Origin of the sequence: Actinomadura oligospora ATCC 43269, assembly GCF_000518265.1 — a bacterium.
Classification (GTDB): Bacteria; Actinomycetota; Actinomycetes; order Streptosporangiales; family Streptosporangiaceae; genus Spirillospora; species Spirillospora oligospora.
Window position 1 is genome coordinate 284539 of sequence record NZ_JADG01000004.1, and the last position, 112850, is coordinate 397388.

The following is a 112850-nucleotide window of genomic DNA, read 5'->3' on the forward strand; positions in this document are numbered from 1 at the left end:
GAACGACGGATCCGACAGATGCTTCGTCAACGCCATTGCCCGGATCTGCGGGGGCGCGGACATCCTGGACGCCATCGACAAGCGCTGGCTGCAGCTCGGGCACGGGGGCGGCGGAGACGTCTACCGGAGATCGCAGGAAGAACACGACTCCTTCCGCCGGGTCAAGCGCGCAGCGGCGTTGCTCGACAGCGACCGGTGGGCACCTGGCACCCCCGAGAAGAACGCGCATCGAATCGCAGAGCTGCGCGCGCTCGGCCTGCGAATCCATGTGCTGACCCTTCGCGAGGCCGAGAACTACGTGCCCAACAGAGTTCTCCACGCGGTGAGGCCGATCCGTCACTCGTCGGCGCGGCTCGATCATCTCAAGAAGCTCGACCACGATCAGCGTGGGCACTTCGACATGAAGCACGGTTTCAAGAAGACGAAAGGGGTGCCCGAGCAGCAACGGCACCTGTTCGCCGATGCCGACCCCAGGACGATCGCCGGACTCGAGGACGGCTTCGGCTCGGGCCTGATGACCGCCTTGGAGTCCATGGCCCACCGCCTCACCGAGGCCGACCTCGCCCGCGACGTCGGCGAGGCCGTGCCGGGCGAGCTGCGCGGTCTTCTCGCGATGCTGCGAGAGATCCTGTAGGGATAGGTCCATGGCAGCCGACGAGCATGAGATCACCGTCAAACCGGAGATCCTCCTCATGGAGGACCTGATGACGCTGATCGACGAGGGAAAGCTACGGGTCCCCCGGTTCCAGCGTCCGTTCGTCTGGCGCCCGCAGCAGATCCTCGACCTGTTCGACAGCGTCGAGCGCGGGTACCCCATCGGCAGCCTGCTCTTCTGGGAGACCCATGAGGAGTTCGCCACCTTCGAGAGCATCGGCGGCATCGAGCCTCGCAAGCAGCCGGTGCCGGGGTCGGCGATCTCCTATGCCCTGGACGGCCATCAGCGTCTCTCCGCCCTTTACGGAACCCTCAGGCGCCCCGAAACGCTCGGGCGTTCCCAGGAGCAGGCGGACTGGATGTGGTGGCCGTACCGGATCCTGGGTGAGGCGGACGACGGTCTCAACCGGTATCGGCACTGGAAGTCCGCCGCCCCTCCGCCGTCCCATTACCTCCCGCTTCGTTCGATCCTGCGGACGACGGAGTTCCTGAGCTTCTCCCGGACGCTGATCGACGACCCGCCGGCCGGCGCAGATCCTGATCGGCTCATCAGGGAGGCCGAGGTCGTCGCCCAGCGCATCAGGTCGTACCGGATCTCGGTCGTCCGGCTCGTGGGCGGCAACCTCACCAACGCCGTGGAGGTCTTCTCCCGCGTCAACAGCACCGGCCAGGCGATGCGCCCGACCGAGATGGTCTCGGCGCTCACCTACCGCAAGGGGGAAGGACCGACCCTCGCGGAACGCCTCGACGCCATGGTGGAGCAGGTCGCCGACACCGGCTTCGGCGACGTCTCCTCCGACGCGCTGTTCCGGGCCGTCCTCGCGGTCGCCGGAGAGGACAACGTCCAGGAGGCCCGCTGGGAGGTGCTGGCCAAGCGCATCCAGGAGGATCTCGGCGACTCCGCCGAAGCGACCGAAGCGGCGCTGATCCGAGCCGTGGACTTCCTCCGCGGCACGGTCGGGGTGCCGCTGGCGCGGTTGATCCCGTATGACGCCCAGTTCATGCTTCTTGTGACGTTCTTCCATGAATGCCCCGAACCGAGCCCGCACCAGCTCTCGGAGCTGACGCGCTGGTTCTGGGTGACGTCCTGGTCGGGCTTCTTCGCGGGTGCCAACACGACGCAGATCAAGCAGGCGATCCAGCAGATCAGGCGGTTCGCCAAGGACGAAGGCACGATCACTCCCGAGGACGTCCGCGCCCAGCCCTTCCCGAATCGTTTCGATCTGCGCAGCGCACGGGTTCGCGCGTTCATCATCTGGGAGCTGCGCGAGTTTCCCGACCGCTTGGCGGCGGACGGCAGTGAGCTGAAGGGCGTGGACATCCTCGCCGCTGAGGCCACCTCGGCCTACCGACACATCGTCAGAACGCGCGGGCTCGCCGCCACGTCGAGTCCGGCGAACAGGGTCATCATGACAACGAAGGCCGGAGTTTCGGTCAAGAAGACCCTGCTCGGCCTCTCCGACGACGTCGGTGACCGTGTGCTCGCGGGCCACGGAATCCCCAAGGAGGCGATGGCCCGCCTCGCCGCCGGTGACGATGAGGGGTTCATCGAGCTTCGGCGGGACTACCTCGCCGAGTGCGAGCGGGCGTTCATGGCCCTGTACGGTCTCGTCGCCAAGCCCGGTGAGGGAGAGACCGACATCGACACCGAGTAAGCCCTGTGCCCGGATGCCCCACAGTCAGGAAATCTGGTCAACTCACCTCAGGTGACGGACCATGGCGCGGTCTCCCGCTGGCGGCGGCCGCGGCGTGGGGCGACCGGAACATCTCCGCAGGTAGTGGGCGTTTGGGGAGCTTATTCGGTTGCGCTGATGAGGTTGAGGGAGCGGACTAGGGTTCATGCGCTGGCGGGGTTGAGGTCCCCCGCTCCCCAAGGCAACCCCGCCAGCACAGGACTCGCTAGTCGGTGGAGCGGCGGACGTCGCCGCCGATCTCGGTTTCCATGGGGGCGATGATGCCGCGGCCCATGTCGGACGGGTCGCGCCGCCGGACCGCCAGGTTCAGCAGGTGGTAGCCGATCAGCAGGACGACCGTGCCGAGCGCGATGCCCTGCAGCGGGAAGCTGTCGGTGATGTGGAGCGTGACGTTCCCGATCGCCAGGATCAGGCCCGCGGCGACCGGGACGAGGTTGACCGGGTCGGCGAAGTCCACCCGGTTCTCGACCCAGATCTTCGCGCCGAGCAGGCCGATCATGCCGTACAGGACGACCGTGATGCCGCCGAGCACGCCGCCCGGGATCGCCGCGACCAGCGCGCCGAACTTCGGGACGAACCCGACCGCGATCGCCACGAGCGCCGCGACCCAGTACGCGGCCGTCGAGTAGATCCTGGTCGCGGCCATGACGCCGATGTTCTCGGAGTAGGTGGTCGTCGGGGCGCCGCCGACCGCCGTCGCGAGGGTGGTGGTGAGGCCGTCCGCGGCGAGCGCGCGGCCGATGTAGGGGTCGAGGTCGTCGCCGGTCATGGCGGCGACGGCCTTCACGTGCCCGGTGTTCTCGGCGATCAGCGCGATGACGACGGGCAGCGCCAGCAGGATCGCCGACATCTTGAAGTTCGGGCCGTGCAGGTGCGGCAGCCCGAGCCAGTCGGCCGACTTCACGGCCGAGAAGTCCACGCGGTCGTGCGGGAACGCCGTCGCCACGCAGTACGGGCCCTCGGTCGGGCACGGGTGGCCCGACGCGTCCAGCAGGTTCCGGCCGCCCTGGACGGAGGTGACCTGGCCCGCCGTCTTGTCCAGCACCCAGGACAGCCCGAAGCCGAACACCAGCGCCAGCAGCACGTTGATCCGCGCCCAGAAGCCGCGCAGCAGCACCGCGCTGAGCACCGCGAACGCCATCGTCCCGATCGCGACCCACTGGTCCTGCGGCCAGTAGACGTTCGCGACGACCGGCGCGAGGTTGAACCCGATCAGCATGACCACCGCGCCCGTGATGACCGGTGGCAGCACCGCGTGCAGCACGTTCGCGCCGAGGAAGTGGATGACCAGCCCCACCGCGAGCAGCGCGACGCCGACCCAGAGGATCGCGCCGGTCACCGTCCCGGAGTCCCCGCCCGCCGCGCGGATCGCCGCCGCGACCCCGACGAACGACGCGCTCGACCCGAGGTAGGACGGCACCCGCCCGCTCGTGATCAGCAGGAACAGGATGGTGGCGACCCCGGACATCATGATCGCCAGGTTGGGGTCCAGCCCCATCAGCACCGGGAAGACGAACGTGGCACCGAACATCGCCACCACGTGCTGGGCCCCGATGCCCGCGGTGCGCGGCCAGGACAGCCGCTCGTCCGGGCGCACGACCTCCCCGGGCGGAGGCGTCTTCCCGTCGCCGTGCACCTTCCAGCCGAACACCATCCAGAACTCCTGAAATTCTCGTTTACGCTACGTGAACGAGAATGCCGCACCCGGGCCCGGCCGCGCACCACCGGGGGTGGCGCAGCGGCCGAGGCCCGCGCGCGGCCGCTAGATCCCCCGCATCCGCAGGACGTGCAGGGCGAGCGTCAGGTTGAGGCGGAGATGGGCGTCCTCGGTGAACGGTCCGAGCAGCCGTTCCAGTTTCCCGATGCGGTAACGCAGCGTGTTGTAGTGGAAGTGGAGCCGCCGCGCGGTCTCGGCGACGTTGAGGTTGGTCTCCAGGAGCACCTGGAGCGTCCGGCGCAGGTCCACCAGTTCCGGCTCGTCGTCGGCGGCCAGGTCGCCGAGCGTCTCGCGGACGAACGCGTGCAGCTCCTCCGGATCGGGGACGAGGCTGAGCAGCCGGTACACGCCGAGCTGGTCGAAGTGCGCCCGCGCGCCGTCGCCGTGCAGCTGCCGTCCGACCCGGACGGCCTTCAGCGCCTGCTCGTACGCCTCCGGCAGCCGGGACGGCGACACGACCGTGCGGCTGATGCCGGTCGAGAACGTCCGGCGGACCGACGAGTGCTCGGCGAAGAGCGCGGCGGCCTCCTTGACCAGAGTGTGGACCGGTCCACCGTCCAGGTCGGGATCGTCGCCGTCGGCGCCCACCACCGCCACGACCTCGTGCGCGAAGCTGGCCACGGCCGCGCCACGGTCGTGCCGCCGCACCGCCGCCGCCCAGGCCGCCGCGAGCCGTTCCTGCGCCGCCCGCTCCTCGGCCCCGCGCCCGGCGCGCACCGCTCCGCCGCCACCGGGCCGTCCGGTGGCCGCGCGTGTGCCCCGCCGTCCGGGACCGACATCGGCCACGGCACGTCCCGGACCGACGTCCGACACCACACGCCCCGGGCCCACGTCGGACACCACACGCCCCGGACCCACGTCGAGGCCGCCGCGACCATGACCCGCATCGGACACCGCGCGTCCTGAGCCGACGTCGGAGCCGTCACGGCTGTGGCCTGTGTCGGAGACCACTCGGCCGGGGCCTGCGTCGGAGACGGCGCGTCCCGGGCCCACGTCCGAGACCACACGGCCAGGGCCGACGTCGGAGACCGCTCGGCCGCGGCCCGCGTCGGAGGCCGCTCGGCCGGAGCCCGGGTCCGAGGTCGTGCGGTCGGGGCCCGGGTCGGGGGCGGCGCGGCCGGGGCCGCCGGCGTCGTGTCCGGCGCGTGCGGACGCGGCGGCCGGGTCGGCCGTGCCGGTGCCGCCGCGGGACGATCCCGCGAGGGTCCGGGTGGGGCGGACGGCGGCGTCCACCGGGAGGGGGAGGTCGGCGACCGGGAGGCCGCCGGGGTCGCCGAACGGGTCCGGCGCCAGGGACCGGACGGGCTCCGGTTCGGCCAGGGCGGTGTCGGGTCTTCGCGCGGCGACCGGACGCGGCGCCGTCGCGGACGAGGCGTCCGGATGGCCGTCGGCCTTGACCGCGCGGCCACGGGCCCGTGAGTCGGCCGGACGAGCCGGACGCCCTGGCCCGGTTTGCGAGCCTTGCCCGCTTTCAGGTTCGGTTCGGGGACGGCCGTCCAGCTCGGCGACGATGACCAGGACCGGACGGTCCAGGTCCCAGCCGAAGCCCGAGCAGTGCGCGATGACCCGGTCGTCGTCCCCGGCCCGTCCGGCGAGGATGTCACGGAGGAAGTCGGCGCGGTACTTGCTCTCGACCGCGGCGACGGCCTGCTGCTTGGTCACCACCAGCGCGGCGACGGTCGCGGCGCGTTCCAGGATGCCGAGCGCGCCCTCGCCGAGCGCGCCGTCCGGGCGGTAGGCGACCAGGCGGCCGTGGTCGAAGCCGCCCGCGACGACCGGGACGACCAGGTGGTCGCCCTCGGCCGGGCCCGGTGGCCCGGCGTCGCCCCGGAGCGTGAGCGCCCGGACGGCCCGGACCTGGTCCTCGGCGCCCGCGGCGGCGAGCACGCGCCGCTCGCCGTCCAGCACCGCGACGGCGGCGCCGAGGTGCGCGGCGACCTCGTCCACGACCTCGCGCAGCCCGCCGCCGCACAGGACGGTCTGCACGAGCGCGCGGTGCACCTCCTCGGTGCGGGCGAGGACGGCCGCCTGCCGGTTGAGGATGTCGGTGAGCACCTGGTTCATGACGTCGTCGAAGCCGACGTCGGCCGGGAGCAGGATCAGGGGGAAGCCGCGCCGGTCGGCCTGCTCGACCATGTCCGGCGGCGGCTCGGCCATGTAGCGGCCGGGCTTGATGGCGAGCGCGGCGACCCCGCGCTCGTCCAGGTCGCCGACCAGGCCGGTGAGGCCGCGCGGGGTGCCGCGCAGCGGATAGCCCGTGGTCAGCAGCAGCTCGTTGGGTTTGACCCACGGGAGGATGTCGGGGACCTCCATCACGTTGAGCCGCTGCACCACGCGCCCGAGCCCGGCGCGTCCGGCGATGAGCCGTGCGCCGGTGAGTGCCGGGACGTCGAGGACCTCGCCGACCGGCAGGCCCCGGGTGAGGGTGCCGGTGCTCGCGAACCGGTGGGCGGGTGGGCCCGTGTTCACGCGGATGTCACTCATGCAGGTGTCACCTCGCCTTTGACGGTCGACCGCGGAGGGGGGTCGCGATCGATACCGATTTCGCGATCAACCCTGACAACAAAGACGAACCATGACAAGCATCCTTGGCAGCTTTTCCCATACGCCCCTCGCGCACAGGGGTCTACGGTCACCGAGAGGCTCGGCCCGCAGCGACGCGGGCCGGCGGACGAGTCCCGGGAGGCTGGGTGGGCGTGCCGGTCCGCGAACCGCTCCAGCCGACGGCCCGGCAGGGCCCCTCCCCGGCGGGCGCGGCGGCGCTTCCACTGCGCCGGCTGCTGGACGCCCCGAGACGTCCCGCGCGCGTGATCGCGGTCTTCCCCGCGGCGGTGTACCTCGAGGTCAGAGGCGTCCCCGAGCCCCGCGTGCTCGCCGTGGTCACCGAGGGCGCGGTCCGGCTCCCGAACGCGGTCGTGCTGGTCGTCCCGGCGCGGGAACGGCCCTTCGCGGGCGTCCGCGAGGGGGCCGAGGCGTGGATCGGCGAGGGACGCGTCGAGACGTGCGGCTTCCGTGTCAAGGCCCGCCGCTGGTGGGATCCGACGCCGGTTCTGGCCGCCCTGACGACCGCGTCCCTGACGCGCGGAATCCACTCGCTCGAGGTCGCGCTCCGCGACGCGGGACCGGCCGCGGCGGGCGGGCTCGCCGGGCACCGCGGCCCCGCCCGGCTCGCCGAGGCGTGCGCCGACGGCGACCTCGCGGGCGCGGTCGAGGCGGCCGAGCGCATCGTCGGGCTCGGGCCCGGCCTCACCCCGAGCGGCGACGACGTCCTCGCCGGGCTGCTCGTCGCGTGCCGGCTGCTCGGACGGGCCGTGCGCGGCGGCGACCAGGCCGTCTGGCTGGCCGACTGGCTCGGCGCGGCCGTCACCGAGGACGCCGACACGCGCACCACCGCGCTCGCCGCGACCCTCCTGCACTGCGCGGCCAAGGGCCAGGCGGGCGGCGAGGTCGCGGCCGTCCTGCGCGGCGTCGCCGGACACGAACCGCCCGGCCCGGCCGTCCGGCGGCTGCTCACCGTCGGCCACACCTCCGGAGCCGACCTGGCCTGGGGCGTCCTCGCGGGCTGCCGCGCCGCGCTCGCCCTGGCCGCCCCCCGCGCCGACGCCGAGGCCCCCGAACGGCGTCCCGCGCGAGGCGGGGACCTGCCCGTCCCCGTCCCGCTCTCCGGACGCCTCGAGACGACCGTGACGCGCATCGACGTGACCGCGGGCTGAGCCCTCATGATCGTCTCGGGATAACCTGCCGCGCATGAGCGAGCAGCGTCCCCTGACCGGAACCCAGCACATCCTCACCGCGGGCCCCTACCGGGCCGTGGTGACCGAGGCGGGCGCGAGCCTGCGCGCCCTCACCCTGGACGGACGCGACCTGATCCTGACGCACGACGCGGACACGCTCGCCCCGGCCGCCTTCGGCCAGCTGCTCGTCCCGTTCCCGAACCGCGTCGACCAGGGCCGGTACACCTTCGGCGGCGCGTCCTACCAGCTGGCGCTCACCGAGCCGAAGTACGGGAACGCCATCCACGGCCTCGCCCGCTGGTCGGCGTGGACGGCGACCGAGCAGACCGACGACGGCGTCACGCTCACGCTCGACATTCCGGGCGCGCAGGGCTACCCGTTCCGGCTGGCCCTCACGGCCCGGTACGTCCTTTCCGCGGAGACCGGCCTGACCGTCACGCTGACCGCCGAGAACACCGGCACCCGTCCCGCGCCGTACGCGCACGGCGCCCACCCGTACCTGACCGTCGGCGTCCCGATCGACGAGTGCGCGGTCACGCTGGACGCCGCGCGTTTCCTCCCGGCGGGCGAGCGGATGATCCCCCTGGACGCGCCCGTCCCGGTGGACGGCACCGACCGCGACCTGCGCGGCGGCACGGTCCTCGGATCCCGGGAGATCGACAACGCCTACACCGGCCTCACCCGCGACGAGCACGGCCGCGCCTGGGCGCGCCTGACCGGGAACGGGCGGACCGTCGCCCTCTGGACGGACGAGGCGCACCCGTGGATCGAGGTGTACACCGCCCACACGATCCCGGCCGGGCACCGCCGACTCGGTCTCGCCGTCGAGCCGATGACCGCGCCGCCGAACGCGTTCGTCACCGGGACGGACCGGATCGATCTCGCTCCGGGCGCCCGGACGGGCGGTTCATGGGGGATCATGGCGGAGTGAACCTCAGCGTGCCCTCGATCGACGACCTGTCCGCCCGCGTCGCCGCGATCCGCGAGACGCACGCCGCGACCTTCCCCGGGCCCGCCGAGGGACGGCAGCCGGTGCACACCGTCTACGTCCCGGCCGACCGCTTCACCCCCGGCACCGCCGCCGAGTTCGGCGCGGAGGCGCTGCGCCTGCTCAACACGCACGCGCCCGGCGCGGGCACGTTCGGCCCGGCGTTCGGCCTCGACCCGGGGATCGCCGGCGCCGTCCGCGAGCGCGTCGCCGCCAAGCTGGCGACCGAGCCGGTCGAGGACCTGCGGATCGACTTCGAGGACGGCTACGGCGTCCGCTCCGACGCCGAGGAGGACGGCCACGTCGCGCACGCGGTGGAGTCGGTCGCCGCCGCCTACGAGGCGCGGACGCTGCCGCACTACTGGGGGCTGCGGGTCAAGTCGTTCGCCGACGGCGGGCACGAGCGGTCGATGCGCACCCTGGACGCCTTCCTCACCGCGCTGCGCGACCGCCTCGGACGGCTGCCCGGCGGGTTCACCATCACCTTCCCGAAGGTCGTGATGGCCGAGCACGTCGCGGTCTTCACCGACTACCTGGAACGGCTCGAGGGCGCGCTCGGCCTGCCCGGCGGCATCCTCCGGTTCGAGATCCAGGTCGAGACCACCGAGGCGATCATCGACCACGAGGGACGGATCGGGCTGCGCGGGATCGTCGCCGCCGGGCGCGGCCGGATGACCGGCGCGGCATTCGGCGTGTACGACTACACCGCCGCCTGCGGCCTGCCGCCCGAGGAGCAGCGCCTCGACCACCCCGCCTGCGACTTCGCCCGCAACATCATGCAGGTGACGCTCGCCGGAACCGGCGTCCGCCTGTCGGACGGCTCGTCCAACGTCGTCCCGCGCCACGACTCCACCGACGAGGTCCACGGCGTCTGGACCGAGCACGCCGACCACGTCTGGCACTCGCTGTCGAACGGCTTCTACCAGGGCTGGGACCTGCACCCCGCGCACCTTCCGAGCCGCTACGCCGCCGTCTACCGCTTCTACCTCGAGGCCGTGGACGACGCCGCCGTCGCCCGCGTCCGCGCCTGGCACGAGCGGGCCGCCGCGGGCGGGGAGGGCGGCGTCCCGGACGACTCCGCCTCCGGGCCCCGCACCGCCCGCCTCCGGAACGAGCAGTCCGGGGTGCTGGACGAGCCCGCCACCATCAGGTCCCTCACCGCCCTCCTCCAGCGCGCGGTCGACTGCGGCGCGGTCGACCCGGCCGTCCTGCCCCCGACGCCTTGACGGCCGTGCGGCCCGGGCCACCGGGCCGAGAGGGCTACTCGTCACTCGCGGGGTGCCGTTTCCGCTGGTAGTGAGTCCGGCCCTTGGAGGCGTTCCCGCAGGTCGCCATGTCGCACCAGCGGCGACGGCCGCCACGTGAGGTGTCGATGAACACCCAGCCGCACCGCTGGCCAGGGCAGACGCGGGTGCGTTCCAGCGGCGGATCCCGGAACAGGTCGGCCGCCCGCAGAACCAGCTCATGGTTGAGGTACTCAAGGCCCGAGGTCTCAACGCCGACCCCGAACCGCGCCCCGTCCTCACCAACGGTGAGGCGGGCGGCGGCGGCCGCGCGTTTCCAGTGCTCCTCCACCCGGCTCATCGCCTCCGCGGGCCCCGGCGCGTCCTGGCGGATCAGCGCCGTGACGAGATCGTGCAGCGCCTCGCGCAGCTCGCGCGTGCGGTCGAGGGACTCCGCGGCGGCATCGGGATCGGCCTCGGCCAGGCGCCGCACGTGGTCGAGATCGGCGGGGGCGAACCGTCCGGTGAGCGCGGCCCATTCGAGGAGCCGCGGGTGGCCGTCGAGCCAGTCGACCGGCTCGGCGTTGCGCGCCGTGACCGTGTTCACCAGGTCGAGGACGGCATGACCGCCGACCAGGTCCCGGGACGTGAAGGTGTGCGTCCGGACGACCGCGTCCACCGGTGACCGCCTCTCCTCGTCGGTTTGCCTCCATCCGTCCAACCAGTGTACTGATGTTATCCGGTTGGAATGACGGTGAGCTGGAAGGAGAGGGCCTTGGCCACTGCTGTGGAGCTGATCGCGGCCCCGTGGAACCTGGGACTACGCCCGCCCGAGCCGGGACACGAACCCGGCGCCTGGCGCGCCCCGGAGGCGCTGCTGGCGGCGGGACTGGAGGACCGCCTGCGCCCCGCGCGGCTGGTGGAGCTCGACCGTCCGCCCTACGACTTCGACGCCCAGCCCGCGACCCGCGTCCGCAACGGGGTGACGCTCCGCGAGCACACCCTCCGGCTGGCCGGGACGGTCCGGGAGGCGCTCGCTGCGTCCCGGTTCCCGGTCGTCCTGGGCGGCGACTGCAGCGTCCTGCTGGGATGCCTCCTCGGGGCCCGCCACGACGGACGCTGCGGCCTGGTCCACGTCGACGGCCACAACGACTTCCGCCACCCCGGCGACGGCGGCTCCGGCCCCGCGCTCGGCAACGCGGCCGGAATGGACCTCGCCCTGGCCACCGGCCGGGGCGAACTCCTGCTCACCCACTGGCCGCGCGTGGGCCGTCCCCTGGTCGCCGACGAGGACGTCGTCCAGATCGGCGACCGGGACGAGGACGCGGACCTCCCGTTCACCCGCTTCACCGCCCGCCAGATCGAGCGCGTCGGCATCGCCGACCTGGGCGAACAGGTCCGCGCCCATCTGGACCGCCACGGCCTGGACCGCGTCTGGCTCCACGTCGACCTGGACGTCCTGGACGAGCGCGTCCTGCCCGCCGTCGACACCCCGGGACGTCCCGGAATGGACTTCGCCCAGCTCGCCGAACTCCTGTCGTCGCTGGTCGGCACCGGCCGCGTGATCGGCCTCGACATCACCGTCTACGACCCGGAACGCGACCCGGACGGCGCGCACGCCGCGCCCATCGTCGACTGCCTCACCTCCGCCCTGACCCCGCTCGCCACCGTGGAGGCCCACGCGTGAAGACGCTGCTCGCCGACGGCCCCACCGGCCTGTACGCGACCGAGATGCGCCAGTTCGGACGCCTCGCCGGACACTGGCGGACGGAGATCACCTACTACCCCGCGGGCTCCCCGCCCCGCCGGGTCGACGGCGAATGGGAGTTCGGCTACGCCCTCGAAGGCCGGGCCGTCCTGGACGTCTGGCAGTGGCCCGGACGCGCGGACCTCCCGCCCGAGGGCCGCGCCCCCGACCAGGAATGCGGCCTGTGCGTGCGCATCTGGGACCAGCGCCTGCGGCTGTGGCGGTTCACCTTCCACGGCACCCGCGGCGACATCCTGCACATGTACGCCCGCGAGATCGGCGACGAGATCGTCATGGAACGCGCCGCGCCCGGCGCCCTCGTCCGCTGGACCTTCGCCGACATCGCCGCCGACACCTTCCACTGGCGCAACGAGCGGTCCACCGACGGCGGCCGGACCTGGCGCCTGGACCAGGAGGTCCACGCCCACCGCCTCACCTGAGGTCCTGGAGCCCGTCGCGCCCTGACCCGCCCGACCGGCTAGGCGTCGTTGCGGACGAGGTAGGCGGCGAGGTCGGCCGGGGTGTCGATGTCGTCCGGGGACGCCACGTCGTCGCAGGCCACCGGCGTGATCAGGTCGGGGTTCGCGCGCAGGAACGGGCGCGCGCCGACGTCGCCCACGGCGGACGCGGCGACGGCGTCGAAGTGCTCGCGGGCGATGAGCACCGGGTTGCGCGGGCGTCCGCCGTAGGTGGCGACGGCGACGCGCGCGCCGTCCTCGTAGGCGGCGAGCAGCCGGGACACGGCGGCGGACGTGACGCGCGGCTGGTCGACCAGGGCGACGACGGCCGCCGGGCACTCGGGCGGGAGCGCCGCCAGGCCCGCGCGCAGAGACGAGCCCATGCCCGACGCCCAGTCCGGGTTCGGCACGACGACCGCGCCGATCACCTCGACCGTGACCGCCCCGGCGACGACCACGACCGGCGCGCAGCCGCCGTCGTGCAGGGTGCGGACGCCGCGGTCCACGAGGCGCTCGCCGTCCAGTTCCAGCAGCGCCTTCGGCCGTCCGAGACGGCTGCCGCCACCGGCGGCGAGCAGCAGGCCGGCGGGTGGTTGCGCTCCGTGCAGGGTCATCCCGGCAGGGTAGCCGCCGGATCACGGTTCGCCATGGATCCGGCCCTCGGTGTCCGACAGCGGACGGCCCGAACCGCCCCACCGCAGCTGGACGAGCTCCGCCGCGATCGACACGGCGGTCTCCTCGGGCGTCCGCGCACCGAGGTCCAGGCCGATGGGCGAACGCAGCCGCGACAGCTCCGTTTCGGTGAGCCCGGCTTCGCGCAGGCGCGCGAGACGGTCCTCGTGCGTGCGACGCGAGCCCATCGCGCCGACGTATCCGGCGGGCGTGCGCAGCGCGACCTCGAGCAGCGGGACGTCGAACTTCGGATCGTGGGTGAGGACGCAGATGGCCGTCCGCTCGTCCACCTCCGCGTCGTCCAGGAACTTGTGCGGCCACCTGACCACGACCTCGTCCGCGTCGGGGAAGCGCTTGGACGTCGCGAACACCGGACGCGCGTCGCACACCGTGACGTGGTACCCGAGGAACTTGCCGACGCGCGCGACGGCCGCGGCGAAGTCGATCGCGCCGAACACCAGCAGGCGCGGCGGCGGCGCGAAACTCTGCACGAACACGGTCAGGTCGTCCAGCCGCCGCTCGCCCTCCGGCCCGTAGTGGCGCTGCCCGGTGAGCCCTTGGGCGAGCATTCCCCGGGCGTCGTCGTCCACGGCCGCGTCCAGCCGCGCCGCGTACGGCTCCCCCGGCGCCAGCGACCCCGACGCCCCCCGCGGCCCGTCCGGCCCGGAGCCACTCGCCCCGGAACCGCTCGGCCCGGACGCGTCGGCGGGCCAGATGACGCGCCGGGCGCCGATGCGCCCGGGGCCCGCCACCACGGTCGCGAGGGCGACCGGGCGGTGCGCGCGGATCGCGGCGGCGACCTCACCGAACTCCGGGAAGGACGCCGCGTCGACCGGCTCGACCAGGACGTCCAGGATGCCGCCGCAGGTCAGTCCCACCGCGAACGCGTCGTCGTCGGTCACCCCGTACCGCTGGACGACCGGCCGCCCCGACTCCATGACCTCCCGCGCCAGCTCGTACACCGCGCCCTCGACGCACCCGCCGGACACGCTGCCCGCCGCCTCGCCGTCCGCCGACACCGCCATCGACGCGCCCGGCGGACGCGGCGCGCTGCGGAACGTCCCGACCACGGTGGCCAGGCCGAACGTCCGCCCGGACGCGTACCAGGCGGCGATGTCGTCGAGCACGTCACGCATGACCCGGGTCTCCGATCAGTCGGGCGAGCTCCTCCAGGGCGGCCAGGCTGTGCCCGGAGGTGAACGCGGAAAGGTGCGGGAGGGCGGCGGCCATCCCGGCGGTCAGCGGCGCGTACCCGGGCCGCGCCTTGTGCGGGTTCGCCCAGACCACCCGGTGCGCCAGCCGCGCGAGCCGCGCCATCTGCTCCCCCAGCAGGGCCGCGTCGCCGCGCTCCCAGCCGTCCGACGCGACCACGACGACCGCGCCGCGCGCCATCCCCCGCTGCCCGAAGCGGTCGAGGAACTCCTTCAGCTCCTCGCCGAGCCGCGTCCCGCCGCTCCAGTCCGGGATCGCGTCCGCCGCCGCCCGCATGGCCGCGTCCGGGTCCCGCGCCGCCAGCTCCCGGGTCACCCGCGTGAGCCGCGTCCCCACGGCGAACACCTCGACCCGCCGCCCGGACGTCCCGGCGCGGACGGCCGCGTGGGCGAAGCGGAGGAGGGCGTCGGCGTACGGGGCCATGGAACCGGACACGTCCACCAGCAGGACGAGGCGGCGGGGACGGACGCGCGGGGCGCGGCGGCGCAGCACGGCGGGTTCGCCGCCGCGGCGCAGGACCTCGCGCACGGTGCGGGCGGGGTCGAGACGTCCGGCGGACGCCGGGGCGAGGCGGCGTGACCGGCGGGGTTCGGCGGACGCGCCGAGGACGGCGATCAGGCGGTTGATCTCGGCGCGCTCGTCCGGGCCGAGGCGGGACACGTCGCGGTGCCGCAGCACCTCCACGCCGCTCGCGCTCGCGACGCTCACGTCGTCCGGCGCCGCGGACCCGTCGTCGGACGGCGGGTCCGGGACGGGCGGCGCGACGACCACCGCCCGGACGACGGCGGGCGGCGGCGTCCGGCGGGGCCGGGGGACGGCCGTCCGGCCGGAGAAGTACGCGGCGAAGCAGCGGTCGTAGCGCGGCAGGTCCTCGGGGTCGGCGCACAGGGTGAGCCGCCCGGCCCAGTACACGTCGCGCGGGTCGAGGACGTCGAGGTGGTCGAGCGCGGCCAGCATCGCCTGCACGCGCTCCGGATCGGCGCGTCCGCCCGCGGCGCGCACCGTCCGCGCGAACCCGACGACCGTCTCGACGATGTCCCTCATGGTGTCCCGCACCCCGCCTCACCCCCCGTCGAACAGGGCGGCGAGGCCGCGGTCGCGGTCCTCCCGGTACTTCAGGACGGCCCCGAGGGTGAGCGCGGCGGAGTCCGGGTCCAGGTCGCGGACGCCGAGCGCGACGAGCGCCTCGGTCCAGTCGAGGGTCTCCGCGACGCCGGGCGGTTTCAGCAGGTCGGCGGCGCGCAGGGTGGCGGCGGCGCGGGCGACCTGCCCGGCGAGGCGGCCCGCCGCGTCCGGGAGGCGGCGGCGGATGATGGCGACCTCGCGGTCGTAGGACGGGTGCTCCAGCCAGTGGTAGAGGCAGCGGCGCTTCAGCGCGTCGTGCACCTCGCGGGTGCGGTTGGACGTCACGACCACCACGGGCGGGGTCGCGGCGCGGATCGTGCCGAGCTCGGGCACCGAGATCGTGAAGTCGCTCAGCACCTCCAGCAGGAACGCCTCGAACTCGTCGTCGGCGCGGTCGACCTCGTCCACCAGCAGGACCGACGGGCTGGTCTCCAGCGCGCGCAGCAGCGGCCTGGCCAGCAGGAACCGCCGATCGTACAGCTCACCCTCGAGCCGGGCCGCGTCGGTCGCCCCGGCGGCCTCGGCCGCGCGCAGGTGCAGGATCTGGCGCGGGAAGTCCCAGTCGTAGAGGGCCTGGGACGCGTCCAGGCCCTCGTAGCACTGGAGCCTGATCAGCGGCGCGCCGAGCACCCGCGCGAGGGTCTTGGCCAGCTCGGTCTTCCCGACCCCGGCCTCGCCCTCCAGGAACAGCGGACGGCCCATGCGCAGCGCGAGGAAGCACGCCGTGGCGAGGCCGTCGTCGCACAGGTAGGCGTGCTCGTCGAGCAGCTCCGCGAGCGCGCCGGGCGACGCCGGAAGGGCCCCGGCCGGGCGCGGCGGAGGGATGGTGTGCGCCACGCCACACAGCCTATCCGCCAGGCCACACCCCCAACCGGGCCAAGCCACAATGCCCAGCGGGCCGGGCCACGAGCCCGGCGGGCGGGGCCACGAGCCCGGCGGGCGAGGCCACGAGCCCGGCGGGCGAGGCCCGACCGGCCGTCCGGCGCGGGCCGCGAACGGCCTCAGATACGGCGTAAGGCCAGGTGGGAAGCCGCCCGGAGGGCGCGTGCTGATTGAATGATCAGGTGCGCAACGACGCGGACGACACCGCTCCCGGAATCGTGAAGCCCCTGCCCGCCAGGCTGTTCATCCCCCGCGACACCAACGCGGAGATGCGCTGGGAAGGCATGGCCGGGCAGGGACGGCTGACGCCCACCGACCGGTTCTTCGTGCGGAACCACGTGGTCACGCCCCGGATCGACGAGCGGACGTGGCGGCTCAGGCTGTGGGGCACCGGCCTGGACGGCTCCCCCACCGAGGACGATCCCTTCGAGCTCACCTACGAACAACTGCTGAACATGCGCGCTCGAACGGTCACGACCGCGATCGAATGCACGGGAACCGGCCGTTCGTTCTTCGAGACCCAGCAGAACGAGCGGGTGACCGGGACGCCCTGGACGCTCGGCGGGATCGGCGTCGCGGCCTGGCGCGGCGTGCCGCTCGCGGACGTCCTGCGCCGCGCGGGCCTCTCCCCCGCCGCCGTCGACCTGCTCCCGCGCGGCCTCGACCCCGACTACGTCGACGAGGGCGTCAACATGGGCCGCGTCCGGCGTCCGCTGCCGATCGCGAAGGCCCTGGACGACGTCCTGGTCGCCTACGAGATGAACGGCGAGACGCTGCCGCCCGACCACGGGTTCCCGGCGCGGCTGGTCGTCCCGCACTGGGTCGGCATCGCGTCCATCAAGTGGCTCGGCGACATCCAGGTCGCCGACCACGAGCTGACGTCCCCCTGGAACACCCGCTACTACCGGATGTTCGGGCCGGGGTTCCCGCCCGAGGGCGGCGAGCCGCTCACCACGATGAACGTCAAGAGCGCGTTCGAACTCCCGCTCCCCGCCACGCTCGACGGCGCGGCCGGGCACGAGGTCACGCTCACCGGACGGTCCTGGTCCGGCACCGGACGCGTCGTCCGCGTCGAGGTCAGCACCGACGGCGGCGAGAACTGGCAGCCCGCCCAGCTGAACGACAGCTCCGACGCGTGGGTGCTCTGGTCCCTGCCATGGCGTCCGCCCGCGCCCGGGAAGTACGAGCTGCTCGCCCGCGCCACCGACGACACCGGCCACACCCAGCCGGGCACCGAGCCCCACAACGACAACGGTTACCTGTTCGGCGCGGTCGTGCGCCACCCGGTGACAGTGACCTGAACCGGCCCTTGGCGAACGTGGCGGGTCGCGCGAGGATCGGGGGGACCCCGCTGAGGAGCCGCCATGCCGCTGTGGAAGCCGGACCCCACCTTCTACGCCTCCCCGCGCGACGCCGTCTCGGCCCCTCCCGAGAAGCTCGCCTACGTGGCGGCGTTCGACCCGACCTCGCAGGGCCCGGACGCCGTCCTGGTCCTCGACGCCGATCCCGACTCCGCCGCCTACGGGACGGTCGTCGGACGCACGGACCTGCCCCACACCGGGGACGAACTGCACCACATGGGGTGGAACGCCTGCAGCAGCGCCCTGTGCCCGTACGCGCCGCACCCGCACGTCGAACGCCGCTACCTGGTCGTCCCGGGCCTGCGGTCGTCCCGGATGTACTTCGTCGACGTCAAGAAGAACCCGACCGCGCCCGAGATCGCCAAGATCCTCGAGCCGGACGAGCTGGCCAAGCGCGCCGGGTACTCGCGGCCCCACACCGTCCACTGCGGTCCCGAGGGCCTCTACGTCGCGTCCCTCGGAGGGGCGAACGGGCCGGGAGGTCGGTCGGGGTCGGTTGGTCGGGTGGGAGACGACGGGCCGGGCGGGATCGCGCTGCTCGACCATGACTCGTTCGACGTGCTCGGACGCTGGGAGGTCGACCGGGGGCCGCAGCACCTCGCCTACGACGCCTGGTGGCACATCGCGCACGACGTGCTGGTGACGTCCGAGTGGGGCACGCCGTCCATGATCGAGGACGGCGTGGTCGGCGAACTGCTCCTCGGCCGCAAGTACGGCCACGCGCTCCACTTCTGGGACATGCGCAAGCGCCGCCACGTCCAGCGGGTCGACCTCGGCGACCAGCACCAGATGGCGCTCGAACTGCGTCCCGCGCACGACCCGACCAAGCAGTACGGGTTCGTGAACACCGTGGTCAGCGTCGAGGACCTGTCGTCGTCCATCTGGGTCTGGCATCGCGAGAACGGCTCGAAGGACGGCCCCTGGACGGCCACCAAGGTCATCACCATTCCGGCCGAGCCCGCGTCCGCCGACGCGCTGCCTCCGGTGATCCAGCCTTTCGGGGCCGTCCCGCCGCTGGTCACCGACATCGACCTGTCGGTGGACGACCGCTGGCTGTACGTGTCCTGCTGGGGCACCGGCGAGCTGAAGCGGTACGACGTGTCCGACCCGTTCCACCCTGTCGAGGCCGGGTCGGTGCGGATCGGCGGCATCGTGAACCGCACGCCGCATCCCGCCGCGCCGGACGTCCCGCTGTCCGGCGGCCCGCAGATGGTCGAGGTCAGCCGCGACGGCCGCCGCGTCTACGTGACGAACTCCCTGTACCGGTCCTGGGACGACCAGTTCTACCCGGACGGCGTCGGCGCGTGGATGGCCAAGCTGGACTCGTCCGACGCCGGGTTCGGCTTCGACCCGCGGTTCTTCCCGAACGGCGACGACTTCGGCGGGCTGCGCGTCCACCAGACCCGGCTCCAGGGCGGCGACGCCTCGTCCGACTCCTACTGCTACCCGTGACCCGGTGACGGACGGATCGCTGGCGGCGCTGGTCGTCCTCGGGGCGTTCCACGGTCTGAACCCCGCCATGGGCTGGCTGTTCGCGGTGGCGCGCGGCCTCCAGGAACGCAGCCGGACGCGCGTCCTGGAGGCGCTGCCCGCCATCGCCGCCGGGCACGCGGCGTCCGTCGGGGCCGTCGCGCTGCTCGTCACGCTCACCCGGTCGGTCGTCGCGGCGCAGGCCGTCGCGCTCGTGGGCGGCGTGGCGCTGGTCGGGTTCGGCCTGTGGCGGCTGCTGTCCAGGCGACACTTCCGGTGGGTCGGGATGCGCCTGTCGCTGCGGCAGCTCGTGGGCTGGTCGTTCCTGATGTCGTCGGCGCACGGCGCCGGGCTCATGCTGCTTCCGGTCATCACGGCGTCCGGCTCGGGCGGTGGCGGCCTGACCGGCGCGCACGCGCACGGAATGGGTCACGCGGCGGGTAGCGCGGTGTCCGCGGCCGTCTTCGTGACCGGTGTCCACACCCTCGCCATGTTCGTCACGGCGGGGATCATCGCGCTGCTGGTCTACGACGTGCTCGGGCTGACCGTCCTGCGGCGTGCCTGGCTCGACCTGGACCGCGTCTGGGCCGTCGCCCTCGTCGGCGCGGGCGCCTTCGCCCTCGCCACCGCCTGAACCGGACGCCGCGTCACGGGGACGGGGGCGTCAGGCGGAGTTGGAGCATGGCCTCGAAGCGGGCGTCGGCGTCGGTGAGGTCCAGGCCGGAGACCTCGGTGAGGCGTTTGAGGCGGTAGCGGAAGGTGTTGGGGTGGACGTGGACGGCCGCGGCGGCGGCGGGGACGTCGCCGAAGGTGTCGAGCCAGGCGGCGAGCGTCCCGGTGAGGGCGGTGTGGTGTTCGGCGTCGTAGGCGCGGAGGCGGACGACCGGGCCGTCGGGGACGTCGTCCTCGTCGGCCATGCGGTCGGCCAGGTCCGCCATGAGGGACGCGACGTGGACGTCGGTGAGGCGGGCGGCGCGGGCGCGGGCGCGTCCCTGGCGCAGGACGCGCAGGGCGCGGTCGGCGTCGTGGCGGGAGCGGGGCAGGTGCGCGGGGCGGGCGGCGACCCGTCCGATCCCGATGACGGCCGGGACGCGGGCGCCGACGCGGGTGAGGAAGGCGTCGGCGACGCGGAGGGCGGGCTCGTCGGTCGCGGTGGGCAGGATCGCGTAGGTGACGCCGCCCAGTGAGGCGGTGGCGGTGCGCGGGTGGATGGCGGCCAGGTGGAGGGCGAGGGCGTCGGAGACGCGTTCGCCCGCGGCGACCCGGTCGGCCGCGGGCGACTCCCCCGTGACCGCGAGGGCGAGGACGCAGGCGGGCTGCGCGGTCAGGCCGAGGCGCGCGGCGGCCTCGGAGGCGTTCGCGCCGCCCTCCAGGACGGTCGCGAGCAGGTCGGCGCGCAGGCGGCGTTCGACGTCCTGGCCCGCGCGGCGGCGCAGCAGGTGCAGGGCGACGACGCGGGCCGCCTCGGCGAGGGAGCGCTCGCGGTCGGGGGTGAGCGGCCGGTCGACGACGACCCAGATCGATCCGAGGATCTCCCCGCCCGCGCGGACGGCGATGGCGACGCGGGGCTTCTCGGCGATGCCTTCGACGTAGACGGGACGGTCGCTGCGGTAGAGGGCGTGGAACGCTCCACGCTCCTCGAGGGCGCGGAGCTTGTCGGCGGGCACCTGGCGGTCGAGGATCGTGGCGATGCGGGCCTGGTCGCCCTCGTCCTGGCGGCTGGAGAAGGCGAGGACCCGCCCGCTGCGGTCCTCGACGGTGGCGGGGCCGTCGAGAAGCGCGGCGATGGCGTTGGCCAGGGCGAACAGGTCGGTGGCGGGCGGCCCGTCGTGGTCGTCGGACGGCCCGGGGTCGTCCACGCCGATCTCGTCCACGGCGAGCAGCGACCTGAGCATGGCGGCGACCTGCGCCCAGGACGCGCCGGGGGTGAGGCCGAGGACGGCGACGCCGGTGCGGGCGGCGGCGTCGCGGACGGCGGCGTCGACGGCGACCGGCGAGCGGACGATGATCGCGGCGGCGTCCAGGTCGGCGGCCCGCGCGACGAGTTCGGCGACCGGCCCGGGGCCGTGGACGCCGACGCCCAGGACCACCGCGCCGGGGAGGCGGGCGGGCTCGTCGTGGGGGTCGTGGATCAGGACCCCGGCGACCGGGCGCGCCGGGTCCGGGTCTCCGGCCGCGACCTCGACCAGGGTGGATCCCAGGTCGGCGAGGATGCGGCCGAGGACGGGGGCGGGCGGAGCGCTCATGCCGTCAAGGTAGGCGATCGCGGCGCGCCCGCGGCGGGCCCGGTCATGTGGACGCTCCCCCGGCGATCCATTCGCTGGAGACGGTGACCTCGGCGAGCCGCTCGGGGTCGGGGTCGACGCCGAGGCCCGGGCCCGTCGGGACGCGCAGGTGGCCGTCCTCCAGGACGAAGGGCTCGGTGATGTCGGTGCGGTAGTAGCGGCCGGACGCCGAGGTGTCGCCGGGCAGGGTGAAGCCGGGGAGCGCGGCCAGAGCGACGTTGGCGGCGCGGCCGAGTCCGGTCTCCAGCATCCCGCCGCACCACACCGGGACCCCGTGCGCCGCGCAGACGTCGTGGATGCGGCGGGCCTCCAGGTAGCCGCCGACGCGTCCGGGCTTGACGTTGACGATCGAGCAGGCGCCGAGCGCGATGGCGTCCGCCGCCGCGCGGGCGGACACGATCGACTCGTCCAGGCAGATCGGGGTGCCGACGGTGGCGGCGAGGCGGGCGTGGCCGCGCAGGTCCTCCTCGTCCAGGGGCTGCTCGATGAGCAGGAGCCCGAACTCGTCCAGGCGGGCCAGGTGGGCGGCGTCGCCCACGGTGTAGGCGGTGTTGGCGTCGACCTGGAGCGGCACCGCGTCGCCGAACCGCTCGCGGACGGCGGCGACGGGCTCGACGTCCCAGCCCGGTTCGATCTTGAGCTTGATCCGCCGGTATCCCTCGGCGAGGTAACCCTCGACGGCGTCGAGCAGCGCGGGGATCGAGTCCATGATGCCGACCGAGACGCCCGCCGGGACGCGGTCGGCGGTGGCGCCGAGCCAGGAGCCGAAGGACACCGACCGCGCGCGGAGCCAGGCGTCCAGGACGGCCGCCTCCAGGGCGCCCTTGGCCATGCGGTGGCCCTTGACGTGGGCGAGCGCGGGCGCGACGCGCCACGGGTCGAGGTCGGTGCGGGCCGTGAGGGCGGGGATGAGGTGGCCGCGGAGCACGTCGACCGCGCCATCGGTGTACTCGGAGGAGTAGACCGGGTCCTCCATGGTGACGCACTCGCCCCAGCCCTCGCCCTCGCCGGTCTCGACCCTGACCAGCAGGAGTTCCCTGGAGGTCTGGGTGCCGAACGAGGTGCGGAACGGCGAGACCAGCGGCATCGCGATCCGGCGCAGCTCCACTCCGGCGAGCTTCATGAACGGGTCCTTCCTTCGTTGTCGATCACGTACCAGCCGTCCCGGGGGAAGCCGGTGACGGCTGCGCCGTCGGCCATCAGGCCGCCAAGGACGTCGCGGACGGCGTGCCGCCACTCCCGGGCGACGGCGGGGTCGGAGGCCCGCATCGCCTCCATGTCACGCGGGATCCGGACCAGGACGGTCGCGCCGTCGAGCCGTCCTTCCACCGGACGGCCGTCGGGCTTGGCATCAAGCCCCACCACCGGACGCGGCCCCGCGTCGGCCACGTGTGGACGGCCCTCGCAGGCGGCGGCGACACGCTCTCCGGTGAGGCTCCAGTGGACGAGCACGCGGTCGGTCTCCTCGCCCGCGTTCACCTCGTCCTGCATCGCGCCGTAGAAGTCCGGCAGGTACTCGACCGGCACCGCGCCGAGCTTCGCCAGGTTGAAGTAGGCGTTGCGGCTGATCAGCGGGTCGAACGTCCAGCTCACCGTGGTGATCCCGCGGCCCAGAGCCCAGCCACGCTGGTGCAGTTTGAGCGCGTACCCGGCGCTGCGCCCCCGGGCGTGCCCTTCGACTCCGGCGATGTGGGAGTGCAGGCCCTCGGCGGCCAGCAGCCCGACGCAGGCCGCGACCATGCGGTCGCCGGCGTACGCGCCGACGACGTAGCCGCCCGCGTGCCCGATCACGCGCATGAGTTCGGGCGTGATGAGCGGGTTCCCGGCCGGGGGACGCCACACGCGGTCGATCAGCGCCGCCGCCTGAGCCAGGTCGGGAAGCTCGGCCAGCTCCCTGACCTGGACCCCGGCAGCCTGGGCGGCCCTGTCGGCGGAGCGCCGCGCGGCCCGGCGCAGTGCTTCGGAGACCTCCTTGTCCGCTCCGGGTTCGGCTGTTTCGGGCTGGTCGGCCATCGTCGGTTCCTCGTCCAGTGTCGTCGGGGCGGTCACGCCGTCTCCCCTGCGTGATCTGTTGTCCGGGCGGCTGTGTCGGCCCCGCTGTGTGCGTGCCGTTCGGGGTCGGACGGACGGGCGGTCAGTTCGCGGACGAGCGCCGCGAGGAGCGCGGTCCGGCGCGGCAGCTCCGCGACGATCACGTGCTCGTGGTCGGCGTGCGCGCCGCCGCCGACCGCGCCGAGGCCGTCCAGCGTGGGCGTGCCGACCCCGGCGGTGAGGTTCCCGTCGGAGCCGCCGCCGACGGCCACGCCCTTCAGCGTGCCGAGGCCGAGCTCGCCGTACAGCCGCGAGGCCAGGGCGAACAAGCCCGCCGACGACGCCTCCTGGAGGGGCGCACGGTCGGGTCCGCCGGTCACCTCGAGTCGCGCTCCGGGCAGGGCGGGACGCAGCGCGCGCACGGCGGCGTCCACCCGGACCTGTTCGGCGGTCGTCGTGGCGCGGACGTCCACGAGCAGTTCCGCCGCGTCCGGGACGGTGTTGCGGGTCGTCCCGGCGGAGGCCACCGTCGGCGTCACCGAGGTGCCCGCCGCCGGGTCGCCGAGCGCCGCGACGGCCTGGATCTGGTGGGCGAGCTCGACCGCGGCGTTCACGCCCCGGTGCGGTTCGAGGCCCGCGTGCGCCGCCTTCCCGCCGATCCGCAGGTCGTAGGTGGACACCCCCTTGCGCGCGGTCTTCAGCGCGCCGTCCTCACCGGCCTCCAGCACCAGGACGGCCCCGACGCGGCGCGCCTCGGACTCGACCAGCGCGCGGGACGTGCCCGACCCGGTCTCCTCGTCGCTGGTCGCCAGGACGGTAACGCCGTCCAGATCGTCCAGGAGGGCCAGGGCGTGGAAGATCTGGACGAGTCCCGCCTTCATGTCGAAGCAGCCGGGGCCGGTCATCCTCCCATCGGTCACGGCGAACGGATGGGTGGCCAGCGCGCCGACCGGCCAGACGGTGTCGAAGTGGCCGAGCAGCAGCACGCGGTCGCCCGCGCCGAACCGCCAGCGCAGGTGCGGACGTCCGCCCGATTCGAGCCGTTCGGGGTGCGTGCCGGTCAGGCGCGAGCCGAGCCCGGCCACCTTCTCGGCGCAGCGGCGCACGGCCGCCACGTCCGCGGTCGGCGACTCGGCCCGCACCAGTTCCCCGATGTCGGCGACCATCCCGGACGTCCGGGCGCTGGCCGCCATAAGCAGATCGGGCACGTCAGCCGACCTTGGGCGTCGCACGGACACCGTGGTGGACGTACGGCGAGCCGTCGGCGAGGGTGTAGAAGGTCACCGGCCACCAGTGGTCCGTGCCGGGCCGCCGGACGACGAAGACGCCGGGCTCCAGGGCCCGCAGCGGCTCCTCCCGCAGCCGCTCCTCCTCGGGGAGCATCTCGGCCAGCTCCCCGGTCACCATGGAGCGCAGAACGAGGCCGCCGTCGCGTTCAAACACCTCCATACGGGTGGAGGCGCGCTCGTACACGCCGACGTAGCGGGACAGGTCGTCCGGGACGGGCTCGGAGGACGGTTCGGGCAGCCCGGACACCTCGACGTCGGCGAGCTCGGCGAAGATCTCACCGTAGAGGTCCTGGTAGAGGCTCGAGGCGTCGCCGCCGTTGGTGAGCAGGCAGACCGCGATCCCGGCGTCCGGCAGGATCCGCAGGAAGGCGCTCTGGCCGATCGTGTTGCCGTCGTGGCCGTACAGGCGGCGTCCCGACCACTCCATGAGGATCCAGCCCAGCCCCCACGCGTCCCCGAGGGTGCGGGTGTCGGGCATCGCGACCTGGCGCTCGCGCATCTCCCGGGCGGCGCCCGCCGACAGCAGGCGCGTCCCGTCCGGGGCGAGACCGTCGCCGAGGTGGAGGCGGGCGAAGGCCAGGACGTCGCGGGGCGTGGAGCAGATCAGGCCCGCCGGTCCCGCCGAGCGCATCAGCGTCCAGTGCGGCGCGACGGCCGGGGGGTCGCCGACGTGGCCCGCGGCGGCGCGGTGGCGCAGGACGTCTTCGGGGATCGTCGCGGTGTGGGTGAGGCCGAGCGGCTCGTAGAGGCGCTCGCGCATCAGCCGGTCCCACTGCACGCCGGTGACGTGTTCGAGGACGCGGCCCGTCAGGGTGAAACCGGCGTTGCAGTAGGACATCGTCGCGCCGACCGGGTGGTTGGCGGCGGCGTCGGCGAGGCGTTCGGCGTAGCGCTCCAGGCAGTCGTCGCCGCGTCCGGTGTCGAGGAAGAAGTCGCCGTCGATCCCGCTGGTGTGGGAGAGCAGGTGGCGCAGGGTGACCCGCTCGGTCAGCTCCGGCGTGCCGAGCCGCAGGCCGGGCAGCGCCGAGGCGACCGGGGCGTCCAGGTCCAGGAGGCCCTCGTCGACGAGCGTCATCGCGACCGTGGCCGTCCAGACCTTGGAGATCGAGCCGATCTGCCACAGCGTGTCGGTGGTGGCCTCGATCCGCGCGCCGGCGTTCGCCAGGCCGGTGGCGGCCTCGGCGATCTCGCCGTCCGCCAGGATGCCGAGGCCCGCGCCGGGCACGCCGTGCCGGGCGGCCAGGACGGCCAGCCGCTCGGCCCAGTGCGCGGCGTCCAGCGGGCCCGTGGTGGAGGTTGCGGGGGTGGGGGTTGCGGGGGCGGGGGCGGTGTCAGTCATGGTCGACTCCCAGGTGTTCGGTGACCCAGCCGACGAGGCGGCGGGAGTAGTCGGCCCGGTGCGAGGGCCGTCCGGTGAGCGGGAACATGTGGTCGCCGCCCGGATACCGGACGAGGCGGACCGGGACGCCGCGCGAGCGCAGCGCGTGGAACCACTGCTCGGCCTGCCCGACCGGGCAGCGGTCGTCGGCGTCGCCGTGCAGGATCAGGGTCGGGACGCGCACCCCGTCGGCGTGGGTCAGCGGCGACAGCGCGACGAGCCGGTCGCGCGGGCCGATCTCCAGGCCGGTCAGGGCCTCGCCCTCGTCGGACGTCCCGGCCATCGAGACCAGGTCGGTGACGACGCCGCCGGGAACGGCCGCGCGGAACACCTGGCTGCGCGCCGACAGCCAGCAGGTGAGGTAGCCGCCGTAGCTGTACCCGGTCAGCGCGACGCGTCCGGGGTCGGCGAGGCCCTCGTCGATCAGGGTCTGGACGGGCTCCAGGACGTCCCGCTCGTCGGCCTCGCCCCACGCGCCGAGCGCGGCGGTGTAGAACGCCTCGCCGTACCCGTCGCTGCCGCGGATGTTGAGCGTCAGGACCGTCCAGCCGCGCGCGACGAGTTCGTGCTGGTAGAGGTGGACGGAGTCGGCGTGCGGGGCCCAGGCGTTGTGCGGGCCGCCGTGCACGTCCACCAGCGGGGGGCCGCCGGCGGGCGCGTCCGGGTCGCGGATCAGGAACCCGTGGACGCGGGTGCCGTCGGAGATCGTGAACTCGCGCTCGGCGCTCCGCGGCAGGGCCACGTCCGGCAGGGACCCGGCGGTGTGCCGGGTCAGCGGTGTGACGCGGCCGGTGCCGAGGTCGAGCAGCTCGATCTCGGCGAAGCGGGCCGCGTCGGCGACCAGCAGCGCCGCCCGGCCCGCCTTGGGCGCGACCGAGCATCTCGCGACGCCGGTCCCGGTGGGCAGCGGGACCTCGGTGATCTCCGCGCCGTCCAGGCGGTACAGGCGGGTGACGCCACGGTCGCGGGCGCAGAAGAGCAGCTCGCCCGCGTCGCCGCCGGTGAACTGCGGCAACGCTCCCGGGTATCCGGGCATGCCCGGCATCACGTTCCGGTCGTGCGCGGCATCGCCCAGGCCGGGGCCTTCACCAGCGCGCCGTCCGGGCCGGGCAGGTGTCCCATGGAGACCCGGTGCCGGATCGCCTCGGCGGGCGAGGTCGCGACGTGGGTCATGCCGAGCGGCACGGCGATCCGCTCGCGCAGCGCCGCCTCCCAGGTCTGCCCGGTCAGCACCTCGACGATCCGCCCGAGCACCACGTACCCGCTGTTGCAGTACGACCAGCGCTCCCCCGGCGGGAACAGCTGCCCGGCCCGGACGGCCAGGTCCGCAACGAACCGCTCGACGGCGTCGTCGCCCGGCCCGTGGTCGTCGAAGATGTCGCCCTCGAAGCCGCCGACGTGGCACAGCAGCTGCCGGACGGTGACCGACGCGCTCACGTCCTCGTCCACGACGCGGAACCCAGGCAGGTACCGGGCGACCGGCGCGTCCAGGGCCACCAGGCCCTCGTCGACCAGCTGCATGATCAGCGTCGCCGTCCAGACCTTGGTGATCGAGCCGGTCTGGAAGACCGAGTCGACGGTCGCCGGATAGCCGGTCTCGACGTCCAGCACGCCGTACGCGGCCTCCACGACGTCCGCCCCGCGCCGGACCGCCAGGACCGCGCCGGGGATGTCGTGCCGTCCGGCCGCCTCGGCCAGCCGCGCCTGGAGTTCCCGTGGGGTCACCCTCGCCACCTCCGTCCGGGCGGCGTGGTGCCGCCGGGTGGATGAACGGTAGGCAGCCCGCCCCCGGGCACGATTCGTGCGGCGGCACGAAAAACCCGGCCGATCCATGTGGCGCGCTCCGAAGCCCCCACGCCGCCGTCCGCCGATACTCACGGGAAAACCGCGAAGGGAGCCGCATGGACGTCTACATCTCGGTCGACATGGAGGGCATCGCCGGCATCGCCACGATGGACCAGATCGTGCGCGGCGGGCACGGCTACCCGCGTTCCCAGGAGCTGATGACCGCCGAGGCCAACGCGGCGATCGCCGGCGCGTTCGACGCCGGGGCCGACACGGTCGTGGTCAACGACAGCCACGGCACGATGGACAACCTCCTCCAGGACGCGCTGGACGAGCGGGCGCGCCTGGTCACCGGCTCACCCAAGGCCCAGTGCATGGCGCACGGGCTGGACGGACGGCACGGCGTGGCGCTGTTCGTCGGCTACCACGCGCCGGGCGGCTGTCCCGGCGTGCTCGCCCACAGCTTCTCCTCCTGGTTCACCTGGATGCGCCTGAACGACCGGCTGTTGTCGGAGGCCGAGGTCAACGCCCTGCTGGCGGCCGAGCACGGCGTCCCTGTCGGGCTGGTCACCGGGGACGACCAGATCTGCGCGCTCGCCGAACGCGTCCTCCCCGGCGTCGTCACCGCCCCGGTGAAGACCGCCGAGGGGCACACCGCCACCAACAGCCTGCACCCGCTCCGGGCCCAGGCGCTCATCCGCGAGGGCGCGGCGGCGGCCGTCAAGAACGCCCCGGCGCTCCGTCCCGTCCCGATCCCCGAACGGCTGGACCTGACCGTCGGATTCCAGCTCCCCGCCGCGGCCGAGGCCGCCGCCGACGTCCCCGGCGCCGAGCGCGTGGACGAGCACACCGTCACCTGCCCGGTCCCCGACCTGCGCAGGCTCATGGGCCTGATCGGCGTCTGGTACGGCGTCGCCGCCCTCGCCGCCCGGACCCGCCTCCCCCTCCTCGACCGATGAGCCCCCGCCTTGTCACCGCGGGACGAACCCGGTTTGTCACCGGTGGATGACCCCCCTTTGTCACTCAGGACGAAAAACGGCACACGGTCCGTCCGAAACCCGGCCAACCCTCACGCTTCGATCAAGATCAATTGCGACGGCCGTCCTCCGCTGGCAGTCTCCTCTCGGACCCATGGGACATCAGTGACCTATGGGGCGAACTGCAGAACGGGGAACCCATGAAGGCTTCCGCACGACTGGCCGTGCGCTGCGCGGTCGCGGCCCTCACCGCCGCGCCGCTGCTCGCGGTCGCCGGGACCGCCGCCAACGCGGCTCCGGCCGCCGCGCCGCACGCGGACACCGACGTCTGGGCCGCCGCAGGCCCGGCCGGGGTGGGCGCGAAGTCCGCCTACCTGTACGACGTGTCCGCGAAGAAGGCCCGCTGGGCGCGCGCGGACAAGACCAAGCGCCCGATCGGCTCCATGACCAAGGTCATGACCGCCTACACGGTGCTGAACAGCAAGGTGAGCCTGGACAAGGTCATCACCGTCCAGCGCAAGCACGTCGAGTACGTGACCAAGAAGTACACGGACGCCAGCCGCGCCGGGATCCGCGTCGGCGACAAGCTGACCGTCCGGCAGCTGCTGAACCTGATGATGGTTCCGTCCGGCTGCGACGCCGCGTACGTGCTCGCCGACACCGTCGGACCGGGCTGGAAGAGCTTCGTCGCCAAGATGAACGCCAACGCGCGCAAGCTCGGCATGAAGAACACCCATTACGCCAACTTCGACGGTCTCAACTGGCCGTCGGAGAAGTCGACGTACTCCACGGCGTACGACCTGACCCGGCTCGGCTACGCCACGATGAAGAACTCCACGTTCCGCTCGATCGTGAAGCAGCCGCGCTACTACCTGGGCGCGACCGGTTCGCACCACGCCTACAGCGTGTGGAACACCAACCGGCTGCTCGGCTCCGGCAGGGGCGCGTACAAGGGCGCGGTCGGCATCAAGACCGGCCACACCAACGCGGCCGGCTACTCGCTGATGTTCGAGGCCGTTCGCGGCAGGAAGACGCTGATCGGCGTGGTCATGGACAGCTCCAAGACCGTCGAGGCCGCGCGCTTCACCGACGCCGCGAAGATGCTCAACTGGGGCTTCGGCGTCCGCACCGCCGACGTCTGGGTCGTCCCGCCGGTCCCGGCCGGCGCGAACGTCGACTGACGTAGCCTCCCGGCTCCCCGGCCCCCTGCACCGCCCGAGGCGCAGGGGGCCTCCCCATGTTTCGGCCGAACCGCTTGCGGACGCTCGGCCCGCGCCGCGAAGCTGCATGGGCTTTCGTCGGACGAGCGAAACGGGGCCGCTGATGCGACGCGCAGGACTCCTGATGGGCACGACCCTCACGATCCCCCTCATAACGGCCGCGCCGTCGGCCGCGGAGCCTCCCCGCCCCGCCCTCCGGACCTCGGGACTGTCCGGCCTGCACGCGAAGGCCGCCTACCTGTCCGTCGGAAGGACCACCTGGGGCCGCGGCGCGGACGCCGCCCGTCCGATCGCCAGCATCACCAAGCTGATGACCGCCCTGGTCGTCGTCCGCGCGGGCCACCTCGACCGGACGATCGCCATCAGGCGCAAGTACCGCGCCTACGGCCTCCACAACGACGCGAGCATGGCCGGTCTCCACGTCGGCGACCGGCTCACCGCGCGCCAGCTCCTGTACGCGATGCTCCTGCCGTCCGGCTCGGACGCCGCCTACGCCCTGGTCGAGTCCCACAGCGGCACCTGGCAGAGGTTCGTCGCCACGATGAACGCCACCGCCAGGAGCCTCGGTATGGACGACACCCGCTTCGACAACTTCGACGGCCTCCCCTGGCCGTCCCGGACGGCCGACTCCAGCACCCCGCGCGACCTGGTCGTCCTCGCCCGCCGGGCCCTCGCCGACCCGACCGTCCGCCGCGTCGTCGCGACCCGCACCTACCATCTCCCCAAGACGGGGAACCACGCCGCCTACACCTGGACGAACACCAACCGGCTGCTGGGCGCCTACCGTGGCGCGCGCGGCATCAAGACCGGCTACACCGACACCGCCGGATACTGCCTCCTCTTCAGCGCCAGACGCGGCAGGCGAACCGCCTACGGCGTCGTCCTCGGCGAACCGACCTCCGCGACCCGCTTCACCGACGCCACCCGCATGCTCGACTGGGCCTTCGGCCGCCGCACGGCCGCAATCCCCCTCCTCCCCTCCCGAGACCAGGACTGACATGGACCAGCTCACCCGCACTCGCCCAAGCACGCCGACCACGCAGCTGAGCCGAAGCGCGATACGGTCACCGCAAGCCACTGCTGACCTGGGTCTCCGGGGGTGTCGAGGCGCAGTGGTTGTCACCAAATCAGCGAGCGACCTATCACCAGCGCGGCAGGCCGATCGAAAGCGGTCGCCGCCGGTTCCAGGTGTGTCAGTCCCCGACGAACCACAGATACCGGTGCGGTGCCTCTTGGGCGAAGCTGCACAGCTCGCGGAGCGCTTCGGCGAAGGCGTCAGTGACCAGCCCCGCTGGGAGTCGGGGCAGTTCGTCCAGCAGCGTTTCGATCTGGCGATGATTGAAGATCGTGTCGCCGTAGGGGATCAGGTGGCCGAACATCGGAAACTGAGCTCGGTCGAGGTCGGCCAACACGTCGCACCACGGAAGGCCGTGTTCGCTGCTGGCGAGGACGTCGGGCCTGTCGCCCCGGACCTGAAGGTTGATCATCGAGCAACAGTAGAGCTGCAGCGACAGGAAGCCTGCCTCGGTGGCAACCACCCTGCTTCGGCTCAGCCGCTAGCCCCGTTTTCCGCACATGTGGATCTTCAGGAGGGTGCGCGGTGCGCCGGGTTGGCTTCTGGCGTGGGGCGGCAGCCTTCCCAGGCTTCCGTTGCGCGGCCGCGACCGGCCGCTCGATTCTGGCCTGCCGTCAGGATGTGATCACGGCGGGGTTTCCCTCACTCCAGACGTTGGTGATCCTGCGGTGTGTGAACCGCCAGCCGTCCGGGGTGCGGCGCAGCCGGTCGTCGTAGCGACCCCCGCCAAGGAACTTCTCGCCATCGGGCAGGCCATGGCGGACATGCTGGGCTTGGTAGTAGCACGTGTGCTCGGCCTCGTCACCGTGCACTGCGGCGACATGGTTGCCGTTCAGGTGATGGGTGGCGTCGAATCGCTCCAGGCTGGTGCTGATCCTGGCAACGATCGCGTCAGGCCCGCAGAGTCGTTCTCCCGAACCGCCGTACTCCCAGCAGGCGTCGTCGGTGAACAGCGCGCCCAGCGTCTCCCAGTCCCTGGTGTCCAGGGCCGTCGCGTACGCGATGACGGCGTCCACGATCGCGGCGCGGTCCGTGAGTTCCTGAAGCATCGAGCGGCCTTCCGGGTTGGTGCACGATTTGATACGGAGTACATGATTGGTGACTATCGGGTCCGGCGGAAGAAGGCACTTTCATGTCCCAGAGTCACATCGATGTGTCAGCCCTGGCCAGCGAGGCGTGCCCGGTCTCGGAGGTCCTCGATCACGTCTCCGGGAAGTGGAGTATCGGCATCCTGGTAGCCGCTGCGCAGGGTCCGGTTCGGTTCACGGAGCTGGAACGTTCGATCAGAGGGATCAGCAGGCGGATGCTCACGCTCAAGCTGCGCAAGCTGGAGCGGGACGGCTTGCTCGTACGCACCGTCCATCCGGTCGTTCCGCCCAAGGTCGAGTACACGCTGACGGAAATGGCCCAAGAGCTCCACACGTCGCTGCTGGAGCTCACCGACTGGGCCAAGCGACACGGCAGCACGGTCGCCGCCGCCCAGGCCGCCTACGACCGCGAACACAACGGCTGATGGCAGCCGCCACCCAGAAACGCCGCACATGGGTGATCGTCAGCGGAGTTGGCGGGGGTCGATGTCCAGTAGGTCCAGGAGCCGGAGTTGGACGGGTGTGGATCGAGGGATGATCGGCGGGTCCTGCCCTCGACCGGGGATGATCTTCATGGTGGCGAGTGCCTGGAGGATGAGCCTGCCGGTCGGGACCGCCGGCCGTCCGGCGTACAGGCATTCGAGTCTGGTGGTGCCTTGTTCGGCGAGGCTGCGTCTGACCTGGCGTTCGATCAGGCAGAAGATCAGCAACGCGAGGCAGATCACGGTGACCAGGGCGGCGATCCGCCGGTTGTTCTTCAAGAACAGGGCAGCGACGGCGAGGGGGCCAACTCGGTGACGGGCACCTAGGTCTTGGACGCCGGTGCCACGAAGGTCACGCCGTCGGCGTCCATGCAGGCCATGGTTGGCATAGGAGATCAGCTTGGAATCCCCGACGATCAGCATCCTGCGCGTGGTGGCGAGTTCCTGCAGCGCCTTCATCACGGGGATGACCTGGCCGACCTCCCCAGCCAAGGCCCCTCGCTGATCTTGGTGACAACTATCACCGGCGGCCAAATCGTCAACCGCGGGTTGACGATTGAGGGGGCGTCAACCTAAGGTTGACGTATGAGCGAACTTCCAGTGCGGCTCGGTGATCTCATCGAGTACGTGAACGAGCAGAGCCCCCAGGGCGGACCGCTGGAGCGGCTGTCGGAGGCGGTCGAGGTGTCGGAGCGGGTCGGGGAGGCGGCCGATCACCTGGTCGGCCACTTCGTCGACCAGGCGCGCAGGTCCGGGGCGTCCTGGACGGAGATCGGGCGCAGCATGGGCGTCACGAAGCAGGCCGCGCAGAAGCGGTTCGTGCCGAAGCCGGGAGGCGGGACGGTGGAGGCGACGGGGCCGTTCTCGCGGTTCACCAAGCGCGCGGTCAACACCGTGTTCGCCTCGCAGGAGGCGGCGCGGAGCGCGGGGAACGACCAGATCCGGCTCGCGCACCTGGTGCTCGGGCTGCTGACCGAGCCCGAGGGCCTCGCCGTCAAGGCGATCCAGGAGCAGGGGATCACGGTCGAGGAGGTCCGGGAGGTCGCCGTCCAGGCGCTGCCGGGGCGGGTGGAGACCGAGATCCCCGAGAACATCCCCTACGCGCCCGACGCGGCGAAGGTGCTGGAGCGGAGCGTCCGGGAGGCGCTGCGGCTCGGGCACGACTACATCGGCACCGAGCACCTGCTGCTGGCCTACTTCGACGACGGCAGCCCGCTGCTGGACGCCAACCTCGACAAGGACGAGGCCGAGGAGTGGATCAAGTCCGTCCTGGCCCAGTTCCAGAAGGAGGACTAGCCAGGGCGATTCTCAAGGTCGGCGCCCGTGGCGAGCGGCGTCCAGGTGACTTGAGACACGCCCTAGCGGTCGCGGGCCTCGCCGCGGGCGTGGACGAGCGCCTGGAGCTCGCCGAGCTGGCGGGCGGCGAGGTGCTTCTCGGCGCCGTTGATGCCCATGGCGCCGAGGGACGTGCCGTCCGCCAGGTCGAGGGTGGGCCACGGCTCGCCGACGCTCATGTTCACGTCCACGATCTCGGCCCATTCGAGGCGGCGGGTGCGGAAGGCGTTGACCACCGTCACCCCCGTCTCGTCGGCGGCGACCCGGCAGCGCGCCAGCATGTGCAGCACCCACGCCATGAGCAGGCCGAACAGGACCATCATGGTCCGGTCGAACGCCTTGAACTGGGGCGCGACGATGACGGCGAGCACGACCATGCCGAGCACGCTCACGCCCGCCGTCACGTACGCGATGAGCCGGGTGGTGCGGGGGCGCCACACCACCGGCAGCGTCGAGGTGTCAGTCAACGATCTTGCTGATCGGGATCTCGAGGATGTCGTGGGCGCCCGCCGCCTTCAGCGCGGGGATCAGGGTGTTCACCCCGCGCTTGGGGACGACGGACTCGACCGCGCTGGCCTCGCCGCCGGCGAGGGCGGTGACGGTCGGGGACGACATCGCGGGCATGATGTCGAGGACGCCGGGCAGGTCGGACTGCGCGACGTTCAGCTTGAGCAGGACGTTTCCGCGCGCGCGGATGGCGCCCTGGAGCAGGAGCGCGACGTCCTCCATGGCGGCGCGCTTCTGCTCGTCCTCGTACGCCTCGCGGTTGGCGACCAGCTCGGTGTAGCTGGTCAGCAGGGTGTCGAGGATGCGCAGGCCGTTCTTGCGCAGGGACGACCCGGTCTCGGTGAGGTCGACGATGGCGTCCACGATGTCGGGGACCTTCGCCTCGGTCGCGCCGTAGGACGGCACGACCCTGGCCTTCACGCCGTGCCGGTCGAGGAACCGGCGGGTCATCTCCGGGAACTCGGTGGAGATCCGGACGCCCTCGGGCAGGTCGGACACCGACTGCCAGGGGGCGTCGTTCGGCACCGCCATGATCACGCGGACCGGGTTCGAGGTGGCCTTGGAGTACTTCAGCTCACCGAGGCTGACCACGTCCGAGTCGGTCTCGGTGATCCAGTCGCGGCCGGTGATGCCGAGGTCGAAGAGCCCCTGCTCGAGGTAGGTCGGGATCTCCTGCGGGCGCAGCACGCGCACCCGGTCGATCCGGGGATCGTCGATGGACGCGCGGTAGTCGCGGTCGGAGGAGCGCCGGACGGTCAGGTCGGCGGCGTCGAACAGCTCCAGGGTCGCCTTCTCCAGCGACCCCTTGGGGAGAACGAGGGACAGCACAGCTTTTCCCTTTCGGGGAGAGGTGATGGTCGGACAGGTCCGGGGACGAGCTCAGAAGCCCAGATGCTCCGAGTGATGCCCGGCGTGACCGTGATGCCGCGTACCTCGCAGGGTCAGAACCGTGCCGGATGCGGTCACCGTCGCCTCCCGTCCCTTTCGATGCCATCACTAGCTGTAACAAAAGCCGACCTTACCATGCCGTGACCGGCACACTCCGTCCGGTCACGGCACTCCGCGCTCACTCGGGGTGAGCGCCGTGATACCTCAGGTTACGAAGCGTGATCGCGGTGTCCAGCGCCGCGACGACCGACTCCCAGCCCTTGTCCTCGGAGCTGTCCGCAAACCCGCTCCGCGCCAGGGCCTGGTCGATGTCGTCGCACGTCAGGACGCCGTTGCCGACCGGAGTCGACTCGTCCAGGGCGACCCGGGTCACACCGGCGGTGACCGAGTCGCAGACGTAGTCGAAGTGAGCGGTCTCACCACGGATGACCGCGCCGAGCACCGCCACCGCGTCCAGGTCGCGGGCCAGCTGCTGCGCGACGACCGGGATCTCCAGCGCCCCCGCGACCCGGACGACCACCGGGTCGGGGACGCCGCACTGCTTGGCCGCCTCGGTCGCGCGGGCCAGGAGCTGGTCGGTGATCTGGGCGTTCCAGCGGGTGCAGACGATGCCGAGCGTCATCCCGGACGCGTCGACGGTGGTGTCCTCGGGACGTCCGTGGCCGCTCATGCGAGGTCTCCGATCCGGTGGCCGAGGCGGTCGCGCTTGGCGGCCAGGTAGCGGCGGTTGTGCTCGGTGACGGCGACGGGCAGGGCCTCGCGGCCGAGGACGCCGATCCCGAATCCGGCCAGGCCCTGGAGCTTGGCCGGGTTGTTGGTGAGGACGCGGACCGACCTCACGCCCAGGTCGCGCAGCATGTGGGCGGCGTTGGAGTACTCGCGGGCGTCCACGGGGAGGCCGAGCTCCATGTTGGCGTCCACGGTGTCGGAGCCGTCGTCCTGGAGGGCGTAGGCGCGCAGCTTGGCGAGCAGGCCGATGCCCCGGCCCTCGTGCCCGCGCAGGTAGAGGACGACGCCGCGGCCCTCCTGCGAGATCCGTTCCATGGCGGCGTCCAGCTGGGCGCCGCAGTCGCAGCGCTCGGAGTGCAGGACGTCGCCCGTGAGGCACTCGGAGTGGGCGCGGACGAGGATGTCCTCGCCGTCGCCGATCTCGCCGAGGACGAGGGCGACGTGCTCGCCGCCGTCCACGGAGCTGGCGTAGCCGACGGCGCGCCACATGCCGAACCGGTTCGGCAGGCGGGTCTCGGCCTCGCGGGTGACCATGGGCTCGGTGCGCCGCCGGTACTCGACGAGCTGCTCGATGGAGATCAGCTTGAGGCCGTGCTCCTTGGCGAACACCTGCAACTCGGGCAGCCGGGCCATGGTGCCGTCGTCGTTGACGACCTCGGCGAGGACGCCGACGGGCGGCAGCCCGGCCAGCTGGGCGAGGTCGACGGCGGCCTCGGTGTGGCCGCGGCGGCGCAGCACCCCGCCCTCGTGGTAGCGCAGCGGGAAGATGTGCCCTGGACGCACCAGCGCGCCCGGCTCGCTGCCCGGGTCGCACAGGACGTGCAGGGTGCGCGCGCGGTCGGCCGCGGAGATGCCGGTGCTCACGCCGTCCCGGGCGTCCACGGTGACGGTGAACGCGGTACGCATCCGGTCGCGGTTCTGGGTGGTCATCAGCGGGATCTGGAGGCGGTCCAGGTCCGCGCCGAGCATCGGCGCGCAGATCACGCCGCTGGTGTGCCGGATGGTGAAGGCGAGCAGCTCGGGCGTGGCCTTCGCGGCGGCGAAGATGATGTCGCCCTCGTTCTCGCGGTCCTCGTCGTCCACGACCAGGACGGGCCGCCCGTCCGCGATCGCGGCGACGGCCTCCTCGACCGGGTCGAAGACGCCGGACACCTCGTCGCGCTCCAGGTCGGTGCCACTGGTGATCTCGGTGCCGGTGGTCATGTCGTCCCTCATCCCGTCCCTCGTCTCGTCGCCGGTCATCACGCGGTCACCGTCCCGTCGGCGCGCGCCTGGACGGGTGGCGTCCGGCGGGCCTCCTTGAGCCAGTTGCGGAATCCGGCCATGACCATGACGAAGAAGATCCCGTACACGGCCCCGGACACCCAGAGGCCGGACTTCAGCGCCAGCGGGACGCCGACCAGGTCCACCAGCACCCAGATGATCCAGAAGTCCACGAGCGCGCGGCTCTGCGCGAACGTCGCGGCGGCGCTCCCGACGAAGATGTAGGCGTTGGCCCACGGCGACCAGGCGACCTTCAGCCAGGTCAGGTGGATGAAGATCTGCGCGACCAGGACGGTGCCGAGCGCGAGCGCGGCCAGCAGCACGACCCGCTCGCGGGCGGTGGCCTTGCGGATGACCAGGGGGCCGCCGTCGCGGCGTCCGCGCGTCCACATGAACCAGCCGTACGCGCCGAGGAAGACGAACAGGCCCTGCTTGAGGGCGTTGCCGGGGACGTGGGCGTGCAGGGAGGCCGCGAGGAGCAGCAGCGCGCCCGCGATCTGGACGGGCCAGGTCCACAGCGTCTTCTTCATGGCGAGGTAGACGACGGCGAGGGAGAGGGCGTTGCCGACCAGGTCGGTCCACAGCACGTGCTCGCCGAAGAGCGTGAAGCTCGAGTTCAGCCAGTTCACAACGCCTCCTCGCTCTCCAGCACGCCGTTCTGGACGGTCAGCATGCGCTCGACGTACTTGGCGACGACGTCGACCTCGAGGTTGACGACGTCCCCGACGCCCTTGTGGCCGAGGGTGGTCAGCGCGAGCGTGGTGGGGATGAGCGCGACGCTGAACCGGTCGGCTCCGGCCTCGACGACGGTGAGGCTGATGCCGTCCACCGTGATCGAGCCCTTGTCTGCGACGTAGCGGGCGAGGCCGGACGGGAGCGAGACGGTCACGACGTCCCAGCGCTCGCCGGGCTCGCGGGAGAGGATCGTGCCGGTGCCGTCCACGTGGCCCTGCACGATGTGGCCGCCGAGCCGGTCCGACACGCGGACGGGGCGTTCGAGGTTCACCCGCGCGCCGGGGGCGAGTCCGCCGAGCCCGGAGCGGTCGAGGGTCTCCTTGATGACGTCGGCGGTGAAGGTCCCGTCCGTGACGTCCACGACGGTGAGGCAGACGCCGTTGACGGAGATGGACGCGCCGTGGACGGCGTCCGAGGTGACGAGCGGGCCGTGGATGGTCAGGCGGGCCGAGTCCCCTGCGGACGCGACCTCTCTGATCTCGCCGAGTTCCTCGACGATGCCGGTGAACATGTCCCGGGCCTCCCTTTGGGGGTCAGGCTCCGGGGTTCCTGCCAGCACGACGGTCGCGTACGGCGTGCAGCCCCTTTTCACCTCGAGCAGGGGCCGTTCGCGCGCTGCCTCCCATCCGGACTTTAACCGTCGGTCCCGGAGTTCCACCGGGTCAACCGGCCGATGGCTTCGGCCGGGTCGCGGACTATCACCGCCGGTTCGGACTTTCACCGACCCCGGAGCACGCGTTGCACTGCTTGCCAACCAGTGTGCCACGCCCCCTGTTCCCGGAACCATGTGAGAACGCCCACGGACCACATCCGGCCAACCAAGCGCTTGCTTGATATACAGCTTGGATCTCGGCCGGATCAGGAGACGGCCGTGTGGAGGGTGGCCGCGAGTTCGGTGGGGGCCGACACCATCGGCCAGTGGCCCGTGGGCAGGTCGAAGCGGCGCCACGGCGGCTGGTTCAGGTAGGCCAGCATCGGGATTCCGGCGTCCAGCAGGGCCGTGAAGTCGTGGCAGGCGACCAGGACGCGGTCCACGCCCGCGGCGGGCTCGACCGGGCCGGGCAGAGGCTGGGTGTAGGTGCCGAACGGCTGGGGGGTGGCGCGGGCGCGCAGGACGTCCAGCCGCTCCTCGTCCAGGCCGTCGAGGCTGCTGGACCCGTCCAGGAGCTCCTCGAAGGGCAGGCGCCATCCGTCTCCGGACGCCGAGACCCGCTCGCGCAGGTGGTCCGCCGCCGGTGGCGGCATGAGGTCGAGCATGCGCATGCCCTCGGCGAACGGGGCGCCGTCCACGTAGACGACGCGCTCCAGCCGGTCGCCGAGCCGCGCCGCCGCCCCGGTCACCGGAGCGGCGGAGTAGCTGTGGGCGACCAGGGTGACGTCGCGCAGATCCTCACGCTCGACGAATCCGGTGATGTCCGCGATGTGCGTGTCCAGGTCCGTGTCCGGTCCACCTTGGTCGGCGCGCTCCGCCAGGCCCGTCAGGGTCAGCGGCAGCGCGGTGTGGCCCCGCTCTCGCAGAACGCGGACGGTGTCGTCCCAGGCCCATGCCCCGAGGCAGGCGCCGGGTACGAGTACGAAGGTGGCCATGTGATCTCCCTGAAGTAGGTGCCGCGGCGAGCGTAGAGTCGATACAGGACAGATCCCGCCCTGAAATGCCGAGTGATCCATGACACACCCCCTCACCCGCGTGCTGACCCTGCTGGAACTCCTCCAGTCCCATGCCGGGCTCACCGGGACGGAGCTGGCGGGCCGCCTGGACACCGACGTCCGCACGGTGCGCCGGTACATCGCCCACCTGCGTGAGCTGGGCATCCCCGTGGAGGCCGAACGCGGCCGTCACGGCGGCTACGGGCTGGCCCGCGGTTACCGGATGCCGCCGCTGGTGCTCAGCAACGACGAGGCGCTCGCCGTCGTGCTCGGGCTGCTCGCGGCGGAACGCCTCGGCATGGGCACGGCCGCACCGGCCAGCGCCGGGGCCCTGGCGAAGATCGAGCGGGTGCTCCCGGACGCCCTGCGCGAACCGCTCGCCGCGATGCGGGAGACCCTCTCGTTCACCGCCCACGCCGTGGTCGGGCAGGCGCCCGGGACCGGCGTCCTGCTGGCCCTGGCCCAGGCGTCCCGCTCCCGGACGACCGTCGGCGTCAGCCACCGTTCCTGGCGCCGGGAGCACACCGAACGCGACGTCGACCCCTACGGCGTGGTCTTCCACTCCGGACGCTGGTACGTCGTCGGGCACGACCACCTCCGCGACGGCCTGCGGACCTTCCGCATCGACCGCATCGCGTCCGTCACGCCCCGGGACTCGACCTTCGTCGCCCCCGACGGCTTCGACCCCGTCGCCCACCTGACCTCGAACCTCGCCCAGGGGCCCTACCGCTGGCCGGTCGAGGTGACGGTCCACGGCCCGCTCGACGCGGTCGCCCGGCGGCTTCCCCGCTCGGCGGTGACGCTCACCGCCCGTCCCACCGGCGTCCTCGTGCGCGGACGGGTGGAACGGCTGGACGGCATGGCGCACGTCCTCGCCTCGCTGGAGTGGCCCTTCACCATCCATCACCCCGATGAGCTGCGGCAGGCGCTCAAGAGCCTCGCCGACCGGCTCTCCGCCGCCGCCGACCGAAGGCCGGACGACCCACCGACCCTCGGCGGCGAGGACGTCCTCGGGTCTTCCTAAGCCGGACGCCCGGCCGCGGTGCGGTGGGAGAGCCAGGCGGCCATGGAGCGGACGCCGACGCCGATGGCGCGCTCGTCGGGGTCGAAGGCGCCGAAGTGCGGGTAGGCGGTGGCGATGTCCGCGCCGGGACGGCGGACGCCGAGGAAGCTGAACGTCCCGGGGAGGCGGCGGAGGAAGAGGGCGAAGTCCTCGCCGCTGAACGGGATCGCCGCGTGCATGGTCGTGACCGACCGGCGGCCGAGCCGGGCCCTCAGGAAGTCGCGGACCTCCCGTCCCGGACGGGGCGGGCACACCATCGCCGGGAACGCGTCGGTGGGGAAGTCCACGCGGGCGTCCGGATAGCGGGCCGCCAGGCCGCGCAGCTGGTCGCGGATCTCCGGGACGCGCTCCTGCGGCCAGCAGCGGTACATCGCGCGCACCTCGACGTCCCCGTTAGGAGCGGGACGCGCGCCTGCCCGCATCCAAACGAAACGGGCGAGTGGGCCGTTCGGCGTCTGCAGCTCACGGACCATGCGTTCGAGATCGGCGGACGTCTCCGGATACGCGACCGTCGAGAGCGCGCTGATGTCGGCGACGAGCCGGGCCGCCCGGTCGGACGCGCCGGGTCCGGTCAGCGTGATGCCGCCGCGATCCAGACCCGGCAGGCCGGTGCCCGGTGTGACCGCGAACGTGCCCACCGGGAAGGGGCCGCAGTGCAGGGCGTGGATCTCGGCGGGTCGCGTCCTCTCCAGGACCCCGGCGGCGATCATCGCCCGCGCGCCGGAGAGGGCCTCCTCCCCCGGCTGGAAGAGGAACACGACCTCGCCGCGCAGCCGGTCCCGCAGGCGGGCCAGGACCTCGGCGACGCCGACGCCGATCGTGGTGTGCAGGTCGTGGCCGCACAGGTGCGCGGCGTCCGGGCCGCCGCCGATCTGCGAGTCGGGAGGGACGGCGTCCATGTCGGCGCGGTAGGCGACCGTCCGGCCGCGGCCCCCGCCCTTCAGGACGCCGACGACGCCCGTGCCGCCGACGCCCGTGGTCACCTCGAGCCCGGCGGCGCGCAGCCGGTCGGCGACGAGCGCGGCCGTGTGGGTCTCGGCGCCCGCAAGTTCGGGGTGCCGGTGGATGTCGCGGCGCAGCGCGATCAGGTCGCCGTCCAGCCGTCCGGCCACCGCGTCGATCCGCTCGCCGAGGCCGAGACCGAGGCCGTGGCCGGACGGTTCGGCCGCTCCGGCCGGGAGACCGGTGGCGAGGACGCCTCCGGCTCCGAGCGCGACGGCGCCGCCGAGCATGCTTCGACGGGTCAGGGAAGTGTGTCCGAAGTGGTGATCGCTCATGTCCTGGACGCTACGGATCCGCGGACGGCCTTTCGAGGTGGCTAGGCGCCGGTCGCAGGTGTACCCAGGTCCACCGTTCCGGTCAGCCGCAGGCCGCCGGACGTCGCGGTGACATGGGTCAGGTCGGGCACGATCCAGTCGGCCTCGGCCAGCTCGGACGCGTCGTGGCTGGTCATGACGGCCACGACGGTCGCACCGGCGGCGCGTCCGGCGCGGATCCCGGCGGGCGCGTCCTCCACGACCACGCACGCGGACGGCTCGACGCCCAGCTCCCGCGCGGCCAGCAGATATCCCTGCGGGTCGGGCTTGCCCTCGGTCACCCGCTCGGCGGACACGACGACCGGCGGCAGCGGGACGCCCGCGACGCCCGTCCTGACCTTGAGCTGGCCGACGTCCATCGAGGTGACCAGCGCCCAGGGCAGGGCGCCCAGGGAGGTCAGCAGGCGGACGGCGTCCGGCAGCGCGGTGATGCCGTCGGTGCGGGACGCCTCCAGCTCGTCCAGCCGCCTGGTCGCCTCGGGGACCCGGTCGGCGGGCAGGAAGTCGGCGATCCGGTCGGACGTGCGGCGGCCGTGCGCTCCGGCCAGGTACTCCGCGGCGTCCAGGCCGTACTCGGCCGCCCACTCCCGCGCGGCCGCCTCGACCAGCGGGGTGGAGTCGACGAGCGTGCCGTCCACGTCGAACAGGACGGCCGAGCACGGCAGGAAGGTCATCAGTGCACGGACCAGGGGGCGGCGGCGGTGGCCTTCTCGGCCTGGGCGCGGAGCCTGCGGACCGCCTCGGCGGGGTCGTCCGCGCCGTAGACGGCGCTGCCCGCGACGAACACGTCCGCGCCCGCCTCGGCGCAGCGCTCGATCGTCCCGGCGCTGACGCCGCCGTCCACCTGGAGCCAGACGTCCAGGTCACGGCCCTTGATCAGCTCGCGGGCGCGGCGCACCTTCGGCAGCACCACATCGAGGAACCTCTGGCCGCCGAACCCCGGCTCGACGGTCATCAGCAGCAGCATGTCGATCTCGCCGAGGATGTCCTCGAACCCGTCGACCGGGGTCGCCGGGTTCACCCCGAGCCCGGCGCGCGCGCCCGCGGCGCGGATCGTCCGCAGGGTGCGGATCGGCGCGGACGCCGCCTCCGCGTGGATCGTGACGCTCTTCGCCCCGGCCTCGGCGTACTGGGGCGCCCAGCGGTCCGGGTCCTCGATCATCAGGTGGCAGTCGAGCGGGAGGCGGCTGGTCTTGAGCAGCGCCTCCACGATCGGCAGCCCGAGGGTCAGGTTGGGGACGAAGTGGTTGTCCATCACGTCGACGTGCACCCAGTCGGCGGCGTCGGCGATCCGCTCGACCTCGCCGCCCAGGGAGGCGAAGTCGGCGGACAGGATGCTGGGAGAGATCTGCGGAGCCATGATGCCCCCAGCTTAGAAGTCCCCGCCCACCACCTCGGCGGCAGGGCGGGGCCTTCCGGTCAGCGCTTGCGCAGCAGGGCCAGGAACATCGCGTCGGTGCCGTGCCGGTGCGGCCAGAACTGCGCGTACGGGGTGTCCCCGACGCGGACGCGCTCCAGCGACGGCGCGATGCCGGTGAGGACGTCCGGGGCGTCGACCCGCTCGACGTCGTCGCGGCGGCGCAGCACGTCGTCCACGACGACCCGGGTCTCGGCGAGGTGCGGCGAGCACGTGACGTACGCGACGACCCCGCCCGGACGCAGCGCCTCCAGCGCCGACCCCAGCAGCTTCCGCTGGAGCGGGCCGAGCTCGGCGACCGCCTCCGGGCCGCGCCGCCAGCGCGCCTCGGGACGGCGGCGGAGCGCGCCGAGGCCGGTGCACGGCGCGTCCAGCATGATCCGGTCGAACGAGCCCGGACGCCACGCGGGCACGGTGCCGTCGGCGACGACGACCCCGGCGCGGTCGTCCACGGCGCGGGTGACCAGCGCGGCGCGGTGCCGGGTGACGTCGGCGGCGAGCAGGCGGGCGTCCCGCTGCGTCGCGACCGCCGACAGCAGGCCCGCCTTGCCGCCCGGACCGGCGCAGACGTCCGCCCAGCGGGCGTCGCGGCCGTCGAGCCCGACGGCCGCCAGGGCGAGCGCGACGAGCTGGCTGGCCTCGTCCTGGACGGCGGCGCGGCCGTCGCGGACGGCGGCGAACACGGCCGGGTCGCCGTCGGGCAGGACGGCCCCGACCGGCGAGTACGGCGCCGGGTCGGTGCCGTCCAGCTCGGCGAGCGTGGCGCGGCCGGGACGGGCGACCAGGGTGACGCGCGGACGGTCGTTGTCGGCGGCGAGCAGCGCGTCGATCTCGTCCCGCTCCGGGCCGAGCGCGTCGCGCAGCGCGGACACGATCCACTTCGGGTGGCTGCGGCGGACCGACAGCCGGGTCGTGGCGTCCATGTCGTCCGGGGCGATGATGTCGAGCCAGGCGGCCAGGTCGCGTCCGGCGACCTTGCGCAGCACCGCGTTGGCGAACTTGGACTGGCCGGGCCCGGTGACGTCGCGGGCCAGGTCGACGGCCGTGCCGACGGCGGCGTGCGGCGGGATCCGGGTCGCGAGGATCTGGTGCGCGCCGAGGCGCAGGACGTCCAGCAGCGGCGCGTCGATGCGGCGCAGCTCGCGGTCGCTGCAGAGCGCGAGGATCGCGTCGTAGGTGCCGCGGCCCCGCAGCGTGCCGTAGGTCAGCTCGGTCGCCAGGGCGGCGTCGCGGCCGGACAGGCCGCGCTCGCGGAGCCGGGCCGGGAGCAGCAGGTTGGCGTAGGCGTCGCGGGAGTCCACGGCGCGGATCACGTCGAACGCGGTGCGGCGGACGAGGTCCTGCGGGCGGCCGGTGCGGCGCGGCCCGTCCGGGCGGCGGTTGGCGTTGCTCCGTCCGCGGTGGTGGCGGGTGGGCGGCATCAGGCGAGCGTGTCCTTGTCGGTGAGAGAGACCCCGCGCGCCCAGTCGGCGGCGGGCATGCGGCGCTTGCCCTGCGGCTGGACGTCGCCGAGCGCGACGGGGTGGGTGGCCGTGCCGACCAGCACCTCGTTCTTGCCCGCGCGCATGGCGCCGGGCGCCAGCGGCTCGGCGTCCCGCGCGGCGTCCGGGACGGGACGGACCGGGAACAGCTTCAGCCGGGCGTCGCGGAACGTCGTCCACGCGCCGGGCGCGGGCGTGCAGGCCCGGACGAGCCGGTCGATGTGCAGGGCCGGGGACGTCCAGTCGACGCGGGCGTCCTCCGGGGTGAGCTTGGCGGCGTGCGAGACGCCGTCGTCCGGCTGCGGACGGGGCTCCAGCACCCCGGCCTCGATGCCGCTCATGGTGTCGACGAGCAGCGAGGCGCCCGCGACGGCGAGCCGTCCGAGCAGGTCGCCGGAGGTGTCGGTCGGCAGGATCGGCTCGGTCAGCACCCCGTAGACCGGGCCGGTGTCCAGGCCCTCCTCGATCTGGAAGGTGGCCGCGCCGGTCACGTCGTCCCCGTGCAGGATCGCGCGCTGCACCGGGGCCGCGCCGCGCCAGGCGGGCAGCACCGAGAAGTGCAGGTTCACCCAGCCGTGCCGGGGGATCTCCAGGGCGGCGGGCCGCAGGATCGCGCCGTAGGCGACGACCGGGCAGCAGTCCGGCGCGATCTCGCGCAGCCGGTCCAGGAACGCGGGGTCGGACGCCTTGGCGGGCCTCAGCACCTCGATCCCGGCCTCCTCGGCGACCTGCGCGACCGGGCTCGGGACGAGCTTGCGGCCACGCCCGGCGGGCGCGTCGGGACGGGTGACGACCGCGGCGACCTCGTGCGAGGACTCCAGCAGCGCCCGCAGGGACGGGACGGAGGTCTCGGGCGTTCCGGCGAAGACGAGGCGCATGCTCAGACGGCCTTCCCGCGCGTGGTGTGCGGCGACACCTTGACCTGCGGGAGCGGGTCGCCGAACCACTCGGCCTCCCGGATGGCCTTCATCGCGGCCTTGCGCTGCTCGGTGTCCATCCGGTCGATGAAGATGATCCCGTCCAGGTGGTCGGTCTCGTGCTGGACGCAGCGGGCCAGCAGGTGCGTGCCCTCGACCGTGATCGGCTCGCCGTGCATGTTGAAGCCCTTGGCGACGGCCCGCACCGAGCGCGGCGTCGGGAACGCCAGGCCGGGCAGCGACAGGCAGCCCTCGTCGCCGGTCTCCTGCTCGTCCGACAGGTCCAGGGACGGGTTGACCAGGTGGCCGAGGACGTCGTCGACGTAGTAGGTGAACACCCGCAGGCCGACGCCGAGCTGCGGCGCGGCCAGGCCCGCGCCGGGCGCGTCGACCATGGTGTCGGTGAGGTCCTTGACGAGCTGGCGCAGTTCCTTGTCGAAGTCCTTGACCGGCTCGGCAGGGGTGCGCAGCACGGGATCGCCGAAGAGGCGGATGGGCTTGACGGACAAGGAGGGCTCCGTTTCCAGGGGTGCGCCGACGTCTCGGCACCCGGTGCTGACGCGTTCAGTCTACGAACCGTCCAGTCTAAGATCCCCCGGCGGCCGACCGCGCCTTGATCGCGGCGGTCCGGGCGGATCTCACGGTCCCCCGGCCGGGAGGGTGGGCACGGGGTCGGCCGGCGCGCCGATGACCGGGGCCTGGTAGCCGTCGGCGAGCAGCAGCTCCCGGACGCCCCAGACGCCGAGCGGCGTCAGCTCCAGGCCGCCGCCGCGGCCCGCCACCACGCCCCACCCGGCCAGCTCGTCCAGCCGTTCCCGGAGCGCCCCGGCGACCGCGCCCGCCAGCAGCCGCGGGTCGCTGACCTCGTACACCGCCTCGACGTGGTCGAGCAGGACGCGGGTCAGGTCGTCCGCCGTGGACGGCTCGCGCTGCTCGTACAGCTGGATCAGGACGCCGGTCAGCTCGGCCTGGACGAGCTCGCCGACCTCCAGCTCCTCGTCCTCGGGGTGCTCGGTGACCGCGACCTCGTCGAACCGGGTCAGCCAGGCTTCGAGCACGGCTTCATCGTCGCCCCCGGCCCCGGCCCCGGCCCCGGCAGCACCCTGCTCGATCAGCTCGGACTCCCGGGCCGCGCGCGCCAGCTCCTCGGAGGACGCCAGCCGGACGGGCGGGACGACCAGCTCCTCGGCCCGCGCCAGGTAGTCCTCGGTGCGCGCGAACCGCTCGGTCTCGGGCAGCGCCTCGAACTCGGCGACCCAGCGCTCGACGGCCCGGGCGTCGGCCGTGTCCACGCCGTCCTCGGCCATCATCCCGGCGATCACCTCGGCGGCGGCCCGCCGCTCGTCGGTGTCGGCGTCGGCCACGACCCGCGTGAACTCGGGCGTGATCGCCTCCAGCTCCGCGGTGAGCGCCTCCGCCCGCCCGGCCGGGAGCGCGCCCGTCTCGTCCAGGCAGGCGACCAGGGCCCGCAGCGCCCCGAGGATCGACGGGACCTCCCCGGCCTCCGCGACGACCGTCTCGGGGAAGACCTCCAGCAGCAGCGCGCGCAGGACCTCGGGGGTCAGCCCGCCCGGACCGGTGAGGTCCAGCTCCTCGCGCGCCAGGTCGAGCAGCAGCTCCGCGCCGTCGACGTCCACGTCCCCGAGCCCGCCGGGACGCCCTGCGGCCCAGGCGGCGAGCCGGTCCGCGACGTCCTGCACCCACATCTCATCGCCCACGCGGCAACCCTAGGACTCAGATGAGCTCCAGGGGGTCCATCTGCACACGGACGTACTCGGTCGTCCTGCGGGCGCTGCGGACGCCCTGACCGGCCTGGAGCTCGCGGGCGAGCGGCAGGCCGTCCCCGCGGGGCACCCTGACCAGGGCCCGCTCGCGCGGCTGCTGCCCCGGCTGCGGCTGCTCACTGACCGGAACCGGCCCCAGCACCTCGGCGGACGTGGGCAGCCGCGCGTCCACCAGCAGCTCGCGGATCGCGGCCGGGGTGGCGGTCAGCGACGCCATCCGGAACGCGGGCGGGAACCCGGCCTCGCGGCGCTCGCCCAGCTCCCGCTCGGCGAAGGTGACCGGATCCCAGCGGATCAGCGCCTGGACGGCGGGCAGCGACCCGTCGGCGGAGACCACGACCGCGCCGCCCGGGCGGACGAGCGCGGCGGCGTTCATCCAGCGGCGCAGGCTCTCCTCGGCGGCCCGCAGGTCGGCGCGGCCGAGCAGGGCCCAGCCGTCCAGGAGGAGCGCGGCGGCGTACCCGTCCTCGGCGACCGGCTCCGCGCCCGGCGTGGACACCACCAGCGCCTTCCCGGGGCCGACCGCGTCCAGGACGGCCTCGCGCCCCGACGTCCGCACGACCGCGCCCGGGAAGGCCCGGCCGAGCTCCTCGGCGGTGCGGCGGGCCCCGACGACCACGGCCCTGAGCTGGAAGAACCCGCATTCGGGGCAGTGCCAGTCCCCCGCGATCCGGCCGCACCAGCGGCAGTACGGCGCGGCGTGCGCCGACGTCAGCGCCAGCGGCCCCTGGCAGGCCGAGCAGTGCGCCATCGTCCGGCAGCGCTGGCAGGCGAGCGCGGGCAGGTACCCGCGCCGGGGCACCTGGACCAGCACCGGGCCGTGCTCCAGCGCCCGCCGGGCCGTGTCGAACGCGATGTGCGGCAGCCGCGCGGCGCGGGCGGCCTCGTCGCGGGCCATGTCGAAGTCGTCCCCGACCGGCCGGACGCGCGGCATCGCCGCCCGGACCGTCGCCCGGTCGGCCGTCAGCGCGTGCGCCCAGCCCGTCTCGACCAGGACGGTCGCCTCGGTCGTCCGGGTGTACCCGCCGATCAGCGCCCCGGCCTGCGAACGGTGTGCGCGCAGCGCCAGCACCTCGCGCGGGTGCGGGTAGGGCGCGTGCGGCTCGGCGTGCACGTCGTCCCCGTCGTCCCACAGGACGACCAGCCCGAGGTCGTGGACGGGCGCGAACATCGCCGCGCGCGTCCCGACGACGGCCCTGACCGCCCCGCGCCGGACCGCCAGCCAGCGCCGGTACCGCTCGGTCGGGCCGAGGTCGGCGGTCAGAGCGACGTGGCGTCCGTCACCGAGCTCCTCGGCGAGCGCGCCGTCCACGCGGGCCACGTCCCGGCCGTCCGCGAGGACGACCAGCGCCCCGCGCCCGGCGGCCAGCGCGGTGCGGACGGCCCGCGCGACGGCCTGGACCCGCTCGGGGCCGGGCAGGGCCGTCCAGACGGCGCGCGGAGCGCGCCCGGCGGCCAGCGCGGCCAGGAACGAGGGCCCCGCGGGGTACCGTGCCCAGGGGCCGGGCCCGTCCGGCGGCTCCGGCGCGGTGGCGGGCTCCCGCGGCGGCTCACCCTCCACCTTGGCGTGCCGGGGCGGGATCGCCAGCCGCAGCACGTCGGCGAGCGTCCCCGCGTACCGGTCGGCAACCTCGCGGGCCAGCGCCGCGATCTCCGGGGCCAGGACGGCCTCGGGCGAGGTCACCCGCTCCAGGAACGACAGGCGGCCCTCATGGTCGCTCTCCTGGACTCGGTCCAGCAGGAGGCCGTCCACGAGCTGCCCGGCGAAACGCACACGAACCCGACACCCTGGCACGGCCTTGGCATCGAGTTCGCTGGGTACGAGGTAGTCGAAGGGCCGGTCCAGATGGGGAAGCGACATGTCCACCGCGACCCGGGCCACGGGGAGGTGCTCGGCCGGGACCCTCGCGCCCTTCCGGGAGGTCTTCCTCACGCCGCCCTTCGCCGTGGACTTGACCCCGCCTTTGCGCTGCGGTCCGTCCCCTCGCCGAGGGGACTTTTCGGGCGCGACGGACGTGCCGGGCGGTACCGTCGTGCCACCGGGGCCGTCCGGAAGCACGTCCAGACCCGGGATCAGCCCGGTGTCCCCGTCGTCGTTGCTCACACGTTCGTCCTACCAGACCAGGGGGTGCGCCAGTCCCGTGGAACCGTCCGTGACCGGTTTGAACTCGTCCGGGGATCAGTGGATCATTGGCCGGTGCCCCCCGGGCCCAGACCGTCCCTCCGGATCCTGTAGGCAGCGTTGACCACCGCATCGACCTCCGCGCGGGTGGGCTCCGCCCCTGCCGCCCCCTCGACGCCGCCCGTCCTCGGGCCGCGCTGGCGGCGCTGGGCGAACCCGCGCAACCCCGTCACCGCCGCGACCGTGGTGGCGTTCGTGCTGCACATGGTCTGGGCGCTGTTCCTGGCCACCGAGGGCGGCGACCTGTCCGCCCAGGCCGCCTGGACGCACTTCGTCGGGCACTACCCGTGGGCCGCCTACAACCTCGGCTGGTACGGCGGCATCCACGTCGCGTCCTACAGCGTGATCTCGCCGTTCCTCATGGCCTGGTTCGGGATCCGGACGGTCGCGGTGATCAGCGGCACCCTGTCGGCGACCCTCGCCGCGATGATGCTGGTCCGGTTCCGCGCCCCGGTCGCGCTCCCCGCCGCCGTCTGGGCCGCGTTCGCGATCTCCTGCAACTCGGCGTCCGGCCGCACCACCTTCGGCCTCGGCCTGCTGTTCGCGCTCGGCGCCGTCATGTGCGCCTTCACCGCCCGCGGAACGCCGTTCCTGCGCGCCTCCGGCATGGTCGGCTTCGGCCTGCTCGCGACCTTCGCCAGCCCCGTCGCCGGGCTGTTCCTGCTGGTCGTCGGGGCCGCCATGTTCCTCACCGGACGCCGCCGCGCCGGGATCGCGATCTGCCTCGGCATGCCCCTGGTCGTCGGCACGACCACCCTGCTGTTCCCCTTCACCGGCGTCCAGCCGATCTCCCTCGCGGCGATCGTCCTGCCCGCGATCGCCAGCGTCGTCGCCCTCCTGGTCTGCGCGCCGAAGGACTGGAGGCTCATCCGGGTCGGCGCGGCCGTCTACCTGCTCGGCATCACGCTCACCTGGCTGATCCCGACCCCGGTCGGCAGCAACGTCGAGCGCATGTCCCTGGTCTTCGGCGGCGTCTTCCTGCTCTGCGCCGTCGGCCGCGTGACCGACTGGCGCCGCCTCACCGTGCTGTCCCTGGCCTTCGTCGTCACCGGCGTCTGGCAGGTCGTGAAGCCCATGGACGACCTGATCCACACCACCCCCGCCGCCGAGGCCGCCTCCCGGTCCCGCGGCCTGATCACCCAGCTCCACGAGCGCGGCGCCGACCGCGGCCGGGTCGAGGTCGTCCCGCTGCGCTCCCACTGGGAGGCGTCCGGCCTGAGCCGCCAGGTGATCCTCGCCCGCGGCTGGAACCGCCAGGTCGACGCCGAGCGCAACGCCCTGTTCTACGAGAAGACCCTGCCCCCGGACGCCTACCGCGACTGGCTCCACAAGTGGTCGGTCCGCTACGTCGTCCTGCCCGAGCAGGAGATCGACTGGTCCTCCCACAACGAGGAGGTCCTGGTCCGCGCGGGACAGCCCTTCCTCACCGAGGTCTGGCGCGACGCCAACTGGCGGCTCTTCCAGGTCGCCGACCCGGTCCCGCTCGTCCAGAGCCCGGCCTACGTCGAGCGCTTCCGTCCCGACAAGGTCACCGTGAACGCGCCGGCGGGCGGCACCTACCTCCTCCGCATCGCCCACTCCCCCTGGCTCGGCGTCAAGGGCCCCGGCAAGGGCGCCTGCCTCTCCCAGATCAGGACCGGCCCCAACAAGGACTTCGTCGAGCTGACCCTCCCCGCCCCCGGCACCTACACCGTCGGCGCCCGCTACGAACTCCCCCGCGGAACCCCCTGCAAGTAGGCACCCGCCGCCCTCGGGCGAACGAACCGGCAACGAAAAGGCCCCCGCACCAGCGGGGGCCTTTCACGTGTCGCGGGTCAGAGGCCGGCGCGCTCGGCGAGGGCCTCGGCGCGGTCGGTGCGCTCCCAGGAGAAGTCGGGCTCCGGACGGCCGAAGTGGCCGTACGCGGCGGTCTGGGAGTAGATCGGGCGGAGCAGGTCCAGGTCGCGGACGATCGCGGCCGGGCGGAGGTCGAAGACCTCGGTGACGGCCTTCTGGATCTTCGCGACGGCGACCTTCTCGGTGCCGAAGGTCTCCACGAAGACGCCGACCGGCTGGGCCTTGCCGATCGCGTAGGCGACCTGCACCTCGGCGCGGTCGGCGAGCCGCGCCGCGACGATGTTCTTGGCCACCCAGCGCATCGCGTACGCGGCCGAGCGGTCCACCTTGGACGGGTCCTTGCCGGAGAAGGCGCCGCCGCCGTGCCGGGCCATGCCGCCGTAGGTGTCCACGATGATCTTGCGGCCGGTCAGGCCCGCGTCGCCCATCGGGCCGCCGATCTCGAACCGGCCGGTCGGGTTGACCAGCAGCCGGTAGCCGGTGGTGTCGATGTCGAACTCGGCGAGCACCGGGTCGACGACGTGCTCCTTGACGTCCGGGGCGAGCAGCTCCTTGAGGTCGATGTCCGGAGCGTGCTGGGACGACACGACCACCGTGTCGAGCCGGACCGCGCGGTCGCCGTCGTACTCGATGGTGACCTGGGTCTTGCCGTCGGGGCGCAGGTAGGGCACCACGCCGCCCTTGCGGACCGCCGACAGCCGGTGCGACAGGCGGTGGGCCATGGTGATCGGCAGCGGCATGAGCTCGGCGGTCTCGTTGCTGGCGTAGCCGAACATCAGGCCCTGGTCGCCCGCGCCCTGGCGGTCCAGGTCGTCCAGCAGGCCCTCCTCGCGCGACTCGTAGGCGTCGTCGACGCCCTGCGCGATGTCGGGCGACTGCGCGCCGATGGAGACCGACACGCCGCAGGAGTGGCCGTCGAAGCCCTTCTTGGACGAGTCGTAGCCGATCTCGAGGATCTTCTCCCGGATCACACCGGGGATGTCGACGTAGGTCTCGGTGGTGACCTCACCGGCCACGTGCACCTGACCAGTGGTGATCATCGTCTCCACGGCGACCCGGGAGGCCGGGTCGTCCTTGAGCATCGCGTCCAGGATGGCGTCACTGATCTGGTCCGCGATCTTGTCCGGATGCCCTTCGGTGACGGACTCGGAGGTGAACAGGCGGCGAGACACGTACGTGAACTCCTTGCAGCGGCTGCTGACTGACGTCGCAGAACGGACTTCTCTGACTTGGCGAGGCGGGAGACGCCGGCCCCCCGCCACGGGCTTGCGCTTGAGTTTTCGATCGGAGTCTATCGGGAACGGCCTTGCGTACAGCTAGGCCGAAGTGCGGTCCTCGGGGTGAGGCACGCCTCAGTCACCTTGCCGGTCGGGTGCGTCCAGCCGGGCGACGGCCAGGTCCCACACCACGTCGGCGAGGTCCTCCTTGGGGCCGCGCGGGATCTCGGTGGCCGAGCCGTCCGCGCCGAGCACGACGGCCGCGTTGTCCGGCCGCCCGAAGGTCAGGTCGGCTCCCACTTGATTAACGACCAGGAGGTCGCAACCCTTCCGCTTCAACTTCTCCCGGCCGTTGGCGAGCACGTCGTCGGTCTCGGCGGCGAACCCGACCACGACCCGTCCCGGACGGGGGTCGGCGCCGAGCTCGGCGAGGATGTCGGGGTTCTTGACCAGCCGAATCGGCGCGGGCTGCCCGTCCGGATCCTTCTTGATCTTGGACTCGACGTACTCGGCGGGCCGGAAGTCGGCGACCGCGGCGGCCATGACCACCACGTCGGCGTCCTCCGCCGCGGCGAGGACCGCCTCGCGCATCTCCCGCGCCGACCCCACCGGGACGACGTGGGCGCCCGCCGGGTCCGGCAGCGCGGCGTTCGCCGAGACGAGCGTCACGCTCGCTCCGCGCGCCAGGGCCGTGCGGGCCAGCGCGTACCCTTGGAGCCCGGACGACCGGTTGCCCAGGAACCGCACCGGGTCGAGCGCCTCCCGCGTCCCGCCCGCGGACACCACGACGTGCCGTCCGGCGAGGTCGAACAGTCCCGACGTCCGGGGGTCGATCCGCCGCCCGACCTCCACGATCCCGCCGGACGCGGCTGCGCCGTCGGCGGCGCCGGATTCCGCGAGGGCGGCGGCGCGGGACTTCTGCCAGCGGGTGAGGACGTGCCGGGCCACGTCGAAGAGCTCGGACGGGTCGGGCAGCCGGCCGCGGCCGGTGTCCTTGCCGGTGAGGCGGCCGGACGCGGGGTCGAGGACGATCGCGCCGCGCTCGCGGAGGATCGCGACGTTCGCCTGGGTGGCCGGGTGCTCCCACATCTCGGTGTGCATCGCGGGCGCGAACACCACCGGGCAGTGCGCGGTGAGCAGGGTGTTGGTGAGCAGGTCGTCGGCCAGCCCGTGCGCGGCGCGGGCGAGCAGGTCGGCGGTGGCCGGGGCGACGAACACCAGATCGGCGGACTGCCCGATGCGCACGTGCGGAACGCCGGAAACCCCGTCCCACACACGGGTGGAGACGGGGTGGCCGGACAGGGCGGCCCAGGTGGGCTCGCCCACGAAGCGCAGGGCGTCCTCGGTCGGCACGACGGTGACGTCGTGACCGGACTCGGTCAGCCGCCGCAGCAGCTCGCAGACCTTGTACGCGGCGATCCCGGCGGCGACGCCGAGCACCACGCGGGGCTTGTCGGGGGCTGTCATACGGGCGACTCTAGGACGCGGCGGCCCACGGACCGGACGCCGGGTCAGCCCTCGACGGGCTCGGCCTTGAGCAGGCCCTCGCGGACCTCGCGGAGCGCGATCGAGAGGGGCTTCTCCTGGACCTGGGTCTCGACGAGCGGGCCGACGTACTCGAGCAGGCCCTCGCCCAGCTGGGCGTAGTAGGCGTTGATCTGCCGGGCACGCTTGGCCGCGATGCTCACGAGACCGTACTTGGTGTCGACGATCTCGAGCAGGTCGTCGACGGACGGGTTGGTGATGCCGTCGTTGCTGGCTGCCACGCGGTGGCCCTCCACTAGATGACCGTCGTCGCAGGCCCCGCCTCCGGGGGTTCCCGGGGCGGCGGACGCGCGGCGCGGATGCTTACTGACGAACAGCCATCAAGACTAGCAGCTCGTGCACGACGTCCTGCACGGACGTGTTGACCAGCGTGACGTCGAACTCCTTCTCGGCGGCGAGCTCCACCCGGGCGGCCTCGAGCCTGCGCTCGATCACCTCCGGCGGTTCGGTGCCGCGGCCGGTGAGGCGGCGGACCAGCTCGTCCCAGGAGGGCGGGGCCAGGAAGACCAGGCGGGCCTCCGGCATCGTCCCCCGGACCTGGCGGGCGCCCTGGAGGTCGATCTCCAGCAGGACGGGTTCGCCGCGGGCGAGACGCTCCTCGACGGGTCGGCGCGGGGTCCCGTAGCGGTTGCCCGCGAACTCCGCCCATTCGAGGAGCTCGCCCTCGGCGACGAGCCGGTCGAAACCGGCGTCGTCGACGAAGTGGTACTGCAGGCCGTCTTTCTCACCCGGTCGGGGGGACCGGGTGGTCACCGAGACCGACAGCCACACCTCGGGGTGGGCACGCCGGATCTCGGCGACGACCGTGCTCTTACCGACGCCCGACGGCCCGGAGAGGACCGTGAGGCGACGGACGAGCCGACCATGAGTCAGCTGGGAGCCGTCCGGCGCGGTCATGGGCGCACCGGAGCTGAGCGGGGTGGTGTCGGATCCGGGCACGCCCGGGCCGGCCGCGACGGCAGCACCGTCGCGCCCGCTCGCGGATCGGGGGTCAGCGGTTTCCACCGCCGCCGAACTCACGCTCCAGGGAGGCGCGCTGGTTGGCGCCGAGGCCCCGCACACGGCGGGACTCGGCGATGCCCAGGCGCTCCATGATCTGCTTCGCACGGACCTTGCCCACACCGGGCAGGGATTCCAGGAGAGCCGACACCTTCATCTTTCCGATGACGTCGTCGGACTGACCCTCCTTGAGAACCTCGGCGAGCGAGGTCCCCCCGTGCTTCAGCCGGTTCTTAACCTCGGCACGCTCCTTGCGCGCCTTGGCAGCCTTCTCCAGGGCTGCGGCGCGCTGTTCGGGGGTTAGGGGCGGAAGAGCCACGCCGGGTCACCTCAGGTTTCCACTCGACGGAGTCGGACGGGACGGGAAACTAGCGAGTTCACGGCCCATAAGGCAACGTGAAGTGCCGTTTTACCCGCCACAAAATCACGAAAATCACTCCTTGGAGTGTCCTGAATACAGAGTGTACCCAACTCGACCCCGCGCGACGGCCTCGAGCCCGCCACCTGGACACATAGCCAAGATCGCAACTTTCCCCCCATAAACCCCCGAAACCCGTCACTCATCACCCCACCCAAAGATGATCTTGGTCACGTTTTCGGGTCGTCCCCGGGCCCCCACGCCGAACCGCGCCGCCGAACCTCGCGGCGCCAAGATTTTCTGCCCGAACGAAGGCCCCAGCGCGCGGGCGCGCTGGCGACCGGACGCGGGGTGCTGTCGGCTGTTCCAACGGGCTCAGCCGGCGCGAGCGCGTAACCAACCGGGCGGGGGCGAGGCCGAAGGCGAGCCCCCGCCCGGTTGATCGCGAAGCGATGCCGCGCTCGCACGAGCTTCCGGGCCGCGCCCGAGCCGCTAGGCGAGGGCGGGGAGCCGGGAGCTCAAATCCTACGCAGCGAAGCCGCGATGCTGGCGGCGGCGGCGCCGGGGTCGGGGGCGCCGGTGATGGGGCGGCCGATGACGAGGAGGTCGGCTCCGGCGGCGAGGGCCTGCTCGGGGGTGGCGACGCGGGCCTGGTCCTGGGTGGCGGCGCCGGACGGGCGGACGCCGGGGGTGATGAGGGTGATGTCGGGGCCGACCTCGGCGCGGACGGCGGCGGCCTCGTGCGGGGAGCAGACCAGGGCGCGGGCGCCCGCCTCGACCGACAGGGCGGCCAGGCGCAGGACGGCGTCCGCCGCGGGACCCTCGAGGCCGATCCGGGCGAGGTCGGCGTCGTCGAGGGACGTCAGGACGGTCACGGCGGCGATCCGGGTGTCCGGGGCGGCCTCGGCGGCGGCGCGGATCATCGCGGACCCGCCCGCGGCGTGGACGGTCAGGTAGGTCGGCTTCAGGCGGGCGACGGCGCGGGTGGCGCCCGCGACGGTCGCGGGGATGTCGTGGAGCTTCAGGTCCAGGAACACCTGGACGCGGCTGGCCCCGCGGACGCTCGCGACCACGTCGGGGCCGTAGCGCAGGTAGAGCTCGAGGCCGACCTTGACGGTGCTCACGTGCGGGGTGACCTGGCCGGCCCAGCGCGCGGCCGTGTCCAGGTCGGGGGCGTCCAGGGCGACGGCGATGGGTGCCTGTACAGCGGTCACGGGAGTCTCTCCTTGGTCTCGGCCGCGGCGGGGTCGGGGGCCGGGGCGTCGTCGCGGCGGGGGCGCGCGGGCGCGGCGATCCGCGCCTCCCAGGTGGTCGCGGAGCCCTCGAGGGACCCCGGGCGGCCGTCCGCGCGGCCTGACCGAGCCCCGAACGCGGCGTCAGCGGCCGTGCGGGACGCCGGGCGCGTCCGAGTGCCGGAGGGGCCGCCCGGCGCCTCAGCGGCGGACACAGAGGCGGACACAGCGGCTTCCGCGGTCTCGGCGGCACCCTCGGTGAGGTCCGGGGGCAGGGGCAGGACGCGCGGCGGGACGTACCCGGCGGGCTTGTGGGCGAGCCCGACGGCGTCGGCGAGGTGGGCGACGCGGCGGGACGCCAGGGCGTCCTCCAGCTCGCGCAGCACGCGCAGCGGGGCGCCGGGCTCGTGGAACAGGGTGGTGCCGAGGGCGACGGCGCTCGCCCCGGCGAGGATGAACTCCAGGGCGGCGAGCCCGGAGTCGACGCCGCCGACCCCGATGATCGGGACATCCGGCAGCGCGGCGTGCACCTGGTAGACGCAGCGGACCGCGACCGGGCGGATCGCGGGCCCGGACAGCCCGCCGGACACGCCGGTCAGCGCGGGCCGCAGGGTGGCGGTGTCGATCGCCATGCCCTCCATGGTGTTGACCAGGGTGAGGCCGTCGGCGCCCGCGTCCACGCAGGCGAGCGCGATGCGGGCGATGTCGGTGACGTCCGGGGCGAGCTTGGCGAGGACGGGGGTGCCGGGCCGCGAGTGCGTCCGGACGGCCCCGACCACGGCCGCCGCCGCGCCCGGGTGCCAGCCGAACATGCGGCCCCGGTCGGCGACGTTCGGGCAGGCGACGTTGACCTCGATCGCGGCGATGTTGGGGACGCCGCGCAGCCGCCGGGCGACCTCGGCGAACTCCTCGACGCTGTTGCCCGCGACCGACACGATCGTCCGGACGTCGCGGTCGACCAGCCAGGGCAGGTCGCGCTCGAGGAACGGCTCGACGCCGGGGCCGGGCAGGCCCATGGCGGTGAGCAGTCCGGCGGGGGTCTCGGCGGCGCGGGGGGTGGGGCGTCCGGCGCGCGGCTGCGTCGTCACCGAGGAGGTGGTGAACGCGCCGATCCGGGTGAGGTCGAAGAAGGGGGCCAGCTCGCGTCCGGTGCCGCCGCAACCGGCGGCCGTGAGGACGGGGTTCGGCAGCTCCAGCGAGCCGATCCGGACGGTCATGTCGGTGGACGCGGCGCTCATCGGTCGCTCCCCTCACGCGACGGTACGGACGGCGGGACAGGCACGGACGGCAGGCAGAAGGGCTCGGAGCGGACGGGGACGGGCAGGGCGGAGGGATTTGGGCCGGGGGTCATCGGTCGGCTCCTTCGGGCGGGACGGCCGACAGGACGCGCGGCGCGCCGAGCGCGTCGAACGGGATCGTGCCGAGGTCGCCCCAGCGGACCCGGTCGCCGCGCAGCACCGGGCCGTCCGCGCAGGCCCGGACCATGCGGGTGACGCCGTCGTCGCCGTGGAACGGGAGCACGCACGTCCCGCACACGCCGATCCCGCAGACCGCGGTGGCCTGGAGGAACTCCTCCAGGAACACCTGGGACGGGAGCCCGAAGTCGCCCGCGACGCGGGTGACCGCGCGCAGCAGCGAGGTCGGGCCGCAGGCGTAGACCACGTCGGTCCCGGTCTCGTCGATGACCCGGGGCAGGACGTCGCGGACGGTGCCGCGCTCGCCGAGCGAGCCGTCCTCGGTCACGGTCACGGCCGAGTCGCCGATGCGCTGCGCCATCCGGGAGCCGAACACCTCCGGCGCGGACGCGCCGCAGAGCACGAAGTGGACCTTGCAGCCGCGGCGGGCCAGGGTGTCGGCGAGCGCGAACACCGCCGCGCCCTGCGGGCCGCCGCCGACCAGCAGGCAGCTCACCGGGTCGCGGGGCAGCCGGAACGGGCGGCCGAGCGGGCCGAGCAGGTCGACCTGGTCCCGGGAGCGCCGGGAGGCCAGGAAGGACGTGCCGGGCTCGGTGTCGGCGAACACGATCTCGACCGTCCCGCCGTAGTCCGACTTGACCTCGTAGACCGAGAAGCAGCGCCGCACCAGCCGGGCGGAGTGCTCGCCGCCGACGGCGACCGCCACGAACTGGCCGGGTCGGAACCGCTCGGCTATGGCCGGGGCCACCAGCGTCATCGCGTGGTAGTCCTGCACCTGGCGGACCGTCAGGACCGTCGCCGACGTCTGCACCGGTGAGTCGGACACCCGTCTCCCTCTCGTCCTCGTCCGGGTCGGCGGGCCGCCCCGCGCAGGGGGCGGCCCGCCGGGGCCCGTTTCCTCAGCTCACCCCTGCCCGAGCACGCCGTGCGCGCCGCTCAGCCGCTCGGCGTGCTCCTGGAGGGAGCGGACGCCGACCAGCCCGCCGGCGATGGCCTCGATGCCCTGCACGGCCGCGGCGAGCCCCTGGACGGTGGTCACGCACGGCACGCCGCGCAGGACGGCCGCGGTCCTGATCTCGTAGCCGTCCAGCCGGGGCCCGGACTGGCCGGGGCTCCCGAAGGGAGTATTGACGATGAGGTCCACCTCCCCGTCGAGGACGCGCCGCACGATGGTGGGCTCGCCCCCTTCGCCCGGACCGTCGCTGTGCTTGCGCACGATCTTGGCACGCACGCCGTTGCGGCGCAGGACCTCGGCGGTCCCTTCCGTGGCAAGAATCTCAAAGCCCAGGTCAGCAAGGCGCTTCACGGGGAAGATCATGTGGCGCTTGTCCCGGTTCGCCACCGACACGAACAGCCGGCCCTTGGTCGGCAGCGAGCCGTAGGCGGCCTGCTGCGACTTGGCGTAGGCGGTGCCGAACACCTCGTCGATGCCCATGACCTCGCCGGTGGACCGCATCTCCGGGCCGAGGACGGTGTCCACGCCCTGGCCCTTGGCGTTGCGGAACCGGTCGAACGGGAGGACGGCCTCCTTCACCGCGATCGGCGCGTCCAGCGGGAGCGCCCCGCCGTCGCCGGACGGCGGCAGCAGGCCCTCGGCGCGGAGCGCGGAGATCGTCGCGCCCATCATGACGCGGGCGGCGGCCTTGGCCAGCGGCACGGCCGTCGCCTTCGACACGAACGGGACGGTCCGGGACGCGCGCGGGTTGGCCTCCAGGACGTACAGGACGCCCGCCGACAGCGCGAACTGGACGTTCATCAGCCCGCGGACGCCGATGCCCTTCGCGAGCGCCTCGGTGGCCTCGCGGATGCGGTGCAGGTCGTCGTGGCCGAGGGTGATCGGCGGGAGCGCGCACGCCGAGTCGCCGGAGTGGATCCCGGCCTCCTCGATGTGCTCCATGACGCCGCCGAGGTAGAGCTCCTCGCCGTCGAACAGGGCGTCCACGTCGATCTCGATGGCCTCGTCGAGGAAGCGGTCCACCAGCACCGGGTGCGCCAAGAGGTCGCCTTGGCGGTGCTGGTTCATGTACGCCTCGAGCGTGGCGTCGTCGTAGACGATCTCCATGCCGCGTCCGCCGAGCACGTAGGACGGCCGGACGAGCACCGGGTAGCCGATCTCGGCGGCGATCTCCCGCGCCTCCTCGTAGGAGGTGGCGGTGCCGTGCTTGGGCGCGGTGAGCCCGGCCCGGTGCAGGACGCGGCCGAACGCGCCGCGCTCCTCGGCGAGGTGGATCGACTCGGGCGAGGTGCCGACGATCGGCACGCCCGCGTCCTTGAGCTTCTGCGCGAGGCCGAGCGGGGTCTGCCCGCCCAGCTGGACGATCACGCCCGCGACCTGGCCGGACCGCTGCTCGGCGTGCACGACCTCCAGGACGTCCTCCAGGGTGAGCGGCTCGAAGTAGAGCCGGTCGGAGGTGTCGTAGTCGGTCGAGACCGTCTCGGGGTTGCAGTTGACCATGACGGTCTCGTAGCCCGCGTCGGCGAGGGTGAAGGAGGCGTGGACGCAGGAGTAGTCGAACTCCACGCCCTGCCCGATCCGGTTCGGGCCCGAGCCGAGAATGATGACCTTGGGCTTCTCCCCCGGCGGGACCTCGGTCTCCTCGTCGTAGGCCGAGTACAGGTACGGCGTCTTCGCCTCGAACTCGGCGGCGCAGGTGTCCACGGTGAGGTAGACGGGCCGGACGCCGAGGGCGTGCCGCACCTCGCGGACGACGTCCTCGTGCAGGCCGCGCAGCTCGGCGATCTGGGCGTCGGAGAAGCCGTGCCGCTTGGCGGTGAGGATCTTGTCGCGGGTCAGCGCGTCCTCGGCGGTGCGGACCTCCTCGGCGATCTGGTTCAGCCCGGCGATCTGGTCGAGGAACCACGGGTCGATCCGGGTCGCCTCGTACGCCTCCTGGACGGTCGCGCCCGCCCACATCGCCCGCTGGACGGCCCGGACGCGCCCGTCGTGCGGCTCGGCGGCCGTGGCGAGCCACTCGGCCTTGTCGCCGACCGCGCCCGCCCAGGAGAAGGACGAGCCCTTCTGCTCCAGCGACCGCAGCGCCTTCTGCAGCGCCTCGGTGAAGTTGCGGCCGATGGCCATGGCCTCGCCGACCGACTTCATGTGCGTGGTGAGCGTGCCGTCCGCGCCGGGGAACTTCTCGAACGCGAACCGCGGGACCTTGACCACGACGTAGTCGAGGGTCGGCTCGAACGAGGCCGGGGTCACGCGGGTGATGTCGTTCGGGATCTCGTCCAGCGTGTACCCGACGGCCAGCCGCGCCGCGATCTTGGCGATCGGGAAGCCGGTGGCCTTGGACGCCAGCGCCGAGGACCGCGACACGCGCGGGTTCATCTCGATGACGATCATCCGGCCGGTGCCCGGGTGGACGGCGAACTGGATGTTGCAGCCGCCGGTGTCGACGCCGACCTCGCGGATCACCGCGATCGCCACGTCCCGCATGTTCTGGTACTCGCGGTCGGTGAGCGTCATCGCGGGCGCGACGGTGATCGAGTCGCCGGTGTGCACGCCCATCGGGTCGAGGTTCTCGATCGAGCAGACGATGACGACGTTGTCGTTGCGGTCGCGCATCACCTCCAGCTCGTACTCCTTCCAGCCGAGGATGGACTCCTCCAGGAGCACCTCGCTGGTCGGGGACGCGTCGAGCCCGGCGCCGGCGATGCGGCGCAGGTCGTCCTCGTCGTGCGCGAAGCCGGAGCCCGCGCCGCCCATGGTGAACGACGGCCGGACGACCACCGGGTAGCCGAGCTCCCCGGCCGCGGCCAGCACCTCGTCCATGGTGTGGCAGATGAGCGACCGCGCGGACTCGGCGTTCAGGCCCTGCTCGCGCGCGACCTTGGCGACGACCTCCTTGAACCTCTCGCGGTTCTCGCCCGCCTGGATGGCGTCGACGTCCGCGCCGATCAGCTCGACGCCGTACTCGTCGAGGACGCCGCTCTCGTAGAGGGCGATCGCGGTGTTGAGGGCCGTCTGGCCGCCCAGCGTGGGCAGCAGCGCGTCCGGCCGCTCCTTGGCGATGATCTTCTCGACGGTCTCCGGGGTGATCGGCTCGACGTAGGTCGCGTCCGCCATCTCCGGGTCGGTCATGATCGTCGCCGGGTTGCTGTTGACCAGGACGACCCGCAGGCCCTCCGAGCGCAGCACGCGGCACGCCTGCGTCCCGGAGTAGTCGAACTCGGCGGCCTGCCCGATCACGATCGGGCCGGACCCGATGACCAGGACGGACCGGATGTCTTCCCTGCGCGGCATTACGCTCCGGCCTCCATGATCTGGACGAACTGGTCGAAGAGGCCGGAGGCGTCGTGGGGGCCCGCCGCCGCCTCGGGGTGGTACTGGACGCTGAACGCGGGCCGGTCGAGCAGCCGCAGGCCCTCGACGCAGCCGTCGTTCAGGTTCACGTGGGAGACCTCGGCGCGGCCGTAGGGGGTCTCGAACGGGCCGTCCTTGGGCGCGTCCACGGCGAACCCGTGGTTGTGCGCGGAGATCTCGACCTTGCCGGTGCGGACGTCCTGCACCGGCTGGTTCACGCCGCGGTGGCCGAACCGCAGCTTGTAGGTGCCGAGGCCGAGGGCGCGGCCGAAGATCTGGTTGCCGAAGCAGATGCCGAAGAACGGCTTCCCGGCGTCCAGGACCCCGCGCAGGGCCGCGACCTGGTGGTCGGCGGTCTCGGGGTCGCCCGGGCCGTTGGAGAAGAACACGCCGTCCGGGTCCAGCGCGAGGATGTCCCCGGCCGTGACCGTCGCGGGCAGGACGTGCACCTCGACACCGCGCTCGGCCATCCGGTGCGGGGTCATGCCCTTGATGCCGAGGTCCACGGCCGCGACCGTGAACCGCTTCTCGCCGATCGCCGGGACGACGTAGGCCTCCTGGGTGGCGACCTCCTCGGCGAGGGACGCGCCGGCCATCTGCGGCGACTCCTGGACGCGCCTCAGCAGCTCGTCCACGGGGGCCTGGGCGGCGTCCCCGCTGAAGATCCCGGCGCGCATCGCGCCGCGGTCGCGCAGGTGCCGGGTCAGCGCCCGGGTGCCGGTGATCGCGATGCCGACCACGCCCTGCGCGCGCAGGGCCGAGCCCAGCGAGCCGGTGGCCCGCCAGTTCGACGCCACCCGCGCGGGCTCGCGCACCACGTACCCGGCCACCTGGATGCGGGACGACTCGGGGTCCTCGTCGTTCACGCCGGTGTTGCCGATGTGCGGGGCGGTCATCGCCACGATCTGCCGGGCGTAGGACGGGTCGGTGAGGGTCTCCTGGTAGCCGGTCATGCCGGTGTTGAAGACCATCTCGCCGAAGGTCTCCCCCTCGGCCCCGTAGGCGACCCCCTGGAACGTCCGTCCGTCTTCCAGAACGAGCAGCGCTGTGCTCATCGGCTCACTCCGTTCGCGGGCCCCTGGCCTCCGTGACGCGCCGTCTTCCCTCGTCGCTCCGGTCGCAGGCTCCCTGCGCTCCTCAGTCCAGACGGCGCGCGGCCAGGGGCGTGGGGTGGGGTCACTGAAGCTTTCCTTCCAGAACGGTCGGACGGCCGCGCAGGAAGGTCGCGACGACGCGTCCGGGCAGCTCCATCCCCGTGTACGGGGTGTTGCGGCTCTTGGACGTCATCGCGGCCGGGTCCACGGCGCGGCGCGGCGACGGGTCGTACAGCGTGATGTTGGCGGGCGACCCCGCCTCCAGCGGACGACCCTGTCCGGAGAGGCGGCCGATGCGGGCGGGCGCGAACGACATGCGCTCGGCGACCCCCGCCCAGTCGAGCAGGCCGGTCTCGACCATGGCCTCCTGGACGACCGCCAGCGCGGTCTCCAGGCCGATCATGCCCATGGCGGCCACGGCCCACTCGGTCTCCTTCGCCTCGACCGGGTGCGGCGCGTGGTCGGTGGCGACGATGTCGATCGTGCCGTCCGCCAGGGCGTGCCGGAGCGCGGTGACGTCGTCGGCCGTGCGCAGCGGCGGGTTGACCTTGTAGATCGGGTCGTAGGACGCGGCGAGCTCGTCGCTCAGCAGCAGGTGGTGCGGGGTGACCTCGGCGGTCACCTGGCAGCCCTTGGACTTGGCCCAGCGGATGATCTCCACCGAGCCCGCCGTGGACACGTGGCACACGTGCAGCCGCGAGCCGACGTGCTGGGCGAGCAGCACGTCCCGGGCGATGATCGCCTCCTCGGCGACCGCGGGCCAGCCGGCCATGCCGAGCGCGGCGCTCATCTCGCCCTCGTTCATCTGCGCGCCCTCGGTCAGCCGGGGCTCCTGCGCGTGCTGGGCGACGACGCCGTCGAACGCCTTGACGTACTCCAGCGCGCGCCGCATGATCACCGCGTCCGAGACGCAGTGGCCGTCGTCGGAGAACACCCGGACGCCGGCGGCCGAGTCGGCCATCGCGCCGAGCTCGGCGAGCTGCTGCCCCTTGAGCCCGACGGTGACCGCGCCGACCGGCTGGACGTCGCAGTACCCGGCCTCGCGGCCGAGCCGCCAGACCTGCTCGACGACCCCCGCGGTGTCGGCGACGGGGTCGGTGTTGGCCATGGCGTGGACGGCGGTGAACCCGCCCATCGCGGCGGCCCTGGTGCCGGACTCGACGGTCTCGGCGTCCTCGCGGCCGGGCTCGCGCAGGTGGGTGTGCAGGTCCACCAGGCCGGGCAGAGCGACGAACCCCTCGGCCTGGACGATCTCCGCGCCCTCGGCGCTCAGGTCCCGGCCGATCTCGGCGATCACGCCGTCCCGGACCAGGATGTCGGCGGCGTCTCCGCCCAGGACGCGCGCGCCCTTGATCAGGTACGTGGTGCTCACAGGGAGACCTCCTTGCCGATGGCGGGCTCGGAACCGCCGAGCAGCAGGTAGAGAACGGCCATGCGAGCGCTGACGCCGTTGGCGACCTGCTCGACGATGGTGGACCGGACGGAGTCGGCGACCTCGGCCGCGATCTCCACGCCCCGGTTCATCGGGCCGGGGTGCATGACGATCGCGTGGTCGGCCAGGCGGGCCATGCGATCGGTGTCCAGGCCGTACCGGCGGCTGTACTCGCGGACGGTCGGGAAGTAGCTGGCGTTCATCCGCTCGTGCTGGACGCGCAGCATCATCACCACGTCACTCTTCGGCAGCACGGCGTCCAGGTCGTAGGAGACCTGGGCGGGCCAGGTGTCCACCGCGACCGGCAGCAGCGTCGGCGGGGCGACCACGGTGACCTCGGCGCCCAGGGTGTTCAGCAGCAGCACGTTGGACCGTGCCACCCGGCTGTGCAGGATGTCCCCGACGATGGTGACCTTGCGGCCCTCCAGGTCGCCGAGGCGGCGGCGCATGGTGAAGGCGTCCAGCAGGGCCTGGGTGGGGTGCTCGTGCGTGCCGTCCCCGGCGTTCACGACGCTGCCCTTCACCCAGTTGGCCAGCCGGTGCGGCGCGCCGGACGCGCCGTGCCGGATGACGACGCCGTCGGCGCCCATGGCCTCCAGGGTGAGCGCGGTGTCCTTCAGGCTCTCGCCCTTGCTGACCGACGAGCCCTTGGCGGAGAAGTTGATGACGTCCGCGCTGAGCCGCTTGGCGGCGGCCTCGAACGAGATGCGGGTGCGGGTCGAGTCCTCGAAGAAGAGGTTGACGACCGTCCGGCCGCGCAGCGTCGGGAGCTTCTTCATCGACCCCTCGGTCGCGCGGGCCAGTTCCTCGGCGGTGTCGAGAACGAGCAGCGCGTCGTCGCGGGTGAGGTCGGCGGCCGAGATGAGGTGGCGCTTCACTTACTTCTCCTCCTTCGGACCGAGGAGGACGGCGTCCCGGCCGTCGTTCTCGGCCAGCAGGACCTTCACCGTCTCGCGCGTCGAGGTGGGCAGGTTCTTGCCCACGTAGTCGGCGCGGATCGGGAGCTCGCGGTGCCCGCGGTCCACCAGGACGGCGAGCTGGACGGCGCGGGGGCGGCCGAGTTCGTTCAGCGCGTCCAGCGCGGCGCGCACGGTGCGGCCGGAGAACAGCACGTCGTCGACCAGGACCACGACACGGTCCTCGATGCCGCCCGGGGGCAGCTCGGTGCGGCGGATCGCGCGGGCGGGCCGCAGCCGCAGGTCGTCCCGGTACATCGTCACGTCGAGCGAGCCCCACGGGACGGGCCGGCCCTCGACCTCGTGCAGCGCCCCGGCCAGCCGCTCGGCCAGCGTCACGCCGCGGGTCTGGATGCCGATCAGGACGACGTCCTCGCCGCCCTTGGTCCGCTCGAGGATCTCGTGGGCGATACGGGTGAGCGCGCGCCGGATGTCGGGACCCTCCAGAACGGCCTTCTGCCGGGAGTCCTCGCCGCTGTCACGGCCGGTCACACGCGTCTCGGCCGGATCGTCCGGCCTTTGGGCAGCATTCACCGCCTGAACCTCCTTTCCCGCCTCACAGGACGGGTCTTAAAGGACGCCTTGTCCCCCACAAGGTAGCAGGACCGCTCCCCTGAACCGAACCCCTCCCGGCCACATCATGCCTGGTGAGAGCGGTCACACACCGCCGCGCGCCCGCACGCGCGGGGCGCGCGCGGAAGGGGTCGCCGATGCCCGCAGGGCGGGGCGTGCGGGCCTTCGCGTCGATCCGGACGACCCGGATCGACACCTACGGATTCGACCGCTTTTTTCCAATCGGCTTGACCTGGGGGCGTCACCGTTTTACCGTCACTGTCCGTAACCATCCCTGGAGGAGGACTTCCGGGCCGTGACGGCCGGGAGGCCCGACTCCGCCCGGCACCGGACCCACCGGCGCCGGGGAATCCGCAACGACGACGAGAAGTGAGCCTGGGGGGCCGCGAAATGCCGTCTGAATACGCTAAGGCTCTCGGCGCGCGCCTGCGCGCCATCCGCACCCAGCAGGGCCTGTCCCTGCACGGTGTGGAGGAGAAGTCCCGTGGCCGCTGGAAGGCCGTCGTCGTGGGTTCGTACGAGCGGGGCGACCGCGCCGTCACCGTTCAGAAGCTGGCCGAGCTCGCCGATTTCTACGGCGTGCCGGTCTCCGAGTTGCTGCCCGGCGGAGCCGCGCCGAGCCCGCTCGGGCCAACGCCCAAGCTCGTCATCGACCTTGAGCGCCTGCAGCAGCTTCCGAAGGACAAGGCCGGTCCCCTCGCCCGCTACGCCGCGACGATCCAGAGCCAGCGGGGCGACTACAACGGAAAGGTCCTGTCCATCCGGCAGGAGGACCTGCGTTCTCTTGCCGTGATCTACGACAAGTCCCCGACCGAGCTCACCGAGGAGCTCATCGGCTGGGGCGTGCTGGACCCCGAGGCCCGCAGGGCCGTGGAGTCCTTCTAACACCCGGGTCACGGCCCCCGGAAGCCTTTCGGGAGGCCGGGCGGAGACCCTTGCGTCGGACGGTCCGGCGGCCTTCGTGCCGCCGGGCCGTCCGGCCTTTGTGCCACCGGCTGGGCGTCCTAGCGCTGCGCGCTGGGGCGTGTTGACGCGGGCTCATGCGCGTCCGGGTCCAGGGCCTCGGACCGCCGTGTCGCGCGCCCTCGCCCTCGTCCCCGTCGTCCCGGCGCGGCCAGCGCGAGCGCCAGCACCCCCGCCATCGACGCCGCCGTGACGGTGAAGCCCGTCGTGTAGCCCGTCCCGCCGGGATGGCCGTGGACGGCCGAGGCGGTGAGGATGACCGCGCTGACCTGCGTCCCGAGGGACCCGCCGACCGTCCGCAACAGCGTGTTCACCCCGGTCGCCACCCCCGTCTGCGCGGGCTCGACGGCCGCGACCACCAGGTTCGCGACCGCCGCATAGGCCAACCCCAGCCCGACCCCTCGTGCCGTCCCGCCGACGTAGAGCTCCCACATCGCGCCATGGGCCAGCGCGACGAACGCATACCCCGCGCCCGTGAGCACGGCCCCCGCCATGAGGACGGCACGGGACCCGACGCGGTGGTGGAGCCGTCCGGCGGCGATCCCCGCGAGCGTCATCCCCACGCTCGCGGGAAGCTGGAGCATCGCCGCCGCCGTCGCGCTGCCCCCGAACCCCGTCGGACGCGGAGCCTGCACCAGCAGCGGGAACAGCACGCCGCCCGCCATCAGGCCATAACCGGCCAGCAACGACGCCGCGTTCGCCGTCCAGACCCCGCGCACGCGCATGAGCCGCGGATCGACGAGCGGCTCGTCCACCCTCCGTTCCACGACCCACCAGACGGCCGCCAGGACCACGGCGGCGCCCGCCAGCCCCAGCACCCCGGCGGACGTCCAGCCCCACGACATGCCCTGCGTGAGCGCGGTCAGCGCCGCCACCATCCACGCCGAGAACAGGCCCGCGCCCCACCAGTCGACGCCCGCGCCGGGCCGTCCGGGCACCTGCGGGACGAGCCGCCACGCCAGGACCAGCCCCGGCACCAGCCCGAGCACCGGCATCCACAGCAGCCACCGCCACCCCAGCAGGTCGATCACCGGCCCGGCCACGCACCACGACGGCGCCCCACCCAGCCCGAGCATGGACGACATCAACCCGACCGCCGAGGCCGTCCGCGCCGGCGGCAGGACGCTCCGGATCACCGTGTACGCCAGCGGGAACACGCCCCCGCCGATCCCGGCGAGCGCCCGCCCGGCCAGCAGTACCCCCAGAGAGGGCGCAATCGCCGCCAGAACCGTCCCGGCCGTCGCCACGCCCAGAACCACCAACAGCACCCGCCGAGGCCCGTACAGGTCACCCAGGCGCCCCACGACGGGCGTCGAGACCGCCGCCGACAGCATCATCGCCGTCAGCCCCCAGGCCGCCCCCGCCGCCGACGTGTGCAGATCCCGCTGCACCAGCGGCATCGCGGGCGTCAGCACCGCCATCGAGAGCGAGTACGCCACCACCCCCAAGAACGCCAACAACGCCGGCAGTGTTGACTTTGAGCCCCCGGCTCCGAGGACTCGCCTGGCGGCTCGCCCTCGGCCCGGTGACTCGGGCGAGCGCGGCATCGCTTCGCGATCAGCCGTGCGGGGGTTCGCCTCCGGCGTCACCCCCGCACGGCTGGTAGCGCGCTCGCGCGCGGCTCGGCCATCCCCGCCCATTCGCCATATCGCCACGCGAATATTGTCGTCCGGCAACAAACCATGGCCCACGCTTCATAAACCACTTAGGCGCTCAAACAACCCGCGACACTTCACCTCGCACCGACACTCCCCGTGACCACGTCCGGCCATCCGACGAGGTCAGGACCAAGATCACTCCCCGAGAGAAGGCTCCCGGGCAAGGTGACACGCTTCACACCTCAAGAAGACGTTTCACCCCCGAAAGGCAAGGCCGATGACACTCGCCCAACACCGTCGACGCGAAGTGACACTTCGGCCCACTTCACTCATTTGACGAGGTCAGGCACGCAAGTCCAGCCCACAACTCCCGCGCACACACGAGCCGAAGCCCCTCCCCCGCTAGAGCACAAGGGCCGGGCCGGGCCGGGACCGGGGCCAGGCCGGGACCGGGCTGGGACCGGGACCGGGCCAAGGCAGGGCGGGGACCAGGACCGGGGCCGGGGCAGGGCGGGGCCGGGGCCGGGCGGGGACCGGGGCCGGGGCGGGGGCAGGGCGGGGACCGGGGCCGGGGCGGGGACCGGGGCGGGGCAGGGCAGGGGCGGGGCCGGGAAACGGCGTCGGGCTGGGGAGCGTGGCCGGGCGGGGTGAGGTGGGGAGTGGCGTCGGGCCGTCGCGGCGCGGTGAGGATGGCGCCGCGACGGCCCGACGCGCCGGCCGTCCCAAGGGGCGCGACGGCCGGGTCGGTGTCCCGGCATGAGGGCGCGGACGGGGCGGACTGGCGTCCGCGCCCTCATGCCGGGACGTAAGGCCCGGAGGAGCGGCCCCGCAACACGCATCCTCCGGGAGTCTCAGGCGGCGGCCTCAGCCACCGCGCGAGCGCGCCACCAGCCGTGCGGGGGTGACGCCGGAGGCGAACCCCCGCACGGATGATCGCGAAGCGATGTCGCGCTCGCCCGAGTCACCGGGCCGCACCCGAGCCGCCAGGCGAGGGCGCGGAGCCGGGGGCTCAATCAACTCAGCTCGCTCGGTTGGTGTTGGTGGTCGGGAGGCTCTGCTGGATGGGGACTCCCAGGGTGTCCTCCACGAGGGTGACGAAGATCTCGGCGTCGTGGAGGAGTTCGTCGGCCTCGCGGGGGGTGACGGCTCGGGGGAGGCCCGCTTCGGCGGCGGCGCGCTTGTCGGCTCCGGCGGCGAAGTAGGCGGCCCACTCGCGCAGCGCGGGGTCGGCTTCGGGGAGAAGGACCCAGACGCTGCGGGGGCGGGCGCGCCGCCTGGTGAGGTCGAGGGGCTGGTGCGCCGCCAGGACGGCCGCGGCGGCGCGCAGCGCGGCCAGGTGGGCGCTGACGTACCGGACGGCGGGCGTGGTCGCCTCGGCGGCCTCGGCGAGACCGGCGCGGGCGGCGTGCAGCTGGCCGACGGCGGTGTGCGCGGGACGGGGCGCGGGCAGCGCGCGGGGGCGCTGCCGCGGGGCCTCGTGCTGGGCGGCGCCTGCGACGTTATGGGTGGCGGAGCGGGCTCCGCGGGTGAGCGTGGTCATGAGTCTGCCTCCTTCCGGGGCGTCGGGCATGGCCGGGCGGAGAGCTTCCCCTCTCTCCGCCCGGCCGAGGCGTCCCCGCCGTGTCCGCGCGCTGGACACGGCGGGGACGTCGCCCGTGGCACGGGCCGCGAGTCCCGCACCACGTCGAACATAAGTTCGACGCGTTCACAGTAAACCGGTTCCGTGCCCGTTCGTCAATACGTTCGAACGCGCATCGCCACGCAGAGCGATCATGAGACTGATCACGCAGGTCAGCGACGTGGAGTCCACTAGAACAAACGGGTCTGACAATCCGGGGTGCGGTCAGTCGCGGTAGTCGTCGGCCAGCCAGTGGGACAGGTCGTCCGGCGGGGGCGGGACGGCGGCGGGGAGCAGCCGCAGGACGGTCCGCAGCGCGGCCGAGGTGTCGCCGGAACGCCAGGTCAGGCACCACGGGACGAGCGGAACCGGGTCCACCAGACGGATCCTGTGCAGCTCGGTCCCCTCGGGGAGTTCGATGCCCGCCTCCCCCAGCGCGACCGCGTGCTCCTCGCGCGCGACGAGCTCTCCGTAGTGCCACAGGCCGACGGCGGGTTCGACGAACCGGATCGGGATGCCGAAGCGGCCCGCGAGGCGGGTGAGGAACGCCCGCGCCTCGGACGCGACCGGGTCGGGCATGACGACGCCGATGTCGCGCAGCTCGTCCGGACGCATCGCGTCGCGCCCGGCGAGCGGATGGTCCGGGCCGACGAACGCCTGCATCGGCACCAGCTGGACGACCCGGGACGCCAGCCCGGACGGCCAGCGTCCCGGAAGGTCCCTGGCCTGGCCGAACGCGGCGTCGATCTCGCCAGACAGCAGCGCGGGGACGGCCTGCTCGAAGCCCTGCCGCATGCTGACCTCGACGCGCAGGCGGGATTCGCGGTCGAGCAGCCCCCGGACGAGCGTCATCGGGCTGAAGCGCTGGTCGTAGACGTCCACACGGAGGCGCGGCGGCTCACCCCGGACGGCCGCCATGACCGAGTCGATGGCGTTGAGCGTCTCTCGTGCGCGCGGGAGGACGCGGCGTCCGGCGTCGGTGAGCTCCACGCGGCGGGTGGTGCGTTCGAACAGCGGCGCGCCGAGGACGGACTCCAGCCGCCGGACGCGCTGGGACAGCGCCTGCTGGGTGAGGAACAGGCGCTGTGCGGCCCGTCCGAAGTGCATCTCCTCGGCGGCGGCGACGAAGGCCCGCAGTCCGGGAACGTCCACATCCACAGGTCAAGCGTGGGATTGACAAGCGCGCGTTGTCAAAGCGCCGGAAGTCTTGTTGGACGCCGCCCGGCGCGCGCCGGTTATCTCGACGGCATGACCAACCCACCGCACCAGCTCTCCGAGGACGTCTTCCAGCGCCTGCTCAGGGAGCGGATCGTGTTCCTCGGCCAGGAGGTCGACGACGCGATCGCCAACCGTCTCTGCGCCGAGATCCTTCTGCTGTCGGCTGAAGACCCGCAGCGCGACATCCAGCTGTTCATCAACTCCCCGGGCGGGTCCGTGACCGCCGGGATGGCCATCTACGACATCATGCAGTTCGTCCCGAACGACGTGGCGACGCTGTCGCTCGGGTTCACCGCGTCCATGGGGCAGTTCCTGCTGTGCGCGGGCGCGCCGGGCAAGCGGTACGCGCTGCCGCACGCGCGGATCCTCATGCACCAGCCGTCCGGCGGGATCGGCGGGACGGCGACGGACATCCGCATCCAGACCGAGAACATGATCGCCACCAAGCGGCTGATGCAGCGGCTCATCGCCTCCCACACCGGGCAGTCCGCCGAGCGGATCGAGGCCGACTCCGACCGGGACCGCTTCTTCACCGCCGAGGAGGCCCGCGCCTACGGCTTCGTCGACCACGTGATCGACAACGCCCGCGCCCTCCCGGCGGCCGCGTGAACAACCCGATACCGGGAGCCCGGGCGACGCCTTAGGGTGCCGTCCATGCACCCCAACGCCGAGCGCGTCGCCGGTGTCCTGCGCGAGCAGGGCGCGGACGGCGAGATCATCGAACTGCCCGACTCCGCCCGCACCGCCCAGGCCGCCGCCGACCAGCTCGGCTGCGAGGTCGGCGCGATCGCCAACAGCCTCGTGTTCGACGCCGACGGCGCGCCGCTGCTCGTCCTGACCAGCGGCGCGCACAAGGTGGACACGGCGCGCGTCGCCGCGCTGGTCGGCGCGGGGAGGGTCCGCCGGGCGACGCCCGAGTTCGTCCGGGAGCACACCGGCCAGCCCATCGGCGGGGTGGCGCCGGTCGGGCACCCCGCCCCGATCCGTACCCTCGTGGACGTCTGGCTGGACAAGCACGAGCGGGTCTGGGCGGCGGGCGGGCACCCGCACACCGTCTTCCCGACCTCGTACGAGGAACTGCTGCGCGTCACCGGGGGCGACGCGGCCGAGGTGGGAGAGTAGGGGCATGGAGATCTGGCACAACCCGCGCTGCTCCAAGAGCCGCGCGGCCAAGGCCGCGCTGGACGAGGCGGGCGTCGCCTACACCGAGCGCCGCTACCTGGACGAGCCGCCGACGGCCGCCGAGTTCGACCGGACGCTCACCGCGATCGGCGCCGAGCCCTGGGAGGTCGCCCGGCTGGGCGAGGCGGTCGCCAAGGAGCTCGACCTGAAGAACCTGCCGCACGACCGGGACAGGTGGATCGAGGTCATGGTCGCGAACCCGGTGCTCATCCAGCGTCCGATCATCGTCACGGACGGATCGGCCGTCGTGGCGCGCGACGAGGAGTCGGTCCAGCGCGCCCTCGGCGACGCCTGACCACCCGACGTCCCGACGCCGGACGGCCCGCACGCCGCGCGCGTCCCCCGCGTGCGCGGGCGCGGCGCGTTGTGCGCCGGGAACAGCAGGCCCTGCCCCGCGCGCGCCCCTGCGTGCGCGGGCGCGGCCTGACCGTGACCGTCCGGCACTCGACATCGCCTGTTGCGAGTGTGATTCTGGGGAACCGACCCCCGGCGCGACCGGCGCGACGGACTGGAGCAGCACCCGGAGGGGCGATGACCGCTGAGATGCGCACCGGCCCGGCCAGCCGCGACGGCGACTTCCGGGGCATCGATCCACCCGCGCTGGACCAGCTGCTCCGGCAGGTCCAGCAGGCGAACACCGCGATCCGGGGCTGGCTGGCGGGGCACCGTCCGCCGCCCGGGGTCTCGGCGTCGGGGTACCGGCAGGCCGAGGCGGTCGGGCAGTGGGCGTCCGACCAGATCGGAATGCTGTCCCGGCGGTACAACTTCGCGATCACCCATCCGGACGACGGCGGCGGCGTGCACGTCCCACCCTCCCCCGCGCCGAGCCCCGGCCCGTCCGGCGGGAGCGGGGGCGGAGGAGGCGGCGGGACGTCCGGTCCGGGCAAGGTCACTCCGCCGCGCACACACAAGCGCCCGCACCGGACGACCCCGAACGGCGCGGGCGACCTCGGCGGGTTCACGACCCCGGAGGCCGCCGCCAGGGCCGCCCGCAAGGACGCGCTCGCCATCGACGACGCGATCAAGCACCACCGGCCCGTCCCGGCGGAGACCTGGAAGCACCTGACCGAGCACGCGGGCGACCCGGACTACACGCGCTCGCTCTACGAGCGGCTCGGCCCGTCCGGGGCGGCGGAGCTGATCAAGGCGGCGCACGGGAACCCGGCGCGCCTCAAGGCGGTCGAGCGGTCCCTCGGCGTCGCGAGCCACCACGTCACGATGAACGCCCGCTGGCTGGACGCCCTGCTGGACGAGTCGGACCGCCTCGGCGACCACACGTCCGCCGTCCACGTCCTGACGACGGCCCACACGAGCGCCCGCACCCGCGACGCGCTCACCAAGCTCGGCCTCCTCCACCAGGGGTCGCCTCACGCGCCGCACCACACGCCGCAACCGCCGCGCCATCCGGTCCAGCCGCCCGCGACATCCGCAGGGCCCGCGTTCGAGACGGCGACGCTGGTGTCCGACACCAAGGCTCCCGGGACGACGATCCCCGAAGCGAAGGTCCCCGAGACGAAGGGCTGCCCGACATGAGCCCGCCCCCGCCGCCCGCGAGCCTCCCCGCTCCCCTGGAGGGCGCGGCAGCGGCCCAGCTGGCCCCGCACGAGAAGCCGAACCCCGAGTACCGGCAGATCTACCAGGCGTACAGCGACGCCTACGGCAGCATCGACGCGCTCCGCAACGCGCTGGACGCGCCCGTCCGGACGCTGAACGGCACGGACGCGTGGATCGGCCCGGAGTCGCGCGCCTGGGGCGGCCAGCTGGAGACCCAGCGGGCCGCGCTGCGGAAGGCGGCCGACCAGATCCTGTGGGACATCTACAACCGGCTCGCGGGGACGCAGCGGACCATCGTCCGGGTCTAGGCTCTCTCGGCGTGAGGAAGAGGGAGCCGAAGCTGCGTCGACTCGACGAATCCGCGTTCCTGCGCCGCCTGGACCCGATCCTTCAGGTCTACGCCGCCGCGATGCGCCCGCCCGGGGAGCAGCTGCCCGGACGGTACTCGATCATGCAGCGGCACACCACGTACCCGCGGTTCCGCGCGTACGTGCTGGAGCAGCCGCGTCCGGTGCCCGGGATACCGGGGAGCGTGCGGGGGTTCGCCTACGGCTTCCACGGCGAGGCCGGGCAGTGGTGGCACGACGTGGTGCGGCGGGCGCTGGTCGAGCGGGACGGCCCCGAGCACGCCGACTACTGGCTGGACGACGCGTTCGAGGTCGCCGAGCTGCACGTCCACCCCGAAGCGCAGGGGTACGGGCATGGCCGGGCGCTGCTGAACGCGCTGTGCGAGGGCAGGCGGGAGCGGACGGTCGTGCTCTCCACGCTCGACCTGGACCGCGAGTCGCCCGCCCGCCGGCTCTACCGCTCCGTCGGGCTGCGGGACCTGCTGACCGACTTCGACTTCCCCGGCGGCGGGCCGCCCTACGCCGTGATGGGCGGGACGCTGCCCCTGGCCCCGTACCCGGCGTCCTCCAGCAGCTCGTAGACCTCGCGGGTCGCGGTCGAGCGGTTGAAGGTGATGAAGTGGATGCCGGGCGCGCCCTGGTCGAGCAGGTCCCGGCAGAGCTCGGCGGCGTGCTCGATGCCGAGCCGCCGGACGGCCTCCGGGTCATCCCGGACGGCGTCGAACCGCTCGCGGACCTCCGGCGGGAACGGCGCGCCGGACAGCTGCTCGGACTTCTCGATCGTGGTGATCCGGGTCACCGGCATGATGCCCGGGATGATCGGCACGTCGCAGCCCTCGCCCGCGACCCGGTCGCGCAGCCGGAAGTAGTCGTCCGCGCGGAAGAACATCTGGGTGATCGCGTAGTCGGCGCCCGCGCGGCACTTCTCGACGAAGAACCGGGTGTCGCTCTCGATGTCGCGGGAGCGCGGGTGCTTGTAGGGGAACGCGGCGACGCCGACGCAGAAGTCCCCGTACGAGCGGATCATCCGGACCAGGTCGGAGGCGTACTCCAGGCCCTCCGGGTGCTTGACCCACTCCGCCGACGGGTCGCCCGGCGGGTCGCCGCGCAGCGCCAGGATGTTGCGGACGCCCGCGGACGCGAACCGTCCGATCAGGTGCCGCAGCTCGGCCTGGGAGTGGTCGACGGCCGTGAAGTGCGCCACGGGCGTCATGGTCGTCTCGGTGGCGATCCGCTCGACCACGTCCACGGTGTTGTCGCGGGTGCTGCCGCCCGCCCCGTAGGTGACCGACACGAAGGTCGGGTTCAGCGGCTCCAGCTCCCGGATGGTGCGCCACAGCGTCCGGGCCGCCTCGGCGGTCTTCGGCGGCATGAACTCGAAGGAGAACGACGGTTCTCCGGTGGCGAGCAGCTCGCGGATCGTCGGAGCGCGATCGGGGTTCGGGCGTCGCATCCCGCAATCCTATCGACCCGGTCCGAAAAGATACGATCTCGGCATGTCCAGCAGTTCGTCCGGTCCCTCGCCCGTCAGCACCGCCACCGGCCAGTTCCGCAAGGAGGTCGACGAGGCGCTGCACGCCTTCGTCGACCGCCAGGCCCCCGGTCTCCTCGCGATCAGCGAGGACCTGCGGCCCATGATCACCGCCCTCTCGGCCCTGCTGTCGGGCGGTAAGCGGCTGCGCCCGGCGTTCTGCTTCTGGGGCTGGCGGGCCGCCGGCGGCCTGGACGGCCCGGAGATCGCGGCGGCGGCGGCGTCCCTGGAGCTGCTGCAGGCCAGCGCCCTGGTCCACGACGACGTGATGGACGCCAGCGACACCCGCCGGGGCCAGCCGTCGGTGCACCGGCGGTTCGAGGCGCTGCACGCCGAGCGCGGCTGGCGCGGGCCCGCGGACACCTTCGGCGAGGGCGCGGCGATCCTGCTCGGCGACCTGCTGCTGGCCTGGTCGGGCGAGATGTTCGAGACCAGCGGCCTGTCGGAGGAGCGCCGCGCCCGCGGACGCGGCGTCTACGACGTGATGCGCACCGAGGTCATGTGCGGCCAGTACCTCGACATGCTGGAGAGCACGCGCGCGGGCGGGACGGTCGAGTCGGCGCTGCGGGTGGTGGACTTCAAGTCGGCCAAGTACACGATCGAGCGTCCGCTGCACCTGGGCGCGTCGCTGGCCGGGGGCTCGGAGGAGCTGACGGCGGCGCTGCGCGCGTACGGACGGCCGCTCGGCATGGCCTTCCAGCTGCGGGACGACGTGCTCGGCGTGTTCGGCGACCCGTCCCAGACCGGCAAGCCCGCCGGGGACGACCTGCGCGAGGGCAAGCGGACCGTCCTGGTGGCGCTCACCCTGGAGCGCGCCACGCCGGACCAGGCCGCCACGGTCGACCGGCTGCTCGGCGACCCGGAGCTGTCCGGGCTCGGGGTGGCCGACCTGCGGGAGATCATCACCGGGACGGGCGGCCTGGCCGCCTGCGAGGAGATGATCGTCCGGTTCGCGGCCGAGGCGCGCGAGGCGCTGGCCGCCGCGCCGGTGACCGGTGAGGCCCGCGAGGCCCTCACGGAGCTGGCGGTCGCCGCGACCGCGCGCTCCTTCTGAGGCCTCTGAGGCTTTAAGACGGGTTGTCAACAGCCTGACACGATGTGGCCAATGCGGCGGGACGGGCTAGCACTGTCCCAGTGATCGGTGGCAGAAAGTACGGCATGGCCTCCGACACCCCGCCCGCCGAGGACATCCCGTCCGCCGAGCACGCCGCGCCCGCCGAACACGCCCCGCCCGCCCAGAACGCCACGTCCGCCGACGCTCCGCGCATCGCGCCGCTGCCGTCCGGGGAGTGGGACGACACGCTGCGCGCCGTCGTCGCCGCCACCGGCCCGCTGAACGTCTTCACGACGCTCGCCCGGCATCCGGCGCTGTTCACGGCCTGGATCGGGTTCGGGTCCAAGCTGCTGTTCGAGGGCACGCTGGACGGACGCGTCCGGGAGATCGCGATCCTGCGCGTCGCGCACCAGCGCTCGTGCGCGTACGAGTGGGCGCACCACGTCCCGATCGCGCAGCTGGCCGGGCTGGACGAGACGGAGATCGAGGCGCTGCGGGGAGCGCCGGACGATCATCCCTGGTCGGCGGACGACCGGGCGGTGATCGACGCGGCGGACGAGCTGGACGCCACCTCGACCGTCTCGGACGCGACGTGGGCGGCGCTGGCGAAGCGGTTCGACGCGGCCCGGCTGATCGAGCTGGTCATGCTCATCGGGCAGTACCACATGGTCGCCTTCGCGCTGAACGCGCTGCGCGTCCAGATCGAGGACGACCACTGATGCGCGCGCGCACGAGCCGGACGGCGGGCGCGACGCGGACGCGGACGCGGACCGGCCGGGTGTGGGGTGCAGGGGCCCTCGCATCCGCGCTGGTCGTGTCGGTCTGGGCCGTCCAGTCGGCGGAGGCGCAGCCGGGACGGGCCGCCAAGGCGGCGGCGTCCACGCGCTGCGGCGACCCGGCGACGCGGCCCTGGTGCAGGCGGACCCTGACGGCGGACCAGCGGGTGGCTCTGCTGCTGCCGAAGATGACCGCCGACGAGAAGATCTCGCTCCTCGCGTCGGACGACCCGCTGGGCGGCCCGCTCGGCGGCTTCTCCGAGAACGCGCACGCCGACACCAGCGGGGGCATCACGCGGCTCGGCATCCCGCCGGTCTACATGGCGGACGGCCCGGCGGGCGTCCGGCAGGGCAAGGCGACCGCGCTTCCCGCGCCGATCACGGTCGCGGCGGCGTTCGACCCGAACGCGGCCCGCGACTACGGCTCGACCGTGGCGTGGGAGGCCCGGCACCGCGGCAACGACCTGATCTTCGGCCCGACCGTGGACGTCCTGCGCAGCCCGCGCGACGGACGCTCGTTCGAGGGCTTCGGCGAGGATCCGTTCCTGTCCGCGGCGACCGGGACGTCCTGGATCAAGGGCGCCCAGGCGCAGGGCGTCATGACGTCGGTCAAGCACATGGCGGTCTACACGCAGGAGACCGACCGGATGGCGCTGAAGATGAAGGTCGACCCGCGCACGCTGCGGGAGATCTACCTGCCGCCGTTCGAGGCCGCGGTGAAGACGGGGAACGCGGCGACCGTGATGTGCGGGTTCGGGCAGCTGAACGGCCGCTGGGCCTGCCAGGACGACGCGTCGCTGAACAAGATCCTGCGCAGGGAGTGGGGCTTCAAGGGGTTCGTGGCGTCCGACCACACCGCCGCGCAGGACACGCCCGGCGCGGCCAACGGCGGTCTCGACCTCGAACTCCCCTACGGCTACCGGTACAACAACCTCGCCCTCAAGGCCGCGCTCGCCCAGAAGCAGGTCACCTGGACGACCGTGGACGCGCACGCGCGGGCGATCCTGCGGACGATGTTCGCGTTCGGCCTGTTCGACCGTCCGGCCTACGCGAACGACCTGACCAAGATCAGCCGGGCGGGCAGCGAGGCGGCGGCGCAGCGGATCGAGGAGAACGGCATCACGCTGCTCAAGAACGGCGGCGTCCTGCCCCTGAAGGCCCCGAAGAAAATCGCGCTGATCGGCGGGGCCGCCGACGCCAACCCGAGCGGGTTCGGATCGGCGCAGGTCCAGCCGTTCACGTCCGTGACGCCTCGTCAGGGCATCAGCAGACGCGCGGGCGCGGGAGCCGCGATCACCTACACCAGCGGACGGAACCAGGGCGACGCCGCGAAGGCCGCCCGGCACGCCGACGTCGCGATCGTGTTCGCGACCGACAGCGAGGGCGAGTTCTTCGACCGGTCCTGCCTGACGCTGAACTGCGGCGACCCGCTCAAGGGCGACCAGGACGGGCTGATCTCGGCCGTCGCGGACGCCAACCCGAACACGGTCGTCGTCCTGGAGACCGGCGGCCCGGTGCTCACCCCGTGGGCGGGCAAGGTCAAGGGGATCGTCGAAGCCTGGTACCCGGGCGCGCGCGGTGGCGACGCCCTCGCGCGCGTCCTGTACGGGGACGTCGACCCAGGCGGACGGCTGCCGTTCACCTTCCCCGCCGCCGAGGGCGACGCGCCCACGGCAGGGAACCCGGCGCAGTTCCCCGGTGTGGACAAGACGGTCACGTTCTCCGAGGGCGTCCTGGTCGGATACCGGCACTACGACGCCAAGGGCATCGCGCCGCGATTCCCGTTCGGCTTCGGGCTGTCCTACACGACGTTCCGGTACAGCGGCCTCAAGGTCACGCCCACCTCGGTGCGCGTGACGGTCACCAACACCGGCTCGCGGACGGGCACGGCGGTCCCGCAGCTCTACCTCGGCCTGCCCGCGCCGAACGTCACGACGCCGCAGCCGCCGCGCCAACTCAAGGGCTTCCAGAAGCTCACGCTCGCGCCCGGGGCGAGCTCGACCGTGACGTTCCCCCTCACCGACCGGTCGCTGGCCTTCTGGGACACCCCCTCCGGCGCCTGGAAGGTCGCGCCCGGCTGCTATCGCGTCCAGCTGGGAGGTTCGTCCAGGGATGCGGCTCTGACCGGGAGTTTCACGCGCGGCGGAGGCGCCTGCCGGGCGTAAAAGATCAAGGGTCCCGCCCCACGCCGGACCGGCACAGGGTACAAAAGAGGGAAACTTCCACTCGTCCTCCCCCGCCGAGTTCGGAGCCCCCGTTGCCGTCATCCTCCTCCCCCGGGAGCATGCTGGACCCCTCGTCCAGCCGTCCCGGCCTGCCCCTCGGCCCGGACGACCCGCGCCGCCTCGGCGGTTACCGGCTCGTCCGACGCCTGGGCGAGGGCGGCCAGGGCGTCGTCTACCTCGCCGTGCCCCGGGACTCCGGCGGCGCGCACGTCGCGGTGAAGCTGCTGCGCGGCGGGGCCGCCGCGACGCCGCGGGCCCGCAGCCGGTTCGTCAAGGAGGCGGACGCCGCCGCCGAGATCACCAACCGGCACGTCGCGCGCGTGCTGGAGGCGGACGTGACCGGCGACCGTCCCTACATCGTCTCCGAGTTCGTGGACGGCCCGTCCCTGCAGGAGTCGGTCGAGGAGGACGGCCCGCTCACCCCCGGACGGCTCCGCCACGTCGCGCTGCGCACGGCCGCCGCGCTCGCCGCGATCCACCGCGCGGGCGTGGTGCACCGCGACTTCAAGCCGGGCAACGTCCTGCTCGGCCCGGACGGCCCGAAGGTGATCGACTTCGGCGTCGCCCAGACCGCCGACGCCACCCCGGTCACCACCCACGGCGCGGTCGGCACCCCCGCCTACATGGCCCCCGAGCAGATCGAGGACGAGCCGGTCGGCCCGCCCGCCGACGTCTTCGCCTGGGCCGCGACGGTGGTGTTCGCCGCGACCGGCCGTCCGCCGTTCGGCGGCGGCGCGAGCGCGGCGGTCATGCGCCGCATCGTCACCCGCCCGCCGGACCTCGGCGACCTGGACGGCGAGCTGCGCGACCTGGTGGAGCACTGCCTGGACAAGAACCCGGCGGCGCGGCCCACGGCGCGGCAGGTCGTCCGGGCGCTGCGGGACGGCGAGGCCACGGCTCCGAAGCCGCGGCCGAAGAAGATCCCCCGCTACCGGTGGCGGATGATGCTCGCCCTCGCCGCCGTCGTCACGGCGGGCTTCGCCCTGGGCATCCTGCTCTAGAGCGTCGCGAAGACGGCGCGTGCGGCGGCGTGCGAAAGGCCCCGCCGGACGGCGGGGCGCTTCGCGTGGCGGGCCGGGATCAGGCCGTCGCCGCCTTCGGGCGGCGGAGCAGGCCGATCGCCGTGCCGAGGAGCCACCAGCTGAACACCGCGCCCATGAGCGCCGTGGTGCCCCAGCCGTTGGCGGCGTAGAAGTGCGCGGGCGTGTTCCCGAAGAACAGGGACGGCATGAAGGCCAGGTTGACCAGCGCCAGGCCGCAGGTGAACAGGCCCGCCCAGCGCGGCAGGACGGACGTCCGGAGGATGGCGTAGCCGACCGATCCCAGGAACATCGCGAGGAGCATCCGGCCGATCGTGCCGTACAGGATGTAGGTGCCGTCGACCGTGACGGTGGGGTCGATCGGGTGGTCGGACGCGATCACCGCGCCCGCCTCCAGACCCGACGAGACGAGGGTGACGACGCCGTAGGCGAGGCCCGCGCCGCCGGCGAAGCGCCCGATCCAGGCGCTCTCCGGGGCGGCCTGGATGATCAGCTCGCGGAAGGACATCGCGAAGGCGAGGACGAACCCGAGCCCGAGGACGCCGATCAGCAACCGGCTCAGGACGTTCGAGGCGGGCGGCGCGCCGGAGTAGACGAAGTAGAGCGGGACCTCCAGGAGGAGGGCCGCCGCGGCGGCGAGTCCGGCGGTTCCGGTGAGGCGGCGGGCGAGCGGCAGGTTCATCGCGTTTCCCATCAACGTGTGTGTGGTGGAACGCTTTGAATCCTTCGCCTTCCAGCAGCCCCGGCCAGTGGGCCTGGGGGCCGGATCGACGGGGACCTGACCCCCCGGTGCCCGGTGGACCTCGGCCCAGCGGCTCACCAGTGCGGCGGACGCTCCTCGAGGAAGCGCGCGTCGTCGTCTCCGCCGTCGCGCCACTCGCCCCAGCCCGCGTCGGTGTCGTCGCCGGTCTGGTCGGGCAGGACGGGCAGGTCCTCGTCCGCCAGGTCCACCACGCGGTCGTCGTCTGGTGAAACGCTCATGCATCCATTGTCGGTCACGCCGGAGGCCACTGGTGACCACCCGGCGTCCGGGACGTGGCGGCGTGTTGTCATCTCCCGGACGAACACCCGTCAGGGGCGTCCGCCGGGACGCCTCGGAGGTCAGGCGTCGGCGCGGTGGAGGCGGCGGGCGAGCTCGGCGGCGGCGGCGCCCGGGTCGTCGGCCTCGGTGAGGGCCCGGACGACCACGACGCGCTCCGCGCCCGTGGCGAGGACCTGGTCGAGGTTGCCGAGGTCGATGCCGCCGATCGCGAACCAGGGGCGCGCCGGGTTGCGTCCGGCGGCGTACTCGAGCAGCGGCAGGCCGGGCGCGTGGCGGCCGGGCTTGGTCGGGGTGGGCCAGACGGGGCCGCAGCAGAAGTAGTCCACACCGGGCTCGGCGGCGGCGTCCGCGGCCTGCTCGTCCGAATGCGTCGAGCGGCCGATCAGGACGTCCTGGCCGACGATCGCGCGGGCGGCCGGGACGGGCAGGTCGTCCTGCCCGAGGTGCAGGACGTCGGCCTGGACGGCGTGCGCGACGTCGGCGCGGTCGTTGACCGCGAGCAGCGCGTCGTGCCGGTCGCAGGCGTCCCGGAACACCCGCAGGTGCTCGATCTCCTGCCGGGCCTCCAGGCCCTTCTGCCGCAGCTGGACGATGTCGACCCCGTTCGCGAGCACCGCGTCGAGGAACTCCGGCAGGTCGCCCCGCTCCTCCCGGGCGTCCGTGCAGAGGTAGAGGCGCGCGCGGCCGAGCCGGGCGCGCAGCCGGACGGCGCGGTCGGAGGGCAGGTGCCTGGACACGGTGGGCGGGGTCCTTCCGGAGAACAGACGGGGGCCACGCGCGCGGGGGTCCGCGCACGTGACCCGCATCATTTCACGTGCTTTGCGGCGAACTCGGGCGGGCCGTCCGGTACGTCCCTCCGCCAGGGGTGGACCGGACGGCGCGGCCGGTTCGCCTTGGGTACGGCCTAGAAGGCGAGCGCCTGGGCCCGCCGCCGGACCTCGGTGCCCCGGTTCTCGGCCAGCGCCTGCACCGGCGTGCCGGGCAGCGTGTCGTCGGCGGTGAAGAGCCAGCGGAGCGTCTCCACGTCGTCGAACCCGGCGTCCTTCAGGAGTGTCAGCGTTCCCGGCAGGCCCTTGATCACCTGGCCGTCGGCGATGAACGCCGCCGGCACCATCGGGTGGCCGTCCCGGCGGACGGCCAGCAGCTTGCGCTCCGCCAGCAGCTGCTTGATCCGGTTGAACTTGATGTCGAGGCGCTCGGACACCTCCCGAAGGCCGATCCACTCGCCCACCAGGGCGTCGGTACGGGGGTCGAGGTCACTCTCTACGGTTGCGTGCGTCTGCGTCACGCCCCCTTGCTACCACGCCCCCAGAGCACTCAAACCCGCCCAGGACCTCCGGAGATTCTTCCGTTGATCTCTCACCGTTGGTCAGGACTTCACCGACTGACGCACCGGAATGCCCGGATCGCCCAGCAGTACGGGGTCCACGGGCGTCCCGGCGGCGATGATCCGCTTCGCCTGGACGAGGTCGCGCGGACGGTCCACCGTCAAGATCGCTTCAAGCCGGTCACCGGTGATCCACGCCACGGCCCAGGCCCCGTCCTCGGGCGAGCCGCGGCGGATCATCCGCTCGGCCCCGGCGTGGTGACCCGCGTACTGGACGAACCGGTCGAACTGCTCGGACCAGAAGTAGGGGGCCACGTCGTAGACCGCGTCCTGGCCGAGCAGCGTCGCGGCGGCGGTCTCGGGCGCGTTCAGCGCGGTGTCCCAGTGCTCGATGAGCAGCCTGCGGCCGTACCGGTTCGACCACCAGGCGGCGCAGTCCCCGACCGCGACCACGTCGTCCCGGACGACGCCGTCCACCGAGGCGCGCAGGGACGCGTCGGTCAGCACGCCCCGCTCGACGTCGAGGCCCGAGCCGTCCAGCCAGGCCACCTCGGGACGGACGCCGACGCCGGTCACGACCAGGTCGGCCGGGATGTGCCCGCCTCCGGCGAGTGCGAGACCGTCCGGCTCGACCGAGGCGACCTTCACGCCCGTCCGCAGCTCGACGCCCGCCTCGGCGTACCAGGGGGCGGTGAGCGCGCCGAGCTCCGGCCCGAGCGCGTTCGCCAGCGGCGCGTCGGCGGCCTCCACGACCGTCACGGCGCAACCGTCCTTGGCGGCCGTGGTCGCGACCTCCGCGCCGATCCAGCCCGCCCCGACGATCACCACGCGGGCGCCGGGGGCCAGCCCCGCCCGGACCTCCAGCGCGTCGTCCAGGGTGCGGATGACGTGCTGCGGGCCGTCGCCCGGCATCCGGACCGGCGTCGCGCCGGTCGCGATCACCAGGCCGTCGAAGTCCAGGTCACCGGCCGTCGTGGCGAGCGTCCCGCCGCGTCCGGGGCGCAGCCGCAGGGCGGTCGCGCGCTCGCCCGCCAGCACCCGGACGTCCAGGGCCGCGAGGTCGGTGTCCAGGGCCGGGAAGTCGGTCTCGCCCTTGAGGACGGCCTTCGTCAGCGGCGGGCGGTCGTACGGCCGGTGCCGCTCCGCGCCCACCATCGTCAGCGCGCCCTCGTACCCGTGCTTGCGGAGCGCCTCGGCCGCGCGCACGCCCGCGAGCCCGCCGCCCACCACCATCACCCGGTCCATGCCCGCAGGCTAGCCGGTGTCCGATTCGTCGTAGGCTAGGAGGCGGAAGTGCGCGGGAGCCCGGCCTGAACCGGGCTGAGAGGGCGGCTGGACGGCCGCCGACCGCCTGAACCTGATCCGGGTCATGCCGGCGAAGGGAGCCGCCCGTGAACGTCGTCATCATCGGAGCCGGGGTCGTCGGCCTCGGCGCGGCTTGGCGCTGCGCGGCGCGCGGCGCGGACGTCACCCTGGTCGACCCGGAGCCCTCGAGCGGCGCGTCCGGCGTCGCTGCCGGGATGCTGACGCCGGTCAGCGAACTCGACTACGGCGAGGAGCCGCTGCTCAGGCTGGGCGTGGCGTCCCGCAACCGGTACCCGTCGTTCGTCGCCGAGCTCGAGGAGCTGACCGGCCACGACACCGGGCACCGCACCGACGGCCTGCTCGAGGTCGCCTTCGACGCCGACGACCTGCGCGTCCTGGAGGAGGTGAAGCGCTTCCAGGAGGCCCTGGGGGTGCCCACCGAGGTCCTCGGCCGGCGCGAGTGCCGCAGGCTCGAGCCGATGCTCGCCCCGACCGTCCGCGGCGGCCTGTACGCGCCCGAGGACGGCTCGATCGACCCGCGGCGGCTCACCCCGGCGCTGCTCGCCGCCGCCGAGAAGCTCGGCGCGCGGCTCGTCCGGCGGCGGGCCGCCGAGGTGATCGTGCGCGGCGGCGCGGCCGTCGGCGTCCGGCTGGACGACGGCGAAGAGCTGCCCGCCGACCGGGTGCTGCTCGCGGCCGGGCCGTGGTCGGGCGACATCGGCGGGATCCCGCCGGGCGTCGTGCCGACCGTCCGGCCGGTGAAGGGCCAGGTCCTGCGGCTGCGCACGCCCGTCCCGTTCCTGCGCAGGACGGTCCGGGGCGTGGTGCGCGGCTCGTCCGTCTACCTCGTGCCGCGCGCGGACGGCGAGATCGTCGTCGGCGCGACGCAGGAGGAGCTCGGCTTCGACACCCGGGTGACCGCGGGCGGCCTGTGGGAGCTGCTGCGGGACGCCCGCGAGCTGGTGCCCGGCATCACCGAGCTGGACTTCGCCGAGGTCACCGCGGGCCTGCGTCCCGGCTCGCCGGACAACGCGCCGGTGCTCGGGCCGTCCGCGCTGCCGGGCCTGGTGCTCGGCGTCGGGCACTACCGCAACGGGATCCTGCTCGCCCCGGTCAGCGCCGACGCGCTGAGCGCCGCCCTGCTGGACGGCGAGCTCCCCGAGGTGGCGCGCCCCTTCTCCCCCGACCGCTTCTCCCCCGGACGCCCCCAGGAAGGCACATGAAGATCATTGTGAACGGCGAGCCGCGCGACCTCCCCGAGGACGCCAGCGTGGCCGACGCGGTCGCCACGGTCACCGAGGCCCCGAACGGGGTGGCCGCGGCGCTGAACGACGAGGTGGTGTCGCGGTCCGCGTGGACCGCGACGAGGCTGACCGAGGCGGACCGGCTGGAAGTCCTGACCGCCGTGCAGGGAGGATGACCGTGGTTCCGCTCACCGAAGGGCATGACCCCCTGGTCATCGCGGGCGAGGAGTTCGGGTCCCGGCTGATCATGGGCACCGGCGGCGCGCCGAGCATGAGCGTGCTGGGCGAGGCGCTCGCCGCGTCCGGGACGGAGCTCACCACCGTCGCGATGCGGCGGGTGGACCCGTCCTCCCGCGGCTCGGTCCTGGACGTCCTGCGCGAGCACGGCATCCGGGTGCTGCCGAACACCGCGGGCTGCTTCACCGCGGGCGAGGCCGTCCTGACCGCCAAGCTCGCGCGCGAGGCGCTCGGGACGAACTGGGTGAAGCTCGAGGTCATCGCCGACGAGCACACCCTGCTGCCGGACCCGATCGAGCTCGTGGACGCCGCCGAGCAGCTCGTGGACGACGGATTCGTCGTGCTCCCCTACACCAGCGACGACCCGGTCCTGGCCCGCCGCCTCGAGCAGGTCGGCTGCGCCGCGGTGATGCCGCTGGGCTCGCCGATCGGGTCGGGGCTCGGCATCCGCAACCCGCACAACATCGAGCTGATCGTGGAGCGGGCGACCGTCCCGGTGGTCCTGGACGCCGGGCTGGGCACGGCCTCGGACGCGGCGCTCGCGATGGAGCTCGGCTGCGACGCGGTACTGCTGGCCACGGCCGTGACACGGGCTCAGCACCCGGCGAGGATGGCCGCCGCGATGCGGCACGCCGTCGAGGCCGGACGGCTCGCCCGGCTGGCCGGGCGCATCCCGATGCGCCGGTACGCCCAGGCCTCGTCGCCCTTCGAGGGGATGGTTAAGTCGTCCTAACTAGTGTTTCGTAGTAGTAATCACTGGACCTGAACGGTCGTCCGGCGGCACACTGGGGCCGGAATCACGGCGTTCGCTCACTTCAGGGTGGACATGCACATTTCGACCGCCGTGGAACCCTCCCGAACCCAGGATGGAGCGCATGACGACGGAACAGGTGGACAGGCGGGCACTCCTCGCCGCCTCGGTGACGGTGCTCGCCTGGGCCTCGGCGTTCGTGTCGATCCGCAGCGCGGGCGCCGAGTATCCGCCGGGGGCGCTCGCGCTCGGGCGGCTGGCCTGCGGGTCGGTCGTGCTCCTGGTGATCCTGGCCGTCCGCCGCGAGGGCCTGCCGCCGCGCGCCGCCTGGCCCGGGATCCTGAGGTCCGGCGTGCTCTGGTTCGGCTTCTACATGGTCGTCCTGAACTGGGGCGAGCGGAAGGTGGACGCGGGCACGGCGGCGATGCTGGTCAACATCGGCCCGATCCTCATCGCGGTGCTCGGCGGCTGGCTGCTGCGGGAGGGCTTCCCGCCCCGGCTGTTCGCCGGGGTCGCGGTCGCCTTCGGCGGCACCGTCGTCGTGGGGCTCGCGACGTCCACCGGCGGCGGCTCGTCCCTGCTCGGCGCGGTGCTGTGCGTGCTGGCGGCCGTCTCCTACGCGGGCGGCGTGATCTCGCAGAAGCCCGCGCTGCGGCACGGCTCGGCCCTGCAGGTCACGACCTTCGGCTGCGTGGTCGGCACGGTGTTCTGCCTCCCCTTCGCGGGCCAGCTCGCCTCCCATGTGCCGGACGCCTCGCTCACGGCGACGCTGAACATGGTCTACCTCGGGGTCGTCCCGACCGCGCTCGCCTTCACCACCTGGGCCTACGCGCTCGCCCGCACCTCGGCCGGGAAGCTCGGCGCGACCACCTACGTCGTGCCCGCCCTGGTCGTCCTGATGTCGTGGGGCTTCCTGGGCGAGATGCCCGTGGCCGGTGCACTCGCGGGCGGCGTCCTGTGCCTGCTGGGCGTCGCCGTGGCGCGCAGCCGTCCCCGGACGGCCCCCGGCGTCACGCCGGAGCCGGAGCCCGTGGCGTCCTCGCCCCGCTCCTGACGGCCCGCAGGGCGCCCGCCTGCGGAGGGATCAGCCGTGGGACCGATCAACGCTCATCCTCGTGGCTGATATGAACCGTTTGGACGGGCCTTTAGACTCGGCGCGTGGACACTACGGTTGCGGATCCCCTCGTCGGGCAGGTGCTCGACGGGCGCTACCGCATTGAGTCCCGGATCGCCCGAGGCGGCATGGCGACCGTGTACCTCGCCCGTGACGTCCGGCTCGACCGGGTCGTCGCGATCAAGGTCATGCACGCCGGCCTGGCGTCCGACGAGGAGTTCGTCGAACGCTTCATCGGGGAGGCCAAGGCCGCGGCGGCGCTCTCGCACCCGAACGTGGTCGCGATGTACGACCAGCGCACCGACGGCGAGCACGCCTTCCTCGTCATGGAGTACGTGCCCGGCCGGACGCTGCGCGACCTGCTCGCCGAGCGCGGCCGGATCGGGCCGCGCGAGGCGCTCACCCTGATGCAGCCGGTGCTGGCCGCCCTCGGCGCCGCGCACCGCGCCGGGATGGTGCACCGCGACGTCAAGCCCGAGAACGTGCTGATCACCGAGGACGGCCAGGTCAAGGTCGCCGACTTCGGGCTGGCCCGGGCCGAGTCGGCGAGCAAGATGACCAAGACCGGGCTGATCATCGGCACGGTCGGCTACCTCGCGCCCGAGCAGGTCGTATCCGGCAACGCCGACGTCCGCTCCGACGTCTACGCCGCCGGGATCCTGCTCTACGAGCTGCTCACCGGCGGCCTCCCGCACCAGGCCGACTCGCCGCTCGCGGTCGCCTACAAGCACGTCAACGAGGTCGTCCCGCCGCCGTCGCTGGCCGTCCAGGGCCTCCCGCCGCAGGTGGACGCCCTGGTGACGCGGGCCACCTCGCACTCCCCCGACGCGCGGTTCACCGACGCCAACGCCTTCCTGGCCGCCGTCGCCGAGGTCGTCAACGGCCTCGCGCCCGACATCGACCAGCGCATCGAGGACGTCCAGCTCCACCCGACGTCGGTCCTGGAGAACCCGGGCGAACCGCGCAGCGGCCACACCGCCGTGTACGACCCGTCCACGATGCCCGCCGGCATGGGCGGCAGTATTGATGGGGTACCGCCGCGACACACACGCGCCGACCGCGCCCTCGGCGCGCTCACCGGCCGGTACGTGCTGGTCGCGATCGCCGCCCTCGCGGCCGTGATCCTCGGCTGGGCCGTGTGGTGGCAGACGTCCGGCCAGTACGACCACGTCCCGGACCGGATCGTCGGCATGAAGATCGCCGCCGCCAAGAGCAAGCTGCGCGGCGAGGGCCTGAACGTCCGCCTCGCCGAGGCCGCCTACAGCGACCGCGCCCCCAAGGGCACGGTCGCGGCGTCCGACCCGGCGGGCGGGGCGCGCGTGTCCAAGGGACAGACCGTCACGCTGACGCCGTCCCTGGGCAAGACGCCACGCGACATCCCGGACGTCACGGGCAGCTCCCTCGACGACGCCAGGAACAAGCTGAAGGACGCGGGCTTCACGGTCGGCGAGGTCGACCAGAAGAGCTCCCAGACCGTCGCCAAGGACAAGGTGCTGCGCACCGACCCGTCCGCCGGGACGAAGGTCTCCCCCGACGCCGGGCCCGTGAACATCGTCGTCAGCACCGGCATGACGATGCCGAGCCTGGTCGGGCGCAACTCCGACGAGGCCGTCAACACCCTGCGCTCGATGGGCCTGAAGGTCGACACCAAGAAGCGCACGGACAAGGACAAGCCCGCCAACACCGTCCTGGAGCAGCAGCCGGACCCGGGCACCGGCCTGTCGCGCGGCGACAAGGTCACCCTCGTCGTCAACCAGCAGGACTGCCTGGTCAACCTGGGCGGCTGGCACTTCGGCTGTGACAACAACAACAACGGCGGCGACCAGGGTGATCAGGGCGACCAGCTGCCCGTGCCGAACGTGACGGGCCAGTCGGTCGACGACGCGACCAGCGCCCTGGAGGACGCGGGCTTCAAGGTCAAGGTGCAGGGCTTCGGCGGCGACACCGTCCGCGCCCAGTGGCCGGCGGGCGGCTCCCAGGCCCCGCGCGACTCGACCGTCACCATCGTCAAGAGCCCCTGAGGCATCCGGGGTGGTCCGGGACCCCGACTAGGCTGGACGGCCTATGAGCGCTGAGAAGAGCCCCGTCGGAGGGCACGTGCCGGTGGCCGGAGGTCTCGCCACCGGGGGGCTGAAGTACGCGGAGAAGATGGGCGCCGAGGTGATCCAGGTGTTCACCTCCAACCCGCGCGGCTGGGCGCTGCCCGACGGCAACCCCAAGGAGGACGCCCTCCTGCGCGCACGCGACGACATCCCCGTCTACGTGCACTCGCCGTACCTGGTGAACTTCGGCTCGCCCAGCGCCGAGACCCTGGAGAAGTCCCTCGCGACCGTCCGGCACTCGCTGCGCCGCGGCCACGCGATCGGGGCCCGCGGCGTCGTCGTGCACACCGGCTCGGCCGTCAGCCAGACCTACGACGCGGCGATGGCGCAGATCCACGAGCACGTCCTGCCGCTGCTCGAGGAGATCCCCGAGGACGGCCCGCACCTGCTCCTCGAGCCGATGGCGGGCCAGGGCGCGATGCTCTGCGCCATGGTCCAGGACCTCGGCGCCTACTTCGACGCCCTGGAGCGCCATCCCAAGCTCGGCGTCTGCTTCGACACCTGCCACGCGTTCGCCGCGGGCCACGACCTGGCCGCCCCCGGCGGCGTCAAGGCCACCATGGACGCCCTGGTCGACACCGTCGGCGAGGGCCGCCTGAAGCTCGTCCACGCCAACGACTCCAAGGACGTCTGCGGCTCCAAGAAGGACCGGCACGAGAACATCGGCAAGGGCCACATCGGCGAGGCCCCGTTCGCCGAGCTCTTCCGGCACCCGGCCGTGGCGGGCGTCCCGTTCGTCATCGAGACCCCGGGCCGCGACGCCGGCCCCCACGGCGAGGACGTCGCCACCCTCAAGCGCCTCCGCGACAACTGAGAACCCGAGCCGTGCGCCCGCAGCCTCGAAGGCTCCGGGCGCACGGTGCTTTCAGAGCACCCTCACGAAGAACCCCGGGCCGGGCAGAGCGGGGATGCGGGGGATGCGGGGGGGGAGGCACAAGCTCGGGCGCCGCTGAACAACCCCCCGACTGTCCAGCGGCGCCCGAGCGGTAAGCCAGTGGATCCCACCCCCCCGGTACGGGATCCTCTGGCGTGATCCGGCGGGCGACTGGCGCCCGACGGATCTCCAAGGTTGCCTTGTGGTCCTCCCGGGAACGGTGTCGCTTCCCGGTGACACTGAGAACACTAGAGGTGGGATGTCACCAGGCGGGTGCAGCGAAACTCGGGATTCGGTAAACGGTGCGTAGTCAGAGTTATACGTAGCGTAGTCGTGCGACGAACGGTCGAATCCGTGCGCCGAACGGTCACGCGATCAGGCGTCGGTGGCGCCCTCAGCGGAGGACGACCTCCTCGGGAAGGTGCATCCGGGCGAGGGCACGGTCGGCGCGAGGGGGGACGGACCGCCGGAACGCCAGCGACACGCCGACCATCACCGCGAACGCGGCCGGGGCGAGGACGAGGGCGGGCTGGGCGAGGAGGGCGGCCGTCCAGCCGTGCCGGGGGCCGAGGAACAAACCCGCGACACCGGCGACCACGGCGAGGCCGCCGCCGAAGACCACGCCGACGCCCGCGCCGAGCGGGGTGAGGCGGCGCCACCACAGCCCGAGCAGCAGCATCGGGCACAGCGAACAGGCCGAGACCGTGAGCGCGAGCGTGACCAGGCCCGCCGCGTTCTGCGTCCCGGCCGTCCAGGCCACGCACAGCGGGACGGCCAGGGCGAACACCGCGCCCGCACGGAAGCTGCCCGTCCCGCCGCGCAGGACGCACTGCGAGATGGTGCCCGCGATCGCGACGACGACGCCGCAGGTCGTGGAGATGAACGCGGCGAACGCGCCCGCCGCGACCAGGCCGACCAGCAGCGATCCGGGTAACCCGGGCGCGAGCCTGCGCGGCAGCGTGAGGATCGTGGCGTCGGTGTCGCCGGTCATGAGCAGCTCGGGGGTGTAGAGGCGGCCCAGCGTCCCGTACAGGGCCGGGAAGACGTAGAACAGCGACAGTAGGGCGGGCACCAGCGCGGCCGTCCGGCGCGCGGCGCGTCCGCAGGTGTTGGTGTAGAAGCGCATCAGGATGTGCGGCAGGCCCATCGTGCCGAGCAGCACCGCCAGCAGCGCCGAGTAGGTGATGTAGAGCGAGTGGTCGCGCCCGCGCTCGGACGGCATCGCCCACACCCCGCCGGTGTGGGAGGGCAGCCGCGCGGCGTGCGGGACGGCCGCGCCACGCGGGAACACGAGCTCGGCCCCGGCTCCGACGCGGTGGTCCCTGGCGGACAGCACCACCCGCTCGCCGTCGTGGCGCGCGCCGTCCAGGGTGCCACGGACGGTGACGGCCGTCGGCGCGGTGACCCGGACGGCCGACTCGGTCTGGACGCGGATGGTCGTGGCGTGGCCGAACACCGGCGGCCCCTCGGGCGTGCCCGCGCCGTCCAGCCGCCACAGCACCAGCAGCGCCGCCGCCGGGACGGCCACGGCGACCAGCTTCACCCAGAACTGGACGGCCTGGACGTCGGTGATGCTGCGCATCCCGCCGGACAGGGTGAGCGAGAGCACGACCGCGACGACCAGCACCCAGCCCGCCCAGACCGGCGCGCCGGTCAGCACCCGCAGCGTGACGCCCGCGCCCTGGAACTGCGGCAGCAGGTAGAACCAGCCGATGAAGCAGACGCACGCCGACACCGTGCGCCGCACCCCGGCCGAGCCGAGCCGCCACTCGGCGAAGTCGGAGATCGTGTACGCGCCGGAGCGGCGCAGCGGCGCGGTGACGAACGCGACGAGCAGCACGAACCCGCCGGTCGCGGCCACCGGCAGCCAGAGCGTGTCGGTGCCGTAGGCGAGGACGAGCCCGGCGGTGCCGAGGAACGCCGCCGCCGAGATGTACTCGCTGCTGATCGCCGACGCGTTCCACAGCGAGGTCACGCCGCGCGAGGCGACCATCAGGTCCGTGGCGGTCGCGGCGGCCCGCCTCCCGAACGACCCGAACCCGACGCTCGCGGCCACGAGCGTCAGCACCGACAGCGCCACGGCGACCGCCACCCCGGTCACGGACGTCCCGCCGGGTGGACGGGGCGGGTCACGGACGGCCGACCAGGCGGGCGAAGTCGCGCTCGGCGGACTCGGCGAGCCGGGCCTGGCGGCGCGCGGCGAAGATCCACAGCGGCTGGATCCCGGCGGCGAGGACCAGCCAGGGGAAGGGCAGCCCGATGGGTCCGGCGTGCGTCCCGCCGGGGACGAACGCGAGCAGCGGCAGCAGGGCGATGACGCCGAGGACCAGGGCGCCGGTGCCCAGCGCGGTGCGGAACTGGGCGCGGATCAGCGTCCGCGCGAACACCGCGCCGAGCTCGGTCTGCTCGTCCAGGTCGGTGGCGATGTTCCAGCCGGTCCCGGAGTAGGGGCCCGCGTAGGGCTCGTCCTCGTCCGGCGGCGGGACGGACCGGGCGACCCGGGTCCGCGGGCTGGCGACCACGACGCGCCGCGGACGCGTCCCGCCGAGCGGATCGAGCTTCCGCGCGTCCCCGGACGCGACATCCCCGGGCGCGGCGTGCGGCGTCTCTCCGGACGGCCCGCTGCCGTACGCGCCAGAAGCGCGGTCGGCGCCGGACGCGGCGGGCGGTCGGGGGTCAGTCATCGGTGTCGGTGTGCGTGAAGGGGGCGTCCGGCTGGTCGCTGTTCCGGAAGCTGCGGACGAGCAGGTCGCGGACGGCGCGGGTGTGGCGGCGGCTCACCGGCAGCAGCTCGTCACCGATCTGCACGGCGACGCGTCCGGCGTCGAAGCGCAGCTCGGTGATGTGCTGGGAGGCGACGAGCGTGCTGCGGTGGATGCGGATGAAGCCGGAGTCCTCCCAGCGGCGGGCGAGGGAGGCGAGCGGCATCCGGACCAGGTAGCTGCCCTCGGCGGTGTGCAGCCGCACGTAGTCGCCCTGCGCCTCGACGTGGGTGACCGAGCGGCGGGACACCAGGCGGGTACGCCCGCCGAGCTCGACGGGGATCATCTCGTCGTCGTCCGCGGCGGGCGGCCCGCCGGGGACGCCGCCGGGGTCGCCCGCCCGGGCGGCCCGGTCGACCGCCTCGACCACGCGCCGGACGGCCTCGGCGAGCCGTTCCCGGCGGACGGGCTTGAGCAGGTAGTCGAGCGCGCCGAGTTCGTAGGCCGCGACCGCGCAGTCGTCGTGCGCGGTCACGAACACCACGGCGGGCGGCTCGGCGAACCCGGCGAGCAGGCGGGTGAAGTCCAGCCCGTCCAGTCCGGGCATGCGGATGTCGAGGAAGACGGCGTCGAGCCGCTCCCCCGCGGTCAGCATCCGGGACAGGTCGCGCAGGGCGGACGCGGCGTCGCCCGCGCCCCCGACCCACTCCACTCTCGGGTCCTCCCGCAGCAGGTAGGACAGTTCCTCCAGGGCGGGCACCTCGTCGTCGACGGCCAGGACGCGCAGCATGAGACGACCTTGCCCGTCATCACCGTCCGTCCGCAATCGGTTTCACCAGGTAACCCGGGACGCGTCAGGTCGGGAACGCCGCCGGACGGTACTTCGGCACCCGCAGGTTCACCTTCGTCCCGGCGCCGAGCGCGGTCTCCACGGTCAGCCCGTACTCGTCCCCGTAGACCTGCCGCATGCGTTCGTCCACGTTGGCGAGGCCGATGCCCGCGCCGCCTCCCCGTCCGCCCTGGCCGGCGCCACCGGGGCGACCGCCGGCGCGGTCGCGGGCGCCGGGGCTGGGCGACAGGATCTCGCCGAGCCGCGCCGGGTCGATGCCGACGCCGTCGTCCTCGACGCTGATCGCGGCTTCCACGCCGTTGTCGCGCGCGACGATGCGGATCCGGAACTCGTCGCGCGTCCTGCCCTGCATGCCGTGCCTGATCGCGTTCTCGACGAGCGGCTGCAGCGACAGGAACGGCACCGCCACCGACAGCACCTCCGGCGCGACCTCGACGCTGAACTGGAGCCGGTCGCCGAACCGGGCGCGTTCGAGCAGCAGGTAGCGGTCGATGGAGCGCAGCTCGTCCGCGAGCGTCGTGAAGTCGCGCGGGTTGCGGAACGAGTAGCGCGCGAAGTCGGCGAAGTCGAGCAGCAGCTCACGCGCGCGCACGGGGTCCGTCCGGACGAACGAGGCGATCGTGGTCAGCGAGTTGTAGACGAAGTGCGGGGAGATCTGCGCGCGTAGCGCCCGCATCTCGGCTTCGGCCAAGCGCGCGCGGGACGAGTCCAGTTCGGCGAGTTCGAGTTGCCCGGCCACCCAGCGAGCGACCTCGCCCACCGCGCGCACGCGCGTCGCGGACGGCTCCGGGCCGTACGCGACCAGCGCCCCCACCACATGCCGGTCGATCGCGAGCGGCGCGACGACCGCGACGCGGATCGGGCAGGACGGGTCGCCGCACGTGGCCAGCGGGTCCGTGCCGACCACGCGCGGACGTCCGGTGGCGAGCACGGGACGGGCGTGCTGGGTCGCGTCGTCGGCGTGGTCGTCGGACCCGAGGCCGTCCCAGGCCAGCAGGGCGGCCTGGGCGAGCGGATCGGCCTCGTCGGACTCGTCGTCCGCGCCGACGCCGAGCAGCGTCGCGACCCGTCCGGACGCGGCGGACGCCCCGGACGGCGCGACCGTCCCCGGCGGGGCGGCGACCAGCGCGATCGCGTCCGCGCCGAGCAGCGCGCGCAGGTGCCGGGCGGCCTTGCGGGCCGAGTCCGGGGTCAGCCCGGCGCGCAGGGCGGGCGACGCGCGCGAGATCGTGTGGAGGGTCGAGAACGTCGCCTCGTCGGCCGGGTCGGCGAAGCCGCGCTGCTTCGTGCGGTGCATCCGGCAGACGGCGACGGCGACGGCGCCCGCCGCCAGAGCGGTCATGAAGCCGATGCACACGAGATCGAGCACGGACGGTGCGTCCATGACGACCTAACGTAACCCCCCGGCCTCCGGGACGTGACCGGTTCCGCCCACAGCCCCGGACCAGGTCCGGCCAAGCCCGCCCAAATCCCGCGTCCCGCGAGCCCGGAGGGGCTCGTTACCGCAGCTCAGAGGGGCGGGGAGTCGTCCTCGTCCTCCTGGTAGGAGTAGCGCTGCTCGCGCCAGGGGTCGGCGACGTTGTGGTAACCGCGCTCCTCCCAGAAGCCGCGCCGGTCCTTGACCATGTACTCGATGGCCCGGACCCACTTGACGCTCTTCCACGCGTACAGGTGCGGGACGACCAGCCGGATCGGGTAGCCGTGGTCGAGGGGCAGGCGCTCGCCGTCGCGGTGGGTGGCGAACATCGTCCCGTCGGCGAGGAAGTCGGTCATGCGGATGTTGGCGCTGTAGCCGTACTCGGCCCACACCATCACGTGCGTGACGGCCGGGTCGGGCGGGGCCAGCTCGACGATCGCCGCCCCCGGGACGCCCTCCCAGCGGTTGTCCGGGATGGTGAACTTGGTGACGCAGTGGAAGTCGGCGACGACGGAGTCACGCGGGAAGCCGTCGAACTCGTCCCACGTCCAGCGGTACTGGCCGCCGTCGGAGGTCGTGCCGAAGACGCGGAAATCCCACTCCTTGGGACGGAACTTCGGGACGGGCCCGTAGTGCAGGACAGGCCAGCCGCGCGGGACGTACTGGCCCGGGGGCAGCGCGGCCCTGCCGGCGTCCTCCCCGCCCTGCGGCACGGCATCGGCCCCGGGGCCGGAGGCGGCGCTCGCGCCGGGGCTCGGCTCGGGGGTCTGCTCGAACGGTGTCTCGGGTGGCGACATGACGCGGCCATCCTGCCATCCGGCGTGAGCTGAGCCATATTCGGGGCCCTCGCCTCGGGCACCCGCCCTGATGAGCTACTGTGGGCACGTGCGCAACGTCATCTATTTCTTTTGGTTCGACCAGCCCGGGCGGCTGGTCTGCCAGACGTTGCGCTGACAGACCTCGAACGACCGAAGCCCCGGGCCTGGACACAAGGCCCGGGGCTTCGTCGTTTTTCCGGGACCCACCGTCGCGGGATCCGCCCGATCCCGCGCATCCACGAGAGGCAGCAGCATGGTCATCGTCATGGCCCCCGAAGCCGACGCGGCGGATATCAAGGCCGTCGTCTCACTGGTCGAGACGGCGGGCGGCGACGCCTTCGTCAGCCGGGGCGTCGAACGCACGATTATCGGGCTGGTCGGGGACGTCCAGCAGTTCGGCACCCTCAACCTGCGGTCGCTGCGCGGGGTGAGCGACGTCGTCCGGATCTCGGCGCCGTACAAGTTGATCAGCCGTGAGAACCACCAGGAGCGGTCGGTCGTGCGGGTCGGCGGCGTCCCGATCGGTCCGGGGACCATGACCCTCATCGCCGGACCCTGCGCCGTCGAGACCCCCGAACAGACCCTCGCCGCCGCCCAGATGGCCCAAGCCGCAGGCGCCACCCTCCTACGCGGAGGCGCGTTCAAGCCCCGCACCTCGCCTTACGCCTTCCAGGGGCTCGGGGAGGCCGGGCTGCGGATCCTGGCCGATGTCCGCGCCGAAACCCGCATGCCCGTCGTCACCGAAGTCGTCGACGCCGCCGACGTCGAACTGGTCGCCTCCTACGCCGACATGCTCCAGATCGGCACCCGCAACGCCCAGAACTTCGCCCTGCTCCAAGCCGCCGGTGAGGCGGGCAAGCCCGTCATGCTCAAACGCGGCATGAACGGCACCATCGAAGAGTGGCTGATGGCCGCCGAATACGTCGCACAACGCGGCAACCTCGACATCGTCCTGTGCGAACGCGGCATCCGCACCTTCGAGAAGGCCACCCGCAACACCCTCGACATCTCCGCCGTCCCCGTCGCGCAACGCCTCGGGCACCTGCCGGTGATCGTCGACCCCTCCCACTCCGGCGGCCACCGCGACCTGGTCCTCCCCCTCACCCGCGCCGCCATCGCCGTCGGAGCCGACGGCGTCATCATCGACGTCCACCCCCACCCCGAAACCGCCCTCTGCGACGGCCCGCAGGCCCTCGTGGACGGCGACCTGCGCGACCTGGCCCGCGTCGTCCGGGAGCTGCCGCCCCTGGTCGGCCGGACCCTCGCCGTCGCGCCCGGGTCCGAGACGGGCGCCGAGCCGGACGCCGTCCTCGCCTGAGCACCCGGTTCACCGTCCTCGCCTGAGAGTCGGGGCCACCGCCCGGCCGCCGGACGATCGCGCCCGATCGGCGCGCTATCCTGCGGACGTGGAGTACTGGACCCCCAACTGCGGACCGCCACGCTCCTGACCGGGGCGCGGCACCTCTTTCCCGAGACCTGACGACCGGGCCTGGCGTCGATCGGCGCCCGCCCGCGTTCTCTCGCGCCCCGAACACGGATGCCATCCTCCGTTTTCGAGACCGGGAGCGTTCTCTCCATGTCCCTGCGTCCTGCTCTGACGCGCCCTTCCGCCACGCCCGCGACCCGTCCCCACAGGGGCGGGGCCGCCGACGTGCTGCTGGCCGCCTCCTTCTGGGGCACCACCGGAACCGTCCGCACCTTCGCCCCGGACGGGACGTCCAGCGTGTCGGTCGCCGCGCTGCGGATGGTCCTCGGCGGGCTGATGCTCGCCGGGATCGTCCTCGCCACCGCGCGCGGCGACCTGCTGCGCCTGCTCCGCGCGCCGCGCGCCCTGCCGATGCTGGGCGCGGGCGCGGCGGCGATGATCGTCTACCAGACCGTGTTCTTCGTCGCCGCCGGACGGACCGGCGTCGCCGTCGCGACCGTCGTCACCATCGGCAGCTCCCCCGCGTTCACCGGGCTGATCGGGGCGCTCAGCGGGCGTTCGCGCCCGGACGCCCGCTGGCTGCTGGCGACCGCCGGGGCCGTCGTGGGCTGCGCCGCCCTGGTCCTGGGCGGACGCGGCGCGGGCGTCGAGCCGGTCGGCATCGGCCTCGCGCTGCTCTCCGGGTTCGCGTACGCGGCCTACGCGACGCTGTCGTCGGTGCTGATCACGCGCGGCGAGCGTGACCGCTGCGTGGTGGCGTCGCTGTTCGGCCTGTCCGGGCTGGTGTCACTGCCCGTGCTGCTGCTGGACTCGCCCGGCTGGCTGATCACCGGAACCGGGCCGGCCGTCGCGCTCTACCTGGGCCTGATCGCGACGGGCGGGGCCTACCTGCTGTTCGCGCGCGGGCTGCGCACCACCCCGGCCACGACCGCGACCACCCTCACGCTCGCCGAACCGGCGGTGGCGTCGGTCCTCGGGGTGGCCGTGCTCGGCGAGCACCTCGGGCCGGTCGCCTTCTCCGGACTTGCCTTTCTCGCGGCGAGCCTGATCATCCTGGTCGTCCCGTCCGCGCGGATCGGGCGGCGGAAGGGGCGCTGACGTGGGGCGACACTTCGGACGCGGTAACCCAGACGCCACTATTCGGGGCATCCCGCAGCACGAAATGGTCTGAACCACTCGCCACGGCCGGTGTCCGCGAGGATGATGACCGGCATGACTACGGGCGATGGGGACGCCGGGGGCCGGTTGTTCCCCGAGGACCTCGACCGCGTCGATCCGGTGGCCGCCGTGATGCTGGCGGACGCCTGCCGGGCCATCACCGCCTATCCCGAGCTGCGCGTGGTGGGCGCTCTGTTCACCGCCGCCGAGCGGGTGGAACGCGGCTGGCAGGTGGTGACGCCGTGTGATCCGGTCCCCGAGGGGGCGCGCGAGCTACTCGCCGACCACCTCGGGGACCGCGCGGCCCTCGCGGGCGGCCCGGACGCGCGGGACCTGCTCGCCGCCGCGCGGGAACTGCGGGTCGGCGCGCGGGACGAGGTCCGGGCCGCCGGGCGGACGTTCCGGATCGTCCGGATCGAGCAGCTCGTCCGCTCCGGGCCGGACGGGCCGGAGCCGCCGCGGCCGAGCGATCTCGACCCCCGGCCGTCCACGCGGCGGGTGGTCCCGCGCCCCTACGAGCTGCTGGACGACGGGCGGCTGCCGCCCGACATGGCCGCGTCCGAGCTGCTCTGCCAGCTGCTGGACGCGGCGGCCCACGCGGGGGTCGAGCCCGCGTCCGAGGCCTTCCTCACACCGCTCCCGATGTACCCGTCGTTCGCGGTGGCCGAGCGGGTGGCGGGGGCGTGGCGTCCGACGGGGCGGCTGCACGACGGCCCGCGCGCCGCCCGCGACTCGCTCGCCCTGTACTTCCGGCACGTCGTTCCGGCCGTCGAGAACCCCGCCGAGGACGAGCGCGCGGCCTACGCCGCCGCGGCCGACCTGCTGGACGACGGCACCCGCCGCAACGGCGTCGAGGTCGCCGGCCGGCGGTTCCGGATCGTCCGGATCGAGCGGATCACCCTCATGGGCCCCGACGGGCCGGAGCCGCCCCGTCCCACCGATCTCGACACCCTCTAGCCCGGACGCGAACCAGCCCCAACGTGAACGGCCCGCCCCTCCGGTCTGGCCGGAGGGACGGGCCGTGGCGTGGCGCGTCGCGGGGTCAGGAGTCGCCGTAGACCGGGCGGTGCTCCTGGATGCTGTCGACGAGCTGCTCGGCGAGCTCCTCCACGTCGAGCCGCTTCTCGATCTGGCGGAGATCGTCGATCTTGGCGCGGGTCTCGGCGCGGCGCGGGGCCAGCATGGTGCAGCAGTCCTCGTCCGGGAGCTCGGAGATCGACAGCGTCCGGATCTTCCGGGCCTGGTCCATGATCTCGCTCTTGTCCATGCCGACCAGCGGACGCAGGATCGGCATCTCGACCGCGTCGTCCAGGGCGGTGATGTTGGCGAGGGTCTGGCTGGAGACCTGGCCCAGCGCGTCCCCGGTGATCAGCGCCGCGCCGCGCATCCTGTGCGCGAGCAGCTCGCCGGTCCGCAGCATCAGGCGGCGCTGGGCGATCACGGCGAGGCGGTCGGCGCCGGAGGACTTGATCTGCTGCTGGGCCTTGCCGAACGGCACCACGAACAGGCGGGACCCGCCCTGGTACTTGTCCAGCTCGCGGACCAGCGCGTACGCCTTGTAGATCGACTCCGGGCCGGTGAACGGCATGCCGGAGAAGTGCAGGTAGTCGACCCGCAGGCCGCGCCGCATCATCCGGTACGCGGCGACGGGCGAGTCGATGCCGCCGGACATCAGCACCAGGGCGCGCCCGCTCATCCCGACCGGCAGGCCGCCCGCGCCGGGGACGCCGCCGGAGAACACGAACGCCTCGTCCCGGTCGATCTCGATCGAGACCGTGATGTCGGGGTTCTTCAGCTTGACCGGGTTGCCGTAGACGTCGTTGATCTTGCCGCCGACCTGCCGGTCCAGCTCGGTGGAGGTCAGCGGGAAGCGCTTGTCGCGGCGCTTGGACCGCACCGCGAAGCTGCCCTCGCGCCCGGCCATCAGCTCCAGCGCGGCGCGCTCGACGCTCTCCACGTCCTTGCCGACCCGCCAGGCGCGGTGCACCCAGACGATGCCCATGACGTCGGAGATCCGCTGGACCAGCCGGTCCACCAGCTCGACGTGGGCGTCCTTGGTGCGGACGATGAACACGCCGTGGCGGCGGATCACGTCCACCTTCGCGATCGGGCGGACGGCCGTCCGGACGTTGTCGGCGAGCCGCTTCTCGAACAGCTCCCGGTTCTTGCCCTTGAGGACGACCTCGCCCAGCTTCAGCAGCGCGCACGGTTCACCGTCGACCGGCGACTGCTCCCGGACGGCGACGGACGGCGCCTCGAGCGTGGACATGCGGCTTCCTCCTGGGACGACATAAGGAAAGGGGCGAACTTCTAGTGTGGCCCACGAACGCCAACGCCGCGACCGTTCATTCTCTTCCCCGGCGCCCCCGCGGCCCCTGTGGACGCGGCGACGCCCCGGGCCGCGCGGGCTCCGGGGCGTCGTGGACGATCAGGGCCGTCCGAGGGTCTCGATCAGCCGAAGAAGACCTCGGCCTCGGAGTACCGCTCCAGCGGGACGGTCTTCAGCTCCGCGGTCGCCTCGTCCAGGCCGACCCGCACGATGTCGGTGCCGTGGAGCGCGACCATCTTGCCGAAGTCGCCGTCCCGGACGGCGTCGATGGCCTGAAGGCCGAACCGGGTGGCCAGGACCCGGTCGAACGCCGTCGGGGTGCCGCCGCGCTGGATGTGCCCGAGCACGGTGGCGCGGGCCTCCTTGCCGGTGCGCTTCTCGATCTCGCTCGCGAGGGCCTGGCCGATGCCGCCGAGCCGGACGTGCCCGAAGGCGTCCTTCTCGCCGGTCTGCAGCTCCATCTGGCCCTCCTTGGGGTGCGCGCCCTCGGAGACGACGATGATCGGCGCGTACCGGGTCTTGAACCGGGACTCGACCCAGGCGACGACCTCGTCGATGTCGAACGGCTTCTCCGGGATGAGGATCACGTTCGCGCCCGCCGCCATGCCCGCGTGCAGCGCGATCCAGCCCGCGTGCCGTCCCATGACCTCGCAGATCAGCGCGCGGTGGTGGCTCTCGGCGGTGGTGTGCAGCCGGTCGATGGCCTCCATCGCGATGTTCACCGCGGTGTCGAACCCGAAGGTGTAGTCGGTGGCGTTCAGGTCGTTGTCGATCGTCTTCGGGACGCCGACGACGTTCACCCCGTGGGTGTACAGCGCGCTCGCGACGCCGAGGGTGTCCTCGCCGCCGATCGCGATCAGCGCGTCCACGCCGAGCCCGGCCAGGTTGTCCTTGATCCGCTCGATCCCGCCCTCGACCTTGATCGGGTTGGTCCGGGAGGAGCCGAGGATCGTGCCGCCGCGCGGCAGGATGCCGCGGACCGCCTCGACGTCGAGGGCCATGCTGTCGCCCTCGAGCGGGCCGCGCCAGCCGGCCCGGAAGCCGACGAACTCGTAGCCGAACTCCTTGACGCCCTTGCGCACCACGGCGCGGATCACGGCGTTCAGGCCGGGGCAGTCCCCGCCTCCGGTCAGCACTCCGACGCGCATTCCCTCACCTTCCGACAGGACTTTCCGCTGGTCTCGACGCCCTCAGCCTAGTGTGCGGACGGGCCGCGACCGGGGCTTTCGATTGGTCTAGACCATAACGTGTCCGGATCTTCCGGGACTCACCGGCCGGGGACTCCGAGGCGGCGGGTGAGGCTCCGTCGGGGTGGTGCGGCAGGCGGACTAGCTGGGGCGACGACCGGGGGCGCTCACGATTCGCGGTCCAGGCCCTTCTCTATCGCGTAGCGGACGAGTTCGACCCGGTTGTGCAGCTGGAGCTTCCCGAGGGTGTTCTGCACGTGGTTCTGGACCGTCCGGTGGGACAGGACGAGCCGCGCGGCGATCTGCTTGTAGGTGAGGCCCTTGGCGACCAGGCGCAGCACCTCGGTCTCGCGCTCGGTGAGGCGCGGGGTGCTGTCGTCCTCGTCCGGACGGGCGGGCGCGGCGGCCAGGCGCCGGTACTCGCCGAGGACCAGGCCCGCCAGGCCCGGGGTGAACACCGCCTCGCCGTCCCCGGCCGTCCGGACGGCGGCGAGGAACTCCTCGCGGGCGGCGGACTTCAGCAGGTAGCCGGTGGCGCCCGCCTTCACCGCCTCCAGGACGTCCTGCTGCTCTCCGCTCGCCGACAGCACCAGGACCCGGACGGGCGGGTCGGCGGCGACCAGGCCGCGCGTCACCTCGACACCGCTGATGTCGGGCAGCTGGAGGTCGACCACGGCGACCTCCGGACGGGCGGCGGCCGCGACGCGCAGCGCGGTCCGTCCGTCCCCGGCCGTGGCGACCACCTCGTGCCCGGCCTCGGCGAGGTCGCGGGCCACGGCGTCGCGCCACATCGGGTGGTCGTCCACCACCATCACGCGCAGGGATCGGGTGTCGTCGTCGCTCACGCGCTCCACCCTACGGCCGACCTCGGCCGAAACCGGTGCGAGCGGTGTGTGACGCAACAGAAGAGGCATGACGGATGTGCCCACCGCTGCCGAGGGCCCGGGGTGGTTGGTTAAGGTTCGGGGATGCGGATCGTTGAGGGTGCGGGGGCCTGGAAGATGGCCGCGGGTGCGGCCAACGACTGGGTCGAGCAGCTCAGGACGCCGGACCTCTCGGTCGGGACGTACTGCATCCCCGTCGGCGGGACCGACGACCAGAGCCCGCACACCGAGGACGAGATCTACGTGGTCACGGCCGGGCGCGCGACGATCGTGACGCCCGGCGGATCGGCGGAGGTGGCGCCGGGGGCGGTCATCTTCGTCCCGGCGGGCGAGGAGCACCGGTTCGTGGACGTGACCGAGGACCTGGCTCTGCTGGTCGTGTTCGGACCGGCATACGGATCACGCAAGGACGTCCCGGCCCAGGGGTAAGCGCCTCAGGCTGCTCGGGTGAAGTGGCCGCGCCAGATCTCCAGGGTGCCGTCGGTGAGGGCGGCGGCGAAGTTGATGACGCGTGTGTAGCCGTCGTCCAGGAGCATCGGCAGGGACGGTCCGGTGGGTGGGCCACCGGCGAAGGTCTCGGCGATCCAGTCCTGGGCCCAGGGCGTCTCGTTCGTCCAGGTGGCGGTGGCGAAACCGGCGGACTCGATGTCGGCGTGCAGGTCGCCGGGGGTGGCGAGGAAGCTGTCGGTGCCGTCCAGCGACCAGGGCATGGGCCAGGGAAGGTCCACCCGGTGGGGTTGGCAGACCTCCCAGACCGCCAGGCGCGCGCCGGGGGTGAGGTGGTCGGCGATGCGCCGGAACCAGGCGGGTTTGTCGGCCACGTTCATCTGGACGTGCATCGTGATGGCGGCCTGGAAGGGTTCGTCGGGGTCGAAGCTCGCGATGTCGTCGTGGTGGAAGTGGACCAGGTCGCTCAGTCCGGCCTTCGCCGTGAGGGCGCGGGCCGCGTCGACGTAGGCGGACGCGAGGTCGATGCCGACGACGTGGTGCCCGGTCCGGGTCGCGATCCGACGTGCCGGACCGCCGAATCCGGAGCCGACGTCCAGGACGCGGTCGCCGTCGGCCAGCGCGAGGCCGGGGATCAGCAGATCGACGGCGTCGGCGCCGCCGACGTGGAACTGGTCGAGGTCGTCCGGCGCCCTGTCGTGCCCGGTCAGCAGCCTGTCGATCGTCTGGTCGACGGCCGTCTCTTCGTAGGTCATCGCGACCCGTCCTTGGGAGGGGATTCTGATGATGGAAAATCTCAACCAGATGCTTTAGAAAGTCAACTCTGCTGGTTAGAGTGGCCGCATGCGGACCTATGGCCAGTACTGCTCGATCGCCCGGGCCCTGGACGTCCTGGGCGACCGCTGGACGCTGCTGATCGTCCGCGAGCTGTTCCTGCGGGGGGCGTGCCGGTTCACCGACCTGAGGAGCGGCCTGCCCGGAATCGCCACCAACCTGCTGTCCGGACGGCTCAAGGAGCTTGAGGACGCCGGGCTCGTCGGCCGCGAGGACGCGCCGCCGCCCGTCGCGACCGCCCTCTACGTCCTGACCGAGGACGGCCGGGCCCTGGAACCGGTGTTGAAGGCGCTGGGGATGTGGGGTCTGCGCTTCATGGCCGACGAGCGGCCCGGCGACGCCTTCCAGGCGTCCTGGCTGGCCTACGCGTCCAGCTGGTTCCTCGTCGCCCCCGACGCTCCGCCGGTGACCGTCCAGCTCCGCGCGGGCGGCGAGGAGGCCGTCATCGAGGTCGGCGGCGGCGAGGTCCATGCCCGGGTCGGCCGCGCGGACGACCCGGACCTGACCCTGGACGGGCCGCCCCGAGCCGTCCTCGGCCTGCTCACCGGGCAGATCGACGTCACTGCCGCCACCGCGCTCGGCCTCACCACGACCGGCGACCGCGCCGTCCTCGCCCGCCTCCGCCGTCCGGGCGGAGATCCCGAGTGACCACCCTCCGGCCTCTGCGTGCCGTCACTCGTGCGCACGGACCACGACATGGCCCTGCGCCTGGCCGTTGAACACCGAGGAGCCCCACAGGCCGCGCACCACCGGCAGGAACTTGTGGTAGCAGCACACGGACGTGGGGACGTCGAAGACGCCCGGCGTGTCGAGCAGGAAGGGCAGCTCGGCGTGCAGGTAGGCGAGGCCCGCCCGGACCATCGCCTCGGCTTCGGGCCGCAGCGCTCCGGTCTCGTCCCGCGGACGTCCGTCCTCGACCCACCCGCCCAGAACGAAGCGCACGTGCTCCTCGCAGGTCCGGCCGACGCGCTCGTCCTCCGCGGCCAGCTTCTGGATGCGCCGCTGGACGGCCTGGTATCCGGGCAGACACACGCACTCCGAGATGGCCCGCGTCCGGATTCGGGAGCCCGGCGCGCCGACCTCGTCGACCGCGCGCCCGATGCGGCGCACGGTGTCCTTGACCTTCTTCCTCGCCCGGGCCCGGGCCTTCACCGGCGTGGCCCCCTCCGCGACGAACATGGTGTCGACATGCAGGTCGGCGTAGACGACGTCGACGCGGGTGAAGTGCTCGCACGCCCAGCTCAGCAGGGCGGCCAGGCGGCGGGCGGTGAAGTAGCCGTTTCCGGCGCTGACCCCGATCAGGGCATGGTCGCCACGCTCGTACAGCTCCCGGCAGGTGGACGTGACCGGCCGGGCGTCCACGCGGATCGCCGGCCGCGGAGGTTCATTCGCCGGAGGTCTGGATGACATCGGACTCATGGAGCAGCGCTCCCGTTCTCTCACACAGAAGGTCGAGCAGTTCGCGGATGTTCCCGTCGCCCATGGGACCGAAGAACAGCTCGTCCAGCTCGGCGCGCAGGGCGTGGATCTCCGGGTGCTCGATTCCGGCCCGTTCCACGAGCCCGAGGACGCGGCGTGCCGCGTCGGCGCACCGGAGCGGACCGTAGGCGGGCGGTTCGTCGAACAGGCCCCGGCCGCTGCTGAGCAGGTAGGCGGCCAGCAGGAGGAGCTCCTCACCGAGCTCGCGGGGCGTCGCCGCCGCTCCAGACGTCATGGTGGATCACCTCACTCGGATCGCGGCGGACGGGATGCGGGTTCAGCCGGACGGGATGTCCGACGGAGACGAGCAGGATCGGGTCGATGTGCGCGGGCAGGCCGAGCACCCGCCGCAGCGGCCTCTCGCGGAAGCTGGCGACGGGGCAGCCGCCCAGGCCGAGGGCGTGGGCCGCGAGCAGGAGGTTCTGTACGGCCATCGCCACGCACAGCAGACATTCGTCGTAGCGCTCACCGGTGTCGCCGACGCCGCGGGAACGGTCGAAGCAGGCCACGACGATCAGCGGGGGCGTCGCGAGGACACCCGGCGAGAACGCCTGGACTAGGCGGACCACGCGTCGGTCGCGAACGAGGACGAAGGCCCATGCCTGCCGGTTCGAGGCCGAGGGCGCGGCCACCAACGCCTCGCTCATCGGCCCCACGAGGTCGTCGCCGACGGGCTGGTCCGTGAACTGGCGGACGGCGGTGCGCGAGAGCAGTACCCGTACCGCCTCGGGCTGCTCGCGCTGCGGCTCGTCCGTTGATCGCCCGGCCATCAGACCCCCAAGCAACCGACTACACACCGCAAAGAAATCATCACACTCCGTAGTATAAGCAAGTGAGCAAACGTGCCGCGACCCCTTGGTCACCGGCCGAACGCGGGAGGAGGAGGTCACGCCGATGTCGTCCGACAACCCTGGTGACCGGATCCAGGCGGCGGTCTCCGGCGGCGGGCCGGAACCGGTCGGCCGCGACCGCACGCCCAGCCCGGCACGGGGAGGGGAGCACATGGAGCCGCGGTACGGCAGGGCCTTCGTGGACGGGGAACGGACCCTCGTCGATCGGACGATCTTCTCCGACCCTGTGCTCCACCGGCGGGAACTCGGGCGCGTGTTCGCCCGGAGCTGGCTCTTCCTGGCCCACGAGAGCCAGTTCGAACGCCCTGGTGACTTCTTCACCACCTTCATGGGCGCCGACCCGGTCATCGTCACCCGGCAGCGCGACGGCGGTTACCGGGTGTTGCTCAATTCCTGCCGTCACCGGGGCATGCGGGTCTGCCGGTACGACTCCGGAAACGCCAGGGCGTTCACCTGCTCCTACCACGGCTGGTCCTACGGCATCGACGGATCACTGATCGCCGTGCCGGAGGAGAAGGCCGCCTACGGGGACCGGCTCGACCGCTCCGCCTGGGGCCTGGCCGCTGCGCCGCGGGTGGAGACCTTCAAGGGACTGGTCTTCGGAACGTGGGACACCGAGATCCCTCCTCTGCCCGAGTACCTCGGCGACATGGCCTACTACCTCGACATCGTTCTCGACCCGGACGGGAAGGGGACTGTGGCCCTCCCCGGCGTCCACCGGTGGCGGATGCGCGGCAACTGGAAGCTGGCCGCCGAGCAGTTCGCCGGCGACTCGTACCACGTCCTGTCCACCCACCTGTCGGCCGTCATCGCCGAGGCGTCGCTCAGGGACGACGAGCTGAGGGTGCCCACCACCGGGTTCCAGGTGGCGATGTCGGGTGGGCACGGCCTCGGCGCCTTCGACGGCTCCGAGGACTTCGACTATTGGCGCACCGCCGGATTCCCCGAGGACGTCTGCGCCTGGATGGCCGCGCGGGCCGATCGCGCCGAACGGCACCTCGGCAGAGCCCGGGCCAGGGACGCCGTCCTCATCCACGGCAACGTCTTCCCCAACCTCTCCCTGCTCCCCATCCGGTCGAGCCTGCGGGTCTGGCATCCCAGGGGGCCGGACGCGCTGGAGGTCCACTCCTGGTCGATCGTCCCCGCGGACGCCCCTCCCTTCGTCCGGCGCGCGCTGCTCCTGGACTACGGGCGTCACTTCGGGCCGTCCGGCACCTGGGAGCAGGACGACAGCGAACAGTGGCACTACAGCACCGCCGACGGTGACGGCTTCATCACCCGGGGGCTGCCTCTGCACTACCGGATGGGTCACGGCCGCGCTCCCCGGACGTCCTTCCCCGAGTTCCCCGGCAGCATCGACGGCTTGTTCAGCGAGGCCAACCAGCGCTGCTTCTACGAAAGGTGGTCCGAGTTGATGGCCGTGCCGCATCCGGCCGAGAGCCGGAACGGACTCCCCGGAGCGGCCGACGGCGCGGTCTCCGGTACGGGCCCCGCACCGGCGGTGACGACATGACCGCCCTGTTCCCGGAGACCGCGCTCGACCGGCTGCTCGTCCAGCACGAGATCGAGCAGTTCCTGTACCACGAGGCCGACCTGCTCGACCGGCACGAGTACGACGCGTGGCTCGACCTGTTCACCGACGACGTGCGCTACCACATGCCGATCCGGCTCAACCGCCCGGCCGGGGACGACGAACTGCCGGACCCGGAGTCGGCCCTGGCCCTGTTCGACGACGACAAGCGCTTCCTCCTCGAACGCGTCCGGAAACTGCGGACGGGGTCGGCATGGGCGGAGGAGCCGCCGTCGCGGACCGTCCGCCTGGTCGCCAACGTGCTGGTCGGCGACCCCGATCCACGGAGCGGGGAGTTCGCCGTGTCATCACGGTTCCTGCTGAGTCGCAACAGGCTTCAGGACGAGGACGAGACCTACGCCGGAAGCCGCTCCGACCGGTTCCGACGCACGGACCAGGGCCTTCGGATCTGTGACCGCCGGATCATGCTGAACCAGTCGGTCGTCCTCGCCAAGAACCTGGGCGTGCTGTTTTGAACCAGGACACGCGGCGGACGCCCTGGGTGGACGAACAGATCGCGGTCATCACAGGCGGAGGGTCGGGCCTGGGCGGAGCCCTGGCCGCCGCGGTGGACGGCTGGGGACGCCTCGACTGCTTCATCGCGCTCCGGCTCACGACCCGGCTACTGGAAAAGCACATCCGCCCGGACACGTGAGCCGCGCCCCTGCCACCACGAAGGAGCGAATCCATGTTGGACGTGATCGGCGCCGGTTTCGGCCGCACCGGCACCCTGTCACTGAAGATGGCCCTGGAACGGCTCGGCTTCGGGCCCTGCGAGCACATGCTGAGCCTGCCCGGCGACCACGAGCGGATCGCGCTCTGGCGGCGCGCCCTTGCGGGCGGTCCGGTGGACTGGGATGAACTGTTCGCCGGATACCGCTCCGCTGTCGACTGGCCCACGATCTGCTTCTGGCAGGAGCTCGCGGGACATTTCAGCGAAGCCAAGGTGATACTGACCGTCCGCGCCCCTGACAAGTGGTACGAAAGCGCACGCGCGACCCTCCGCGTCCCCCCGTCCTGGTCTGCTCCTCCTGACGAGTTCCGGGACCTGCACGCCCTGATTCAGGAGTCGGTCTGGGAGGCGACGTTCGGCGGACGCTTCGACGACCGCGACCACGCGATCAAGGTCTTCACCGAGCACAACGCGAGAGTGCGGCGCGCCATCGCTCCCGACCGGCTGCTCGTGCTCGACGTCCGCCAGGGTTGGGGCCCCCTGTGCGAGTTCCTGGACGCCCCCGTGCCCGACACCCCGTTCCCGCACCACAACACCCGAGCGGACTTCATCGCCATGATCGAGGAGATTCCGAGTGACGCAGGCAAGCCGTGACCCCCTTCGACGGCACCGGCCCCGTCCGTCGGGGTGCTCGTGCGGCTGACCGTCCGGATCGTGACGGCCGCCTACTCGGGCCATTCGGCGCAGGTTGTGACCTTGAATCCGCGGCCGGGGAAGACGGCGTCCATGAAGAAGTCGTGGACCGCCTGGTCGCCGTCGCCGCAGCCGTCGCGCAGCACGGCGACGTGGTAGCCGCGGTCCGCCGCGTCGTAGCAGGTCGCGGCCACCATCGCGCTGGTCGCGACTCCGGCGACCACGACGGTGTCGACGCCGCGGGCGCGGAGCACGAGGTCCAGGTCAGTGCCCGCGAACGCGCTGGCGCGGCGCTTCATCACGACGACGTCTTCGGCGGCGACCGGCAGATCGATCTCGGTCCCGGCCGATCCCTCGTGGAAGGTGTCCCCGGCCTCGAAGAACGACCTGAACAGCGCGTTGTCCGGCGGCAGGTCCGTCCCGTTGCCCCGGAAGCCGAAGTGCACGAACACGACGAGCGCACCGGCCTCGCGGGCGCGCGGCAGCAGATCGGTGAGCGGCGGCACGACCTGCTTGGCGAACGGATAGCTGCCGGTGATGCCCTGCTGGACGTCCCCGATGATCAATGCGGTGGTCACGACCGGTCCCCTGTCCCATCTCTCCATCCGGCGTCGGCGAGCAGCCGGACGCCGGTTCGGACGATCATGCTATTCGGGACGCCGGGAGGAGGTTGATGGGGCTACCTGGTGTATTCAGAAGCCTTCCATGAAGGCGACCGTCTGGGTGTAGTCGCCGTCGCGGAGGGCCTGTGCGGGCAGGACGAAGTGGAGGTAGCCGCCGTCGCCCATGTCGTAGTGGCCGATGGTGATGATGTGGCGGTACGGCTCGCCGTCCGACATCTTCTCCAGGGGGAAGCCGTTCTCCAGGTGGGGCCAGCCGAACGCCTGGTCCGGGGAGAAGTACACGTCGTCGTACTTGTAGAGGCCCTGCTCCTCGTGGCAGAAGTCGCGCCACGCGTCGCCCAGGCGGTCGCCGATCAGCCAGCCGGGCAGCGACTCGTAGTACGGGGAGCCGTCGGTTTCGCCGCCGTAGTCCAGCATGTCCAGGATCGGGTCGTAGGTGACGCCTCGCGCCGAGGGAACCGTGATGACCGGCACCGCGTAGAACGGCTCGGACGGGTGGATCCTCGCCGGTGCGGGAGCGACCATGGCGATCGCCTTGGCGGGGTCGGCCGGGATGACCCGGCAATAGCTCGGGGAGTGGTAGTCGAGAAGGTCGGGCTCTCCGTAAACGTATCCACGGTCGCGGTCCGGGTCGCAGTAGAAGATGTTGAGCAGGACGTCGCCGGTGGGCGGGCGCTCGTCGGCCAGCCAGGGGCCGAGCGCGTCGACGTCCAGGACGGCGAACAGGCTCAGCGGGACGCCTTCGCATTCAGGCCAGGGCGTTCCGGGGTCGAGGAGGGCGGGTCCGCCCCAGCGGCCCAGTCCGGCGGGCTCGATGCCGGGCTTCACGGGACGCAGGCCGAACGCGGGCTTCGCGAGTGCCGCGACCTGCGCGCCGATGTGTTCGCCGAGATGCTCGACGCACAGGTCGCGCACCTTCGCGCACGCCTCTTCGTAGCTCGCGAAACCCATGGAGACTCCAGATCGTCCGGCCGGAGGCGTTCTCGCCGCTTCGGGAGATCGCGGAGGAGGCGGAGGAGAACGCCGGTCGGCG

Annotated in this window: 111 protein-coding genes and 2 riboswitches (1 of these 113 running past the window's edge); of the genes, 43 read left to right on the forward strand and 68 right to left on the reverse strand. The window is 73.1% G+C overall.

Features of this window, described 5'->3' with window-relative positions; genetic code table 11:
- Positions 1-634, forward strand: the 3' portion of a protein-coding gene (locus P696_RS0105855) for a hypothetical protein (protein WP_026411587.1). Its footprint begins 314 nt before the window's first position; the window shows 634 of its 948 coding nt (coding positions 315-948); its start codon lies beyond the left edge, outside the window; the stop codon is at positions 632-634.
- Positions 635-644: 10 nt separating this feature from the next.
- A complete protein-coding gene (locus P696_RS0105860; RefSeq protein ID WP_026411588.1) occupies positions 645-2309 on the forward strand; it encodes a DUF262 domain-containing protein in 1665 nt (554 codons plus the stop codon).
- Between the two features lie 244 nt (positions 2310-2553).
- On the opposite strand, the gene P696_RS0105865 is transcribed toward P696_RS0105860, so the two are convergent.
- A complete protein-coding gene (locus tag P696_RS0105865) occupies positions 2554-4002 on the reverse strand; it encodes a uracil-xanthine permease family protein (RefSeq protein ID WP_026411589.1) in 1449 nt (482 codons plus the stop codon).
- Between the two features lie 108 nt (positions 4003-4110).
- Entirely contained in the window at positions 4111-6549 is a 2439-nt protein-coding gene (locus tag P696_RS57910) for a PucR family transcriptional regulator (protein ID WP_245627522.1), read from the reverse strand.
- A gap of 206 nt (positions 6550-6755) precedes the next feature.
- Between P696_RS57910 and P696_RS43590 the strand changes: the two genes are divergently transcribed.
- Genes P696_RS43590 through P696_RS0105885 form a run of 3 tightly spaced genes read left to right on the forward strand, consistent with a single transcriptional unit; the run spans position 6756 to position 10013 of the window.
- A complete protein-coding gene (locus P696_RS43590; RefSeq protein ID WP_064743906.1) occupies positions 6756-7778 on the forward strand; it encodes an oxamate carbamoyltransferase subunit AllH family protein in 1023 nt (340 codons plus the stop codon).
- A 34-nt stretch (positions 7779-7812) separates the two neighbouring features.
- The gene (locus P696_RS0105880; RefSeq protein ID WP_026411590.1) at positions 7813-8730 is read left to right on the forward strand and encodes an aldose 1-epimerase family protein; all 918 of its coding nucleotides are present in this window, start codon (positions 7813-7815) and stop codon (positions 8728-8730) included.
- Positions 8727-10013, forward strand: a complete 1287-nt coding sequence (locus P696_RS0105885) for a DUF6986 family protein (RefSeq protein ID WP_026411591.1) — start codon at positions 8727-8729, stop codon at positions 10011-10013. Before P696_RS0105880 ends, P696_RS0105885 begins: the two co-directional genes overlap by 4 nt.
- Positions 10014-10047: 34 nt before the next feature.
- Here the strand turns inward: P696_RS0105885 and P696_RS0105890 are convergent, their stop codons facing one another.
- Positions 10048-10689, reverse strand: coding sequence for a CGNR zinc finger domain-containing protein (locus P696_RS0105890; RefSeq protein ID WP_026411592.1), 642 nt, complete (start codon positions 10687-10689; stop codon positions 10048-10050).
- A gap of 96 nt (positions 10690-10785) precedes the next feature.
- Here P696_RS0105890 and P696_RS43595 point away from each other — a divergent pair, with 96 nt between their 5' ends.
- Both P696_RS43595 and P696_RS52095 read left to right on the forward strand, forming a co-directional pair.
- Positions 10786-11697 (forward strand): arginase family protein, encoded by a 912-nt coding sequence (locus tag P696_RS43595; protein WP_034483332.1) that lies wholly within the window; start codon positions 10786-10788, stop codon positions 11695-11697.
- The gene (locus P696_RS52095; RefSeq protein ID WP_051466934.1) at positions 11694-12197 is read left to right on the forward strand and encodes a hypothetical protein; all 504 of its coding nucleotides are present in this window, start codon (positions 11694-11696) and stop codon (positions 12195-12197) included. The genes P696_RS43595 and P696_RS52095 overlap by 4 nt, the downstream gene beginning before the upstream one ends.
- A gap of 38 nt (positions 12198-12235) precedes the next feature.
- Here P696_RS52095 and P696_RS0105905 read toward each other — a convergent pair whose 3' ends face one another.
- Genes P696_RS0105905 through P696_RS0105920 form a run of 4 tightly spaced genes read right to left on the reverse strand, consistent with a single transcriptional unit; the run spans position 12236 to position 16061 of the window.
- The gene (locus tag P696_RS0105905) at positions 12236-12829 is read right to left on the reverse strand and encodes a nucleotidyltransferase family protein (protein WP_026411593.1); all 594 of its coding nucleotides are present in this window, start codon (positions 12827-12829) and stop codon (positions 12236-12238) included.
- Between the two features lie 21 nt (positions 12830-12850).
- Positions 12851-14023, reverse strand: a complete 1173-nt coding sequence (locus tag P696_RS0105910) for an XdhC family protein (protein WP_026411594.1) — start codon at positions 14021-14023, stop codon at positions 12851-12853.
- A complete protein-coding gene (locus P696_RS0105915; protein ID WP_034483685.1) occupies positions 14016-15143 on the reverse strand; it encodes a vWA domain-containing protein in 1128 nt (375 codons plus the stop codon). The genes P696_RS0105910 and P696_RS0105915 overlap by 8 nt, the downstream gene beginning before the upstream one ends.
- A gap of 18 nt (positions 15144-15161) precedes the next feature.
- A complete protein-coding gene (locus P696_RS0105920; RefSeq protein ID WP_245627523.1) occupies positions 15162-16061 on the reverse strand; it encodes an AAA family ATPase in 900 nt (299 codons plus the stop codon).
- Positions 16062-16288: 227 nt separating this feature from the next.
- Between P696_RS0105920 and P696_RS43605 the strand changes: the two genes are divergently transcribed.
- The 3 genes from P696_RS43605 to P696_RS0105935 all read left to right on the forward strand — a co-directional run bounded on the left by P696_RS43605 (position 16289) and on the right by P696_RS0105935 (position 19571).
- On the forward strand, positions 16289-17407 hold the full coding sequence (locus P696_RS43605) for a sulfite oxidase (protein WP_051466936.1): 1119 nt from the start codon (positions 16289-16291) through the stop codon (positions 17405-17407).
- A gap of 63 nt (positions 17408-17470) precedes the next feature.
- Positions 17471-18919, forward strand: coding sequence for a selenium-binding protein SBP56-related protein (locus tag P696_RS0105930; RefSeq protein ID WP_026411597.1), 1449 nt, complete (start codon positions 17471-17473; stop codon positions 18917-18919).
- Positions 18920-18923: 4 nt separating this feature from the next.
- A complete protein-coding gene (locus tag P696_RS0105935; protein WP_026411598.1) occupies positions 18924-19571 on the forward strand; it encodes a hypothetical protein in 648 nt (215 codons plus the stop codon).
- A 13-nt stretch (positions 19572-19584) separates the two neighbouring features.
- Here the strand turns inward: P696_RS0105935 and P696_RS0105940 are convergent, their stop codons facing one another.
- From P696_RS0105940 to P696_RS57325, 7 genes are read right to left on the reverse strand one after another with little or no spacing between them, the layout of a single operon-like run.
- Positions 19585-21183 (reverse strand): PucR family transcriptional regulator, encoded by a 1599-nt coding sequence (locus P696_RS0105940; protein ID WP_026411599.1) that lies wholly within the window; start codon positions 21181-21183, stop codon positions 19585-19587.
- Between the two features lie 43 nt (positions 21184-21226).
- Entirely contained in the window at positions 21227-22345 is a 1119-nt protein-coding gene (gene menC, locus P696_RS0105945; RefSeq protein ID WP_026411600.1) for an o-succinylbenzoate synthase, read from the reverse strand.
- Positions 22342-23271 (reverse strand): GNAT family N-acetyltransferase, encoded by a 930-nt coding sequence (locus P696_RS0105950; RefSeq protein WP_245627524.1) that lies wholly within the window; start codon positions 23269-23271, stop codon positions 22342-22344. Before P696_RS0105950 ends, menC begins: the two co-directional genes overlap by 4 nt.
- Entirely contained in the window at positions 23268-24461 is a 1194-nt protein-coding gene (locus P696_RS0105955) for a M20 family metallopeptidase (RefSeq protein WP_245627525.1), read from the reverse strand. Before P696_RS0105955 ends, P696_RS0105950 begins: the two co-directional genes overlap by 4 nt.
- Before the next feature lies 1 nt (position 24462).
- Positions 24463-25881 carry a serine hydrolase domain-containing protein gene (locus tag P696_RS57315; protein ID WP_051466938.1) on the reverse strand — a complete coding sequence of 473 codons (1419 nt, stop codon included), beginning with the start codon at positions 25879-25881 and terminating at the stop codon, positions 24463-24465.
- The gene (locus P696_RS57320; RefSeq protein ID WP_211245640.1) at positions 25874-26956 is read right to left on the reverse strand and encodes an alpha/beta hydrolase family protein; all 1083 of its coding nucleotides are present in this window, start codon (positions 26954-26956) and stop codon (positions 25874-25876) included. The genes P696_RS57315 and P696_RS57320 overlap by 8 nt, the downstream gene beginning before the upstream one ends.
- Before the next feature lie 8 nt (positions 26957-26964).
- Positions 26965-27645 carry a serine hydrolase domain-containing protein gene (locus P696_RS57325; protein WP_051466940.1) on the reverse strand — a complete coding sequence of 227 codons (681 nt, stop codon included), beginning with the start codon at positions 27643-27645 and terminating at the stop codon, positions 26965-26967.
- Positions 27646-27821: 176 nt separating this feature from the next.
- On the opposite strand from P696_RS57325, the gene P696_RS0105975 reads away from it, so the two are divergent.
- From P696_RS0105975 to P696_RS43615, 3 genes are all read left to right on the forward strand, one after another.
- Positions 27822-28664, forward strand: coding sequence for a M55 family metallopeptidase (locus tag P696_RS0105975; RefSeq protein WP_026411605.1), 843 nt, complete (start codon positions 27822-27824; stop codon positions 28662-28664).
- A 218-nt stretch (positions 28665-28882) separates the two neighbouring features.
- Positions 28883-29863, forward strand: a complete 981-nt coding sequence (locus P696_RS0105980; RefSeq protein ID WP_051466942.1) for a D-alanyl-D-alanine carboxypeptidase family protein — start codon at positions 28883-28885, stop codon at positions 29861-29863.
- A 163-nt stretch (positions 29864-30026) separates the two neighbouring features.
- Complete coding sequence (locus P696_RS43615; protein WP_245627526.1) at positions 30027-30899, forward strand: D-alanyl-D-alanine carboxypeptidase family protein; 873 nt, start codon at positions 30027-30029, stop codon at positions 30897-30899.
- 196 nt (positions 30900-31095) lie between these two features.
- On the opposite strand, the gene P696_RS0105990 is transcribed toward P696_RS43615, so the two are convergent.
- Together P696_RS0105990 and P696_RS0105995 are read right to left on the reverse strand one after the other, a co-directional pair.
- Positions 31096-31389, reverse strand: a complete 294-nt coding sequence (locus tag P696_RS0105990) for a hypothetical protein (protein ID WP_026411607.1) — start codon at positions 31387-31389, stop codon at positions 31096-31098.
- 202 nt (positions 31390-31591) lie between these two features.
- Complete coding sequence (locus tag P696_RS0105995) at positions 31592-32026, reverse strand: nuclear transport factor 2 family protein (RefSeq protein ID WP_026411608.1); 435 nt, start codon at positions 32024-32026, stop codon at positions 31592-31594.
- Positions 32027-32109: 83 nt separating this feature from the next.
- Between P696_RS0105995 and P696_RS0106000 the strand changes: the two genes are divergently transcribed.
- Positions 32110-32490 carry a winged helix-turn-helix transcriptional regulator gene (locus tag P696_RS0106000; protein ID WP_026411609.1) on the forward strand — a complete coding sequence of 127 codons (381 nt, stop codon included), beginning with the start codon at positions 32110-32112 and terminating at the stop codon, positions 32488-32490.
- A 39-nt stretch (positions 32491-32529) separates the two neighbouring features.
- On the opposite strand, the gene P696_RS0106005 is transcribed toward P696_RS0106000, so the two are convergent.
- On the reverse strand, positions 32530-33039 hold the full coding sequence (locus P696_RS0106005; RefSeq protein WP_026411610.1) for a hypothetical protein: 510 nt from the start codon (positions 33037-33039) through the stop codon (positions 32530-32532).
- Between the two features lie 93 nt (positions 33040-33132).
- On the opposite strand from P696_RS0106005, the gene P696_RS0106010 reads away from it, so the two are divergent.
- Positions 33133-33843, forward strand: a complete 711-nt coding sequence (locus P696_RS0106010; protein ID WP_026411611.1) for a Clp protease N-terminal domain-containing protein — start codon at positions 33133-33135, stop codon at positions 33841-33843.
- Between the two features lie 62 nt (positions 33844-33905).
- Here P696_RS0106010 and P696_RS0106015 read toward each other — a convergent pair whose 3' ends face one another.
- The 7 genes from P696_RS0106015 to P696_RS0106045 all read right to left on the reverse strand — a co-directional run bounded on the left by P696_RS0106015 (position 33906) and on the right by P696_RS0106045 (position 39591).
- Entirely contained in the window at positions 33906-34349 is a 444-nt protein-coding gene (locus P696_RS0106015; protein WP_026411612.1) for a PH domain-containing protein, read from the reverse strand.
- Positions 34342-35217 (reverse strand): ATP phosphoribosyltransferase, encoded by an 876-nt coding sequence (hisG, locus tag P696_RS0106020; protein ID WP_026411613.1) that lies wholly within the window; start codon positions 35215-35217, stop codon positions 34342-34344. Before hisG ends, P696_RS0106015 begins: the two co-directional genes overlap by 8 nt.
- 238 nt (positions 35218-35455) lie before the next feature.
- Positions 35456-35947 (reverse strand): 6,7-dimethyl-8-ribityllumazine synthase, encoded by a 492-nt coding sequence (ribH, locus tag P696_RS0106025; RefSeq protein WP_026411614.1) that lies wholly within the window; start codon positions 35945-35947, stop codon positions 35456-35458.
- A complete protein-coding gene (locus P696_RS0106030; protein WP_425394129.1) occupies positions 35944-37248 on the reverse strand; it encodes a bifunctional 3,4-dihydroxy-2-butanone-4-phosphate synthase/GTP cyclohydrolase II in 1305 nt (434 codons plus the stop codon). Before P696_RS0106030 ends, ribH begins: the two co-directional genes overlap by 4 nt.
- Positions 37248-37898 carry a nicotinamide mononucleotide transporter family protein gene (locus P696_RS0106035; RefSeq protein ID WP_026411616.1) on the reverse strand — a complete coding sequence of 217 codons (651 nt, stop codon included), beginning with the start codon at positions 37896-37898 and terminating at the stop codon, positions 37248-37250. The genes P696_RS0106030 and P696_RS0106035 overlap by 1 nt, the downstream gene beginning before the upstream one ends.
- Entirely contained in the window at positions 37895-38515 is a 621-nt protein-coding gene (locus tag P696_RS0106040) for a riboflavin synthase (protein ID WP_026411617.1), read from the reverse strand. The genes P696_RS0106035 and P696_RS0106040 overlap by 4 nt, the downstream gene beginning before the upstream one ends.
- Positions 38516-38612: 97 nt before the next feature.
- Positions 38613-38743: riboswitch (FMN riboswitch) on the reverse strand.
- 119 nt (positions 38744-38862) lie between these two features.
- Positions 38863-39591, reverse strand: coding sequence for an alpha/beta fold hydrolase (locus P696_RS0106045; protein ID WP_026411618.1), 729 nt, complete (start codon positions 39589-39591; stop codon positions 38863-38865).
- Positions 39592-39670: 79 nt separating this feature from the next.
- Here P696_RS0106045 and P696_RS43620 point away from each other — a divergent pair, with 79 nt between their 5' ends.
- Entirely contained in the window at positions 39671-40675 is a 1005-nt protein-coding gene (locus P696_RS43620) for a helix-turn-helix transcriptional regulator (protein WP_051466947.1), read from the forward strand.
- Here the strand turns inward: P696_RS43620 and P696_RS0106055 are convergent.
- From P696_RS0106055 to P696_RS0106090, 8 genes are all read right to left on the reverse strand, one after another.
- Positions 40672-41991 carry a M20 metallopeptidase family protein gene (locus tag P696_RS0106055; RefSeq protein WP_034483340.1) on the reverse strand — a complete coding sequence of 440 codons (1320 nt, stop codon included), beginning with the start codon at positions 41989-41991 and terminating at the stop codon, positions 40672-40674. The genes P696_RS43620 and P696_RS0106055 overlap by 4 nt on opposite strands.
- A gap of 41 nt (positions 41992-42032) precedes the next feature.
- Positions 42033-42704 (reverse strand): HAD-IA family hydrolase, encoded by a 672-nt coding sequence (locus tag P696_RS43625; protein ID WP_051466948.1) that lies wholly within the window; start codon positions 42702-42704, stop codon positions 42033-42035.
- Positions 42704-43390 carry a ribulose-phosphate 3-epimerase gene (rpe, locus tag P696_RS0106065; RefSeq protein ID WP_026411620.1) on the reverse strand — a complete coding sequence of 229 codons (687 nt, stop codon included), beginning with the start codon at positions 43388-43390 and terminating at the stop codon, positions 42704-42706. The genes P696_RS43625 and rpe overlap by 1 nt, the downstream gene beginning before the upstream one ends.
- A gap of 59 nt (positions 43391-43449) precedes the next feature.
- Entirely contained in the window at positions 43450-44868 is a 1419-nt protein-coding gene (locus P696_RS0106070) for an RsmB/NOP family class I SAM-dependent RNA methyltransferase (protein ID WP_026411621.1), read from the reverse strand.
- Complete coding sequence (gene fmt, locus P696_RS0106075) at positions 44868-45806, reverse strand: methionyl-tRNA formyltransferase (RefSeq protein ID WP_026411622.1); 939 nt, start codon at positions 45804-45806, stop codon at positions 44868-44870. Before fmt ends, P696_RS0106070 begins: the two co-directional genes overlap by 1 nt.
- Positions 45807-45808: 2 nt before the next feature.
- A complete protein-coding gene (gene def / locus P696_RS0106080) occupies positions 45809-46354 on the reverse strand; it encodes a peptide deformylase (RefSeq protein WP_026411623.1) in 546 nt (181 codons plus the stop codon).
- Between the two features lie 129 nt (positions 46355-46483).
- Positions 46484-47563 (reverse strand): coiled-coil domain-containing protein, encoded by a 1080-nt coding sequence (locus P696_RS0106085; RefSeq protein ID WP_157429537.1) that lies wholly within the window; start codon positions 47561-47563, stop codon positions 46484-46486.
- Positions 47564-47579: 16 nt separating this feature from the next.
- On the reverse strand, positions 47580-49562 hold the full coding sequence (locus tag P696_RS0106090) for a primosomal protein N' (RefSeq protein ID WP_051467111.1): 1983 nt from the start codon (positions 49560-49562) through the stop codon (positions 47580-47582).
- A gap of 309 nt (positions 49563-49871) precedes the next feature.
- Between P696_RS0106090 and P696_RS0106095 the strand changes: the two genes are divergently transcribed.
- A complete protein-coding gene (locus tag P696_RS0106095) occupies positions 49872-51548 on the forward strand; it encodes an MFS transporter (protein ID WP_245627527.1) in 1677 nt (558 codons plus the stop codon).
- Between the two features lie 77 nt (positions 51549-51625).
- Here P696_RS0106095 and metK read toward each other — a convergent pair whose 3' ends face one another.
- From metK to pyrR, 13 genes are all read right to left on the reverse strand, one after another.
- The gene (gene metK, locus P696_RS0106100) at positions 51626-52819 is read right to left on the reverse strand and encodes a methionine adenosyltransferase (protein ID WP_026411627.1); all 1194 of its coding nucleotides are present in this window, start codon (positions 52817-52819) and stop codon (positions 51626-51628) included.
- Positions 52820-52999: 180 nt separating this feature from the next.
- Positions 53000-54331, reverse strand: coding sequence for a bifunctional phosphopantothenoylcysteine decarboxylase/phosphopantothenate synthase (locus P696_RS0106105; protein WP_026411628.1), 1332 nt, complete (start codon positions 54329-54331; stop codon positions 53000-53002).
- Positions 54332-54375: 44 nt separating this feature from the next.
- Positions 54376-54630 carry a DNA-directed RNA polymerase subunit omega gene (rpoZ, locus tag P696_RS0106110; RefSeq protein ID WP_026411629.1) on the reverse strand — a complete coding sequence of 85 codons (255 nt, stop codon included), beginning with the start codon at positions 54628-54630 and terminating at the stop codon, positions 54376-54378.
- Positions 54631-54712: 82 nt separating this feature from the next.
- The gene (gene gmk, locus P696_RS0106115) at positions 54713-55306 is read right to left on the reverse strand and encodes a guanylate kinase (protein ID WP_051467115.1); all 594 of its coding nucleotides are present in this window, start codon (positions 55304-55306) and stop codon (positions 54713-54715) included.
- A gap of 94 nt (positions 55307-55400) precedes the next feature.
- Positions 55401-55727 carry an integration host factor, actinobacterial type gene (gene mihF / locus P696_RS0106120; RefSeq protein WP_026411631.1) on the reverse strand — a complete coding sequence of 109 codons (327 nt, stop codon included), beginning with the start codon at positions 55725-55727 and terminating at the stop codon, positions 55401-55403.
- A gap of 557 nt (positions 55728-56284) precedes the next feature.
- Positions 56285-56980, reverse strand: a complete 696-nt coding sequence (pyrF, locus tag P696_RS0106125; RefSeq protein ID WP_026411632.1) for an orotidine-5'-phosphate decarboxylase — start codon at positions 56978-56980, stop codon at positions 56285-56287.
- A complete protein-coding gene (locus P696_RS43630; protein ID WP_084336870.1) occupies positions 56977-58236 on the reverse strand; it encodes a dihydroorotate dehydrogenase in 1260 nt (419 codons plus the stop codon). The genes pyrF and P696_RS43630 overlap by 4 nt, the downstream gene beginning before the upstream one ends.
- Positions 58237-58345: 109 nt before the next feature.
- Positions 58346-59239, reverse strand: coding sequence for an iron-sulfur cluster-binding protein (locus P696_RS0106135; protein WP_026411633.1), 894 nt, complete (start codon positions 59237-59239; stop codon positions 58346-58348).
- Between the two features lie 78 nt (positions 59240-59317).
- Positions 59318-62659: a carbamoyl-phosphate synthase large subunit gene (gene carB, locus P696_RS0106140; RefSeq protein ID WP_026411634.1), complete on the reverse strand. Its 3342-nt coding sequence runs from the start codon at positions 62657-62659 to the stop codon at positions 59318-59320.
- Positions 62659-63774, reverse strand: a complete 1116-nt coding sequence (gene carA, locus P696_RS0106145; RefSeq protein ID WP_026411635.1) for a glutamine-hydrolyzing carbamoyl-phosphate synthase small subunit — start codon at positions 63772-63774, stop codon at positions 62659-62661. Before carA ends, carB begins: the two co-directional genes overlap by 1 nt.
- A 121-nt stretch (positions 63775-63895) precedes the next feature.
- Complete coding sequence (locus P696_RS0106150) at positions 63896-65185, reverse strand: dihydroorotase (protein WP_026411636.1); 1290 nt, start codon at positions 65183-65185, stop codon at positions 63896-63898.
- Positions 65182-66123, reverse strand: coding sequence for an aspartate carbamoyltransferase catalytic subunit (locus P696_RS0106155; protein ID WP_026411637.1), 942 nt, complete (start codon positions 66121-66123; stop codon positions 65182-65184). Before P696_RS0106155 ends, P696_RS0106150 begins: the two co-directional genes overlap by 4 nt.
- On the reverse strand, positions 66124-66693 hold the full coding sequence (gene pyrR, locus P696_RS0106160; RefSeq protein ID WP_026411638.1) for a bifunctional pyr operon transcriptional regulator/uracil phosphoribosyltransferase PyrR: 570 nt from the start codon (positions 66691-66693) through the stop codon (positions 66124-66126). It abuts the gene before it with no gap.
- A 471-nt stretch (positions 66694-67164) separates the two neighbouring features.
- On the opposite strand from pyrR, the gene bldD reads away from it, so the two are divergent.
- On the forward strand, positions 67165-67659 hold the full coding sequence (gene bldD / locus P696_RS0106165; RefSeq protein ID WP_021597992.1) for a transcriptional regulator BldD: 495 nt from the start codon (positions 67165-67167) through the stop codon (positions 67657-67659).
- A gap of 119 nt (positions 67660-67778) precedes the next feature.
- Here the strand turns inward: bldD and P696_RS0106170 are convergent, their stop codons facing one another.
- The 3 genes from P696_RS0106170 to P696_RS0106180 form a co-directional block, all read right to left on the reverse strand.
- Positions 67779-69197, reverse strand: a complete 1419-nt coding sequence (locus tag P696_RS0106170; RefSeq protein WP_245627528.1) for an MFS transporter — start codon at positions 69195-69197, stop codon at positions 67779-67781.
- 1156 nt (positions 69198-70353) lie between these two features.
- A complete protein-coding gene (locus P696_RS43640) occupies positions 70354-70875 on the reverse strand; it encodes an SAV_6107 family HEPN domain-containing protein (protein ID WP_051466953.1) in 522 nt (173 codons plus the stop codon).
- 303 nt (positions 70876-71178) lie between these two features.
- Positions 71179-72111, reverse strand: a complete 933-nt coding sequence (locus P696_RS0106180) for a LysR family transcriptional regulator (protein WP_026411640.1) — start codon at positions 72109-72111, stop codon at positions 71179-71181.
- 90 nt (positions 72112-72201) lie between these two features.
- Between P696_RS0106180 and P696_RS0106185 the strand changes: the two genes are divergently transcribed.
- The 6 genes from P696_RS0106185 (at position 72202) to P696_RS0106210 (ending at position 75835) form a co-directional block, all read left to right on the forward strand.
- Positions 72202-72780 (forward strand): ATP-dependent Clp protease proteolytic subunit, encoded by a 579-nt coding sequence (locus P696_RS0106185; RefSeq protein WP_026411641.1) that lies wholly within the window; start codon positions 72202-72204, stop codon positions 72778-72780.
- Positions 72781-72825: 45 nt separating this feature from the next.
- Positions 72826-73293, forward strand: a complete 468-nt coding sequence (locus P696_RS0106190; RefSeq protein ID WP_034483705.1) for a YbaK/EbsC family protein — start codon at positions 72826-72828, stop codon at positions 73291-73293.
- 4 nt (positions 73294-73297) lie between these two features.
- Entirely contained in the window at positions 73298-73648 is a 351-nt protein-coding gene (locus P696_RS0106195) for an arsenate reductase family protein (protein ID WP_026411643.1), read from the forward strand.
- A gap of 236 nt (positions 73649-73884) precedes the next feature.
- A complete protein-coding gene (locus P696_RS0106200; protein WP_026411644.1) occupies positions 73885-74886 on the forward strand; it encodes a hypothetical protein in 1002 nt (333 codons plus the stop codon).
- Positions 74883-75215: a hypothetical protein gene (locus P696_RS0106205; RefSeq protein ID WP_026411645.1), complete on the forward strand. Its 333-nt coding sequence runs from the start codon at positions 74883-74885 to the stop codon at positions 75213-75215. The genes P696_RS0106200 and P696_RS0106205 overlap by 4 nt, the downstream gene beginning before the upstream one ends.
- Positions 75216-75226: 11 nt before the next feature.
- A complete protein-coding gene (locus P696_RS0106210; protein ID WP_245627529.1) occupies positions 75227-75835 on the forward strand; it encodes a GNAT family N-acetyltransferase in 609 nt (202 codons plus the stop codon).
- On the opposite strand, the gene metF is transcribed toward P696_RS0106210, so the two are convergent.
- The gene (gene metF, locus P696_RS0106215) at positions 75772-76707 is read right to left on the reverse strand and encodes a methylenetetrahydrofolate reductase [NAD(P)H] (protein WP_026411647.1); all 936 of its coding nucleotides are present in this window, start codon (positions 76705-76707) and stop codon (positions 75772-75774) included. The genes P696_RS0106210 and metF overlap by 64 nt on opposite strands.
- Before the next feature lie 43 nt (positions 76708-76750).
- On the opposite strand from metF, the gene P696_RS0106220 reads away from it, so the two are divergent.
- The 4 genes from P696_RS0106220 (at position 76751) to P696_RS43645 (ending at position 81841) form a co-directional block, all read left to right on the forward strand.
- Positions 76751-77839 (forward strand): polyprenyl synthetase family protein, encoded by a 1089-nt coding sequence (locus P696_RS0106220; RefSeq protein ID WP_026411648.1) that lies wholly within the window; start codon positions 76751-76753, stop codon positions 77837-77839.
- An 80-nt stretch (positions 77840-77919) separates the two neighbouring features.
- Complete coding sequence (locus P696_RS0106225; RefSeq protein ID WP_245627530.1) at positions 77920-78558, forward strand: carboxymuconolactone decarboxylase family protein; 639 nt, start codon at positions 77920-77922, stop codon at positions 78556-78558.
- Entirely contained in the window at positions 78558-80780 is a 2223-nt protein-coding gene (locus tag P696_RS0106230; protein WP_084336874.1) for a glycoside hydrolase family 3 C-terminal domain-containing protein, read from the forward strand. Before P696_RS0106225 ends, P696_RS0106230 begins: the two co-directional genes overlap by 1 nt.
- Positions 80781-80899: 119 nt before the next feature.
- Complete coding sequence (locus tag P696_RS43645; RefSeq protein WP_034483347.1) at positions 80900-81841, forward strand: serine/threonine-protein kinase; 942 nt, start codon at positions 80900-80902, stop codon at positions 81839-81841.
- Between the two features lie 79 nt (positions 81842-81920).
- Here the strand turns inward: P696_RS43645 and P696_RS43650 are convergent, their stop codons facing one another.
- The 5 genes from P696_RS43650 to P696_RS0106260 form a co-directional block, all read right to left on the reverse strand.
- Complete coding sequence (locus P696_RS43650) at positions 81921-82574, reverse strand: hypothetical protein (RefSeq protein WP_211245643.1); 654 nt, start codon at positions 82572-82574, stop codon at positions 81921-81923.
- A 122-nt stretch (positions 82575-82696) separates the two neighbouring features.
- Positions 82697-82861 (reverse strand): hypothetical protein, encoded by a 165-nt coding sequence (locus tag P696_RS56810; protein WP_170026327.1) that lies wholly within the window; start codon positions 82859-82861, stop codon positions 82697-82699.
- A gap of 120 nt (positions 82862-82981) precedes the next feature.
- Entirely contained in the window at positions 82982-83659 is a 678-nt protein-coding gene (gene thiE, locus P696_RS0106250; RefSeq protein WP_245627531.1) for a thiamine phosphate synthase, read from the reverse strand.
- A 167-nt stretch (positions 83660-83826) separates the two neighbouring features.
- Complete coding sequence (locus P696_RS0106255; protein WP_026411652.1) at positions 83827-84210, reverse strand: Rv2175c family DNA-binding protein; 384 nt, start codon at positions 84208-84210, stop codon at positions 83827-83829.
- A gap of 81 nt (positions 84211-84291) precedes the next feature.
- Positions 84292-85494, reverse strand: a complete 1203-nt coding sequence (locus tag P696_RS0106260) for an NAD(P)/FAD-dependent oxidoreductase (RefSeq protein ID WP_026411653.1) — start codon at positions 85492-85494, stop codon at positions 84292-84294.
- A gap of 42 nt (positions 85495-85536) precedes the next feature.
- A riboswitch (TPP riboswitch) is annotated at positions 85537-85651 on the forward strand.
- On the opposite strand from P696_RS0106260, the gene thiO reads away from it, so the two are divergent.
- From thiO to P696_RS0106290, 6 genes are all read left to right on the forward strand, one after another.
- Positions 85641-86777: a glycine oxidase ThiO gene (thiO, locus tag P696_RS0106265; protein ID WP_026411654.1), complete on the forward strand. Its 1137-nt coding sequence runs from the start codon at positions 85641-85643 to the stop codon at positions 86775-86777. It overlaps the preceding riboswitch by 11 nt.
- The gene (gene thiS / locus P696_RS0106270; protein WP_026411655.1) at positions 86774-86974 is read left to right on the forward strand and encodes a sulfur carrier protein ThiS; all 201 of its coding nucleotides are present in this window, start codon (positions 86774-86776) and stop codon (positions 86972-86974) included. The genes thiO and thiS overlap by 4 nt, the downstream gene beginning before the upstream one ends.
- Positions 86971-87768, forward strand: coding sequence for a thiazole synthase (locus tag P696_RS0106275; protein WP_026411656.1), 798 nt, complete (start codon positions 86971-86973; stop codon positions 87766-87768). The genes thiS and P696_RS0106275 overlap by 4 nt, the downstream gene beginning before the upstream one ends.
- Before the next feature lie 142 nt (positions 87769-87910).
- Positions 87911-88840 (forward strand): DMT family transporter, encoded by a 930-nt coding sequence (locus P696_RS43655; RefSeq protein WP_034483349.1) that lies wholly within the window; start codon positions 87911-87913, stop codon positions 88838-88840.
- Positions 88841-88944: 104 nt separating this feature from the next.
- Entirely contained in the window at positions 88945-90921 is a 1977-nt protein-coding gene (pknB, locus tag P696_RS0106285; RefSeq protein ID WP_026411657.1) for a Stk1 family PASTA domain-containing Ser/Thr kinase, read from the forward strand.
- Between the two features lie 43 nt (positions 90922-90964).
- Positions 90965-91816 carry a deoxyribonuclease IV gene (locus P696_RS0106290; RefSeq protein ID WP_026411658.1) on the forward strand — a complete coding sequence of 284 codons (852 nt, stop codon included), beginning with the start codon at positions 90965-90967 and terminating at the stop codon, positions 91814-91816.
- Between the two features lie 454 nt (positions 91817-92270).
- Here P696_RS0106290 and P696_RS0106295 read toward each other — a convergent pair whose 3' ends face one another.
- The 5 genes from P696_RS0106295 to P696_RS0106315 form a co-directional block, all read right to left on the reverse strand.
- Positions 92271-93977, reverse strand: coding sequence for a sodium:solute symporter family transporter (locus tag P696_RS0106295; protein WP_026411659.1), 1707 nt, complete (start codon positions 93975-93977; stop codon positions 92271-92273).
- 28 nt (positions 93978-94005) lie between these two features.
- Complete coding sequence (locus P696_RS52100; RefSeq protein WP_051466955.1) at positions 94006-94560, reverse strand: hypothetical protein; 555 nt, start codon at positions 94558-94560, stop codon at positions 94006-94008.
- Positions 94553-95368: a LytR/AlgR family response regulator transcription factor gene (locus P696_RS43665; RefSeq protein ID WP_051466956.1), complete on the reverse strand. Its 816-nt coding sequence runs from the start codon at positions 95366-95368 to the stop codon at positions 94553-94555. Before P696_RS43665 ends, P696_RS52100 begins: the two co-directional genes overlap by 8 nt.
- 64 nt (positions 95369-95432) lie before the next feature.
- The gene (locus P696_RS0106310) at positions 95433-96812 is read right to left on the reverse strand and encodes a histidine kinase (protein WP_157429538.1); all 1380 of its coding nucleotides are present in this window, start codon (positions 96810-96812) and stop codon (positions 95433-95435) included.
- A gap of 125 nt (positions 96813-96937) precedes the next feature.
- Entirely contained in the window at positions 96938-97642 is a 705-nt protein-coding gene (locus tag P696_RS0106315; RefSeq protein WP_084336876.1) for a sulfite oxidase-like oxidoreductase, read from the reverse strand.
- A 274-nt stretch (positions 97643-97916) separates the two neighbouring features.
- On the opposite strand from P696_RS0106315, the gene aroF reads away from it, so the two are divergent.
- The 3 genes from aroF (at position 97917) to P696_RS0106330 (ending at position 101204) form a co-directional block, all read left to right on the forward strand.
- Positions 97917-98981: a 3-deoxy-7-phosphoheptulonate synthase gene (aroF, locus tag P696_RS0106320; protein ID WP_026411662.1), complete on the forward strand. Its 1065-nt coding sequence runs from the start codon at positions 97917-97919 to the stop codon at positions 98979-98981.
- 258 nt (positions 98982-99239) lie between these two features.
- Positions 99240-100187 (forward strand): DMT family transporter, encoded by a 948-nt coding sequence (locus tag P696_RS0106325; protein WP_026411663.1) that lies wholly within the window; start codon positions 99240-99242, stop codon positions 100185-100187.
- Between the two features lie 114 nt (positions 100188-100301).
- Positions 100302-101204 (forward strand): DUF5954 family protein, encoded by a 903-nt coding sequence (locus P696_RS0106330; protein ID WP_157429539.1) that lies wholly within the window; start codon positions 100302-100304, stop codon positions 101202-101204.
- Between the two features lie 85 nt (positions 101205-101289).
- On the opposite strand, the gene thiI is transcribed toward P696_RS0106330, so the two are convergent.
- The 3 genes from thiI to P696_RS0106345 all read right to left on the reverse strand — a co-directional run bounded on the left by thiI (position 101290) and on the right by P696_RS0106345 (position 104575).
- Complete coding sequence (gene thiI / locus P696_RS0106335) at positions 101290-102516, reverse strand: tRNA uracil 4-sulfurtransferase ThiI (protein ID WP_026411665.1); 1227 nt, start codon at positions 102514-102516, stop codon at positions 101290-101292.
- A gap of 182 nt (positions 102517-102698) precedes the next feature.
- Positions 102699-103724, reverse strand: coding sequence for a 6-phosphofructokinase (locus P696_RS0106340; RefSeq protein WP_026411666.1), 1026 nt, complete (start codon positions 103722-103724; stop codon positions 102699-102701).
- Positions 103725-103930: 206 nt separating this feature from the next.
- On the reverse strand, positions 103931-104575 hold the full coding sequence (locus P696_RS0106345; RefSeq protein ID WP_211245666.1) for a response regulator: 645 nt from the start codon (positions 104573-104575) through the stop codon (positions 103931-103933).
- A gap of 156 nt (positions 104576-104731) precedes the next feature.
- On the opposite strand from P696_RS0106345, the gene P696_RS0106350 reads away from it, so the two are divergent.
- The gene (locus P696_RS0106350) at positions 104732-105076 is read left to right on the forward strand and encodes a cupin domain-containing protein (protein ID WP_026411668.1); all 345 of its coding nucleotides are present in this window, start codon (positions 104732-104734) and stop codon (positions 105074-105076) included.
- Between the two features lie 5 nt (positions 105077-105081).
- On the opposite strand, the gene P696_RS0106355 is transcribed toward P696_RS0106350, so the two are convergent.
- The gene (locus P696_RS0106355) at positions 105082-105849 is read right to left on the reverse strand and encodes an SAM-dependent methyltransferase (RefSeq protein ID WP_026411669.1); all 768 of its coding nucleotides are present in this window, start codon (positions 105847-105849) and stop codon (positions 105082-105084) included.
- 88 nt (positions 105850-105937) lie between these two features.
- On the opposite strand from P696_RS0106355, the gene P696_RS0106360 reads away from it, so the two are divergent.
- On the forward strand, positions 105938-106576 hold the full coding sequence (locus tag P696_RS0106360) for a winged helix-turn-helix transcriptional regulator (RefSeq protein ID WP_026411670.1): 639 nt from the start codon (positions 105938-105940) through the stop codon (positions 106574-106576).
- Positions 106577-106600: 24 nt separating this feature from the next.
- Here the strand turns inward: P696_RS0106360 and P696_RS0106365 are convergent, their stop codons facing one another.
- The 3 genes from P696_RS0106365 to P696_RS0106375 are packed head-to-tail and all read right to left on the reverse strand — an operon-like array spanning position 106601 to position 108177.
- Positions 106601-107290, reverse strand: a complete 690-nt coding sequence (locus P696_RS0106365) for a tRNA-dependent cyclodipeptide synthase (RefSeq protein ID WP_245627532.1) — start codon at positions 107288-107290, stop codon at positions 106601-106603.
- A 22-nt stretch (positions 107291-107312) separates the two neighbouring features.
- Complete coding sequence (locus P696_RS0106370) at positions 107313-107642, reverse strand: DUF6092 family protein (protein ID WP_026411672.1); 330 nt, start codon at positions 107640-107642, stop codon at positions 107313-107315.
- The gene (locus P696_RS0106375) at positions 107602-108177 is read right to left on the reverse strand and encodes a nitroreductase family protein (RefSeq protein WP_026411673.1); all 576 of its coding nucleotides are present in this window, start codon (positions 108175-108177) and stop codon (positions 107602-107604) included. Before P696_RS0106375 ends, P696_RS0106370 begins: the two co-directional genes overlap by 41 nt.
- A 124-nt stretch (positions 108178-108301) precedes the next feature.
- Between P696_RS0106375 and P696_RS43670 the strand changes: the two genes are divergently transcribed.
- From P696_RS43670 to P696_RS43675, 4 genes are read left to right on the forward strand one after another with little or no spacing between them, the layout of a single operon-like run.
- Positions 108302-109771 carry an aromatic ring-hydroxylating oxygenase subunit alpha gene (locus P696_RS43670; RefSeq protein ID WP_051466958.1) on the forward strand — a complete coding sequence of 490 codons (1470 nt, stop codon included), beginning with the start codon at positions 108302-108304 and terminating at the stop codon, positions 109769-109771.
- Positions 109768-110304, forward strand: a complete 537-nt coding sequence (locus tag P696_RS0106385) for an aromatic-ring-hydroxylating dioxygenase subunit beta (RefSeq protein ID WP_034483351.1) — start codon at positions 109768-109770, stop codon at positions 110302-110304. Before P696_RS43670 ends, P696_RS0106385 begins: the two co-directional genes overlap by 4 nt.
- A gap of 26 nt (positions 110305-110330) precedes the next feature.
- Positions 110331-110483 (forward strand): hypothetical protein, encoded by a 153-nt coding sequence (locus P696_RS0106390; protein WP_157429540.1) that lies wholly within the window; start codon positions 110331-110333, stop codon positions 110481-110483.
- A gap of 33 nt (positions 110484-110516) precedes the next feature.
- Entirely contained in the window at positions 110517-111155 is a 639-nt protein-coding gene (locus tag P696_RS43675; protein WP_034483352.1) for a sulfotransferase family protein, read from the forward strand.
- A gap of 71 nt (positions 111156-111226) precedes the next feature.
- Here P696_RS43675 and P696_RS0106400 read toward each other — a convergent pair whose 3' ends face one another.
- Together P696_RS0106400 and P696_RS0106405 are read right to left on the reverse strand one after the other, a co-directional pair.
- Entirely contained in the window at positions 111227-111772 is a 546-nt protein-coding gene (locus P696_RS0106400; protein ID WP_026411676.1) for a cysteine hydrolase family protein, read from the reverse strand.
- Positions 111773-111886: 114 nt separating this feature from the next.
- Positions 111887-112768 (reverse strand): DUF1963 domain-containing protein, encoded by an 882-nt coding sequence (locus P696_RS0106405; protein ID WP_026411677.1) that lies wholly within the window; start codon positions 112766-112768, stop codon positions 111887-111889.
- Positions 112769-112850: the final 82 nt, after the last annotated feature.

Bases quoted from the DNA above. Each gene is read 5' to 3' on its own strand.
- P696_RS0105910 (WP_026411594.1), bottom strand. From the start codon at position 14,023: ATGCGTGACGTGCTCGACGACATCGCCGCCTGGTACGCGTCCGGGCGG.
- P696_RS0106000 (WP_026411609.1), top strand. From the start codon at position 32,110: ATGTCCCAGAGTCACATCGATGTGTCAGCCCTGGCCAGCGAGGCGTGC.
- P696_RS0106350 (WP_026411668.1), top strand. From the start codon at position 104,732: ATGCGGATCGTTGAGGGTGCGGGGGCCTGGAAGATGGCCGCGGGTGCG.
- P696_RS43665 (WP_051466956.1), bottom strand. From the start codon at position 95,368: ATGCTGCGCGTCCTGGCCGTCGACGACGAGGTGCCCGCCCTGGAGGAA.
- P696_RS57910 (WP_245627522.1), bottom strand. From the start codon at position 6,549: ATGAGTGACATCCGCGTGAACACGGGCCCACCCGCCCACCGGTTCGCG.
- carA (WP_026411635.1), bottom strand. From the start codon at position 63,774: ATGAGCACAGCGCTGCTCGTTCTGGAAGACGGACGGACGTTCCAGGGG.
- P696_RS0106345 (WP_211245666.1), bottom strand. From the start codon at position 104,575: ATGGTGGTGGACGACCACCCGATGTGGCGCGACGCCGTGGCCCGCGAC.
- P696_RS57315 (WP_051466938.1), bottom strand. From the start codon at position 25,881: ATGACTGACACCGCCCCCGCCCCCGCAACCCCCACCCCCGCAACCTCC.
- P696_RS0106375 (WP_026411673.1), bottom strand. From the start codon at position 108,177: ATGGCCGGGCGATCAACGGACGAGCCGCAGCGCGAGCAGCCCGAGGCG.
- P696_RS0105880 (WP_026411590.1), top strand. From the start codon at position 7,813: ATGAGCGAGCAGCGTCCCCTGACCGGAACCCAGCACATCCTCACCGCG.
- P696_RS0106205 (WP_026411645.1), top strand. From the start codon at position 74,883: ATGAGCCCGCCCCCGCCGCCCGCGAGCCTCCCCGCTCCCCTGGAGGGC.
- P696_RS0106190 (WP_034483705.1), top strand. From the start codon at position 72,826: ATGCACCCCAACGCCGAGCGCGTCGCCGGTGTCCTGCGCGAGCAGGGC.
- P696_RS0106260 (WP_026411653.1), bottom strand. From the start codon at position 85,494: ATGGACCGGGTGATGGTGGTGGGCGGCGGGCTCGCGGGCGTGCGCGCG.
- P696_RS0105995 (WP_026411608.1), bottom strand. From the start codon at position 32,026: ATGCTTCAGGAACTCACGGACCGCGCCGCGATCGTGGACGCCGTCATC.
- thiI (WP_026411665.1), bottom strand. From the start codon at position 102,516: ATGTCCACGCTCGAGGCGCCGTCCGTCGCCGTCCGGGAGCAGTCGCCG.
- P696_RS0106070 (WP_026411621.1), bottom strand. From the start codon at position 44,868: ATGCCGCCCACCCGCCACCACCGCGGACGGAGCAACGCCAACCGCCGC.
- menC (WP_026411600.1), bottom strand. From the start codon at position 22,345: ATGAAGCTCGCCGGAGTGGAGCTGCGCCGGATCGCGATGCCGCTGGTC.
- P696_RS0105980 (WP_051466942.1), top strand. From the start codon at position 28,883: ATGAAGGCTTCCGCACGACTGGCCGTGCGCTGCGCGGTCGCGGCCCTC.
- metF (WP_026411647.1), bottom strand. From the start codon at position 76,707: ATGCGACGCCCGAACCCCGATCGCGCTCCGACGATCCGCGAGCTGCTC.
- P696_RS0105915 (WP_034483685.1), bottom strand. From the start codon at position 15,143: ATGAGGGACATCGTCGAGACGGTCGTCGGGTTCGCGCGGACGGTGCGC.
- P696_RS43630 (WP_084336870.1), bottom strand. From the start codon at position 58,236: ATGAGCGCCGCGTCCACCGACATGACCGTCCGGATCGGCTCGCTGGAG.
- P696_RS43625 (WP_051466948.1), bottom strand. From the start codon at position 42,704: ATGACCTTCCTGCCGTGCTCGGCCGTCCTGTTCGACGTGGACGGCACG.
- P696_RS43620 (WP_051466947.1), top strand. From the start codon at position 39,671: ATGACACACCCCCTCACCCGCGTGCTGACCCTGCTGGAACTCCTCCAG.
- P696_RS0106055 (WP_034483340.1), bottom strand. From the start codon at position 41,991: ATGAGCGATCACCACTTCGGACACACTTCCCTGACCCGTCGAAGCATG.
- P696_RS43615 (WP_245627526.1), top strand. From the start codon at position 30,027: ATGGGCACGACCCTCACGATCCCCCTCATAACGGCCGCGCCGTCGGCC.
- P696_RS0105975 (WP_026411605.1), top strand. From the start codon at position 27,822: ATGGACGTCTACATCTCGGTCGACATGGAGGGCATCGCCGGCATCGCC.
- P696_RS0105860 (WP_026411588.1), top strand. From the start codon at position 645: ATGGCAGCCGACGAGCATGAGATCACCGTCAAACCGGAGATCCTCCTC.
- P696_RS0105940 (WP_026411599.1), bottom strand. From the start codon at position 21,183: ATGAGCGCTCCGCCCGCCCCCGTCCTCGGCCGCATCCTCGCCGACCTG.
- P696_RS0106010 (WP_026411611.1), top strand. From the start codon at position 33,133: ATGAGCGAACTTCCAGTGCGGCTCGGTGATCTCATCGAGTACGTGAAC.
- P696_RS0106315 (WP_084336876.1), bottom strand. From the start codon at position 97,642: ATGTCGCCACCCGAGACACCGTTCGAGCAGACCCCCGAGCCGAGCCCC.
- P696_RS0105990 (WP_026411607.1), bottom strand. From the start codon at position 31,389: ATGATCAACCTTCAGGTCCGGGGCGACAGGCCCGACGTCCTCGCCAGC.
- P696_RS0106045 (WP_026411618.1), bottom strand. From the start codon at position 39,591: ATGGCCACCTTCGTACTCGTACCCGGCGCCTGCCTCGGGGCATGGGCC.
- P696_RS0105930 (WP_026411597.1), top strand. From the start codon at position 17,471: ATGCCGCTGTGGAAGCCGGACCCCACCTTCTACGCCTCCCCGCGCGAC.
- P696_RS43650 (WP_211245643.1), bottom strand. From the start codon at position 82,574: ATGGGAAACGCGATGAACCTGCCGCTCGCCCGCCGCCTCACCGGAACC.
- P696_RS43640 (WP_051466953.1), bottom strand. From the start codon at position 70,875: ATGACCACGCTCACCCGCGGAGCCCGCTCCGCCACCCATAACGTCGCA.
- P696_RS0106105 (WP_026411628.1), bottom strand. From the start codon at position 54,331: ATGACAGCCCCCGACAAGCCCCGCGTGGTGCTCGGCGTCGCCGCCGGG.
- P696_RS0106185 (WP_026411641.1), top strand. From the start codon at position 72,202: ATGACCAACCCACCGCACCAGCTCTCCGAGGACGTCTTCCAGCGCCTG.
- P696_RS0106275 (WP_026411656.1), top strand. From the start codon at position 86,971: ATGACCGTGGTTCCGCTCACCGAAGGGCATGACCCCCTGGTCATCGCG.
- P696_RS0106200 (WP_026411644.1), top strand. From the start codon at position 73,885: ATGACCGCTGAGATGCGCACCGGCCCGGCCAGCCGCGACGGCGACTTC.
- P696_RS0106040 (WP_026411617.1), bottom strand. From the start codon at position 38,515: ATGTTCACCGGCATCGTCGAGGAACTCGGCGAGATCAGAGAGGTCGCG.
- P696_RS0106330 (WP_157429539.1), top strand. From the start codon at position 100,302: ATGACTACGGGCGATGGGGACGCCGGGGGCCGGTTGTTCCCCGAGGAC.
- P696_RS56810 (WP_170026327.1), bottom strand. From the start codon at position 82,861: ATGAGCGTTTCACCAGACGACGACCGCGTGGTGGACCTGGCGGACGAG.
- P696_RS52100 (WP_051466955.1), bottom strand. From the start codon at position 94,560: ATGACTGACCCCCGACCGCCCGCCGCGTCCGGCGCCGACCGCGCTTCT.
- P696_RS0106340 (WP_026411666.1), bottom strand. From the start codon at position 103,724: ATGCGCGTCGGAGTGCTGACCGGAGGCGGGGACTGCCCCGGCCTGAAC.
- P696_RS0106195 (WP_026411643.1), top strand. From the start codon at position 73,298: ATGGAGATCTGGCACAACCCGCGCTGCTCCAAGAGCCGCGCGGCCAAG.
- P696_RS0106030 (WP_425394129.1), bottom strand. From the start codon at position 37,248: ATGACCGGCGACGAGACGAGGGACGGGATGAGGGACGACATGACCACC.
- bldD (WP_021597992.1), top strand. From the start codon at position 67,165: ATGCCGTCTGAATACGCTAAGGCTCTCGGCGCGCGCCTGCGCGCCATC.
- P696_RS43675 (WP_034483352.1), top strand. From the start codon at position 110,517: ATGTTGGACGTGATCGGCGCCGGTTTCGGCCGCACCGGCACCCTGTCA.
- aroF (WP_026411662.1), top strand. From the start codon at position 97,917: ATGGTCATCGTCATGGCCCCCGAAGCCGACGCGGCGGATATCAAGGCC.
- P696_RS0106405 (WP_026411677.1), bottom strand. From the start codon at position 112,768: ATGGGTTTCGCGAGCTACGAAGAGGCGTGCGCGAAGGTGCGCGACCTG.
- P696_RS0105905 (WP_026411593.1), bottom strand. From the start codon at position 12,829: ATGACCCTGCACGGAGCGCAACCACCCGCCGGCCTGCTGCTCGCCGCC.
- P696_RS0106325 (WP_026411663.1), top strand. From the start codon at position 99,240: ATGTCCCTGCGTCCTGCTCTGACGCGCCCTTCCGCCACGCCCGCGACC.
- P696_RS0106385 (WP_034483351.1), top strand. From the start codon at position 109,768: ATGACCGCCCTGTTCCCGGAGACCGCGCTCGACCGGCTGCTCGTCCAG.
- P696_RS0106360 (WP_026411670.1), top strand. From the start codon at position 105,938: ATGCGGACCTATGGCCAGTACTGCTCGATCGCCCGGGCCCTGGACGTC.
- P696_RS0106230 (WP_084336874.1), top strand. From the start codon at position 78,558: ATGCGCGCGCGCACGAGCCGGACGGCGGGCGCGACGCGGACGCGGACG.
- P696_RS0106220 (WP_026411648.1), top strand. From the start codon at position 76,751: ATGTCCAGCAGTTCGTCCGGTCCCTCGCCCGTCAGCACCGCCACCGGC.
- gmk (WP_051467115.1), bottom strand. From the start codon at position 55,306: ATGACCGCGCCGGACGGCTCCCAGCTGACTCATGGTCGGCTCGTCCGT.
- P696_RS0106310 (WP_157429538.1), bottom strand. From the start codon at position 96,812: ATGGACGCACCGTCCGTGCTCGATCTCGTGTGCATCGGCTTCATGACC.
- rpe (WP_026411620.1), bottom strand. From the start codon at position 43,390: ATGGCTCCGCAGATCTCTCCCAGCATCCTGTCCGCCGACTTCGCCTCC.
- P696_RS57320 (WP_211245640.1), bottom strand. From the start codon at position 26,956: ATGCCCGGATACCCGGGAGCGTTGCCGCAGTTCACCGGCGGCGACGCG.
- carB (WP_026411634.1), bottom strand. From the start codon at position 62,659: ATGCCGCGCAGGGAAGACATCCGGTCCGTCCTGGTCATCGGGTCCGGC.
- thiS (WP_026411655.1), top strand. From the start codon at position 86,774: ATGAAGATCATTGTGAACGGCGAGCCGCGCGACCTCCCCGAGGACGCC.
- fmt (WP_026411622.1), bottom strand. From the start codon at position 45,806: ATGCGCCTCGTCTTCGCCGGAACGCCCGAGACCTCCGTCCCGTCCCTG.
- P696_RS0105865 (WP_026411589.1), bottom strand. From the start codon at position 4,002: ATGGTGTTCGGCTGGAAGGTGCACGGCGACGGGAAGACGCCTCCGCCC.
- P696_RS43645 (WP_034483347.1), top strand. From the start codon at position 80,900: ATGCTGGACCCCTCGTCCAGCCGTCCCGGCCTGCCCCTCGGCCCGGAC.
- P696_RS0106355 (WP_026411669.1), bottom strand. From the start codon at position 105,849: ATGACCTACGAAGAGACGGCCGTCGACCAGACGATCGACAGGCTGCTG.
- P696_RS0106290 (WP_026411658.1), top strand. From the start codon at position 90,965: ATGAGCGCTGAGAAGAGCCCCGTCGGAGGGCACGTGCCGGTGGCCGGA.
- ribH (WP_026411614.1), bottom strand. From the start codon at position 35,947: ATGAGCGGCCACGGACGTCCCGAGGACACCACCGTCGACGCGTCCGGG.
- P696_RS43670 (WP_051466958.1), top strand. From the start codon at position 108,302: ATGTCGTCCGACAACCCTGGTGACCGGATCCAGGCGGCGGTCTCCGGC.
- P696_RS43655 (WP_034483349.1), top strand. From the start codon at position 87,911: ATGACGACGGAACAGGTGGACAGGCGGGCACTCCTCGCCGCCTCGGTG.
- P696_RS0106370 (WP_026411672.1), bottom strand. From the start codon at position 107,642: ATGACGTCTGGAGCGGCGGCGACGCCCCGCGAGCTCGGTGAGGAGCTC.